Origin of the sequence: Legionella sp. km535 (genome assembly GCF_003990085.1) — a bacterium.
Taxonomy (GTDB): Bacteria; Pseudomonadota; Gammaproteobacteria; order Legionellales; family Legionellaceae; genus Legionella; species Legionella moravica.
This window is the reverse complement of record NZ_RZGU01000019.1, coordinates 1-83876: the sequence shown is the minus strand read 5'-3', so window position 1 is coordinate 83876 and position 83876 is coordinate 1. Positions and strand designations below refer to the sequence as shown.

Genomic DNA, 83876 nt, shown 5'->3' with positions numbered 1-83876 from the left:
CGTTTGGCATGACGTTCAAGAGCCGCAAGGATGGGGATGAAATGACAGGGGATGGATTGCAATCCTGTCTTGCTGCAATACCCGTTGATTTTTTGCATCATCTGCTCATCCGGCGCCATCCTTATTGTTCGAAAACGCTCCAGCACGAAGTCCCGTGCCGCGTCTGAGCCACCGGCTTTTTTTATGGCATTTCGAACAGTACCCGGCATGGTGCCGTATGCCCATGGCAAAAACAGGGATTGAAAATGCTCATTAAAGGTGGCGCGCTCCTCGCCCACCGGGTCTCGCCCGTCGGGAAGATTGATGTTCATCTGCTTTCCAAGCACTTCACGCACCATGAAATCGAACAGCCCCTGCATGAGGACATCCTCTGCATTCATGGGCAGGCGTTTGCCTTCATAGCCATCAAGCGCCATGAGCCAGGCATGGCGAATGCCTGTAGAGCAGATGCGTGGTGTGGCTTTCGCCAGCGCATTGTTGATGCGGTCAAATTCCTGAAGGCGCTGCAGCCGCTCTTTTTTGGCGGTACTGTGAGGCGGCACTGGCCATCGTTTTTCATCCAGGTCTATCAGTGCCGAGAGAACAACGGCATAGACCTCAGGCAGCGGCAGGTACCATTCAGTAGAAACCTGTTGCCCATTGCGTTCCTCAACCAGGGTAACCCGGTCCAGTTCTTTGCTCAAGGTGCGTGAACTCAACGTTGCTGCCAGCCAGGCTTTGGTGGGTGCCTCCAGAAAAGATGATTTGACTCGTCCTTCATACCTCGTTCTGACACGACTCATCCGCTCTTGTGCTTTGGTATTACCGGTCATTTCAATAGTCATCTCGGAGGCGGGTACAACAACCGATGAAGAGGCTGAGGATGAAGAAGACGTGGCAGCAGTAGATGAAGCAGGTTGAGCAGGCGCGTCGTTGTCCGTCTTTCGCACCAGATACCGAGAAGCCAGCCGGATGGCAAGCATGGCTGCTGCGTTCGAGGTTATTTTGTTGTGCGTGCTCTGTGCGTCCTGGGCGCTTTCAACGATTGCCTGTGTGAAATTGTCTGGCATGGGAGACTCTCATCAATGAATTCATTGGTTCTTATTATATCATTGTGGTTTCAGTTTAGTCAAAAAGCAGGTTATTTATCCTAAATTAATGCCTGCTGAGGTATCAATGATTTATAGAGTAAAGGTGTCGCTGCGCGACCTTGTTTTTAACCCCCACCTGCACCCTCTCCCCCACGCTACGCGCGGAGGCGAGGGGAGCTTGTTCTTTTTTAACCCCTTCGCTTTGACCTCTATCACCTGCTGCGCGCGGAGGCGAGGGGAGCTGGTTTTTTTAGCCCTCTTACCCTTACCCTTATCCCCCGCTATGTGGGGATGCGAGGGGGCTGGTTCTTTCGCCTGACGATTTTAAACGAGGTGGCCGACCTTGTTGTTCTCAGCGCAAACCTCATCTCTTTAATGTGCTTTGTTCTCCCGGACTGTCTGGAACTTGGAGTCTTGGCGAATTTTGGCTAAACAATGAATGAGAGACAAGGGGGGTAGAAGAACTGGTTTCTGATGAAGGTGCTGAGGATGATGGTGCCGAGCTTGTGTCACAGTCGGGTATGGCTGAATCCTCGCTCAATTGAGGGGTTGTTTGTTTTTGTGCTTGTTCCAGTACCGCTTCAAGCAAGAGCTTTGATTGGTCGTAGTACAGGTAATCAGCTTGATCCAGAACAGACTCACCTTTGATGTTCTTTGCCAGGATGACGCGAACCCTTGCTGCCTCGGGCAGGCTACTTAGAATTTGTTCCAGGGATTGAGGGTTACTTAAAGCTTCTTGCAACACGTTTTTTCCTGTATGGTTACATTTAATTACAGCGTCAGCCCTTGTTGCCTCGGGCAAGCAGTCCATAAGCAGTTTAAGGCTTGCAGGGTTTTTTGCAGCCCAATGCAGCATGTCTTTCCCCGCATGATCACAGAACATCACAGCGTCAGCCTTTGCTGTTTCGGGTAGGCAGTCCAGAAGCAGTTTCAGTGATGCGTCATGCTGACAGGCAAGGTGCAGCGAGGTTATTCTGGAGCTGCTGCATGCCATTACGGCTTTTTCTTTTTCGTGTTCAGGTATACAGTCCATAAGCAGTTTTAGAGACTCAGTGCGGGATTTTGCTTCGAGTAGCAAGTTTCTGCCCTCATTGATTGATCGCATTACAGCTTGAGCTCTGTCCGTCTCGTGCAGGCAATCCAGGAGCAATTTCAATGATTGGGGTTCGTTGGCGGCCAAGTGTATCGCGGAAGCTCCATAATTGGTTTTTTTTATTACGGCCTGAGCCTTTTCACTTTCGGACATACAGTCGAGAAGCACTTTTAGTGATTCCCTATTAATTGCGGCCTTATGCAACAAATTATATCCCTCCTTGTTACATATCATGATGGCGTTAGCTCTTTCCTCTTCGGGTAGAGTATCCAGTAGTAGCTTCAAGGATTCAGGGTTATCTGAGGCTAGATGCAGCACGTTATTTCCATCCAAGTTACATTCCATCACCGCGTGAGCCCTTTGTTCTTCGGGCAGGTAGTCCACGAACAATTTTAGGATCTCGTTGTAGGGTGCAGCGGCATGCAGCAAGTTATTGTTATGATTGTTAGCTATCATCACGGCTTTTTCTTTATCTGACTCGGGTATGAAATTCAGCAGTTGTTCCAGGATTTCAGGGCATTGGGTTATGGCATAATGCAGCGGGCTATTGCCATTCTCGTAACGTGCTATTATTGCTTCAGCCCTGTCTGCCTCAGGCAGGCAGTCCAGAATTTCTTTCAGGAATTTAAGCTGATAGACAGCGATAATGCCTAGGGCGGTATAGTCAGCATTGCTTTTAATCTTGATAACATCGGCCCTTTCCGCTTCTGGCAGACAGTTTAAAATCTCTTTAAGATGCATGGGGTTATACCTTGCGATCCAGTGTAATGCCGTTTCGCCATATTGATTCTTTGCCATTGTGGCATTCACCCTTTCTGTCTCTGGTAGGCAAACCAAAAGTAGTTTCAGTAGTTCAGGGCTTTTTCTTGTGGCAAGGTGCAGCACAGTATCTTTGTCACTGTCGAATGTCATTACAGCATGCCCCCTTATTGTCTCAGGAAGTAAATCCAGGATCAGTTTCAGGAGTCCGGGATGTACTTTCGCGATCAGGTGCAGCAAGGTAATTTTTTTGTCGTTTTTTTCCATTAGAACGCCAAACCGTTCTTGCTTAGGTATTGACTGGAAAAACCATAGTACAAAAGAAAAATAGCAATTATCTATGGCCGCTTGAAGTGGGTGGAATTTGCCTCTGAACTTCACCTCACAATCTACGCCTTTGCCCATCAGGGCACTAGCAAAATTTATATTTCCGTACTCTGCAGCAAGATAAAAAGGAGTTAACTCGTCTCTATTAGTAGCGTGGGGATTAAAACCTGGAAGTTCAACGATTTGACGCACTATGGCTTCGGGCATATCCTTAGACGCTGCCAGCAATCGTGCGATATCAAGGCTGGATTCGGGCGTGATAGTTCCGGGTGTGAGCAGCACAGGAACGGAAGGTTCTCCTGCCGAGTCAGGTGCAGCAATACGTTCAACCTGAGCAAGCAACGCTTCGGGCCAGGAATCTCGTGAAAGTGCATCGCCTGCGGTGTTCTGCTCCTGATTGCATCGGTTGCGGATGAATGAAAGCAGTTTGGGAAGGCACTGTTGAAACAGGAGCGACCAGGTGTCAGCAAGATAGCACAGAGCATGAAGCAGAATGCGGTTTATTTGATAGGGCGTTACTTCCAAAACACCGTCTTCCCCTGCTTTGGCTATCCACTCGTCAAGCATCGCATCCGGCACCCTGATGGCCGGAATGCTGTTGCTTCCTTCGGTGTTTTCCCGAAAGTACAGGTCACAAAGTCGGGCAAAAAGACTGGCACGAGCGGCTATTCCTTCATTACCGCTTGCGGCAAACCAGTTTGCTGCATAATTACTGATGAAGTCATGATAGGCACCGTTTCGCCACATAGCGAAACCACGCTCAAAGGCGCGCAGGCGTTCTTCTAACCTAACGGTATCTTCAAGCAGGGACGTAAGAGAAAGGTCAGGGTTCTGGAGGCACTGACTATAAACATGAAGCGCTTCCACCCAGGCGTCCTTGTTGTCCTCGGGCATGTCGCAGACGTCGAGCAGATTTTTATAGTCTTTATACTGATAAAGGGAATCGTGAAGCCTTAACACAAGGTACAGGATGCTCAAGGGGGCTTTTTCGTGTGCAGGGTTCGCAAGGGATTCCGGACTGAAGTCTACTCCCTGAAGCCAGACAAGTGTGTCCTCAGCAAGCGGTCGCAGACCGGTTGCGGTGATGCTGCCCGAACTTAGGGCCAGAGTGTGGCGTTTGGCATGACGTTCAAGGGCCGCAAGGATGGGAATGAAATTACAGGGGATGGATTGCAATCCTGTCTTGCTGCAATACCCGTTGATTTTTTGCATCATCTGCTCATCCGGTGCTATCCCTATGGTGCGAAAGCGCTCCAACACGAAGTCCCGTGCCGCGTCTGAGCCTCCGGCTTTTTTTATGGCATTTCGAACAGCACCCGGCATGGTGCCATATGCCCATGGCAAAAACAGGGACTGAAAATGTTCATGAAAGGTGGCGCGTTCCGCGCCCACCGGGTCTCTCCCGTCGGGAAGATTGATGTTCATCTGCTTTCCAAGCACTTCACGCACCATGAAATCGAACAGCCCCTGCATGAGGACATCCTCTGCATTCAAAGGCAGGCGTTTGCCTTCATAGCCATCAAGTGCCATGAGCCAGGCATGGCGAATGCCTGTAGAGCAGATGCGCGGTGTGGCTTTCGCCAGCGCATTGTTGATGCGGTCAAATTCCTGAAGGCGCTGCAGCCGCTCATTTTTGGCGGTACTGTGAGGCGGAACCGGCCATCGTTTTTCATCCAGGTCTATCAGTGCCGAGAGAACCACTGCATAGACCTCAGGCAGCGGCAGGTACCATTCAGTAGAAACCGGCTGCCCGTTGTGCTCCTCAACCAGAGTAACCCGGTCCAGTTCTTTGCTCAAGGTGCGTGAACCCAGCGTTGCTGCCAGCCAGGCTTTGGTGGGCGCCTCCAGCAAAGAAGATTTGACTCGTCCTTCATACCTCATTCTGACACGACTCATCCACTCTTGTGCTTTGGAATGACCAGTCATTTCAATAGTCATCTCGCAGGCGGGTACAACAACCGATGAAGAGGCTGCGGATGAAGAAGACGTGGCAGCCGCAGATGAAGTGGATTGAGCAGGCGTTTCTGTATCAGTCTTTTGCAACAGATATCGTGAAGCCAGGCGGATGGCAAGCATGGCTGCTGCATTCGAGGTCACTTTGTTGTGCGTGCTCTGTGCGTCCTGAGCGCTTTCAATGATTGCCTGTGTGAAGTTGTCTGGCATGGGAGATATTCCTAAGGTTGGATTTTTGTAGCGAATTATATCATTGTGATAATAATTAAGTCAAAAAGGGTTGGTTGCTTGATTTAAATGCTTGCTGTGATGATATTGGGCGATTGAGCGTATTGATGTTTCCCTGGTTAATTTTTTTACTAAGCCAATGTTGTATTTTGATAGCCCTGAATGATCAGGTATCTAGTGAAATTGAAAATATAATGAATACTCTATTTCTCAATAGGCAATAAAACCAGTATACTATCGGTCTTTAATTCGTGCGATTGAACTGATTAATGAAACTGTTGCGTGGTGTTCAACATTTTGCTGAAATTGAAAAGGGCGTGGTAGCTACGATCGGTAATTTTGATGGCATACATTTAGGTCATCAAAATCTGATTAAAACCCTAAGAGATAGAGCAAATAGCATGAAGCTGCCTTTGGTTCTGATTTTATTTGAACCTCAGCCAAGAGAATATTTTCAAAAAGAAGCCGCGCCAGCTCGACTTTCCAGTTTAAGAGAAAAACTGGAAATGCTGAGGTCTTGTCGGGTAGATTATGTCTACTGTATAAAGTTTGATCAAATTATGGCTGAAACCACGGCCGTTGATTTTGCGACTCAAAATCTTTTTCGGGCATTAAAAGTTAAATACCTGCTGGTAGGTGAAGATTTTCGATTTGGTAAGAACAGAACTGGCGATCTTCAATTGTTGAAGACTCTGGGGGCACCATTTTCATGCCAGATTGATACCTGTCCCGATTTTCTTATTGAAAATGAAAAAGTCAGCTCAACTAAAATCAGAAATGCATTGCAGCATGGCGATTTAAATCTGGCTGCTCGGTTTTTAGGAAGGACCTATAGTTTATGTGGACGAGTGATCCGAGGCGATGGTCGCGGGCGACAGTGGGGAATACCAACTGCCAACCTGAATCTAAATCGATTAGCGCTCCCTTTAGTGGGTGTTTATGTCGTACATGTTCGCATCGGTTCCAGAGATGTTGAAGGTGTTGCCAATATTGGTAAGCGACCAACCGTTGATGGGACTAAAAATATATTGGAAATACATTTATTGAACTTTAATGATTCAATTTACGGGGAGTTGGTGCAAGTGTTTTTCTTGCACAGATTGCGTGATGAGGTTAAATTCACATCAGTGGATGCTTTGATTGCGCAGATTCATAATGATATTGCGGCGGCAAAAGCATTTTTAAATTTGAATGTGCAGTAGTATTTTGAACTGCAGATTATATCCGTCAAAACTTAACGATTTCGCAGAGTAGACATCAATGGCAGAATATAAAGATACATTAAACCTTCCTAATACTTCTTTTCCAATGAAGGCAAGTCTTGCAACACGAGAGCCGCAGATGCTGGCTGATTGGAAGGCGAAAGGAGTGTATGAACAAATTCGTAAGAACCGAAAAGGAAGTAAAAAATTTATTCTGCATGATGGTCCTCCCTATGCCAATGGACACCTTCATTGTGGCCATGCACTAAATAAAATTCTTAAAGATATTATTATAAAATCAAAGTCATTCAGCGGCTATGACGCTCCTTTTGTACCTGGATGGGATTGTCATGGATTGCCTATTGAGCTGAATGTAGAAAAGAAAGTGGGTAAAGCTGGGGTAAAAATTTCACCCAGAGAGTTTCGAGTCAAATGTCGTGAATACGCTGCAAGTCAAATTGATATTCAACGTGATGAATTTCAACGTCTTGGAGTATTTGGTGATTGGTATAATCCCTACGTGACTATGGATTTTCGCTATGAGGCCAATATTGTCAGGGCATTGGGATTAATGATTAAAAATGGTCATTTGCAACAAGGCTTCAAGCCAGTGCATTGGTGTATTGATTGTGGTTCCGCGCTTGCTGAAGCAGAAGTAGAGTATGAAGACAAAACCTCTCCATCTATCGATGTAGCTTTTGTTGCAGTTAATTCGGCTGATTTTATTAATAAATATAACATTAAAGCTGAAAATAAACCTTTAATTCTCCCTATCTGGACAACTACACCATGGACTTTGCCAGCCAATGAAGCAGTTTGTTTGCATCCCGAGATTGATTATTCATTAATTGACGCAGTAACGAGTTATTACATAGTGGCTACTGATCTGGTTGAGTCAGTCATGACGCGATATGGCGTCAGCGACTATACGATCTGTGGCTCAGCTAAAGGTTCAGTTTTTGAATTGCTGCAATTAAAACATCCGTTTAATGATCGACAGGTCCCCGTAGTTCTTGGCGAGCATGTGACGACCGATTCTGGAACCGGCTGTGTACATACCGCACCAGCGCATGGTCCTGATGATTATATGGTCGGCCAATCTTATAATTTGCCTTTAATCAATCCGGTTAAGTCAAATGGTTGCTTTGCTGATGATGTAGAATTTTTTGCAGGAATTTCTGTATTAAAAGCAAATGAAGTAGTTTTGGATAAATTATCCGACAACGGAGTTCTTTTAGCCAAAGAAAACATTAGACACAGTTATCCTCATTGCTGGCGGCATAAATCTCCTATGATATTCCTGGCAACTCCACAGTGGTTTATTTCCATGGATAAATCCAACTTAAGACAGGCCATCCTTAGCGAAATTGATAAAGTAAGCTGGGTTCCTGATTGGGGTAAAGCGCGTATCAGTAACATGGTTGAGAATAGGCCAGACTGGTGTATTTCACGGCAAAGAGCATGGGGTACACCCATGCCTTTATTTGTTCATAATACCACTCGGGAACTTCATCCCAATACTTTGGAACTTTTAGAACAAGTTGCTTTAATGATTGAACAATCGGGAATTGATGTCTGGTTTGAGTTAGATGCCTCCGAGCTGCTGGGTGATGACGCTAAGGATTATGATAAAGTTAGCGATACTATGGATGTCTGGCTGGATTCTGGTGTATCTCATTTTAGTGTTTTGAAGCAAAATAGCGATTTGGATTTTCCTGCAGACGTTTATTTTGAGGGGTCTGATCAGCATCGGGGCTGGTTTAATTCTTCATTGACTACTTCAGTAGCTATGAATGGAGTTGCGCCTTATAAAACGGTATTAACTCATGGTTATACAGTAGATGCAGAAGGTAAAAAACTATCAAAATCGAAAGGCAATTATGTCGCTCTGGATAAATTGGTTAATCAGCATGGTGCAGACATATTACGCTTGTGGGTAGCTTCCACTGATTATCGAAATGAGGTAAGTATTTCTGATGAAATAATCAAGCGTAATGCGGATGCATATCGAAGAATTCGTAATACTGGACGTTTTTTACTGGCTAATCTATTTGATTTCGATCCGGCCAAGGATTGTGTTAAACCTGAAGATTTATTGGAATTGGACAAGTGGGCATTAAAGCGTTGTCAGCTTCTTCAAGATGAAATTGTAGCGGCTTATGAGGCGTATCAGTTCCATGTTATTTATCAAAAAATTCATAATTTTTGTGCCGTTGATATGGGTAGTTTTTATCTGGATCTGATTAAAGATCGGCAATACACTACAGCAAAAGAGAGCAAAGCGAGGCGTTCCTGTCAAACTGCTATGTACCACATAGTTAAAGCATTTACTCTTTGGCTTGCCCCTATATTATCCTTTACTTCAGAAGAGATCTGGCAATCCATTCCCGGTTACCAGGGTGAGTCCATCTTTATCGAGCGTTGGTATGATGCCTGGCCGGTTATCGATGGGGTGAATATGGATGATTGGGAACAACTGCATCAGATTCGTGATGAAGTGAATAAGTCTTTGGAAGAAACCCGACAAAAAGGTGAAATAGGCTCTGCTCTGGCAGCTGAAGTTACTTTGTATGCAAAGCCCGAGGTAGTGCCAAAATTGACCCGTTTGGGAGAAGAGTTGCGTTTTTTGTTAATGACATCAGGTGCGACAATTATGCCGATGACTGATGTTCCTTCAGGTATACATTCTACAGAATACGGAATAGCGATTGATGTTACTGCCAGTATTCATGAAAAATGCGCGCGATGTTGGCATAGAAGACCTGATATAGGACAAAATAAAGAACATCCAGAACTGTGTTTGCGTTGCGTGGGTAATATCAGCGGTCAAGATGAGGTGAGGCTTTTCATATGAAAAAATGGCATTGGTTTTTACTCAGTATTTTTGTAATTATCTGCGACCAAACTAGTAAATACTGGATTGGTGTTTTGCTGACCCCTTATAAACCAATGCCTGTAATTCCGATGTTAAACCTTACCTTGGCTTATAATACTGGGGCTGCGTTTAGTTTTTTAAGTGGAGCGGGAGATTGGCACAGATGGTTCTTTGCTGGTTTCAGCTCTCTTGTCAGCACTATTTTAGTGATATGGTTGTGGCGGACTCCAGACTCTGCACGCCTGCAATCTGCAGGGATCAGCCTTATATTAGGTGGAGCGTTGGGTAATCTTATTGACCGTGGACTCCATGGCTATGTTATTGATTTTATTGATGTCTATTATAAATATCACCATTTTGCCACTTTTAATATTGCGGACAGCGCGATATGTGTTGGGGCTGCAATTTTAGTTCTGGATTTATTAATTCATAGAGAATAGAACGTATTCTTTAATTGAGCATAGAGTGTGGTTTTGTTTGTTGTTCACTTGTAATTCCCACAATTCAACTCAGTTTCCCCTCGCCCCTGCGCGCAGCGTGGGGGAGAGGGATCGAGGGTGAGGGGTTAAAAATTGTCGCGAAGCGACTTCATTTTACACGAAAATACCCGAGGATAGGGCGTTTAATTGCTTTGTGTCAGGGTTATGAATACCTACCGCAGCAACTGCTGGCAAATTAAGAAAATGCTCTGCTTCTTCCCATTCTATTTCCGCTGGAAATAAATGCAGATTAGGCAAGCATTTATTCAACAGAGTGCAAAAAGCCAAACTTGCAGGAAATGGACGTACCTGTTGAAAACCCAGGTTCAATGCTGCCATTGCTTCGGAAATAGTGGATACACCCGGCAGGTAATTCATGGAGTAGACATTGGCTGTTTGTGCGATTGCAGGTAAAAAGCCAGGACTTGAAGCAAAATGGACGCCGGCGCTATAACATTGTTCCAATTGTTGAGTGTTAATTATGCCGCAAGAACCAATTTTTATAGTTGGGAATTGCTTAATAATCTGAGTCAATAAATGTGGATCGGTGGAATTAATTTCTATCGTTGTAAGACCGGCTTCTTTTATTTGTTCTACTCGCTCAAATAATAAATTATCAACGTCCAGTGATACAATAACAGGTTGGTTAACCATTAATTTCTCGATGATCATGTTTAGTTCCGCATGCGCTGCACTGTTTTTCAATGTTAGAAGACTTGGTATAGGTTGGCAAGCAAATTGAGCATAAAAATTCTGTGAACATTATTTTTTAATTAAGAGAGGGGCTGAACTGTTTTAAGTCGCTTGAGGTTATTAGAATTAAAACCTCTTAATAAATGAACAAATCCGCGCACTAATCTCATGAATTTAGTGCGGGAATTGATGTCAATATTACTTAAATGGAGAGGGAGTGGTGCTGAACGGAGTCAGAGTTGAAGGTTTTGGCTCTTCAGGCTTAGCGTCCATCGCGCTAGAAGGACTCAGATCGTTCTTTGCTATATTTTGCTGTTTTAATTCCAAAGGACTTTTAATGCTGGTTACAGGTCCTTTTGTTGCATCGACCCCAAACCGCTCCATATTTTTCAGCATGGACTGCATGGTTTGTAATGGAATATTTCCTGTACGCGGCATATTAACAAACATCATTTGCAAGTATGCATTGGCTGCAATTTTGTTATTTCCAGGAGCTTGACTTGCCAGGTTAAATAAATCATCACGGGTGAGTTGTTTTGCTTCTTTCAATTCCGCCAAACGGTTTTTGTATAGATCTACAGGGGTTGCCTGACTTGCTTTAAGTGTTGCAGCAGTTCCACCTGCTTTTGGGGCAGGAGTAGGCGTAGGCATTGGTGAAAGGGTAGGTTGGCCCAGAGTTACATTGGATTGATTCGTTTGCTTCGCTTGGTTTAACAGGTTGCCGCGAAGCGCAGTAAGTTGAGACACTTCATTATTAATCAAAGTCTTTTGAGCCTGGTTTTCTTCTTTTAGGGAACTGACTTCCTGTACTTGTTTGCTGTGCAGGTCGTTTTCAAGTACTTTATTATGCTGAATGACTTTTTTAACTGACATTGCCTGCGGATCTTGCTTTAAAGCCTGGTAGCCTTTGAGGGCTTCGGCTTTCGCATTCGGATCAGCTTTGATTTGTTCCCAATCATCAGTTGCTTTAATCAGGTACATTTGACCGTCAGCATCTTTAATCAGTTTTTGACTGGCGTTTAAGGTTAGCTCAGCATCTTTTATTGAACTAACGGGTTCTCCGTCTGCATTAACAAAGTATTTTTCGTTTCGATGTACGGCAAGCATGTCGAGGTAGCCTGCAGCCTGAGCGTTTAGTCCCGTCAGAACATGTAACAAAGCACGTGCTTCATCGTCTTTACCTATAGTGAGTAATTCATTCACTTCATCTGCATGGGTATCCATCTGAGCAGCAAGAGCGTCAATACGTTCCTGAATTTCTTCAGGAGTTAACTCGGGATTATCATCAAGGAATTGTTCAAAGAGAAGAATATTGGTCTCGTAAATTTCATATTTGACTTCAATATGCGCTTCTTCAGTTTTTAATTGCTCCATTTTTTTGTCAAGAGCTTGCTCTTTAGCTTCAATTGCCTTCAATGCTGAAGCATAACTGGACAAAGTCATCTCTACGTTCTTAATTGACTCAGATATGGCGTTGCTGTGTGTTTGAGGCTCAGGAGTTTTTGCTCGTTCAATAGCCAGTTCATTTTGCTGTATGACCAGTTCTTTAATTTTATCTTTAGCGTGGGCTTTCTTCTCCAGATACCAGAGAAACAGCATAGCCTGCAATCTGCTCATTAAGAGTCTTTTTTCTTGCTGTTCCAAGCGACGTTCGTCTTCAATAGCCTTTTCCAACGCCAGTTCAGCTCCAATTTCTCCGATAATCGCTTCTCCAGCAGGAGAATGAAGAAATTTCTTGACGTCTTCAGGAGTTTTTAATCCAAAGCGACTCAAATTGATTGTCGGTCTGTAATCTTCTTGTGATTTGTCACCCGTTCTTTTGCTTTCTTCTTGTGCATCTTCTGCAAAAATAGAGTCAACCCAAGCATCTAATGATTGAGGTATTGAGCTGAGTTGCGTTTCTGATAGCGTGCTGGATTCACTTCTTGGATTAACATTTAAACCAGTTGAGTTAATTGGTTCTGCGGTTTTTTTACCAATTTCAAATGAGTTTGTTTGATTGTCATTAGCCATATATATGATCCTGTTTACGCCCAGTTAAATTAATTATACACAAATATGATCAAATAAGCATCAATTTTTTCAAGGGATATGCTTATTGTCAAAGTACTAGCAACCATTTTTTCCTTGTTGGTGGAACCTATGGATAGGGCAATGTTCATCTGATTTCTTAGTGCCTCCTAATCTTAGGTATAACTTTCTGATTTTGCAAATGAATGTTCTTGATGGTTATATAATACAGAGTGCAATTGAGTATCGATTGGATTTCTGGATTCTTGTTGAGGGAATAATTCCGTGTAATGGGTTTGATGATCGGGTGTTTCAATTGGAGTGATTTGTGCCTCATTGCCGAGCAGATTACGCATTAAACAGTGACTTTTAGAATGAGGAACTAATTCTGAGCGCCTTGGTTCACTGCAGTAATAATGTTGATCATCCAAAATGGTATGTAAACGCATATCTTCTTCACGGAAAGCCCAACGGTATAGTTCACTGCGACTTATTTCAACCTGGGATAGAACATACTGCTTTGTTTCTCCGGCTGCGTTATCCAGACAATCGCACAGCCCAGTCATTACCGACGCGCTGATTCTAAAGAGCATGCCCATTGAGTTATCCCAATAGGGTCCAATTTCATTCAGCCCAGTGCCTGTTAAATAGAAGACTATTCGACTAACTGGATTGATAATGGTTAAAGAGATGCGTAATCCCAATGATAATGCATCAATTAATGGCAAAATCAGTGCATTCTTGATGAGCTGAAGTGGAGGAATAAAAAGTACTCGCACTGTATTGATGACTATGTTGAGGAAAGGAGAATCGGAACAATGCTGTATTGGGGTACTAAATCCATAAAGCGTTGAAAATTGAAATTCAGCAATAAAATTGTTCAAGGAGGGTCTTTCTGCAATTTCAATTAGTAGTTGCCCTATAACACCAATATTTCCCAGTATTGCCAGAAATTTGCGAAGAATGTTCGTTATTCCTCTAAAGGGAACATGAATGAATAAGGCAGATCCTTCAATTAGAGGTACTGTAAGAATTGCAAGGCAAAAATCAAACGCAGCGGCAATGAATTGTTTCCCTGTTTTGATTATTTGCGTGCCGCTTTTTTTCAGACCATTAATAAATCCATCATGATAGCCATAAAAATACCATTCTACAAAGGGTGCCAAGCCTATTTTTGCAACAGTAATGCACGTCTTGCAAATCCATTTACACGTACCCAATAACCAATCATCCCCGGGATGCATAATCGTATCATACAGTGCAGCTCCACCCTTACCACCCAGAGCGGCATAATTGGTATAAGGAAAATCGCCCATTTCCTGTTGTAATACCGGGATTGCTTTAGTGAGGCCATAACCCAGGCTAAGTGCCAAGGCTGCAATGATGGCGATTTCAGCCGGGTCTTCTTTCAGTATTGAAACTGCCTCAACAAAAAATTTATCCAGATTACCAACAGCAATCATTCCTTGCCATAAAGTGACTGAAGCAGAAATCGCTTCTGAAATGGTGCCATGGTTCATCAAGCGTGCCAGTTTCTGTGTCGGTTCAATTCCTGATATGAGGCCGCTCAAGTAGAGCTTGTTTAAGACTGATTCCAGAGCTTTGGGCGCCAATATGGCGCCTGCACCGTATAAATAAGCAGCCATCGCCAGGGTGCCTACCATGGGATTACGCTCACTGGTATCAATGAAAAAAGTACCCAGATGCCGCAATACTCCTAAAAATCGATGAAGAGGATTGTCATAAGGATGCGGGCTGGGTGGATGATTGGCTCGAGCTATCACATAGGGAGAATTGGTAATGTGTTCTTTAATAAATTCTTCCAGAGTTTGACCATTAGCTAATAACCCTTTTTTTTTCAGGGCATCATGAAGTGAACGGCGTTTTGGATTTGTCGCTCCAGATTGATTTTGCTCGATTATGGGTTCGGGCTTTTTAGTATGAGTTGCATGGACATGACCAATAAAATCTTTATGTAAGTCATGAATAATGAAATGGCTCATCCGCTCATAAAAATTTTGAAAAAATGTTGGAATACGAGAGATAAAAGCGTTGATTCTCAGGCTGATACGTTCAGGTAAATAGAGATGACGTTTGCTCACCTGACTCAGAGTATAGAGATCCTGACCTTCTGGAAGAGGGTAGAACTGTGCGTCTTGTATGAAATAATTGAGTGCTACCAGTTTGTTGTCCAGGCGCATGATGATTTGGTTATTTGCGGCGACAATGGCCCAATTTCCATCGGACAGTGCTCCAAGATCTTTTTTTGCTTGTTTGATGGATTGTGCATGAATGGGTTCAATGGCGCTGTTTGTTACATTGAATACTAATTCATTTAAACTCGGATACCCTTTCTGGGGCAGTCCTTTAAGGACATAATAGGGTTTAATTTTAGTTATTGAAACGCCATCAGATCTTTGTTTTATTTTAGTTTTGTGGGTTGGTTTTTCGTTTATGGATAAATAATTTAGCCAATCCTGACCGTCATTCCATAAGGATCGAATAAAGGTTTCAAATTTTGAAAATCGGTTCGCGGGAACTTCATTAAGATGAGGTGCGGATATTAAATCATAATGAGTGCAAATGACTCTCAAAGCATCATCAAGATCGTGCGCATCGTGCCCAATGTGCAGTTCGCTATCCCAAATAAAGCACAGAGGTTTCTGTCTTGGGTCCAGTGTTTTGTGGATTTTAGAAAAATCCATTTGATCCTGGCGGGAGACTGAAAAAGCTCGGTTGAACTGATAGTGTTGTGCTGCTTTGTGGGCGTCATACAGAACATTGCCTAAAGCGCCTTCAGAAAGTACTGGATTATTGGCAAGTCTTCGGTTGCCATCCCTGCATGTCTCGATAATGGCCAGAACGTTTCTTCTTAATCGCTCTTGTCCAGCAAAATCGTCTGATTTTATATGGCGCTCCTCTTTGAGCAGAGCATTCAAAGAATTAATGCACGCTTTAGCCAACTCCATTTTGCGCTGTTGTTCTGGACTGAGCGGTTGCTTATAGCTTTCAGAACGAACTCGGTAACGATGAACACTACTGATGATATCGGCAACCAGAGATGAAGGGCGGTTACCGGGAAGCAGTTTTATCAAGTCCGAATTATGAGTAAACAGCATTAATTGCACTGTTTTTTTATTATGATTGGCTATGAGTCGGAGTCTGTCGCCACCTTGAAGCAGATACTCCATAGTGTAATTTCCATAAAGAACTGTACCCGCTTCATGACTGAACGCATTGCCAGTTATGGTTGGCATTTCTTTATGTTTGTAAGGTTTTATACGTAATGGAACAATTACTTGTGTATGACCATCCGTCGTCAGGAACTGAGGCATAAAATCCGTATTTTGCACATATAGTATGCAGATTAATGGGTTTTTAGGGAAAATAGCAAGTAGAAACGATACAATTTTTATTCCCACCTTATATACTTGGATCTCTGACGTGAAAAGCTGGATGTTTTACATCCTGACTGCTAAAATGACTTAAAAATAAACAGGAATCAATTTGAATGGTTAGTTATTGCGGATATATCGCTTTGGTCGGAATACCTAATGTTGGCAAATCAACCTTGCTGAATCGTATTTTGCAACAAAAATTAAGTATTACCTCTAAAAAGCCACAAACAACACGCCATAGCATTTTGGGAATACGTTCCGAGGGGGAGTACCAATTTGTTTATGTCGATACGCCTGGTATACATCAGGGCAATAAAAAGGCGATGAATCGCCTGATGAATAAAACAGCCATCAGTGTTTTACGCGATGTTGATGTCATTGCGTTCCTGGTGGATGGTACTCATTGGGAAGAAGAAGATGAGTATGTGCTGGGTTTGATAAAGCAGGCAAATGTTCCTTGTATTCTGGTCATTAATAAAGTAGATAAAATTAGCGAAAAAGATCAGCTGTTGCCCTGGATTGAGCACATGAGCCAACGCCATGACTTTGCCGCAATCATTCCTCTATCAGCTAAAACAGGAGTTCAGGTTGAGGAATTGGAGAATCGTTTAATTCCATTTTTACCCGAAGGCCCGCATTTATTTCCCGATGATCAATTTACAGATCGATCCATTAAGTTCTTATGCGCTGAATTGCTACGGGAAAAAATATTCCGTTTCTGTGGACAGGAGATACCGTACTCGGTTTCTGTAGAAATTGAGTCTTATAAGGATGAGGGCAACCTGGTTCGTATTCATGCGTTAATATGGGTTGAAAAGGACAATCACAAACGTATGGTGATTGGCGATAAAGGCCAAAAATTAAAGGAAATGGCGACCAGCGCTCGTTTGGATATGGAAAAAATGCTTGGGAAAAAAGTATTTTTACAATGCTGGTGTAAAGTGAAGTCCGGTTGGGCTGATGATGAGCGTATGCTAAAACAACTGGGCTATGACAGCTAAATCACTGCAGGCATGGGTTATTCATAAACAATGGTCTGGGGATACCAGTGCCAGAGTCACTTTTTTTTCCCGTGAATTAGGGCTGGTTAACTGTCTGTGTAAAGGGGGTAGAACCCCTAAAAAACAATCGTTGTTGCAGCCATTCACTCCTTTATGGGTTAGTGTTGATGAACGCCATGAACGGCATTATACCCGAACCATGGAAAGTATCTCTCCCATGTTACCTCTTGAAGGTCATTCCCTTTTTTCCGGTTTATATATCAATGAATTGCTGTATCACGCCCTGCGTCCGATCTACCCAGATACCGAGTTATTTGAAGCTTATTTAATGACATTAAATGGACTGGCTACGACCGATAATCGGCTGACGATCGAATCCATTTTACGCCGCTTTGAATGGGCTTTGCTTCACTCTTGTGGTCATTCTTTTTCATGGACTGAAGAGGCACGAACTGGGGGACTGGTTTGCACCGAACACAATTATCAGTTTATTGCGGGGGAAGGATTTGTGGTCTCTGATAAAGGCATTCCAGGTGAGCATCTTCTGGCCTTGGCAGAAGATAACCTGGATGAAGCATCCTGTCTCAAATCAGCAAAGCGCATTATGCGCCAGGCAATAGATCATCTTTTAGGCGGGCGTGAAATTAAGGCCAGGGCTTTATACAGCAGCAGTTAATTGACATTCGGAATAGTGCGTTAGGGCATTTGGGATATGAAGTACATCAATAGCAGTTTGACAGGAAGTCTATTATACTTTCCATTTTAAGATTTTGTGGTGAAAAATGAATAAAGAGTTATTGTTAGGCGTTAATATCGATCATATTGCCACGTTACGTCAGGCGCGTGGAACTCGCTATCCGGATCCTGTTCAGGCTGCCATGGATGCCGAAGAGGCGGGTGCTGATGGCATTACCCTGCACATGCGTGAAGATTTGCGACACATTCAGGCACGTGATGTTCGTTTGATTAAACAGGTATTGCAAACCCGGATGAATCTTGAATTGGCAGTTACAGATGCCATGCTGGATTTTGCGGAAGAAATTGCACCAGAGCATACGTGTTTAGTTCCAGAAAAACGTGAAGAGCTAACTACAGAGGGTGGTTTGGATGTATTAACTCATCAAAAAGCTGTAGAGCATGCTGTTCGACGTCTGGAGCGCATGGGAAGTGAAGTCTCCTTGTTTATCGATCCGGACAGGGATCAGATAAAAGCAGCTGCTGATATTGGTGCACCTGTTATTGAATTGCATACCGGTTGTTATGCTGATGCGACAAATGCAGAACAGCAAAGTTATGAACTGGAGCGAATCAAACGTGCAGCAGAATATGCGTCCAGTTTAAACCTGATTGTCAATGCGGGGCATGGACTTCATTATCATAATGTGAAACCCATCGCTGCAATAAAAGAATTACTTGAATTGAACATAGGCCATGCCATTGTTTCACGAGCTCTCTTTTGTGGATTAAAAGAAGCAGTTCGGCAAATGCGCCAATTAATGCAGGAAGCGAGACTTTATGCCAATGAATGACATGATTGTTATTCGAATGACAGGAGGCTCTGGTAACGGAGCCCCATTGGTGTGAGTACAACTGACTATTGAAGGCTCCAGGGATGAGTATGTTTAAATTGATACCCAAAATGCCGGGGGGAGTCATTCCTCTTTATTTTATTCAAGGTTTTTCTACGTTTTCATTTGCTGTCCTGTACTCATCACTTGCCCTTTATAGTACAAAACAACTTGGTTTATCTAATGTACTCACTAATAGCATTGTAGGATTATTTATCGCGTTTAATTATATTTTGCAATTAACTGGAGGCTTGATTGGTGGTCGGCTGCTAAGCAATCGATGCTTATTTTTTATTACTATCATAATCCAAAGCATGGGATTAATTGTTCTTGCTTTGGCTCAATCGTCAATGCTTTATTTAGGGTTAAGTTTGTTTCTGGTTGGTTGTGGATTAAATACTACCAGTTTGAATAGTATGTTAACGCAGCGGTTTGAGCAAAGTGATGATCGCAGGGAAACCGCTTTTTTTATTAACTATTCGGCTATGAATTTAGGATTTTGTGCTGGATATTTTGCTAGTGGATTTTTTGATTACTCCAATCAATATCAGGGTATATTTTACGCCTGCATCATGACAAACGGAGTTACACTTTATTTAATAACAAAATTCTGGTCTGCTCTTGGCGATAAAAATACACCTTTGATGCAGATGCCCACTTCCCAATCTCGCCGACAAAAGAAAATCGCAGGAATATTCTCCGTTTCAATTTTGGTACCGGCAATGTTTCTGTGCTTTCATTCAACAAACTGGAGTAATGGAATAATCGCAACTTTGAGTGTTCTGATGTTCGGTATGGTTCTGATGATTAAGAATAAACAAACATCATCTATTGATAAGCGCAAAATAATGGTTTATCTCATTTTGGCTGCGAGTACTTTGTTTTTTTGGATGATTTATCTGACTGGTCCTATGGGGGTAACGCTATTCATAAAAAATAATGTAGATAAAAACATGTTGGGTATTGAGTTGGCAACCCAATGGATTCGTAATATCAATCCGATAGTCATCATCATTGGTGCACCTCTAATGGCCATGTTTCTTAATCAATTAAACGCAAAGGGGTACACTGTGTCTGTGCCCATGCAATTTGTATTTGCATTTATATTTCTTGCCGGATCCTTCTTTTTTCTGTCTTGCGGTATTTATTATGCCAATCCTTTGGGACATAGCCATTTATTTTGGGTGTTCGGTTATATTATTTTGCAGGGTTTGGCTGAATTACTTATTGCCCCAGCAGGTTATGCCCTAGTTGGACGTTTAGCTCCACCTCAGTATCAGGGTATCCTTATGGGAACCTGGATGATGGTTTCAGGAGTAGCCGCCTCAATATCTCAGTATTTCTCAAATGCTATGGTGAAAACTGAAGCCGTTAATCCATTAATTACTAATAATGATTTTCATCAGGTATTTAAACAATTGACGGGGTGGTCACTAACAGGCGCATTGTGTTTGTATTTTATTTCTCTGTATATGAAAAAAAACCATCAGTCTATAGGGTATGCTTAAATCATTATCTGATTGAGGATTGATTGGTTAGTCGCAGTCGCGAAATGTTTGGGGTGCGTTTTTTAATGAGACACAGACTTTTTATTTGGCGCCTGAGATTGAAAAGACCTGTGCGGCTAGAAAATTCACCAATGCTATTGCCTCGGGCGAGTTGTTTGTTGGCATACAAAAATCATTGACTTCTCAATGGTTGGGGAAATTGAGATTGGCAGCTGCCACTTTTGGCAATGCCAAACTGCAGGGTGGGATATGGGATGATGCCGACCCTCAATTTGATAATTACAGCTACCTTTACAAAGTTCGAAACTCTCGCGTAGCAGTAAAAGGCAAGTTGTTGCTTGATAAAGGCTATTGGTCATGCCCTGGGTGAATGCAAGTCTTGACATAGGCTTTAACCGTGCCCATGATATTTACGAATACGCCTTTGATTTTTGAGGCGCTGGCTAATAACAACTTTGAAGACCACACGAAAACAGCCTTCACATACACGCTAGGTGCTGGCGTGCAAAAACCCATCAGCGAACATTGGCAAATGGGAGTGGGTTATTAGTTCGCCGATTGGGGCAAAAGTGGGCTTAATCGTGCTTCCGGTCAGACCCTAAACACCGGATTAGCCCTCAATCACCTCTACACCAAGGGGGGGTTATTTAATTTGACATACATTGCATAAGGACAGCAGATGAACAGCAGAACGTTTATTAACAAAATAATGATAGGCCTATGGCTTACATGTGTCATGGCTTTGGTGCATGCAGGAACCCCTTTATGGACCTTTACCCCATTAACACAAACAATCATCACGGTCGCGGCGAACGACACCGCTACAGTGAGCTATCAAGTCACCAATCAATCCAGAAAGACACAGACATTAGCGATGAAAGCCATTCCTGGCGTAACGCAGATAACTACGTCAGGGAATTGCCCAAACCCCTTTGTTTTGGGCTACCAGCAATCGTGTATTTTGAATTTATCCATTAATGGCAGTGCCTTAAATAGGAATGTTGTCGGTGGGCCTGTTGTATGTAACCAAGGCAATCCAAACCAATGCTATCAACCAAGCGCTACGAATAGCTTGCACATTACCAAAGGACCTGCGGTGGATTATACAGTAGGGGGCTCTCTATTTGGTCTTTCAGGTACTTTGGTGCTGGAGAACAATGGTGGTGATGCATTAACCCTTAATGCAGACGGAGCATTTACTTTTTCCAACGCCCTGCCTCCAGGGAGTACTTATTTGGTCACAGTACAGAGTCAACCCGCAACCCAAACCTGTACCGTAACCAATGGCAGTGGCACCATCACCAATACCAACATCACGAATGTAACGGGGAGCTGCTCCACCAACACCCGAACTGTAGGGGGTAGTGTTTCAGGGCTTGCAGCATCAGAATCCGTTGTGCTGCAAAATAACGGCAGCGATAATTTGATGCTCAACAGTAATGGTTCCTTTACTTTTTCAACACCCGTTGCTCAAGGTGCCACCTATAGTGTGACGATACTCACTCAACCCAGCACCCAAACCTGTACCGTGACCAATGGCAGCGGCACAGCTGGCGCCTCGAACATCACCAATGTGCAAGTAACCTGTGCAACCAATTCCTATACGGTAGGGGGTACCGTCTCTGGTTTATCTGGGACCGTCGTGTTGCAAGACAATGGTGGCGATAATTTGATGATTAATAGCAATGGCTCGTTTACCTTTGCCACGCCCGTAGCTCAAGGTGCGCCTTACAGCGTCACTGTACTCACCCAGCCGACAGGACAAACATGCAGCGTAACTAATGGCAGCGGCACCATGGGTGGGGCGAACGTCACCAATGTTGGCGTTAACTGTGTCACGAATACGACCACGCTGAGCACAAGCACAAGTCAATTGGCTTTAAGTGTCACAGGACTTACAGAATACGGAGTCAGTGGAACTCCTTCTTCTGGACTTGCTCGTGTGATTACCATTACCAACACAGGAAGTAATACTGCTGTTAATTTAGCAGTAACCCCACCGACTTGGCCCACAGGGACCTCAAGCGCCACAACCTGTGGCAGTACGCTAGCGGCATCGAGCAGCTGCACGATTACAATAACACCTGGCGCTACAGCCACCTCGGATGGCACCAATCCCTGTTCGAGTGGAACAGCTCCTGTTCCCGGAGCAGTTCAAGTCGGTGCGGACAACGCGACTACCGTGTCGAGCGATGTCGTCGTATTGGGCTATGGCTGTGTTTATCAAGGTGGCTATGTATATGCTTTTGATGACACAACACCCAATACCGGCAGCGTAGGAGGGAAAGTTGTCACGACATCCGACCGGGCAGCCGCATACCCCAATGGCATTGTTTGGAGCTCAAATGGAGGCTCTGGTGGTGGAAGTGGGGGTACTGACCCTGTTGATACAAGCTACGATACCCTTTCCGGAATTGATGAGACATCCACGTCCGCATCAGGCTCGCCCACGTACGCCACATTTGCTTCATTTTTTTCAAGCACCTACACCAATCCAAATCCTTTTACCTCCACATCCTTTGCCCTATGTAATGGCGCATTAGATGGCTCTTGCAATACAGGGAATATTCTAACGTTTTATAATCAATTCATTACCAATAATACGGATGCAACCGGAGGTACCGCCACCTTTACAGCATCTTCCGGACCAACCAACATCACTTATTATGCAGCAGGATTATGCACGCAAACGATTGCCAGTTATTCCGATTGGTACTTGCCTGCGATTTGTGAGATGGGCTATGGAAGCAGTGTTTGTGGCACTTCAGGTACGCCGACGCTGCAAAACATACAATCCAGCTTGATAGATAATAGTGGTCTTAGCGCTCCTAGAGGCATCTACTGGAGTTCTACCGAGGGCTCGTTCAATCCGCAGTACGGCGCGTGGGACCAGTTCTTTGCCTCTGGTGGTGGCAGCGTTCAGGGCATCGGCAATAAGATCAATCAGTTTGGCGTTAGGTGTTCTCGAGCTTTAACCCTTTAACCCTTTTCTTTTGACCTTGCTTTGCAAGACCTGCGAAGCGGGTCATTAATTTCCAGGTTTTGTTATGGCGCTGTATACAGAATTACCTGTTTATCGAGATACGTACCAATTGATTTTAAGAGTTTTCGAAATTACCAAGGAGTTTAGCAAAGAATATAAATACACACTGGGACAGGATATGAAGCGTGATGCATTGCAGCTTATTCGCAGTATTTACCGCGCCAACAAGCACTGTAATCGCGCAGAACACCTGGAGGTATTTCTTGATGAGCTGGAAATCCGTCTTTGCGTGGATATGAAATTAATGCCAATGAGAAAGCAAGCGGTATTAAGTGAGCTTTTAGATCGCATTGGTAAGCAGGTTACCGGCTAGCGTAATGCGGCCAGGTAAAGCCACAATCAAAGCTGTTACGGTGGCTTTGAGTGAGCAGGTTTTATTTTAAAGCGCACTGGGACTGCCTCGATATGGGGTAGTTGAATCACATCCTGGCAAGAGGCCTTGCCTGGATTAAAACACCAGTGAATTGCAGGCAACTACTGGAGTTCTACCGAGAACTCGAGCAATCCACAGAACAACACGTGGAACTAGTTCTTTGATGTAGTGAATAATATTGCAGCAAACAATGCAAATATTATTGGAAAAATGAGCATGCAATTGGCGTGATTGAGATGGATGGGTTCACTCTGATTTTAGCCAGGCGTTAATGTGTTAAATTAAGAATTATAGATTATTTTGTGAGCGAATCATTTCGCGACAGCGACTGGTCGAGTTGCCTCAAAAGAAATGTTACCGAAGATAGGAAATTTTAGATTCGTTGCCTCATAACTAATGTTACCGAAGAAGAAAAACAAAAAGGGACAATTTTTATGGGGAAGTTATCAATGGAGCTTTACTTAAAAAATTTGTCGAAACGTTATAAGGCGGCAAGCAAGCGCGAAAAAGGAAGTATATTGCAGGAGCTATGTGAAGCGAGTGGTTATCATAAGAAGCATGCTATACGGTTATTAAATACAGCACCCAAACGACCAAAACGTAAAATGAAAACTGGACGACCCAACGTATATCCTGAAGAACAATACCAGGAACCATTAAAACGCATATGGCTTTTAAGCGACCAGCCCTGCGGTAAACGATTAAAAATGATTTTGCCACTCTGGCTACCCTTCTATGAAGAAGCCTATGAGGCTATAGAACATTCTGTTTATGAGGGATTATTATCCATGAGTGCTGCAACCATCGATCGGCTACTTACGCCATTGAGAGTAAAATACAAACGCTCTTATGGAGGTACAAAGCCAGGTAGTATCCTAAAAAAACACATCCCAGTTAAAACAAATCAATGGGATGAACATAAACCAGGATATTTAGAAGCAGACACTGTTGCCCACTGTGGTTCATCCTTGAGTGGTAATTTCGTGTGGAGCTTAACAATGACCGATATCTGCTCTGGATGGACTGAACTACGAGCTGTTTGGAACAAAGGAGCTACTGGTGTTGTATCACAGATAGAGGATATTGAGCATTGTCTACCATTCCTTATTTTAGGGTTTGATTGTGATAATGGTTCGGAGTTTTTAAACTGGCACTTGATGCACTATTTTTCGAATGAAGAAGGCGCTCATCGTATTCATTTTACACGTTCCAGGCCTTATCACAGTGATGATAATGCCCATGTAGAGCAGAAAAATTGGACTCATGTAAGACAGCTATTCGGATATGCTCGCTTCGATAATCAAGCATTGGTTGCATTGATGAATGACCTTTATAAAAATGAAGTATCCCAGATGAATAATTTTTTCCTTCCTAACTTCAAACTGATTGAAAAGCAAAGAGTACAGGCCAAGATTATAAAGAAACACAGCAAGCCAGAAACCCCTTATCAACGCCTGATGAAGTCTGAATTTATCACTGTAGAAAAGAAAGCTGAACTTACTGAAACCTACAATCAGTTAAACCCTTTCAAGCTACAGAAAGCAATACAGAAGAAATTAAAACGAATATTTGCGATCGTGAATATCAAAACCGACTCAAAAATGAACTATATTTAAACATGCAGTACAGCCGGGGACGGCAATGACTGTGAGGGTATTAACGAAGGGGCCTCATTGCCGGCCCCTTCACCCCGCTAGGATATTTTTAGAGGATATTTTATGTTAATTATGTCCCTGTTCGGTAACATGCGTTTTGAGGCAACGATAAGATGCTTCGGTAACATTCACTTATGAGGCAACTGGCTGGTTATCCACATTTTCTGTGGATATCTCTGTGTATAGGCTCTTGGTTTATGGATTATCAGGGGTTGTTGCCAATTGCTCAGGTCCTACACGCCACGTCAGCAAGCGTTTGCGAAAAAGAAATAAGTCGATGGTCAATAGAGCCTGAGTATTAAGCAAAAAAAATCCCGGCATAAAACCGGGACTCAGGTAGAGGAGACTTTATTAGTCACGGCCTGAAAATGCACCAAGCAAGTTAAGCAGGCTGACGAACAGGTTGTAAATTGATACAAAAAGACCAACTGTTGCGGATATGTAGTTTGTTTCGCCACTATGAATGATCGCGCTGGTTTGCAAAAGTATCAACCCTGATGAAATTAAAATGAAAGCAGCTGAGATTGCTAATTGAAGGGCAGGGATCTGGATGAATATTCCAGCGACCATTGCCAGTAATGCAACCATAACACCTACAAAAAGAAATCCGCCCAGGAAGCTGAAGTCTTTTCTGGTTGTTAATGCATAGCCTGACAGAGCAAAGAAGATCATGCCAGTACCACCTAAAGCTGTGGCTATAAGTTGTGGACCATTAGAAAATCCAGTCATGTAGTAATTCAGCAGTGGGCCGAGGGTGTATCCCAGGAAGCCGGTAAAGGCAAAAACGCTGACGAGACCCCAGACACTGTTTCTCAAGGCTTGAGTTAAGAACATTAAACCATAGACACCAACTATCATAAGCAGTGGATTCATTGGACCAGCACCACTTGCATAGGACATGTAGGCAGTAAAGGCACTGAATATAAATGTTAAGCTAAGTAAAAGGTAGGTATTACGCAATACCTTATTGGTAGCAAGTACAGACTCACTACGTTGGGTAAGGATTGTAACATCGTTTCGGTTCATCTTTAGAACTCCAGTTATTTATATTTAGTTTAGCATACCTATGGCCAAGTTTCCTGTTTTCAAGGGTTTTACTTGAAATTTTCAGGATAAACTTCATATTTAGATAAAAGCTGCCACGTTATTATTAAGTTGAAAGCAGTATCCTGTCAATTTTGTTTTTTAATCCCTGGTGCCACATAGGATCTATAGTGCTGTATACTCAAGATATAGTAAGATGAAATTAATAAAAAATATAATTCGGGGAATACTATGAATCGGGTTGCTCTGGTACAAATGGTTTCTTCATCCAGGGTGGATGAGAATTTGCGGCACGTTGAACAGTTGATGTTGCAGGCACGGAGCGAAGGCGCCGAATTGATAGTATTACCAGAAAATTTTGCATTTATGGGGCTTAAAGAAACAGATAAACTGGCTATTGCAGAATCCTATGGTGAAGGGCCAATACAGGATAAAATAAGCCAACTAGCTAAAAAAACAGGTTTATGGGTTGTTGCTGGCACCATTCCTGTTAAAGGAAGCGGTACAAAAGTCAGAGCAAGTTCTATTGTTTTTGATGATCAAGGGAAGCATGTTGCACGCTATGATAAAATACATTTATTTGATGTGCGTGTTTCTGAACAGGAAGCTCATCAGGAATCGTCTACAATAGAACGTGGCCATAGTGTGGTCGTGGTGGATACGCCTGTTGGAACCATTGGTCTGACTGTGTGCTATGATTTGCGTTTTCCGGAATTGTATCAACAATTGCAGCTTAAGGGAGCACAAATTTTTACGGTTCCATCCGCTTTTACTGCAGTAACCGGTCTCGCTCATTGGGAAGTTTTGCTCAGAGCCAGAGCTATAGAAAATTTATGCTATGTTTTGGCTCCCAACCAGGGGGGGCAGCATGAAAATGGTCGCCAAACTTATGGCCATAGCATGGTGATAGAACCTTGGGGGAAAATTTTGTCGCAAAAACAGGTTGGTGCTGGCATGATTACAGCCGATATCGATTTGCAACGGTTAGAACAATTAAGACGGCATTTTCCCTGTGTGGATCATCATGTTTTAGCGTTATCCTGAATAATTAATAGATAGGTATAGAAATGACACAAGCTCTTGCGATAGCGAAAAAATTGTTACTGGCCCCTGCTGCTCTGGATGAGTCAGGTATCGAAAAGCTATTTAAAACAATGATGAATCGTCATATTGATGACGCTGATTTGTATTTTCAAAGCTGCAGCTATGAATCCTGGTATCTGGAAGATTCGGAGGTTAAAAGCGGCAGTTATTCTTTGGATAAAGGTGTGGGAATACGGGCAGTTAGTGGTGAAAAAACAGGTTTTGCTTATTGCGATGATATACTGCTACCCTCCATGCTGCGCGCAGCAGATGCTGCACGCTCCATCGCACTGACTGGTTCAAAAGCTGTTCAACCTGTTCATATCAGTAGTGCGCCAGTCAGTCGATATCAAGGCCTGAATCCTATCGAAGGAATGAGCAAACAGGAAAAAATTGCTTTATTGGAAGCCATTGATAAAGAGGCTCGAAGCATTGATCCCAGAGTGATTCAGGTGAATGCTTCGTTAAGTGGCTGTTATGAAGTCGTTATGGTCGCTGGCATGAACGGTCAGATGATCGCTGATGTCAGACCGTTGGTCAGCGTCAATGTGAGTGTTATTGTTGAGGACAAACAAGGCAGGCGTGAGTCAGCACGAACCGGGGGTGGGGGGAGAGTCGCCTATTCGTATTTTACCGAAAAAGAAAATGCATTAAGTTATGCCAGGGAAGCCGTTCGTGAAGCCCTGGTAAATCTGGAAGCAAAACCGGCTCCCGCAGGAACCATGCCTGTTGTATTAGGCCCGGGATGGCCAGGTGTGCTATTGCATGAAGCAGTAGGGCATGGATTGGAAGGTGATTTTAATCGCAAGGGTCTTTCAGCATTTTCAGGTCGTTTAGGTCAGCAAGTTGCTGCACCTGGAGTGACTGTAGTCGATGACGGTACTCTGGCTGACAGGCGTGGCTCATTGACTATAGATGATGAAGGAACACCATCTCAGTGTACCACGTTGATTGATAATGGAATCCTGGTGAATTACATGCAGGATAAATTAAATGCCAAATTGATGGGGATGCAATCAACAGGTAATTGCCGCCGCGAATCCTATGCTCATATTCCTATGCCCAGAATGACAAATACCTACATGCTGGCTGGACATCATGATCCGGAGGAAATTATTCGCTCCGTTCACTATGGTTTGTATGCGGTTAATTTTGGCGGTGGACAAGTGGATATTACTTCTGGTCAATTTGTATTTTCTGCAAGTGAAGCCTATCTAATTGAAGAGGGTAAAATTACTCAACCTGTGAAAGGTGCGACACTGATTGGAAATGGTCCGGATGTGATGAAAAAAATCAGTATGATAGGCAATGATTTGGCACTTGATCGTGGAATTGGTGTTTGTGGCAAGGATGGGCAATCAGTGCCTGTTGGCGTGGGGCAACCTACACTTAAAATTGATGCCCTGACAGTTGGTGGCACCAATTAACTGATTTGGATTTCCGTGGCCTGGATTGCGGAACCAGTATGGCAGTGTTAAAACATTGGATCCCGCGGTCACTGCCGCGGGAATTCGCTAGATATGAGAGTACATGCTGCATTCCGGATTTCCGCGGCTTGGATCGCGGAATAACACATGAAACCTGTTTGCTTGCAAACAGGATCGCCTAACTCTAACTTATCAAGATCGAAGCCTCTTTTAGAATGGTAAATTCCTGGTTGCGAGCAACTGATTCTTAAACACATCTTCACAAACCAGTACGGTTTTACTTTATGGATCCCGCGGTCTTCGCCGCGGGATTTCGAAATGAAGCATGCACTCTCATATCTAGCGAATTCCCGCGGCTGTGACCGCGGGATCCCGTGTTTTAGCTCAGCCATCCTGGTTCTGCGATCAAATCCGCTGGTCGTGGGCAAGATGTGATCAAGAGACAGTTGCGAGCAACCAGGCGTGTTACTGCATTTCGAATTTTCGCGGCTGTGACCGCGGGATCCCGTGTTTTAGCTCAGCCATCCTGGTTCTGCGATCAAATCCGTTGGTCGTGGGCAAGATGTGATCAAGAGACAGTTGCGAGCAACCAGGCGTGTTACTGCATTTCGAATTTCCGCGGCTGCGACAGCGGGATCCCGTGTTTTAGCACAGCCATCCTGGTTCTGCGATCAAATCCACTAGTCGTGGGCAAGATGTGATCAAGAGACAGTTGCGAGCAACCAGGCTACGTGTTACTGCATTTCGAATTTCCGCGGCTGTGACCGCGGAATCCAGTGAGTAGAGCTTTACGGATTTTTTGACGTTATAAATTTATTTAAATGAGTTCGATTGATGTTCAGAAGGCAACATGATGTTATTGTCTTTTAGTAATGCCTTAAATTCAACAACACTATGCGGTACCGCCCAGAAATGTAAGGAGTTGCGTTTTATTTTGCACACATCCATTATCTCCTTGACATAATCACCTTGAATTTTATCAGACTCTTCACTGTTGGTGAGTCTATTTAGAATCGATTTTAAATCAGTTACTTTTTTATGCTGTGTACTTGAAGTATAACGTCCTCCAGATCCCTCACTGATATTTTTGATTAGGATTGCAACGATATTTATTAGTTTTGTTTTAGTATCTTCTAATATTGGGGTTTCAGGAGTTTCTTCTAAAGCTTCTTCCGATGCCATTGCAAGAGGTGTATCACATTGCTCGGTTATTTCATTGTCGTTGTTTGGTTCTTCATTCAGATGTTGTTGATCCAGTTCTAGAGTTTGTGGGCTTTGCATCTGGTTTTGGGTTTGGATTTCAGTAGTGAGTTCTTGAACCATCTCTTCAGCACTTTCAATTTCCCTTAACCTGTCGTGTGCGCTTTGCTCAATTATTTTCTTCTTCTTTTTGATGGTTTTTTGTATTAAGCCACTATTCGTGTTCATTCCGTCAATTTCTGCTAATAATTGTGTCTTATGGGCTTCAACTTCCTCTTTAGTCTGTTTATTTTCAAAGTTGACATCAATTGCTGCTATGGCCAGAGCAACCGGACGTTGTTTTAATATAGAATCCCATCGCTCTTTTTGGGATGGTGTCATAAAAGGTATCAATTGTTCGAATTCTTTAAAGGGGGTGAATTCAATTTGTTCGGTAATGGCTTCTTGCCAACGTGCTTTTCCTTCTTCAGATAATTCCATCATAACTGCGGTCAGACTTGATGTATCAGGAAATTTCTTATCTATGTGCCATTTAAAAATCATTAACAATGTGGGTATAAAAACGAATGTGAGATAAGAGACTTTTTTATTGGTTAATTCTAGAAGGAATTCTTTATTATCAATCACATCTTGTGCTGTAAGTACAGTGCTTTTAGGTAATCGTTTTTCTGTTCTCAGAGTCTTCAATAAATCTTTAAGATCACCTGAATTATTTATGTCTTCAACCGTATGATATTTTCGGAGATCTTCGATACAGTCTGGCATTAAAAAACCATAGGTTGTAGCCAAATAAGATACTTTACGGTCAATTGGTCTCATTCCCATATAAAGATGGAATATATGAGAAGACCATGCAGCATCTAATGTCACCGTTTTGTTCTGTTCCAAAGCTTCTTTAACGGTCTCACGCATTACTGCAGTGCCAAAACCACTACCCTTAACATAGCTGTGCACCTTCTCAATTTGTAATGCATCCTCTCTTGCTCTACGAAGGGTATAATAACCTCTTTTTAATAGCTCTCTATGGGCTGATTCATCATGTTTACTTTGAGTCATAGTGATCCTTAGTTCAAATATTGAATATCAAGTTGCATCTCCAGGATAAAAAAAATATGAACCGAATAATTCGAACAGCCCGGAAGATTGTTTTTAGCCTAACTGTAATTTTGTAGGGCAATTATAGCGGTTTTAAATTAAGGAAACATTAAAACAGCTCTATGTTCCAGGCGCAGAATTGTTCGTGCTTTGATTTAACGTGACCGTATAGTAACCTCTTCCTCGAGTCTATTAATCTCTTCTTCAAGGTGATCCAGGATTTTTGACGAAGCGGTTTGATGAACAAAAAAGAAGCTTCGATTAGACGCTAAATTAACGATGCCTTTAACCATCAGGCCAACGCCACCCAAAAGAGCCAGGCTCAGATTAACTAAAAACTCAGACCATCCTCTGTGCTTGTCCAGGGTCTTATGAGCTGTATTGATCAGCTCTTTCGTTTCATTTTTATATGCATCAAAATTATGATGAATTAAATAACTCTCAGTTGCCTCTGTTAAACGGGTGTGAAGTGTTGTGGCGGTTTGATATGCCTCATTGAGTGATTCAATTTCCCTGGTGTGATGTACTGCTTTTGCTTGTTGAAGGCGCAGAGCAAGGTTGTTTATTTTATCTTCAAGCCGCTTCATATTTAATGCGATGTTATGGTTGTTTTTTTGCTCTTGATCAGCGGATTGAGCACTCTTGATTACATCTGGCTTTTTAGCTTTAGAATGATGATTCTGAAGGAGAAGAGAGATCTCATTCAGTCTTCTCTGAGTTTCAGGATCATTTGAAGTCGGCAGAAGTTGAGTCGCTTTTATTCCATCGTTCCTTTGCAAATTCAGATCAGCCCCAGCTATGAGCAAGGCATTGATGATCATGCGGTTGTCATATTTATCGCTGTGTTGAACAGCAATCATTAGAGGCGTGGTACCATCAGCCATTTGCAGATTAACGGATGCATTTTTAGAAAGAAGCAGTTGTACTGCATCGTAATCATTCGCGAGAACTGCTTTCATTAAAAATGTGTTTCTGACGTAGCCCTTGCGTTCATCAAATTGATTTATATCAAGTCCAGCTTTTATATAACGATCAAGTTGTTGTTCATTAATCGATATTTTATATGATGTTGTATCTTCTTTCTGTAATGAAAATGGAACTATTGGTTGTGGTTTATCGAAAAATAGATTAATTGTACTTAAATCCGGTTGAACTCCTTTTTGGAGTAATACTTGAAAACATTCATCACTGACGGAGTTATTATTCCATAATGCACACCACAATAAATTATTTAGAATTTCCATATCCGTTATGGGGCTGATGTATTGTATCGCGGCATCATTATCGTGTTCTTTTATCGCTTGTTCATACAGCACTTTTAATTTGGCATGGTTTAATAGATGATAGGATTGTGGGTTATTATTTTTTAATAAATTATCCATTGCTTCTAGGGTTGATGCATCATGCCATGGCACATTGCTGGCGTACGTTATCAATTCATTCAAAATGCTGAAATTATCATCGTTTTTCGCTGTTTTTGCTGCCAGGAGTATTATTTGCTCTGGTGAGGTAAGTTTCCAGCGATATTCCTTAATAAGAAATAATGCAATTTCTTTCTGTTTGAGTTTAATAGCAGTAGTTAATGCGATGTTAACTGCTTCCGTGGAGTGGCGATTTCCATGCAATAGTAATGCGATATGTTCAAGAGACATCCTTTTTTCGATTGCATGCACTATTTCCTCAATCGAAATTGGCTTGGCGCCTTTTTTAATGAGTAAGTCTACCAACTGTTTGTTCAGTAAATAATATATCGCTACTTGAAGAGGAGTTTGGCCTTCGCTGCTTATTTCTTCCAGATCGGCCCCATTGCTGATTAGTCTGTCTAAAATATTGTGGCTGTAAATACGATTACTGTTTAGATAATCAAATAAATTTGGCTTTACAAGGGTGGGGTATTGAGTTGTTTTGAATTCAAGCTCATGCACATGGATGTGATCCTTTACTTGTTCAAGCAGGCTGCTTTCTGGCGCAAGAGTTCCATCAATAGCTGATGATACCAATTTTTTTATACCCTTCAAATGATTAATAAATTCAATTTCTTTTGGGTTCTGAGGTCGGTGGTGGAGGACGATTGTTGCACAATAAAAGGATGAAAATAAAAAAGGGAGTATGTGATCTGCATCCACTGAATAGCGCCCAACAGATAAATTGATTAGACCTATGACCCCATTTGGCATCTTTTCAAATAAGAGGATTGCAGCACTGCCTTTCCCTCCTGGGCATACTGCTAATAGATTTCTATTTTGATTAAACAGAACGCCATAAAACTCTCTGCCAAGGCCATTGGGTGAAATCACAGTGCCTAATTTTCCTTCCGGTACAACACGGTGCTCAGCAGTCAATAGTGTCAGATAGTCTTGAAGCAAACTTAGGGTGCTGTCTGGATAGTCACAAAATGGTTTCTCGTATCCTTTTGTTGCTGATTGGAGCGCATCTTTATAAGGATTATTTTTGTTGAGACTTAGCTCAAGTAATTGTGACTTAAATTGCTCCGTACTGAGCATCTCCCACGACGCATCCGTAAGCGAAAATCGTCTTGTATTTGATTGCTCGACAGGATTACTGGTAGCTGCACTGCTCTTATTTGCTTCTTTCTCATTTTGAACAACAATCGATGTATCGTGTCTCATAGCTAACTCCTAAAGTAATTAATTGTCGGTTGCATCGGTATGGAATAAGTTTGTCATGTGAAGATTAATGGAATATGAATTTTGCTGTGTGTTTGTTGATAGAGGCTATGAAGAATTTAAATGCTCTATTTGATAGACGTGCAATAACTCAAAATTCGAGCATTTTTGCATGTTCTATATTTATACTATTATATTAAGGTATCTATTGAAAAAGTGACTTTTTAATGACTCAACGACTTAAAGTTGGCTTGGCACTGGGGAGCGGATCCGCTAGAGGCTGGGCGCATATTGGTGTGATCAAGGCATTAGTCCAATTGGGTGTTCGTATTGATTGTGTTGCCGGTTGTTCCATTGGCTCGCTAATCGGAGCGCTCTATGCACGTGGCACACTCGATGCATTTGAGCGTTGGGTGTTGCAACTTGACAGAAGAAAAATGAGTAAACTGATTGATTTGAATGTAATTGGGGGCGGGTTGATTTCGGGAAGTAAGTTAATGAATTTTTTTAAAGAATTTGGTCTGGATGGCACTATAGAGGAACTTAAAATTCCATTTAGCGCAGTAGCAACAGATCTTAATACTGGTCGTGAAGTTTGGTTGAATAAGGGTTCATTGATGCCTGCGATTCGATCTTCAATATCGTTACCCGGTTTATTTACTCCTTTACGTCACGAACATCGTTGGTTGGTAGATGGCGGCTTGGTAAATCCTGTCCCTATCTCTTTATGTCGTGCAATGGGAGCAGATCTGGTCATTGCGGTCAATCTTAATCACGAATTGTTACGCCCGGATCGTAGCGTAACTGATCAGTCTGGAATGTTCTCAATTCTTAGTCTTCGCTTGGAACAGTTGTTAAAACGGATTTTGGGATACAATGAAGGCCCGGGTTATTATGATGTGTTAACCAAAAGTATTAAAATAATGCAAGATCGAATTACTCGCGCCAGGGCTGCCGGTGATCCTGCTGATTTAACTCTAATTCCGCATTTGTCTGGTATTGCTTTACATGATTTTCATCAAGCTGAAGATGCGATTACAGAAGGTATGTCTTGTGTATCAAGAGAAAAAATGAATATTTTACAGCTAGTTGGTCTAGACTAATAGTAAAGTAATTAATGAAACTCGATTGCTTAAGGATACGCTATGCAAAATGAAACTACTTCTAATACCTTGTTCCAGCTGCTTTTAAAAAATGAAAAAGAATTAGCTGATCGGATCTATCTTAGACAGCCTAAAGATGGGGTATGGCATGAATACACATGGGCAGAAGTGATGCTTCAGGCTCGAAAAGTAGCTGGATTTTTACATCAATTAAAACTTAAACGAGGCAGTCATATTTCCATTATTTCTAAAAACTGCGCTGAATGGTTTATTACCGATTTTGGTATTCAACTTGCCGGGATGGTTAATGTTCCACTTTTCGCAAATCAGAATGCAGACAGTGCTCGTTATGTTTTGGAACATGGGGATGTGAAGCTGGTCTTTATAGGCAAGCTGGATGATCATCAACATGTCCGCCAATTCATTCCGGATACTTATATTACCGCCGATTTTAACTATCATCGCGATTTAAAAGTGAATTACACCTGGGCTGATGTAATGGCAAGCAATCCTTTAGTGGATTTGATTGAACCAGGTCCTGAAGATTTATATACCATCATTTATTCCTCTGGTACCACAGGCTCACCTAAGGGTGCTATGTACACAAACAAAGCAATAGCGAATTATGTGACCTTGTTCCCTAAAGACATTCTTAGAATCAGGGATTTGGAGCATTATAAGCTAATTTCATATCTTCCTCTCGCTCATGTTTACGAACGTTCTGCCATCGAGTTAGCCAGTGTAACGATTCCTTGTGATGTATCATTTGTCGAAAGTCTGGATAAATTCGCTGAGAATTTAAAGGAAATTCAACCTACATTTTTTACAGCCGTTCCCCGAATTTGGGGTGTATTCAAACAAAAAATTGAGCAAAAGGTACCGCCGGCGAAATTAAATTTTTTATTAAAGATTCCCTTTATTTCATCACTGGTTAAAAAGAAAATCATTCATGGCCTGGGCTTGAACGATTGCGTCAATTCCTTTTCTGGCGCGTCGCATTTACCCATTCCTATAATTGAGTTTTTCGAGAAAATAGGCATTAATATACAAGAAGGTTATGGTCAAACTGAAAATCTGGCGTATGCGACCTTTTCTCTATTAAACGAAAGAAGAAAGGGATATGTGGGGACTCCCAGGTTAGATGTAGCAATTAAAATAGGGGAGGACTCCGAATTGTTGATCAACTCACCCTGTCTCATGTCCGGATATTACAAAGACAAACAAGCTACGAAGAATGCATTTACTTCTGACGGTTGGTTACGTACAGGTGATGTCGTAGAAATTGACTCCGCTGAGCGAGTTAAAATCCTGGGAAGACTGTCTGAAAACTTTAAAAATCAGACGGGTGAATTTGTGGCTCCCTCTCCAATAGAAAAACGCTTTGCCGCGAATAACAAGATTGAGCAATTATGTCTGATTGGACGAGGATTGCCAACCAATGTGCTCCTGGTTACCTTAAGTGAAGGGGCTCGTTTGAGCAAAAATAAGGAAGAAATCAGTCTATCCTTACAAGAGAGCTTACATAAGGTTAATGCCAAGTTGATGAAATATGAAAAAATCAGTCATATCATCGTTGTAAAAGACGCATGGACTACCAATAATGACATGCTAACTCCAACTCTTAAGGTAAAACGTAAAGTAGTCGAACAAAATTACGAGAGCTTGATTCAGGATGTCATATCGAAACATCAAGCTGTGGTTTGGGAGTAATAGCTCTTAAAATAAAACGCCTAATGTATACCAAAAGGGGATGGATGCCAGGATTACGAATAACTTTAAAAAGGTAAACCAGGCATTTAACTTTAACAGGGGCTTTAGCAGAAAATTATTATTGCGTTTAAGCAGTTCTTCAAAACATAGAAAGTAACTGGATTGATAAGGAAATATCCAGGCTTCTGTTGCTAATAGAATGACAAAAGCGACAATCCAGTTGCAAACGGGGCTTTGTAGTGCAAAGGGGATAATTGCAGTAAATAAAATGGCTGGTGCAATCATGGTGCCGAGAACCAAACCGCCAATCCAGCTAATCGCATAAATCAGCGTAATGAAACAAGCAACATTACTTTGAGCAAGATGGGTTAACCATTGGAAATGATTAATCAACCAGACATCAACCCCAAGGCTTTGAATGGTACGCATAACCCCAATAATGGCGCCAAAATAAAATAAGAACCCCCAGTTAATTTTATTTTGCAGTTCTTTTGAAGTTAAAGCACCAGTGATAAAAAGGATGATAAAAATAGACAGACAAGTCCATAATCCTGATATATTAAAGCAGGTTGATATTATGGTTCCTGCAAAAAAAACGACGAAGCTTAGGATCGCTATATGTTCAATTAAGGTGGGTTTTCCCATAGAACACAGTTCTTTTTTAAGCTTATATTGATTGATGTTCAGGTTGTTATTGGGTTTGAACAGAATAGATTGCAAAATAAAAAATAAGGTGATGAGCATTAATCCGGGGAACGATGCCAGTTCAAGCCAACTAAGCCAATTTCCTTGCCATTGATGTTGTTCAGACAGTAATCCATAGATAATAAAATTACTTGATTTACCGGTAAGAAAAATTGTAGAGAGCAATATGCAACCGTTAAATGCAGAATTAGCCAGTGCATTTGCCGAACTGCTTCGTGGCCTTATTCGACTGCTTTCCATAATATCATTTAATAATGGAGCGATTAATGCCACTCTGGAGCTTTGGACGCTCATCATGGGGGTCATTAACGCGCCAAGAAAAAACAAGCATTTTTGCAATAATGATTGTTTTAAAGGCAGTTTAATTAATAGGATCAATGACACCCGATAAAAGAGCCTGGATTTGGTTAATAAAGCACCAACAGCAAACACACTGACTGCAAAATAAAAACTGTCCGAATTAAATCCGGAGAGTATTAACGTGCTAGGGGCTACATGAAGCAGCATGGCCGCAATTAATATAATTAGCGAGGGAATGTATTCGGGTACAAGCCTGAAGATCCACATAACCACTGCAGCGACCAGAGTGATGGTGAATTTGGAATAGCTAAAACTGACGGTATAGCTTTCTGTGATGTCAAAGACAATCAGGGAACATAAAATAGTAATTAACCATCCTAAAACAGCGACGTTGTTTTTAGAAATCGTGATCAGGGTCTTATTCAGAAGAGGACGAATTTGATGAAACAGCGCACTCGATCCTTGCAAAATAAAATTAAAAATGGCCATCAGTAAGTAGAACCGTAATAGGTGATTACTCAGTAAGGATAAGCTATCAGCAAGCTAATTTACTTAACAAAGAACTTATTTCAAAGATGCGCTCTTCGGGAGCTGTGCTATCTAAAGTGAAGCGCAGGCGCTGTGGACCTTCCATTTGATAACGTTTTGCATGTACTTGAATCAGGCTAATTAATACGCCTGGGTCTATTGATGGTTTTTCGTTAAAATCTAATTTTCCCTGTTGTCCACTGGCACTGATTTTTTGGATGCCAAGCTCTGCAGCCTTTAATTTCAGTTCAGTAATCAGTAGTAAATGTTTAACAGGTTGAGGTAATAAACCGAACCTGTCGATTAATTCAATTTGTAAATCATGAATCTGTTGTTTGTTTTTAGCATTGGAAATACGTTTGTACATGATCAAACGATTATGGATGTCTGCAATGTACTCTTCAGGAATAATCGCACTGATACGTAAATCAATTTCAGGGCCTTGGTGCATTGGCGCTGATAATTCCGGAATTTTTCCAGCTTTCAAATCATGCACGGCTTTATCCAGCATTTCCATAAACAAATTAAAGCCTATGGCATGCATGTTGCCACTTTGATCTTCTCCAAGTAATTCCCCCGCCCCTCTAATTTCCAGATCATGGGTTGCCAGGGTAAAACCTGCCCCTAAATCTTCAAGGGACACGATGGCCTCAAGGCGTTTTACTGCATCTGTTGTTAACGATTTTTCGTCAGGCGTTAACAAATAAGCATAAGCCTGATGGTGTGAGCGTCCCACACGGCCACGGAGCTGGTGTAACTGCGCCAACCCAAATTTGTCTGCTCTATCAATGATGATGGTATTCGCGGTTGGTATGTCTATCCCTGTTTCTATTATCGTTGTACAGACCAGAACATTAAAGCGATGATGGTAAAAATCAGACATCACCCGTTCCAGTTCGCGTTCACGCATTTGCCCATGAGCACTGCGAATTTTTGCTTCGGGTACCAGGGTTTGCAGATCCTGGCATACTCTGTCGATGGTTTGTACGTTATTGTGGAGGAAAAATACTTGTCCACCTCTTAATATTTCCCGTAGCAAGGCCTCTCTGACCACGATGTCTTTCTTTTCTTGCCAGAAGGTTTTAATTGCCAGCCGTTTTGCAGGCGGGGTTGCTATTAACGAAATGTCCCGGATTCCTGCCATCGCCATGTTGAGCGTTCTGGGGATAGGCGTTGCGGTCATGGATAAAATGTCGACATGAGTTCGCAATGATTTCATGTGTTCTTTTTGTTTTACGCCAAATCGATGTTCTTCATCAATAATTAATAGCCCGAGATTTTTAAAATTAATGGTACTTTGGAATAATTTATGAGTTCCAATGACGATATCCACTTTACCTGAGGTGAGCGATTGGAGTACGGACTCTGATTCTTTAGCGCTGCGAAAGCGTGATAAGAGTTCAATGTTGATTGGAAAATCCGCGAAGCGATCTCTGAATGACTCAAAATGCTGGCCAGCCAAAAGGGTGGTGGGCACTAAAACACAGACCTGCTTTCCATTTTGTACGGCCACAAATGCTGCACGCATGGCTACTTCCGTTTTCCCGAAGCCGACATCACCACAAATCAATCTATCCATGGGTCTTGGGGATTGCATGTCTTTAATGATCTGGTCTATGGCCTGAAGCTGATCGGTTGTTTCAGTAAATGGAAAGGCACTGGCAAATTTAATGTATTCGCTATGATTAAACTCATACTGATGCCCTGGTTGCGCCTCCCTCTTGGCATAGAGATCCAGCAATTCAATAGCCACATCATGAATTTTTTCAGCCGCCTTTTTCTTTTCTTTTTGCCATTGATCCGTACCGAGTTTATGCAGCGGTGCATGTTCGCTGTCGACGCCAGTATAGCGGCTGATTAAATGGAGCGAAGTAACGGGTACGTATATTTTATCATCACCTGCATAAGCAAGAACGAGGAATTCGCTGGAAGTATCATTTGTGGTGATGTATTGCAAGCCTTGGTATCGCCCTACACCAAATTGCAAGTGGACTACCGGAGCGCCGAGTCTTAATTCAGCCATATCGCGAATGATTAAATCAGGATCGACTGATTTTTGCGCCGCTCTGCGCTGTGGAGTACTTTGTTCACCGAACAGCTGAGATTCTACGATTAAGATAATATTTTTATTCGTTAATTCACAGCCGTAAATCAGTGGTCCTGTGGTAATGTTGATCGGAGAATTATCATTAATAAAATCTACCCAGGAATTGTGTACCGTAGGGAAAATTCCACTCGTTTTAAGAAGATCCAGCAATACTTCACGTCGCCCTGCGCTTTCAACAACGATTAAGTATCGGAACGAGGGTATCGAACAATACTGACGTAATTGGAGCAAAGGCTCCTGATTTTTTCGGTCTATCGGTAATTGAGGTGCTTTTGAAATATCAAAATTGATTACTGCGCCTTTTTTCTCTGAGGGTTTATGGAAGAGGCGTAATTGTTCATAAGTATTTGCATAGGTAAGCAATTCAGTTGGATTAATGAAGCATGCGTCTGGAGTTAGAATAGGGCGGCTTACGTCATAACGTCTTTGCTCGTATCGTTCATTTAGTTCCTGCCAGAATTGCTCAGCATTTTCCTGAATGTCTTCAATCAGGCACACTCGCGACTCTTCAGGGAGGTAATCAAAAAAGGTAACTGTTTTGTCAAAAAACAGGGGGAGATAATATTCTATCCCTGCGGGAAACTGACCGTTAGAAATGGATTCATAGATGGGGCATTGGCTGGGGTTACCTGGGAAAAGCTCTCTGAACGATCTTCTGAAGAGGGTTTGGCTCTGTTCATTTAAAGGAAATTCCCGTGCTGGTAACACATTGATTTCTTTGATTTTTTCTATGGTTCGTTGCGTTTCTGTATCGAATTCTCTTAAGCTTTCGATTTCGTCGTCAAACAATTCAATTCGAAAAGGTAGTCCGCTTCCCATGGGGTACACATCGATTATGGAACCGCGTAAGGCATATTCCCCATGTTCCAATACTTTATTGACGCAGTGATAACCTGCTTGCTGTAACTGATTCCTGAACGTATTGAGGTCAAGTTTTTGACCTTCTTTCAGCATTAATGCATAGTGGTTTAAAAATTCAGGCGGGCAAAGTCGGTGCATCAACGTGCTGGCTGAAGTAATCACGACAGCATCCTTCACCTGTTGCATACGACTTAGGGTATAAAGTCGTTCTGAAATAATGTCCTGGTGAGGAGAGAATTGATCATAGGGTAAAGTTTCCCAATCAGGGAAAAATAACAGTTCTTGTTGTTTTTTTTGAGGGTTCAGGAAAAATTGCAATTCGTCCTGTAACTGACTGGCGCTGAGATTATCTTGCGCGATAAGTAATTTAATTCCTGGTGTTTCCTGGCAATATTCTGCCAAAGCAAGCGCCAGACTGCTACCGTATAGTTGCCCCCAAATTTGTTTGTTTTTTGTTGGATGGTAAAGGAGTGTATCTGTAACCATGGGATTATAAAGCAGTCAAAACCAAAAAGAGAGTCATTATACCTGTATATTTTCTATTCTGCATCTTAAAAGACATTCATCAGGGTAAACGTAGCCAAATTTAGAACCTTGTTGTCATTAAGCTTAGGATTATTCATTGTAGATTGGCTATTTTCCTAACCCGAATTAGCAAAGCGTAATACGGGCTTCGAAGGATTAGCTTAATGATAGTGAGGGGCGAGTGAAGCGACTTAAGCCGACATGGACTCCAGTTCAAAGGTTATTTCTTTATGCTCTTCAATTTTGTAACCTGTTGAGCTGTACCTGACAAAAAAACTGTCTTGCCCGCGCAGGCGGGCAACCATCCACCAAAATAATCCGAAACTCAAATCAAACCACTGGGGATTGTATTGCTCGATATAGACTAACAGCAGGCCAGCCCTGTTTATTGGTTTTTTCTCGTTCTGCCATTCGCCAGTACGATGAGCCCATTTAAATGGAACGGCCAAGAGTGCAACCATTTTTTTATATGAATTTTTTATGCGTGAGATGCGTGTCTCCAAAGTTAAATCCACGTACCTTAAAACAGCCGAACAGGCATTTAATTTCCCAGCGAGCTATCTTAATTTACTTTAGTGCCAAACTAGAAATGGTTGCCCGTCTGCGTGGACATGACAGGCTTTTGGTTTTCTACAGAGCTGTTTGCGTGCAAACAGGATTGTACTCTCCCAAATTCGGTTGTAATAAGGTGCTGATTAGAAACAAACGAGCTTACCTGCTAAGTCGGTATGGTTTCCAGGTTAAAGTCTACTTCTTTATGTCCCTCAATATCTAAAACGATCTGAGACAGATGAAGAACGATGATGCTTAAAGGAAGAAGACACACTAGATCCACCGGAAATTTAAGTACACCAATTCCTCCAAAAGAGCCAAGGTAAGAAATCAAAAGCAAGGAAAACATATAAAATATAAACCAGTACAAGGGGTAATTATGAAGGATGAAGCTTTTTCTATGATAAGCGACACAGACTAAAAGGCCTATCAATAGCGCGACATCCAGTTTCCATAAAATAGTAAATCCACACCAATACAGCATTAAATTACAAAAATAAAACGCCAGATGAGAGCACACCAGGCTGCCTGCCAGTTTAAATGGTCTGTGGGTATTAGGTTGTAATTGACGCATTGCCAGAAGGCAGATAGGGCCTATGCTGTAAGAAAGAATGCTTGCGGAGGATAGGAATGCCACCAGTTTTTGCCATCCGGGAAAGGGTAAAAAGGATAAAATGCCAACCAGGAAATTGGCGTAAAGAGTGATATAGGGAATGTTGTGGCGATTTACTTTTAAAAATAATTTGGGTAAATGGTTATTCAAAGCCATGCCGTAGACAATTCGTGACGTTGCAGCGGTATAGACAAGGGTAGTACCAAAAGGTGAAAAAGCAGCGTCTATCATTAACAGAGTAGCGACGATCCCCAGTCCCAACAATAAAGCCAACCCAACCAAAGGGCCACTATCACCAGGATAATTTAAAGCGCCCCAGCCTTGCGTCAGATATTTTTGAGGCATGGCTGCAATAAAACTGAACTGCAACATAAAATAAAGAAGAAAGCCAACCAGAACAGCGCCCAATATGGCAATTGGAATATTGCGTTGCGGATTTTTTACTTCTCCCGCCAGAATCAGTCCATTTTGAAAACCGGTAAATGCAAAAATAACCCCACCAGCGGAAAGTGCGGAAAAAATATTGACCCAGCTGCTTTTATCTCCCAGGCTCAGACTGATGTTTCCAAGGTCTGGCGCACTGTGAAGAAGTGCAATAATAGCCACACTGGGCAGGGCAAATTTGATGAGGCTGGCGTATTTATTACATTCTGCCAGTAATTTGATCCCGTATGAATTGATCAATACGACAAATAACATAATGCCGATGGCTACAATATAGCCTGTTCCTGACAACTTAAGCGTAGCAGGATCGTCAATAATCAGTGTTGGAAAAAAATGGCTGGAGTACTGCAGGATTGCCTGTATTTCTATGGGCGTCATCACGACGTATGAGAGCCAGGAAGTCCAGGCAAATAAAAAACCCACTTCTTGTCCATGAGTGTAGGTTGGATAATTGGACATGCCTCCCGAGACAGGGAACATAGTACCCAGTTCACATAAGGGCAGGGCAATAAACAACATGAACAGAGCAGCAATGATCCAGCTTATCAACGCATTGCTTCCAGCCATTTGGGCACTGATGTAAGGGCTGAACAGCCAACCCGAACCAATCATTCCACCAGCAGCAGCGACTAATATATTCACTGTCGAGATATCACGTTTTAGCAAGGATAACTCCTTTTGGTTATGCTGTTTCGATTAATTCTACTTGAGCTAATTCCGTTTCATCCAATTCAATATCTACTGCTTCAATTTTTTGGAAACGCGAGGTGATTTTTTTTGCCGAAGTATTGACTTCATTGACGTCCTGATGAGCTAAATCAATATGCCTGGACAGTTTATCCATACGTTTTTCAAATCGTTGAAAATCATCTGCAAGAGCGTGTAAATGCTTTTGGATAATATGTACCTGCTTTCGAGTTGCGTCATCTTTAAGTACCGCTTTAGCCGTAGTTAATACAGCCATCAAGGTACTGGGCGAGACCAGCCATACTTTTAAGCGTTGCGATAAGGAGATCAGGTCGGGGTAATTCGCATGTATTTCGGCAAAAATGGATTCAGCCGGGATGAACATCATGGCACCATCTGTTGTCTCATTAGGAATGATGTATTTTTCTGCAATGTCTTTAATGTGTTTCTGGATGTCCTGTCGAAATTGCTGTTGAATGGATTTTCTTTCAACGGACATGGCATCTGTGTTGATTAGACGTTGGTAGGTTTCCAGGGGAAATTTGGCATCGATTACTACATTTCCTGTGGGTTCAGGTAAAAATAAAATACAATCTGCTCGTTTTTGGTTGCTCAAAGTATATTGCATTTGATAATGCGTGCTTGGGATCATATTGCTGATTAATGTTGCAAGTTGTACTTCACCAAAGGCTCCGCGCGCTTTTTTGTCTACCAGAACATCCTGTAAACTGACTACATGATTGGACAGCTCTGTAATTTTCTTTTGTGCTTCATCGATAATGGTAAGTCGTTTGACTACATCAATAAAAGTGGATGAGGTCTTTTCAAAACCTTCGGTCAGTTTGTGATTGACCTGTTGAGTCAGGCTGTGCAGATGAGTTCTTATTTCTTCAGTAAGAAGTTGTAAGTGAGAGGTAAGAGAACTGGCATGCTGTTGAAAGCTATGATTCATCTGTTCTCGTACATCCGTCATTTGCTTTTGTATGGTATCACTGATGATTTGTTGGGTAATCAGTTGTCCATGAGCTATTTTCTCATTAATGCTGTTTTGACTGCTTTGGTAGGATTGTGTCAGATCCAACTGCAACTGGTGCAGTTGGGCAGTAAGGGCTTGCTGGATTTTTTCGTTAATACTTTCGGTCAACGCTTTTTGCTGATGTTGTTTTTTGATAAACCAGAGTGTCAGGATAAGTTGGAGGGCAATAGCATATGCTAGGCCCTCAGTAAGGGTGAAGGATGAAAAAGATATCATGCATTATTCCACTAATTGGGTCAGCTTGATAGGTTGATTGTATTGGTAAACAGTTTTCAGCTGACCGTAATCTATCAAGCGTAAATAGCCTAAATAAAGATTATCGTCTGATAATTGATTGGAATTGTCAAAGGTAAATTGAATAATCTGCTTTCCTGGCTCAAGCCATTGTGCCTTTTGGGACGTTTCAACAGGTATGGCTTCACCCTTGCTATTTTTTCGGTATAAGACACTTTGCAAGGCATAGCGGCTTGCAGTAGCGACATCAAGGGTTGCGACAAAGGTTAATGGTTTTGATGATAATTTTTTAACGTTCAGCATGCTGGCAGAGGGTACTGAATAAGAAAATGCGGTGTGTCCGCTACGCCGTACCAGTTGATGTCCATGTTCAGAAAGGATGTTTACTTCAACATACCAGTTCTCACCATGGTCATTAGTTTCCGAGTTTAATAGAGCAGTAGCTTCAAATTGATTTTTTTTAATTTTGCTGATGTTCAGAGGGAAATATTGTCCTCCTGGTCCTATAAGCGTCGCATTAATATCAAAAACATCATAATCTGCATAATCATCAATCAGAGATATTTGTGCCGTTAATTTATCGCCATATTGATAATGAAGGGCATCCGTTTGGACTTCCAGATACGTTGGGGAAAATTTGTCATACACGTTAATCAGATAGGAATCTGCATCTTTTAATGAGACTTCATCGCTTTTAAGAATGAATGTTCCAAAACCCAATTCAGGCTTTATTTGCAGCATGGTTTGATGTTTGGTCGATAAGGTTTTATCTCCAAATGGCTCATCCTGACTGTATAAGGCAGATGCGTCCTGTAAACTCAATAATTGATTTTTAGGAGTTTTAATCGAAAGTTGTGGAACCAGTTTATTTTGCATGGGAGTAATACGAACAATCGCTCCCGGGGCTGTTGTCGTGATCTTTACTCCAGCACGAAGCTGTTCCATGCTGATGCGTTCTTTATAACCGTAACTTTTTTGGCTGTTATTTATTTTCTGATCCAATGGCTCATTGGATATGCTCCATTTATCTTGTAAATTTTCATGGGATAATTGGCTGCACACATCACATTCATAGGATTTTACAGGTTGTCTTGGCAAGGTCAGCGCATGTGCCTGGGTAAAACATAATGCAGAGATTAATACGAGTTGAGTTGTTTTCATTGTACAGCTCCTTCTGTAGATAAGGCACTTATCAAAACTTGATCAAAGCCAAAACAGGAGTGACGGCTTTGGTTATGGCTTAACGGCGCGTTATTTTCGGTTTTATCTCTATCGTAAAACCATAGTTCGCCAGCAGCCAATTGTGAGGTGCAATTTAAAAAGCCATCTGCACAAGTGTCCAGATACAATTTCGTTATTTTTAAACCGCTATTGAGCAAATAGCCATTACAATAACTTGCAGAAGATAAGGGGGAGGCATAAACATCGGTACCTACAATTACTTTGAATGGTGTTGACAGAGAGGGGCGACCTTTTCCACCTAATAATAATTCTTCATTATAAATGAGCATATCGCCTACACGCTGTTGTTTCACTGCATCAGAGAGATAACCCAGCAGCCAGGCAAGGCTGGTTTCAAAAACGCCACCGCCTAGTATTTCATCCGCCAATGGTGTTCCTAAACTGGAAGGCGCGATCGCAATCACCTGATTTATTTTGTGTTTCAGGGACAAATATCGGCCATCATAAGTCGGATTGGAGAGTATCCAGCGAATAATATTGGCGCCATCCGAGTGGGTATAGACAGTCATGGAGCTGATATTTTTTCCATTAATAAATTCAAGGAGCTGGTCTGCAACGCAGTTCGCGGCATCTTCATGCCACATATACTGGCTAAAATCGCAATGGACCACTAATAAATTTTCCGGCTTGGCCAATCCTTTTGACATACTGTCGATAAAGTCTGCTTTCCAATATCCGCCATAGGCATCTTCTCTATGATCACGGGTCCCATGAACTAAAGCCATACCTGGATTGGGGGTGTTTTCTGGAAGAGCCTGGATTAAGGTTGAGAATAAAAACAAGCAGAGAGCGATTATTTTGCGTTGAAGGTCCATTTCTTAAATACCTTATCAAAATCAGAAACGTATCTATATCATAATTATGATTCTGGATTCAAGCAGGACACGATGAAGTATAAAGTGTCCTTTTTTATTGTTCGAAAGTATGAATAAAAGTGATAAACTGGATTTTTTAAAATCGGGAATCTTTTCAATGAGTAACGATGAAATTCAAGAGCAAATTAAAACTCTCAGAGATTTAATTCAAACCTACGATCATCATTATTATGTTCTTGATGAACCCTTGGTTCCTGATATCGAATACGATAGAAAATTCAGGGAATTGCAACAGTTGGAAGCTGAGTTCCCTCAATTTTTAACACCTGATTCACCAACCCAGAGAGTCAGCGGAACACCTGCTGATGCATTCATGCCGGTTTCTCATAAACAACCGATGTTATCTCTCTCAAACGTTTTTTCTGATGACGAGTTGCAAGCATTTATAAAGAGAGCAACTGACAAGCTGGATGAGCCTAATCAACAATTACTATTTACCTGTGAGCCCAAGCTGGATGGGCTGGCGGTGAACATGACCTATGAGCATGGCGTTTTAACTCACGCAGCAACTCGGGGAGATGGCGCTACAGGAGAAAATATTACTGCTAATATCAAAACGATCAGTTCTGTTCCTTTAAAATTGAGAACTGACAATCCGCCTCGTTTGATTGAAATTCGAGGTGAGGTTTATATTCCTAAAGCAGGTTTTGAAGAATACAATAAAAAGGCTCGGGAAACCGGCGAAAAAACTTTTGTTAACCCACGAAACGCCGCCGCAGGCAGTTTAAGGCAATTGAATCCGGCAGTAACAGCTAGCCGGCCATTGGCAATTTATTGTTACGGTATCGGTGCATGTGAAGGTTACAAACTCCCTGACAGTCATTGGGAGCAGTTGCAGTTGCTTAAAGATTTTGGTTTTAGAGTATCTAATGAATCAAAACAAGAAATGGGAATCGAAGGATGTCTCGACTATTACCATCATATGCTAGAAAAAAGGCAATCATTACCTTTTGAAATTGATGGTGTTGTTTATAAAATCGATAGCATTCCCTTGCAGCAGCAATTGGGTTTTGTTTCAAGAGCCCCTCGGTTTGCCTGTGCTCACAAATTTCCCGCGTCTGAAGAAATGACCCAATTGCTGGCTGTCGATTTTCAAGTCGGTCGTACCGGCGCTTTAACTCCTGTGGCACGCCTGGTTCCTGTGAGTGTAGGTGGTGTTACAGTCAGTAATGCTACTTTGCATAATATGGATGAAATTATTCGAAAGGATATTCGTATTGGTGATACCGTTATTGTTCGTCGTGCTGGAGATGTCATCCCAGAAGTGGTTTCTGTAGTTTTAACCCAACGTCCTGCAATCACTGAAGCCATAAAACTTCCGGAGCATTGCCCTGTTTGTGGTTCAGATGTAGTTCGTGAGGAGGGCGAGGCCATAGCTCGCTGTATTGGTGGATTGTTTTGCAAAGCACAATTAAAAAGGATGATGTGGCATTTTGCTTCGCGTAAGGCCATGTATATTGAAGGCTTAGGTTCCGTATTAATTGAGCAATTGGTGGATGAAGGTTTGGTTCGTCACCTGGCTGATCTTTATGAACTTGATTTACCTACTTTAGCGAATTTACCCAGAATGGGGGAGAAATCGGCGCAAAATCTTTTGGCTGCTTTGGAACAAAGTAAAAATACAACGTTCAATAGATTTCTGTACGCTTTAGGAATTCGAGAAATAGGGGAGTCCAGTGCTCGGGTTTTAGCGGATCACTATTCGGATATTGGAATGCTTCAATCCGCTACCGTGGAGGATTTAATGAATCTTCGTGATATAGGTCCAGTGGGAGCTTCATACATCGTTCATTTTTTTGCCCAACCTCACAATATGGAAGTGATTAATCGTTTACTCGCACTTGGTGTTCATTGGCCAAAAGCTGAGAAAAAACAGATGAATCAGGATAATCCCTTTTTTGGAAAAACCGTCGTCTTGACTGGAACTCTGGAATCTATGGGTAGAGAAGAAGCGAAAGCTCAGTTGCTAGGCTTGGGAGCTAAGGTGAGCGGCAGTGTTTCTGCAAAAACAGATTATGTCATCGCTGGAAGCGAGGCTGGATCCAAATTGATCAAGGCTAATGAATTAGGCGTCACCGTTTTGGATGAAGAGAATTTTAGAGAAATGCTGTCATCGTAAAGAACATGACACTCGCTAATCAGTTTGAGATAAGGATATACTCTGATGAATAGTTTATTATTTTGGGCACAGGGAATTTAAGTGCGGCGATTTTCTTTTATCGTAATCTTGTTGGTTTTATTGCACTCCAGCTTTGGCTTGGCTGTTGCTGGCTCCTGGGTGTTAAATAATCCCTATCCAGAAAGCGAGTCAAATGAATCGATTTATTATTCGTCATTTAATGAGCAGCCTAAAACACTGGATCCGGCAAAATCCTATTCATCCAATGAGTATGTCTTCATAGCGCAGATTTATGAACCATTATTGGAGTATGATTATTATCTAAGACCCTATCAATTAATTCCGTTAACGGCCACGCAATTACCTCAAATCAGGTATCTGGATGAGCAACGCAATCCCATTCCTGCTGGTGAACAGATTAATCCCTCGTACAGTGTTTATACCATTCAAATCAAGAAAGGCATCTTCTATCAGCCTCATCCTGCCTTTGCCAAAAATAAAAAGGGTGATTATCTTTACCATCATTTATCAGAAGATTATCTTGATGACCATGACATCAATCAGTTGTCTGATTTTAAATATGCAGATACCAGGGAGTTGGTTATTGATGATTATATTTATCAAATAAAACGCATGGCGAATCCAGGTGTGAATTCGCCGATTTATGGATTGATGAGTCATTATATAGAGGGTTTTAAGGAGTTTGGTGAAACGGTTCCCCAGGTATCTTTGTCCAATAATCACTTCATCGATTTGAGACAGTACCCCCTGCGAGGAATACAAAAAATTGATGACTATACCTTTGAACTGACTTTAAAAGGGCAGTACCCGCAATTTTTATTTTGGTTGGCTATGCCGTTTTTTTCTCCCGTACCCTGGGAAGCCGATCTGTTTTATTCTCAGAAGGGTATGGATGATAAAAATTTATCATTTGGATGGTATCCAGTGGGAACAGGTCCTTTTATGTTGACGCAAAACAATCCAAACAGACAAATGGTTTTAGAAAAAAATCCGAATTATCGTGAAGTCTATTTTCCTGTTGATGCTTCCGAGAGGGATAGACGAGAAGGATATACAACCAATATAGGCAAACGATTACCTCTTATTGCCAAGGCAGTATACACCCTTGAAAAAGAATCCATCCCTCGCTGGAATAAATTCATGCAAGGATACTATGATATTTCCGGCGTCAGTGCAGACAGTTTTGATCAGGCAATCCATATTAATCGTTTTGGAGAAGCCATTTTAAGTCAGGAAATGGTGGATAAAAAATTACATTTAACCCAAACCCAGGAACCTTATATCTATTATATGGGTTTTAATATGCTGGACAATGTGGTCGGCGGACGCAGCGAGCGAGCGCGTAAATTAAGACAAGCTATTTCTATTGCGGTTAATTACGATGAAAACATTGCCATATTTTTTAATGGTCGTGGTATTCCTGCGCAAGGCCCAATACCTCCGGGGATTTTTGGTTATAGAGAAGGGAAGCAGGGGATCAATCCCTATATCTACAAATGGAACAATAATATCCGTCAACGACGTTCCCTGGCTGATGCAAAACAATTGATGAGGCAGGCAGGATATCCAGATGGTATCGATCCCAAGACCGGAAAGGCGTTGATTTTGCATTATGATGTGACCACCAAAGGCGGCCCTGAAGATAAATCAATGCTGGATTGGATGCGAAAACAATTTGCCAGCATTGGTATAGATTTGAACATCCGAGCGACTTTGTATAATCGTTTTCAGGAGAAAATGCGCCTAGGCAATGCCCAGATATTTAGCTGGGGTTGGAATGCGGATTATCCTGATCCTGAAAATTTCCTGTTTCAACTGTACAGTAAAAATGGAAAAGTTCAATTTGGCGGTGAAAATGCGGCCAATTATAATAATCCTGAGTTTGATCGTTTGTTTGATTTAATGAAAAACCGAAGCAATGATGAGCTCAGACAGAAATATATCGATAAGATGGTGCAGTTGGTTCGCTATGATGCTCCATGGATCTGGGGTATGCATCCCGAGGACTTCATTTTATCTCAAAGTTGGGTTTCAAATGTGAAACCGAATGCCATTGCGCTTGGTACATTAAAATATGTTTCTATAAATACCAAAGAACGTAATAAATTACATGAGGCCTGGAATCAACCGGTATTTTGGCCATTGATTGTCATCGTGCTTTTGTTAGTGGCATTAACTCTTCCTTTGATTATTGCGTATCGAAAAAAAGAGAAACAACCAGCAACGAGGTCTAAATTATCATGCTGATTTATTTATTACGAAGAATTATTTATGCAATTCCCATTTTGTTTGTAATCAATTTGTTAACTTTCGTTCTTTTTTTTATGATCAATACACCTGATGATATTGCTCGCATGCATTTGGGGAATAAACACGTAGAGCAAACTGTGGTTGATGATTGGAAAGAAGCTCATGGTTATAATTTGCCTTTATTTTTTAACCAGAATAAACAAGGAATCAGTCGTTTTGTAGAGACTTTGTTTTATCAAAAATCGCTGACGCTGTTTACTTTTAATTTTGGTGTTTCTGATTCAGGAAGGGATATTAGTCATGATATTTCCTACAGAATGTGGCCAAGTCTGGCGATTGCCGTTCCTATCTTAATATTTGGAATTCTGATTAACATCTTTTTTGCCATGGGGATGGCTTTTTTTCGCACCTCTTATCTGGATCTGAGCGGAGTCGTTATCTGCATCATTTTAATGTCCATTTCCAGTCTTTTTTATATCATCGGCGGTCAGTATCTTTTTGGAAAAATCCTGCGTTTGTTTCCGATATCTGGTTACGATGGGGGATTTGAAGCACTTAAATTTATTATTCTTCCGGTGTTGGTTGCCGTGTTAAGTCAATTAGGTTCTGGAGCCAGATGGTATAGAACTTTGTTTTTGGAAGAAATACATAAGGATTACGTTAAAACAGCTAAAGCCAAAGGATTGTCGGATCAACGGGTTTTGTTCCAACATGTTTTGAAAAATGTCATGTTGCCCATTTTGACTGGAGTCGTTGTAATTATTCCCTCACTTTTTATGGGGAGTCTGGTGCTGGAATCCTTTTTTGGTGTGCCTGGTTTGGGGAGTTACATCATAGACGCGATTCAGCAGCAGGATTTTGCCATTGTTCGTGCTATGGTTTTTCTGGGGTCGATTCTTTATATTATTGGATTGGTTATGACGGATTTCTCTTATATGCTGGTTGATCCGCGTGTACGATTATCATGAGACAATTGGGGTTGATGAGCGGTGAATATAACTTGAGAGTTGAATCATGAGCTTTGAATTTCTATGGACAGACATCTGTTTTCTTTTCTTGCTGACGTTAGGGGTGATCATCACGCTGCTGAGCTTGCGAAAGCAACACATAAGATTATCGTTTTTCATTATCTTGCATAGGCCTATGGCATTAAGCGCTGCGATTGTATTATTGCTTTTTTTGACTATTGGAGTATTGGACTCCATCCATTTTAAAACAGGCGAAACAGGTTCTGATATTGCAGAATCACTTTTGGATAAAATTTTAGCTCCGCTGGGTACGGCTTATGAAAAGACCTATTCTGCACCTTTGGCCTTAAACATGTTTGTAACCGAAACCGAGTTGGTGGATGGTATTACAAAACAGGTCTATCCCCGTTTAAAGTATCCTCCTGACTTCATCAAGACTGACGCAGATAAAGCGAACATCATTAAATCAACCCTGCAAAGTGCCGTGCTTTATAGTTTAGGTATTACTTTTGGGTGTTGGGCATTGTCTTTTCTTATAAAATTAGCGACAAAATCGAAGCGACTGTATCAATTAAGCGCCAGAGGGTTTAGTGTTTTATCGACTGTTGGCTTGCTTACTTTTGCTGTTCTTTTGAGTTTTTGGTTATCACGCTCATTCCATGTCTTTGGAACCGGGCAGATTGGGCAGGATATCTTTTATTTTACTGTAAAAAGTATTCGCACGGGTTTAATTATAGGTTTGTTGACTACCTTGTTCATGCTGCCTTTGGCTTTGTTTTTAGGCATAGTTGCCGGATATTTTGGGGGCGTAGTAGATGATGTGATTCAGTTCATTTATACTACTTTAAGCTCGATTCCTGGTGTTTTATTAATCACGGCCTCTGTATTGTCGTTACAAACCTATATTGCCAGCCATCCCGAGCAATTCTCGACCTTAGCCAAAAGTGCGGATGCACGTTTATTGGCATTGTGCCTGATCCTTGGGGTAACCAGTTGGACTAGCTTATGCCGTTTGTTGCGCGCAGAAGCATTGAAATTACGAGAAGTGGATTATGTAATTGCTGCCAGAGCCTTGGGAAGTAGCTGGTTTACGATCATACAAAAGCACTTGCTGCCTAATGTGATGCATATTGTGGTAATTACCTTGGTATTGGATTTTAGTTTTTTAGTCATGGCGGAGGCGGTGTTGTCTTATGTTGGAGTGGGTGTTTCTCCAATGACCATCAGCTGGGGAAATATGATTAATGGTGCTCGATTGGAATTGGCCCGTGATCCTGTGGTTTGGTGGCCAATTTTTGCAGCATTTCTTTTCATGTTTATCCTGGTTCTGGCAATAAATTTGTTTGCTGATGCAGTTAGGGATGCCTTTGATCCCCACCAATCTTTAGGATAGGCAAAGCAAAGTCAGTTTTAAATTCAGGGAGTGGGATCTGGTTTAAAAAATCATGCAGTATAGAGAAAAATTGATACAGCTAGTGGATTCGATCCCGCTATTTAGGTTAAAGTTCCTTAATTAGTTTCAAAGAGTTTATCCTCCTATGCAACAACGTTTTGTTCATTTGCGTGTACACACTGAATTTTCTTTGGTTGATGGTTTGGTTCGGGTGAAACCTTTAATGAAAGCGTTACCGTCCCGGGGAATGTGTGCAGTCGCAGTGACTGATTATTGTAATTTATTCGCTGCCGTAAAGCATTTTAAAACTGGTGTTGATGCAGGAATCAAACCCATTATTGGAAGTGATCTTCCTTGTCATAACCCTGAAATACCTGATGTAACGTCTTCTCTTGTTCTATTATGTCTTAATGCGCAGGGTTATAAAAATTTAACCTGTCTTGTATCCAAAGCATACCAGGAAGGGCAATACCAAGGTCATCCCAGAGTACATTTTCAATGGATAGAAGAATATTCTGACGGATTAATTGCCCTGTCCGGAGCCAAAGCAGGCGATATTGGGCAGGCACTTTTGGCTAATGATGAAGGGCTTGCTACTCAAAGGGCATTGCATTGGATGAAGTTATTTCCAAATCGGTTTTATCTGGAGATTCAGCGCACTGGCAGAGCCGATGAAGATTTATACAATGAGAAAGTAATTGCTTTAGCCGATAGATTGCAATTACCCATAGTGGCAACCAATGATGTTCATTTTCTTGATCGTGATGATTTTGATGCCCATGAGGCCCGAGTGTGTATTCATGAAGGATATACCTTGGCCGATCCCCGTCGAGTTCAGCAATACAGTCCACAGCAATATTTACGCTCCGCAGAAGAGATGGAGGCTTTATTTGCCGATTTGCCCAGTGCTATTACCAACACAGTGGAAATCAGTAAACGATGCAATGTGAAATTGAATCTTGGCAATAATTACTTGCCCAATTTCCCTATCCCTGAAGGTTCTACAGTTGAAGAGTATTTGTCTCATTTATCGGAACAGGGCCTTGAGGAACGGTTAAAGCATTTGTTTCGCAATAAATCCGAAGATGAGTTAAATGCATCACGGGGTGAATATGAAAAGCGTCTGCAGATTGAATTAAAAGTTATTAATAACATGGGTTTTGCGGGCTACTTTTTAATCGTTGCTGATTTTATTCAATGGGCAAAGCAAAACGGTGTTCCTGTAGGCCCAGGGCGTGGATCGGGTGCTGGATCGCTGGTGGCTTATGCTTTAAAGATTACTGATCTTGATCCACTGGAATTTGAATTGCTTTTTGAGCGTTTTTTGAATCCTGAACGGGTTTCAATGCCTGACTTTGATATTGATTTTTGCATGGAGGGACGGGATCGGGTTATCGAATATGTTGCTGAAAAATACGGCAGACAAAGTGTGTCGCAGATTATTACTTTCGGCACCATGGCGGCAAAGGCGGTGGTACGCGATGTGGGTCGTGTCTTTGGTCATCCTTATGGATTTGTTGATAAGTTAGCCAAACTTATTCCTTTTGAAATTGGAATAACCCTAAGCAAAGCAATGGAGCAAGAACCTGAGCTTCAGCGTCGCTACGATGAAGAAGAAGACGTTAAAGAATTAATTGATCTTGCTTTAAAACTGGAAGGAATCACGCGAAATGCAGGCAAACATGCAGGGGGAGTAGTCATTGCTCCATCGCAACTTACTGACTTTACAGCCATTTATTGTGAGGAAGGATCGGCACAAATCGTCAGCCAATTTGATAAGGATGACGTTGAGGCAGCAGGATTGGTCAAATTCGACTTTTTAGGTTTGCGAACGCTTACCATCATCGATTGGGCTTTGGCGACAGTAAATAAACAACGTGAACAGGCTGGTTTGCCTCCAGTGGATATTAGCCATATACCCATTGATGATACCGCCACTTTTGATCTGCTGAAGGCCTGTAAGACAACGGCTGTGTTTCAGCTTGAATCACGTGGCATGAAGGAATTGATCAACCGATTACAACCCGATTGCTTTGAAGAAATCATCGCTTTGGTTGCTTTATTCCGACCCGGTCCCTTGCAGTCAGGGATGGTGGATGATTTTATCGATCGAAAACATGGTCGGGCTGCGGTGGATTACCCTCATCCTGATTTGGAGCCTATTCTAAAGCCTACTTATGGAGTTATTTTATATCAGGAACAAGTCATGCAGATTGCTCAGGTACTGGCAAATTATACCCTGGGTGCAGCAGACATGTTACGAAGAGCTATGGGTAAGAAAAAACCCGAAGAGATGGCTCAGCAGCGTGCAATTTTTACCAAGGGAGCAACAGAGCGGGGTGTAGATGAAGACGTAGCGACTCACATTTTTGACTTGATGGAAAAATTCGCGGGATACGGCTTTAATAAATCGCATTCTGCAGCGTACGCTTTAGTGGCTTATCAAACGGCATGGTTAAAAGCGCATTATCCAGCGGCCTTCATGGCTGCTGTAATGTCTTCTGATATGGATAATACGGATAAAGTAGTTACTTTTATTGATGAATGTGCGCATATGAAACTTAAAGTGTTGCCGCCATCCATCAATCACTCCATGTATCCTTTTACGGTAAGTGATGACGCTACAATTATTTACGGTTTGGGTGCCATAAAAGGGGTAGGGGAGTCTGCTATTGATTGTATCACTCAGGAACGTTCATTGAGTGGAGCATATAGCGATTTATTCAGTTTTTGCCAAAGGCTGGACTTGCGCAAGGTAAACAGGCGCGTTCTGGAAGCCTTAATTAAAAGCGGTGCGTTTGATGATTGGCAGGTTGAACGGGCGGTATTAACCGCTTCTCTGGAAAAAGCATTAAAAGTAGCTGAAAAAGAGCATCAGAATCAATCGAGCGGGCAATTTGATTTATTTTCCCTCTTGGATGATAAAGCTGATGAACAGGATTACATCCATTCCAAACCTTGGTCGGACGCTCAGCGGCTGGAAGGGGAGCGGGAAGTATTAGGATTTTATCTGACAGGCCATCCAGCTGATCAATACCGACGTGAGTTTGGTGATTTTATTGTTCCCATGAGTCAATTGAATCCTTCCATGCATAAAAAGGCGAATATTTGCGCCCAGGTTACTGCGATTCGCAAAATCATAACCAAACGCGGCAAAAAATTAGTGATTATTGGCATGGACGATTCTACGGCACGGATGGATGTGGTTGTATTTGGCGAAGTATTTGATTTCTTTAGTGAACCTCTGGCAACAGGAGACATGTTGGTGGTGGAAGGTGAAGTCGCCCATGATGATTATAATGGGGGAGTAAAGATGACGGCATCTCAACTTTACAGCATTCCATCCGCAAGAACCAGATTTGCCCGATGCCTTGAATTAAGATTAAGTCAGTCCAGTCAATCTATCTTGCCTGCGATTCAATCCATTTTAAAAGCACATTCGGGTAATTGCGTTGTGCAGTTTTCTTATACTAACGAACATGCAAGAGCACATCTGAGTCTGGCACAAAAATGGCACGTAACCCCAAGCGATGAGCTGATTGGGCTTTTAATTAATGCTTTGGGTGAAGAACATGTGGCAATGCGTTATTGATTACCTGGATCTATTCATTCGACCTTGTGATTCTATATAAATCCGTATTTTTTTGAATGGTGATGAAGTACAAAAAAGGCTCCCGTATTTTGGGGAGCCTGGTGGACACATCATGGAACAGTATCAGTAGTGCTCTTAAATTGTCGCAACAACTTCAGTTGGAGTTGAACTTGCAGGCGGAGTTACTTCTGGAAAGCTCAAAGGACTTAATATAAGTTTTAACTTTTCAAGGACTTCCGGGGGAAGTTGAATTCCGGTATCAGGAATTGCAAACTGATCACCATTGATGTATAGATTCCCGTCTTTCATTTCAACTGATTGCAGATCCTGATGATGTTCCAGGGTGGGATCTGATTCTGGGAGGAATTTTATTTCCATGCCACTGATCATGTTGGCTCCGTCTTTAATGCGAATACCTGTTGTAGTATTTGGGGTATCAGAATAATAAGCACCAAGTACAGAACAAGCTTTCCAAAGTAAATTATAGGCTGCATCAAGCGGTAAACCGACTCCCATGCCCACTCCTTGACCTACTATGCCCATCGCGGTGCTCAGTATGTGAGCCAAGCTGATGCTGCAAAAAGTAGTAATGAGTTTGCAGGCTATAACCTGAGAAAATAAAGCGACTCCCATTGGTCCTGCAGACCCAACCATGAGCAATGAGCTGCCAATAAGTGCAGTGAGCTGAAACTTCAGGGGGATTACTTGGACTGAATCGCTGACCATTTGGCCGCCCATACATCCTAAAGTTGCCCCAGTATACGCGAAGGCTGCTCCAAACATGGGTTGTGTGATTGAAGTAACCGGGTAATTTTTATACGGATTGTCCTCACCCGATTTTTTGCAGGTTTCGCTAAGATATTTGGAAAATTTGTTCCATTCATCTTCCGAAAAGGGGGACATATCTGCTTTCCGAAGAGCCTCATTGGCATGACTTAGTGCCATTAGTGATGAGTTTATAAATCGATTTGCAGCCATATAACAGACTAATTTATCGTCATCTTCAAGATAGTTTTCATCGTTAATGCCTAAATCTCGATTAATTAAATTATACAAGGCTGAATGTCTTTTAGGCTTCGATATTTGCGACTGGACATACATACAGGCAGCAACCATGATTCTGGAAGCAATAAAATGAGCTTCCAACTGACTGGCCCAGAGATCTACATTTTGTCTCATGGCTTGAATTTGATCGTCTTGAAGCAAATTGGCGGAAAAGACGACCAGCATCTTTTTTATAAATTTTGTTTGAGCATCACGAGCTACTACATCTGTTCCACCTAAAATGATGGGCGTACCAAACATTGATGGTGATTTATCGAGGTCGACTTTTCGTTCTTTTTGATAATCATCGCGTAAAAAATTGATACTTGTGAATGCACCAGGTGGTAAAATATAACGCATAATAGACCTCATATCCTTTGATGAATTTCCTTATGTGTTTTTTATATTACTAATTCATTGGTTAATTGCAATCATATTTGGTTATTTTTTATTAAATAAATTCATAAAATTCAATCAATTCATTTTATTTGTATTTTAACTTATTGAAATGATGATTTTTTTGAGGATTATGGTACTTTTAGCAAAGGGTTTCTTCTTAAGCGAGTTTGTTCACCATTCCGGTATTGACCTACGATAACTGGTGCCCGTGAGATCTTTACTCTTTATAAGTTTATCATCCCCGTTTTCATGAGGATAACGTAAAAATGTGAGGATAGTTCTGAAACAAGTTTAGAGTGGTTAGGTGTTAATCGAAGTATGGTCAACACGAAGTGGTCTTGTAAAGAACAATAAATCTCTTGGGAAACTGATTGCCGTGTGAGGTTTAATGATGCCACATGACCTGTGGATTGCTTTATAAATCATTCCAGTTGTTTGTCGAGTTTGGGAATTGATTTAAGGTGTTTAAATCGTTTTGGGAAGTTTAATATGATCGAATTACAGAATCACTCCATCAAGGTACGTTTTATGGACAGGTTAATTAATTTCTTTTTACTCCTGAGGGTATCGCATTGGAGTAAGTCTGTATTTGTTATGTTGGGCTATTTCTATACTCCCGTACCAGGCTATCTGGTTCCTGCCTTATTGGCTTCGCTTTCTTTTTGTCTTATTTCCAGTGCAGTCTATATTTATAATGATATTCAGGACCGAGATGAAGACAGTTTACATCCCTATAAATGCCATAGGCCTTTGGCCAGCGATCAGATCACTGTATCTGATGCTATTTTTATGTTGTTTTTCTTATTAGTAACCGGACTGGTTCTTGGAGCCCTGATTTCAAAACAATTGGCTATTATTTTAACGGCTTACTTATTGGTTAATCTGGCTTATAATCATGTGTTAAAATTAATTCCAATACTTGATGTGGCCTGTATTGCTTTGGGATTTATGCTGAGAGTACTGGCAGGAACGGTAGGTATAGGTGTTGCTATTTCTGGCTGGCTGATAGTCGCTGCAACCTTGCTCAGTTTATTTATCGCATTGAACAAGCGTCAATTGGAAATGCATCTGGGATTAAAGAATTCCACCCGAAATGTATTGAGGAAATATAATCCGGCACTGTTGCAGCAACTCATAGTGGGTACAGGATTAGCCAGTTTTGTTACTTATTTGTTTTATACGTTTTATGCACGAGGCGAGTCTTTTTTCTTCATATTAACTCTGCCGTTTGCGGCTATTGCTCTGTGGCGTTTTGCCTGGCTATCCAACCGGAATGTTGAAAATGATGATCCCGTTAATGTATTTCTCGGCGATCGTTTATCGCGAATCAATCTGTATTGTTTTGTCATTCTTACTTTCATGGCATTGACCTCATGAAATCTGGTTTTAAATGGTACGACAGTATTTGGGTCGTACTGATTTTTTATTTGTTGGTTTTGCAAGTTCAGGCTATCTGGCCGTTCACCGTAGACGATATGTACATCTCTTTACGTTATGCCAAAAATTGGGCTTCTGGAGATGGGTTACTATGGAATATTGACTCACCTTCAGTTGAGGGATATTCCAATTTTAGTTTTGTTGTATTGGGAGCGTTGGCTTTACTGTTCAATGGAAATCCAATTGTTTCTTTAAAAATAGCCGGTTTTCTTGGTTTGGTGGGTACTTGTTTTTTTCTTTTTCTGATCACCAGATTCTGGTTTTCAAAACGTGAGTCTCTGATACCCTGTATCGTTTTATTATTATACAAGGGACAAATCATTTGGGCTGTGAGCGGGTTTGAGACTACTGTCTATCAAGCTTTAATCTGTGGTTCTGTTTATTTTATTTTTCGGGGACTAGGATATGCTTTATCTCCAGGAGGACGAAGCGAAATTCGATGTTTCAGCTTGTTTTTTGCAGGGGTTTTTCTTGCCCTGGCAGGAATGACTCGTCCTGAAGCACCTGCTTTGATGATCGTGTTTTTTATTTTAATGTGCTGGGATAAGCCTAATACCCAGTTATCTCGTCATAGGAAAGGGGTGCTGTGCTTTGTTGTTTCTATACTGTTCTTCTATCTGCCTTATTTTCTCTGGCGCTTGCATTATTATGGCTATTTGTTCCCAAACTCGGTGTACTGTAAAGGTTTTACAGAGACCTTTTTATATGAACTGGATGTTAATTATCTTAAATTAATTGGGCCTTTTGCTGTTTTGTCTATTCCTGCCTTGATACTGAAATGGGATAAACGCTATCTTTTCTTATGCCTACCCAGTATTGTTTATCTGATTATGTTACGCGATGCAGATCCTGTTGTGGCTTTTGATAATCGTCTTTTTTTACCAGCCTTTGTATTGTTCCTACCTTTGGCCTTTAAAGGCCTGTTCGAGCTTTATTTGTGTTGGTTCAAAAAAAAGGAGGCCATTAACTCATTTGTGTTTTATCTTGTTTTATTTGCTGTGCTTGCTCTGTTTATGCCCTGGATGTCTTTGGCACAATATCGCTATTTTAGCGAAAATCCTGTTCGAGGCGAGCAGCTACGAATGTCGGTTATTCAATGGTTAACAGATCATGGGCGGGCTGGTTACAGGGTTGTGTTAGGTGATTCAGGTTTGATTCCTTATATGAGTCCACTTCATTATATTGATTCTTATTGCCTGAATAATTTATCCATGGCGCATTACCCGAAACAGCAACGCTATAATCAATTTTGCCATCAAATTCTAACGGAAAGACCGGAAATTATTATTTTGACTTCCTTGATAAAAAATGGCCAAGTAATTTACACACCAAGCGATGCATGTTTAAAAACATTGCTTAGCAATCAAAGTGGTTACAAATTGGCCAGTTCATTGAAAGCAGTAAATCCCGATTCAGAATACCGATATGAATTGTTTACTAATTTTTAATGCGATGATGAGTAACATGGTGTAACATCCTTTTTTATTATAATGGATTTAACCCTGTATCTTATATGAAACAACGAATAAAATTATTTATAGCAAAATTACTGTCCAAGTTTCCAGTTATCCTGTTTGATATAACCGCAATTCCAGTGGCATGGTATGCCGCATACTGGTTACGATACAACATGCAACCGTATCCTAGCATGTTAACCTCAACACATTCTTTTGTTGCTTTAGCTTTACTGTTTGTTGTTCAGGTCAGTTGTTATTATTATTTTAAAATTTATCGTGGATTATGGCGCTTCTCATCGCTAAATGATGTGATCCGTATTTTAAAAGCTACGATTTCCGCAATGATTTTGGTTATCCCTGTTTTTTATGCCACTTCAATATTGCAGCATTTGTCCCGATCAGTCTTTCCCTTATATTGTATGATTCTGGCGTCCATACTCTGCGGCGGTCGATTGTTGGTTCGGTTACGATGGGACAGAAGAGGGCGAAACGATAAAATATCCGATGTCAAAAGAGTATTGATTGTTGGAGCCGGTCAGGCAGGAGAGGGATTGGTTCGAGACTTAAAACGCAGCAGCTACTATCAACCCATAGGTTTTGTTGATGACAACATCAGCAAGCGTGGTTTGGAAGTTCATGGGGTAAGGGTCTTGGGAACTACCCGCCAAATCGCTGATTTAGTCAGACAAAATGTTGTCGATCTGATTTTTATTGCTATACCTTCAGCTCGATCCGCAACCATGCGCCGAATAGTGACTCTATGTGAAACCAGTAATGTACCTTTTAGAACATTGCCCAGTATTTCTGCTTTGGCAGCAGGCCGGGTCGAAGTTAATGCCTTGCGACCAGTGAATATTGAAGATCTATTAGGACGAGATCAGGTCACTCTGGAGTGGGACAAAATAGCCACCACAATATCCGGAAAACGTGTATTAATTACCGGGGGCGGTGGTTCTATTGGTTCTGAATTGTGTCGCCAGGTGATGGCACTAAACCCTGAAAGTCTTGCTGTAGTCGAAAATTCCGAATTTAATCTGTATCAGATTGAACAAGAACTTAAGCTGAATTTTCCCGAAATTCCTATTGATTTAGCTTTAATCAGTGTCACAGATGAAGTCGCAATAAATCACGTTTTTCAGCGATTTCAACCTGAAATTGTCTTTCATGCGGCTGCTTATAAACACGTGCCCATGTTACAAAATCAAATTCGAGTGGCTGTATTTAATAATGTTTTGGGCACGCAGGTGGTTGCTAAAGCCAGTGTTGCTATGGGTGTAGAGAAATTTATATTAATTTCTACCGATAAAGCCGTTAATCCAACCAATATTATGGGGACCACCAAGCGTGTTGCCGAGATTTACTGCCAGAATCTGAATATTCGGGTTGAAACGCAATTTATTACAGTTCGTTTTGGTAATGTTCTAGGATCTGCTGGCTCTGTAGTTCCATTGTTTCAAAAACAATTGCAGGCAGGTGGACCTTTGACTGTTACTCATCCAGATATGCAACGTTATTTTATGACTATTCCTGAGGCCAGCCAATTGATCCTTCAAGCTATGGTCAATGGGCATGGTGGTGAAATATTCGTTCTTGATATGGGCGATCCAGTCAAAATCAGTTATCTGGCAGAGCAAATGATCCGACTGGCTGGAAAGGAGCCCGGAAAAGACATAACCATTGAGTACACTGGCCTGCGTCCTGGTGAAAAAATGTATGAAGAATTGTTTCATGAGACAGAGCAACTTGCATCTACAGAACATGAAAAGCTGTTTAAAGCTCGATTTAGAGAGCTGGATTGGCATGAGTTGACTCAAACCATGCGCATGTTGAATACAGCCTGCTATGAACATCAGGATGATGAGCTATTAATTCTGCTGAAAAGTTTGGTCCCCGAGTTTCAATTGGATGCCATGGTCACGGCATAAATGGGATGTAATACCCGGAAAAATAGAACATTGTTTTAAAATGCTTTTTTTTGTAAGGTACTTGAATCAATGAGCTATTTTAGTCAATTAAGACCTGATTATGCAGACGGAATAGGCTAAGTAGCGTGTTAGAGAATTAAATTTTATCAGGGATGAATACACTTTATGCACACAAAACGCATTTTTATTGGCACTGTATTCTTAATAGGGCTTTTTTTAGCAGCCTGTAAGGAAAATAAATCCGTTCAGACTGCACCTCGCTCTGTTCCTGTCGTCAAAGTTGCCTTAACTAAAATTCCACTGAAACGAACCTATATTGGCATCACTCAATCTATAGCAGAAGTGGGTATTCGCGCACGGGTTGAGGGTTTTCTTATCCAAAAGAATTTTATAGAAGGGAAGCCGGTTAAAAAAGATCAATTAATCTATGTGATTGATCCAAAACCATTTCAGGCTCAATTGGATCTAGCCAAAGGCCAGCTCGCTAAAAGTATTGCTAATATGGAATATCAGAAGGTTCAATATCTGCGATTAAAAGAGTTGGTCAAAAAAGGGGATGTGTCACAAACCTTGTTTGACGAAACTGCCGCACGATACGGCGAAGCCCAGGCTGAAACTCTGGTACAGAAAGCCAACGTAGAAACAGCCGAGATCAATTTAGGCTATTGTTCCATGATTGCTCCTTTTGATGGAATAATTGGTAAAAAATACGTTGATGTAGGAAATCTCGTGGGATCTGGCGAGAGCACCTTATTGGCCAATATAGTTCAGTTAAATCCTATTTATGTATTATTCAGTCCAAGTGTTGAGGACTATGGAACCTTCCTTAAATATCGAAAAAACATGCCCTTTCATGTTGAGGCAGTTTTGCCTTATGACAATAAATTAGTATTCAAAGGTAAAGTCGATTTGGTAAATAATCAGGCGGATACGCCTACTTCTACAATTTTGATGAGGGCGCTTGTCGACAATCCAGCGCAATTATTGTTGCCAGGAATCTATGTGAATATTACTCTTGAACTGACTAAAGAGGAGCCTTCCATACTCATTCCTGCCTCTGCAGTGACTGAATCGCAAGGTCAAAGAACAGTTTATTTAGTCAATGAAAAAAAGCAGGTTGAAGTGAGTAAAATACAAACTTCCGGAATGTACAAACAACAGTATATTGTAACTTCCGGGGTCAAAGAAGGCGATTTGTTAATCATTAATGGAATACAAAAAGTACTACCTGATGAAGCGGTAATACCTGAGTTTGAAGAGCACCAAGGCCAAAACAATGGTTAGGTTTTTTATTTACAGACCGATTTTTGCCATGGTTATCGCCATTATGATGGTATTGGTCGGTGGCATTTGTATCTTTATTTTGCCCGTAGCTCAATATCCCTCAATAGTTCCACCCGAAGTGCAGGTTTCTGCTCAGTATATTGGAGCCAGTTCTCAAGTTGTTTCTGATACCGTTACAACCCCGCTTGAACGAAATATTAATGGTGTGGAGGGTATGATTTATATGTCCTCAAACAGTACTAATAATGGCGATTCGATTATCAGTATTACGTTCGATGTGGGCTATGATGTAGATATTGGTGCGGTGGATGTACTTAATAATTCAAATACTGCCAACCCCTTGCTTCCTCCTGATGTGATTCAAGCCGGTATAACCATTCAAAAAGTGTCCAGTGATATGGTTTTGGTGGTTAATTTAATCTCTCCTGACGGTACACTGGATGATGTGTTTCTTGGAAATTATGCCGACATTCATCTGACTCCGGCAATTGAGCGTATACCTGGCGTAGGTAACGTGGATAACTTTGGGCTATTGCAATATTCCATTCGAATTTGGTTAAATCCTGATAAGTTGGTCAGCATGGGGATTTCCCCTCTGGAAGTTATTGAAGCCGTAAAAGAACAAAACCAACAGGCCGCAGTAGGGGTTATAGGCCAACCTCCTGTTCCTCAAACCATTCCTTTTCAGTATCAGATTACTACCTTGGGCCAATTAAGCGATACGCACCAGTTTGAAGACATCATTGTCAAAACAAAAGAAAACGGACAGATAGTCCGTGTTAAAGATTTGGGGCGTGTTGAAATGGGAGCCGAAACCTACATCACCACTTCCCAACTTAATGGAAAACCAAATGCCAGTATCGGCGTATATCAATTGCCAGGAGCCAATGCGCTGCAGCTGGCAGATGGTATTAGAAAACTCATGGAGAAAATGAAAAAGGAATTTCCGAAAGGAATGGATTACACCATAGTTTATGACACTACCAAGTTTGTTAAAGAGTCGTTAAAGGAAGTAGTGCTTACCCTTTTTGAAGCAATAGGTCTCGTATTTATAGTGGTCTTTCTATTTCTGCAAAACTGGCGAACCACACTGATTCCTTGTATTGCAATTCCAGTTTCTTTAATTGGAACCTTCGCGCTGTTTAGCCTTTTCGGTTTTTCGATTAATACCTTAAGCCTTTTGGGTCTGGTACTCGCAATAGGCTTAGTGGTTGATGATGCGATTGTTGTTGTTGAGAACGTTGAGAAAAAACTGGAAGAACATGTTTCTGACATTAAAGAAGCCACTTTGTTAGCAACTAAAGAAGTGCAGGGTCCGATCATTGCAACGACTTTAATTTTGCTGGCCGTGTTTGTTCCTGTTGCTTTTATACCCGGAATGACGGGTAGTTTGTACAATCAATTTGCTCTGGCAATTGCATTTTCAGTGGCGCTTTCAGGGATTAACTCCTTAACTCTTAGCCCGGCCCTTTGCGGGGTGTTATTGAAACAGAAAGTGGAAAATAATTTTTTTGTGTTTCGTTGGTTTGAACGAGGTTATGAAGCAACGTTAAATCAATATAAGAAGATGGTGGATTTGTGTCTGAATCATAAAAAAATAGTGCTCATTATTTTTATTGTGTTAGGTATTGTTACAGCCTTTGTTTTCAAATCATTACCCACCGGATTTTTACCTGAAGAAGATCAAGGCTATTTTATTACTGTGGTTAAAGGCCCCGATGCTTCATCTCTTTACAGAACCGAAGAAACAGTTAAAAAAGCCCTTAAAATATTGTCTTCTACTGAAGGTGTTGCCAATATCATCAGCATTAATGGATTTAATATTATTGATGGAATCAATCAACCTGATACTGCCGTACTGTTTGTGATATTAAATCCCTGGTCGGAACGGACAACTCCCGAACTAAGCGCCGAAGGAATTATGAAGAAAGTTCAAGCTCAGTTTAATAATATTAACGATGCAAGGATAGGTGTCGTAAACGCCCCAACCATTCCAGGGCTGGGATCGGTAGGAGGTTTTCAGCTTGAAATAGAAGATGTGAATAATCAGGGCGTAGAGCAATTAGCCGCAGTTGTAAATCAGTTTGTCGAGGAGGCTAATAAAGATCCTGCGATAGGGGGATTATTTTCTGATTTGTCTACACAGGTACCTCAGTTGTTTTTGAATATAGATCGAACAAAAGCCAAGGCTTTAAATGTATCCATTAACGAGTTACTGGTTACCTTACAGACCTATTTGGGATCGTATTATGTTAATAATTTCACCAAATACGGACAAACATATAGGGTAATGGTCCAGGCTGAGGGCAATTCAAGGGCGGAAGTAACGGATATCAGCAAGCTCTATGTTAAAAGCGATACTGGTGCCATGGTACCTTTAAGCAGTTTATTAAAAGTTGAATATACTAACGGAGCCTATAATATTCCCCATTACAATTTATATTCTGCAGCGAATCTGAACGGTGCTCCAGGGCCAGGTTATAGCTCGGGTCAGGCATTGACTGCAATTGAACATTTAGCAGCCCAAAAATTACCCAACGGTTATGAAATGGAGTGGACGGGTATTACCTACCAGCAATTAAAAGCCGGTAATATGGCTACATTAATTTTTATGCTGTGTCTGGTTTTTGTCTTTCTGTTTCTTGCTGCTTTATATGAGAGTTGGACCATGCCCTTTATGATTTTGCTAGTAGTTCCTCTCGCGCTTTTAGGGGCGGGATTAGCGCTCTTGTTACGCAATCTGGATTTGGATGTGTACGCGCAAATTGGCTTGATTTTATTAATTGGCCTTGCGGCTAAAAACGCTATATTGATTATAGAATTCGCCAAAGAAAAACGGCTGACAGGTGCGTCCATCATTGATTCAGCAAGGGAAGCAGCGGCATTACGTTTAAGACCTATTTTAATGACCGCTTTTGCGTTTATTTTTGGAGTATTACCTTTGGCAACAGCTACAGGCGCTGGCGCAGCCAGCCGTCATTCTATAGGCACTACAGTCATGGGCGGCATGCTGGTCGCAACGGTATTAAGTCTTTTGGTTGTTCCTGTTTTTTATGTGGTTATTGAAACCTTACGAGAAAAAAATACAAAAATAGTCACTAAGAGTGGTGAATTTGGCGATTAATTAACTCTTAGTCTGTACCTTCGCCTGTTATTCACGGCTGTCTCATTAAAAATGTGACGTCTTTCCGAGCGTAGCGAGGAATCTCCTGCAAATTGGCACAATCTGAATTAATGCATTAATTATCATTACCTTATCAGCAGCTTGGCTGCAAATGTTAAACAAATTGTTCAGACTATTCGTAGTCACTGGGCTGTCGAGAACAGTCTACATTGGGTCTTGGACGTTACATTACGTGAAGAGGATACTCGCATACGCAAAGATCATGCTCCTGAAAATATGGCGATGGTTCGGCATATTATTTTGAACAGGTTACAAAATACCAAAAAGAAATTTAAGGATATGGGCATTAGGCGCCTGCAGAAAAAGGCTGGCTGGGGAGACTCAACTCTTGATATGATTTTAATGGCCGCATTGTAATGGGATCGTGCAACCTTGCAGGAGATTCCTCGCTATGCTCGGAAAGACGTTATATTTTTAATGGGACAGCCGTGGCCTGTTATTCACGCATCAAGACAATACTATTAATTTATGATAACTTTGTTTCTTTTTTGATTGGATGAAATCATGGTAATGACTTATGACGATTTTGAAAAAATTGAATTACGATCCGGTACTGTAGTTAAAGTTGAAGAGTTTCAACGCGCCAAAAAGCCTGCTTATAAAGTCTGGGTAGATTTTGGGAATGACATAGGCGTATTACAAACCTCTGCTCAGGTAACGGTGCATTATACCCCCGAAACTTTATTGGGACGTTCAGTTGTAGGCTGTGTTAATTTAGGTGAAAAAAATATAGCGGGATTTATTTCGCAATTTCTATTGGTTGGATTTTCGGATGAACAAGGTGCTATTTGTTTGGTTACGACTGATCCGAAAGTACCTAATGGACAAAAACTGCATTAATTGATGTCTTATCCTCTGTTCAGGACAATGTGAGGATTGTCGGTTATTGAAACCCCTGGAAAATGCATTGATTGATTTTTAGTTTTTAACTCATGAAACCATCTTCATTCAGGAGGTCCCTGATGAACATGGTTTCTTGATGAGTTAATCTGTCTTAGATTGTAGAAGCTATGTTTTGATTTGGCTCTTGGCTGAAATCAATATGCTCCAGGGTACTTGTAATCGTATCTTTCAAAACATGTATTGCCTGGGCAACATCATCTGCCGCGGTTCTCGTCTTTTTGAAAAACTGAGGTGTTGTTCCTAAACTGAGTATATAGATTCCCCAGTTTGCGATAGACCTCAATACATCAACAACAGCAGTTATTCCTGAACGATTGCCCTCAAGTTGTTTAATAGCCTGTTTACCTGCATCGCAACACTCTTTAAAAAACGCATTAAAATCATTGGCTGTAATCTCTTCAATTTGCTTGCTTATCGATGGGTTGCTCACTAGATACAAATGGGTTTCTTTTGCCTTTTGAATGGCAGTATAAAACTCTACCAAGACGACATTAGCCTTTTGATTCTTGTTTGGATCGAGAGTGTTAATCACAGCTTCTATATTGTTAAATGTCGGAATGCCAAAACCTAAAGACTCCAGTCGATTTTTCCGTTGCGGCATGCCATCCAAAACTTTTTGAACCTGATTATTGATAAATTGATAGAGCTTTTTGACATCCATGGACAATTGCAGTCCGCCTTGTTGACTTAATTGAGTATAGAGTTGGGTCAATAATTGATCTCGTGCCCGGATTTCCAATTCATCTTGAACCGGACAATTTGAATAGACAATATCTACGATGATCTGATGCAGAAACTCAGGACTTGCTGTTAATGCTTCGAGATCAGCGGGTGATTGCTCCAAAGCTACTTCAATATATTCTTTTGCGGCAGGAAATGCTTTGCTTAACAAAAAAAGCTTGCAGAGTTGTTCTGTATGTTGAGTATCATTTTGTTCATTCTGCTGGGATACCCTTGAGAAGAACTGTTCAACCTGCTTATCAGAAAGTGTGTGTGTACCAAGGCGCCTCGTTCTCAGAGTCTTTAACTCATTGTCCAGCTTGAAAATGTTATCAATATCATTAAGTAAATCTGCATCCACGTCGCTTGCTGCTGTTAAATCATGCAAACGAGTTTTTAGCGTTTCACTGCTTAATTCTATTGGGTGATGTGCTATTAATGCTGAAATTATTTCTGAGCGCTCTTCATTGCTCAAGACGTTGGCAAAAGGTTGAGTAGAGGACTGCGACTTTATATAGTTAACAAATAAAGAGAATAGGGTGTTCTGATGGGTATGCCCCATGTCCCGCATGTTGATAGACAATTTAAAGAGCTCATTCGCAATAGGATCTTTATCCGATAAACCATTCTCTGCTAGATGGATTTTTAATTTGGTCACGGTAGCATGAACAAAAATCCTGATAGACTCGGGCAAATTAGCGATTGAATTGTTTAATTGTTCCAACTGATTTAATCGTTGGTGATAAAAACTGGACCATAAATTGGGGTGGTCTTTCAACCGAATATACATCGATTCAACCTGTTCCTTGTTCATGACAAATGGTTTGATTAATGTAACCAAACGATCCAGTTCCTGGATAATCAATGCCTTTCTACTTAAGGTATCCAAATCAGGACATTTCCCCATTTTACTGGCTTCTTCTATGGTTTTAAAAGTATTAAACTGCCCGCTTTCATCTACTCCATTTATCCAGTCAATTTCTGTTTGAAAATCAACCCTAATACCCTGATGCAACTGTTCCGGATCAATCTGTTCCAAAGTTCTTACAATAAAGCTCATTTTTCCAACAACCTGGCCGTGATATAATTCTTTAGGGAGATTATGCATAGATACACCTATAACTTTGTTACCGAAAGATTCTGGTCAAATAATATCAAATGTGAGGTTTTTTTACAATATAATGTTAGCTTTGTTTCCTTATTGTTTCATATTTGTTAATTATTTATGAGGAACAATATTAATTTGTGGCTGATTAATGAAATTCTGGTTCAGTTTTATCCGCTAACGTGTGTATAAGGACTATACTTTTTAAGGGTGTGACCTCGAATTAATGTACTGTTTGCTTCTTATAAATAACTAGCAAATTTCCGCCAGACCAATTAAACCTGCTTGGTTAATACGCACCCAAAATTGTTCCCATCGACCTTTGCTTGATATCAACGCTCTTAAATGCAGAACCATTTTAAAATGGCGATCATATAACACCCCGTATTCTGCAACATGTTTTGCTGCACCAATTAAAACCCACATTTCCTTTTGTCATGAACCCTAATTGTTATCACCTTCATGGTCCAAGCGGGGTAATGTATGCAACGGACAAGTGAAAAATGTTCTGGAAGAGCAGATGCCAAAGTACCTTATTCGCGCGGATATTAAATCGTATTACAAATCCATATCACATCATCAATTGATCAAGGATATTCAGGTGCATTACCATGGTCCTAAAATGAATTTGATGTTGGAGCTCATTATAGTCAATCCAATTGAAACACCAAGAGGCCATAAAAATCCAGATACAGGCATCGCGTTACGCGGGCCTTTATCCCAATTTTTTAGTGCACTTTATCTCAAGCCGTTAGATGAAGAATTCAATGAAATGTGGCTTACTTTCGGTATTAGGATGATATCCTTATCCTGTGCCAAAGCCTGCGCAGTCTCAATCGCTGTAAGCAGCGTCTCATGCAGGTATTACAGGAAAGGCGTCTGCGCTTGTCCGGTTAAAAAACGCGTATCGGAACCATTGATAGGGGCTTCCATTTTTTAGGCATCCAATATCCAAAGACGCAACCTTTGGATAACACCACAATAACACAGGCTGTTATAAACGTTTCTAATACAGAGCAAGCTGGTCAAAACCAATTCAAAACCGGGGTGGAGACAATTTGGCAACCCGAAAAGCTGCCTCTTTTGCAAACACACATTGTTCCTCATGCAAGAACATTGCGCAAAGCGCGTGAGCAAGTTAAATGGATGGTCAAAGATGGGGTTTCTCCCCGACGAATCATCAGTTACTTGCATCGATGGTGTCTGTGGTCGGTGAGAACGGCAGCACACTGGTTATACCAGGACTTGCTTTTATGGTTTTTGGACTCATGCTGGGACGGGCATGTGGCGGTTTACGCCGCCGGGCTTCTTCATCGACATGGTACCCAATCGGTCACATTTGATAAACTTGAGGTTGATTATCAACCGTCATTTGTTCCTCAAGTAGCGATTTGAGCTCGATAAAATCATTTGTTCTTACTTTACATAATGCCGTCATGGCATCCAAATCGTGCTGCACGCCCCCGCGCCACGAGGGCCTCGCACAGCCCTCGCCCCGCATCCACCCCCTAAATATAGCAAAATCAACCGACAACTTAGAATCAGCATTAAACCAATTTTCAACCTTTTCAGTAGTCCCATTATAGAATTTTTTTGATGACATCGGCTTTGAGGTAAACTTCGGCACAGGATAAAAAGGTGCAAAAGAGCAATACTGATAGACAACATGCATAGGTAGTTTTTTTTGTGCACCACCAACACCTTTTCGCCATTGATTGTCAATGGCATCCCAAGTCTTTTCCCCTGGCGCGTTTATCGAATCTACTTGTGTTTGCAGCTCTTTGATGATGGTATTTTCGAAATCAAAATGCTTTTCAGTGATTGTTGTTCCATTCAGCCTATAAGTGACTCCGTCCGTGTTGACTGTGTTATATTGAGCAAGCAATAGTGCGAATACTTTTCTACCTTCCGCATTCTGGGGTATGCACTTAATCATTGCTGCCCACATGTGTTTATCCATAGCCCACAGTGCATATTCAAAGCCACTTATGCTCTCAAATTCTCGCCCAGAACAATCCGTAACGAAGCCCCTTTTAAAAATTAAACTTATATCCTGCTTTAACATCGCTTTAACCACATCATGTTCACCGCGTGTCACATAATGCAATAATTTACGAACATCAATCACCGGTTTAAACAAAGCCAAATGAAATTTTGATGTCTGAGCGAAGTTTACTAAATCACTGTTTGATAAATTTTGAGCGGTTTCAATTTTAAGTTCTTCTGGTGAGTCATTAAAATTTTCGAATTTGGATTGCATATTTTCGCCTTATTTCTATTCATTCAGATTAATTTATGAAAATATTATACCTGAATAAGTTGGAAATCAAAAGAGCGATATGATTTTAATATATACATATAGGCCACAATTTCTAATACACTCTCACATTAATGCGAGGTCACACCCCTTTTTAATAATATAAATCAGTAGTTATGAAGTGTTAAAAAGTGAGCTTTTTTAGAAGGGTTTACGGAATCTATAGGCCCTTTTTCATTTAGAGGCATCAAGTAGTTATATTCCTCTAACCGGTTCTCATAGATAAGTGGTAGGGCGTCAACCTTGAGCTGACATCCTACCTAAGTAAAGACTTATTTTATTGAGTGAGGAGACTATTGCGGGGGAAATAAATCCTGAAACTTAATACGACTTTTAACGTGTAAGGCTTTACGTCTGTCTTTTGATAAATCAAATAACTTATAAATGATAATGGGAAATACAAAGCTTACTATGCCGATTCCAAAAGCCAGTTTATACATAGGATCTTTATTCAACACCAGGAAAAATAAAGCAAACAACATCAGGATCACCGCTATTATTCCAGTATAAGGAGAGTAAGGCGTAACATAGCGCAAATCTTTAATGCTATAACCCGCTTGATAGAGCCTGTTTCTAAAGCTGATTTGTGAAAGACATAATGAAATCCAGGCCAAGGTACCTGTAAAGCCAGAGACCAGGAGTAGGGCAATATACAGCTTGGTTTGACCAAAGAAGTATCCAACCCCTAATAAGGTCCAAACACCGGTTAGCGTCGCAATCACCGCATTTTGCGGTATGGCATTTTTGTTAAATTTGGCAAAAGTATGAGGAGCCATGCCATCTCTGGCGAGCGCATTGAGTGAGCGCACGGTACCGTAGAATCCAGAGTTGGCACAGGAAAGGGTAGCGGATAAAGTAACAAAACTGGTTACGGCTCCCGCCCAATTTAAACCATAAAAGTTAAGGGCATCGGCAAATACTGAGTTTGATAAACCTGCTTTTTGCCATGGGAAGATAAGCACCAGACAAAACACGGGTATGATGTAAATGAATAAAATTCTTAAGGTCACATTCCGTATAGCATGTGGGATCATGCGCGCTGGATTCTCTGACTCTCCTGCGGCAAGACCTATAATTTCCGAGCCCTGGTAGTTCACCAGAAGCAGGACCATGGCGGTGAGTAAGGACATGGTGCCGTTAGGAAGAAGGCCTCCATCTCCCAACATGTATTTAAAACCAATGATTCCAGGTGGTTCGGTTCCATGGATAATTCCAAAGAAAATGAGTAGTGCCAAAACCACAAAGGCCATTAATGCAACAATTTTAATCAGAGCGAGCCAGAATTCAATCTCACCAAAAGTATCTACTTTTGCCAGATTGATGTAGGTAATGAGTAAACCAAAGCAAATTGCCCAGACATAGCCATTTATCCCGGTAAACATTTCCATAATAATACCGCCAGCCACGCATTCAGCTGGAATATAGGCGACCCAGCTTATCCAGTAAGACCAGCCCACTCCACAGGCTACAGAAGGCGATATAAAGTCGGATGTGTATGTAACAAAGGACCCTGAAATAGGAATGGCAACAGCCAGTTCACCCATACATAACATCGTTAAATAGATGATCAAGCCACCTAACATGTAAGCAATAAACACTGCTGGGCCAACGAGGTTAATCACTTCGCCTGTTCCTAGAAAATAACAGGATCCAACGATCCCACCCAAAGCAATCAGCTGAACATGACGGTCTTTTAATCCACGGCGGTAGCCACTGTCTTTAATGGGTTTAGCTAAGGTTGGATTTTTCACGGGCTGTTTCGTTCTCACATGGTTATTAAAGGGATAAACTCTAATGTTATAATTAACTGGAAAATTTTAAAACTATTCTTATCACAAAAACTAAAAATAGTCCCTTTGTAATTGAATAATCAGTTAATTTATTTCATCAAGTCACTCGAAGATTAATTCAACAAAAATTAAATTTGGGCGTTTATAGCATAATTTTTGTGCTTTTAAAAGAAAGTTTTTGGCTTAAGCTATTTGCTTTGCTCATCCAGAACAAACATCGAAAGAATTCTGTTCGTGATTTAATAATAACCGGTTGATTTAAAACAACAATTTCATGTCTTTGTGATTTGCTATAATCAGTGGTTAAAATAAAAAATTGAATCAATTTAGGGTCTGTTGACAATTGCTCCTAATCATTGCATTTAAATTTTTGACCCTGAGAATTTACTCAGGTAGGATATTTTTATCTTAAGTTGTAGGGAAAGATTATGTACCGATTATGGACGATTGCCACTGTTTTTTTTGTGTTCACTTCCGCTGTTTTTGCTGATAAATCGGATTGCTTGAATCACCATTGCCTGGCTGTAGTTGATGCGGGCAGCTCAGGATCCAGATTACACGTATACGCATATGACCTGGATGAAACCAATACTCCAACTGGCATCAAGGAAATATGGAACAGGAAAGCACTTCCTGGACTATCTACTCTGGAACATGAACATAAGTCAATTTCAGTTTACATGGAGAAATTATTTTCCGATGCCCCCACAGTCCAAATGCCGGTTTATTTTTACTCAACTGCAGGAATGCGATTATTACCAAAGACTCATCATAAAAATGTGAATCAATTGGTAGCTGACTGGTTTGACAAACAATACTACTGGCGTTTGGTTACTGCCCGAACCATTACAGGTCATGAGGAGGGGGTTTTTGCATGGCTGGCAACAAACTATCAATTAAATCTGTTTAAACAAAGCGAAAAACCATTGGCTGGAGTAATGGACATTGGTGGAGCTTCCGTTCAAATTGTTATTCCTTTGAATGAAGAGCCAGCTATTGATACAAGAGACCGAGTTGAGTTTAATTTATACGGAAAAAAATACCGTTTATATGCGCGCAGTTTTCTAGGACTAGGGCAAAATGAAATGGGGCATCAATTCTATGACCGAAAATCATGCTTTCCCGATGAATACGAATTACCCAGCGGACGATCTGGCAAAGGCGATGCCTATACATGCACTAATGAACTGTCCATTTTAGTAAATGACGTACATTCAGTAAGAAAAACAGTCAAATCAGTACTGGCTTTAAACCCCGTAGATAATTGGTACATCATTGGTGGAATTTCATTCATGCTCAACGACAAACTATTCCCAACCACCCAACAGCATTTTACCAACCAGGACTTAATCTCTTTCGCAGATAAAAACATCTGCCACCAAAAATGGACCACCCTGGAAGAAATCTACCCCGATAACTTCATGCTCTACAACTACTGCATGCTAACATCCTATCTCTACGCCTTAATAGTCAACGGCTACGGCCTCCCAGCCAACCAAAACATCAATTTCTTACCCCTGAATAAAAACGCCGACTGGACCATAGGAGTAGTATTGCAACATCACCAAACTTAAGTATACTTTTTATTAAGCCGCTGTAGCTCAGTTGGTAGAGCAGTTGATTCGTAATCAAAAGGTCGTGTGTTCGATTCACATCAGCGGCATTGTAAAATCAATGGGTTACAAATTAAAAAACAATATTACTGAAAGTTTGGTACCAATTTTGGTACCGTTTTTGAAATGTAATTGATAGATATTAATTGATATCAAAGTTAAATTAAGCTCTTAAAAGGAGACTATAATTTAATGTCGATAACAATTACTTTATTTAAACACATTATATTTTTCGTCTAAGGAATATACCAGAGCTGTATAAATGCTCTGAGCCATTTGATATTCTTTTTCACTTGTTACCATCCACGGTTTTTCCTTGCTTTGTCTAGCTGGGTGTACGTAATTTCTCATTTTCCTTAAAAGGTGGGCTATTTCTGATGCATTAAAAACGGCATTTTCAGTCTCTATGTTTTGTATCCAGCCAGCTTTGGTACATACCTGTATAAGTGTATCAAAGCTCCATGTGGTTGGATCTTTTGCATTGCCTTTCTTTTTGTTTCTTTTGGTATCAGCTTCCTTTATGTCTTGTTTCTCAATTTCTTTAAAAGCTGCTTCTGCGAGTGGAGTGGATTTTAAACAGATTAATATTAGCGTTCCTTCTAAAGCAGCGGCTAATGCAATAATTCCAGCAAGATAAGCACCTGCTTTTGATGATTTTATCGCATCCTTTTCATAGTTAATTACAGTCTCTCTGAGTATTTCAGAAGTAGCATCCTTATGATGGAAAATTCTACGCCCATGTTCTCGTAACCTATCAAATTCTCTTGGTTTTTTTGCTTTTAAATCAGCAAGATCATTTAAATCAAATTCTCTTAAAGTTTCTATAAATGTTTCTTCATATATTTTATCGTATTCTTTTGATAGTTTGTTGTACTCACGTGGCCCTTTTCCAGCAGGCCAGGAATGACCATCTTTAAGGCCATGTTTTTTTTCAATTTCATCCATTTTATCTAATATTGGGCGAATTCGAGCATCATAAAATTTGTCACTCCATCTTGAATCGTGAAATGATTCAATAGGTGCAAGTATAAAGTATGTATATTCTTCTCTACAAAATCTGTAAGACAAATAAAGTGCCTTGGCTTGAAGAACAGCTATTTGTACATCATTAAAATTTGAAAATGATAGTTTTTTTTCAAATTTATTATTAGGGTATAGGATTTGTGATATTTCCTGCATCACTGATTGCGATTTTGCCCAGCCATCAAGAACTTTCAATGATTTTTGATTAGAATCGTGACTACTGAGAGCTTGAGACCTTTTTGTTAGTGGTTTTGCGATTAATATTTTTTCAAATGGTGGGTCTTGATTTTGGTCCATATGATTAATCCCAGATAATATGTCATTATCATGTGATTATAACCTAATAAAAAGCCTCAATTTAGAGGCTTAGTAATTTATAAATATATGGGTATCTCCATTGTATTGTATTGAGCAGTAATCACTAATCAAGAGATCTCGAGCAAAAGCCTCAAAATCAAAATAGTAGATCAAACTATCCGGCATTTGATGTGCATAACAGTCATCAAATAACTGCCTGGCAAAATCAACCTCTGAATCATAACAACCTTGGTAATGATCCTCCAACATGGTTTGTGCATCATCTACCGAGTAATCACAGAGTAGGGCTAATCCTAACTCTCCGTGTTCTTGAATAAATGAAGCATATTCCACAATGTTACTTATTGACTCATACTCATGAATTCTGATACTGCCGAATCCTTCATAATCGTGTATGGCGTATTCCTCAGCATTGGGTTCTGGGCTGTTATCCAACATTTCCCAGATTTCTTTCATGATGTCGTCTTCGCTTTGAGTAGCATCTATCCAAACACCATGCAGGATGGCGTTATTGTACGATGCTAAACAGGCGACGTAGATTGAAGGGGTGTCCATGGGATTATCTCCTTATGTGAATGGAGCAATCCCAAACGAGAGCTTGCTCCCGTGGTAGGGTATGATTAAAACGGAATTTCTTCTGAATCCGGTTGTAACATTTCACGCATCTGAGCCATATGCTGTTCTGCGGTTTTGTTGTTGGATTCGTCAGTTGGTTTTGGTGGGCTGAGAAGCTGAATGTGACTAACAATAATGCTTAAGGCTTGACGCGCTTTGCCTTCATTGTCAGTCCATTGATTGGAACGCAATTTACCTTCGAGGTAGACTTGCGAACCTTTCTTTAAATATTCAGTGACTTTAGTCAGCTTCCCAAAAAGCATCAACTGATGCCATTCCACTCTGGTTTGCCATTCATCATTCTGCTTGAATGACTCATTAGTAGCCAAGGTGGCGGTGACAAAAGATTGTCCGTCTTTTCCGGCGATGCTTTTAGGATCAGCACCGAGATTACCGATTAATTGAACGCGATTTAAAGATGCAGTCATTGTATTCTCCTGTTATTTTTTAATTTGAGCCGCATAACAGAAAAACATCCGCATAGGCAGGTGGTTTTCTGTTATGCGGATAAGACTTTTATTACTTCAATTAACAAGCGATTCGTTGAGTATCGAACTGTTTAACAAAGGAAATCAGGGATCCCAATTTGTGTAAACTTAACTCTGCTTGCTGTATGTCATGGATATTGATTTGAAGTCGATGACGGCCTAAATCATTCACACAACAATTTAGCTCAAAGAGCAAATGTTCAATATCAAGTTGTACTGATTCCTGCTGTTGCATGGTGGCTCCTTGGGGTAGGGAGAATTAGCCCCAAAAAGGACTGTTCATCCCAATTGGGTTATGCAAAAAAGATCACCGAAACATCGCTTGATTTACCTGGTTATTAAGGATGATGTGCTTAAAACACTCCTCGGGCGTAAAGCCGTAAAACATCTCCTGATGGGATTTCCCTGCTAAACGCTTTGCCATGGAATTAAGGGAACAAGATGGCATATCACAAGACCTGGTGGTTTCGTCAGAATTGCACTGACTCATCAGTTGTGTTGTTTTCAGATTATCAAGCCAGTATTGAAATTCAAGGTTTTTATACTGTTGATATTAAATGAACACGTTTGAATTAGTATCTCTCATAATATTTGGAGTACATATAATTTTTGTCCTATAATTAACCAATGAAGTTATTGCCTGTTAGGTGAGCTATGTCTGATCATAAAAAAACGAGGTTAGCGTTCTATTTTCTTTGTGAGAAGGAGGCATGCTCAGAAAGTTTCTCCCTAGATGAATTGGAGCGGGCTGCTGAGTGGAGTGCATCGACTGTAGATACATATTTGAGTAAGAAATGGAAACATATAGTTAGTAGGTCTCCAGATGGTTTCTATACTTGTGATGGTATATGCAAAATGTCCCTAAATGAGTTTGTAAATTTGCAAAAACAAACTGTTTAGCCCGACCTTATAGTGTTTCCTAGCGGATTAAAGCTTGTTATTCTCGTTATCTAAAGAAAACGGTTCATTTTTAGCCGAGATAAGTCCTGGTAATACTCAACCTGGAATGCCCCAGCTCTTGACTAATTAATTCCCTTGCAGTTTTATCCCAATATTTTTCAAGAGGATTTAACTCTTTATAAACTCTACCACCTTGTATCGGGGATGTAAGACCTTTACCTGTTTTATCATAGGATTGTGTAATTTCAAGATATCTTCTCTGGGCATAAGCATGGCGAAGCCCATGGCATTTGCTTAAGCCCATTTTTTTTATCACTTCATGATAACGTGCTAGATGAGTTTTATAAGTCTTTTCTTGAGGAATGAGAGATTGTCCATCCAGAATTTGTTTTATAGCATTGAGTAGCCATTGCCGTTGTTGTTCATTGGTGAGTTTAATATCGCGTCCGATACCACCTTTTGTCCAGCTGGGTTTTATAACCAGTTTATTTCCTTGCCAGGCATCACTGAGTACGATCTTCATGGATTCTTCACGGCGAAGGCCAAAAAGGGATTGGGCTTCCAGGGATAAACGGATCATTGGGTCTGAACATATGGAAAAATCGACGTTGTTGATTGCTTTATTATATTGAGGGGTATAATTACGTTTATTGATTTGATAGCTTTCGTTGCCTTGCTTAACCAGCTCTGGCTTGTTTAACACTGAAGCTACTTTGCGCAGTTTAGCCATGTAGTTTTTTATTGTTGCAGGATTTTTATTCTGTGCTTTCCAGTGCTCAACTAGGATGTGTATATGCTTTGGTTTTAATCCCTTAATGTGTGTGACCATGTAACCAAGTTCGTGCAAATCCTTTACGCACCGATTCAGCATGTGTTTCATATCTGCTCCACTGGCATGAGAGTGGTTTTGGATTTTCTTAATGCATTCATTGATGGAATACTGAGCATTTTTAAGTTTGGATTTACTCATTGAGATATCTCCATAAAGTGTCACGGGATTTGATGCCCATTTCGCTGCGAATAACCCAATAGGTTTCATATCTTCCTAATAGGGGTAAAAGATATTGAGCCATCTGTTTAGCGTAGAGATAGCGGTAGGCTTTATTAATCGGAAGTGCATGTTTTTTTAAAGCCTTTCGCCAAGCAATTCTGGTGTCTTCATAATCGTTAAATTCAGCAATACACTTACAGTTAGTAATCTTTTTGATTTCATCCAGAATGGCTTTTTGCGATTCAAATCTGATAGGAATTGTCCTGTCTATGGAATTAAACGCAATGTTTCTGGTTACCCAAACACTATCTTCTTGGATGTTAATTTCAGGTTTTATATAAATGGCTTCCTGAAAAGTAAGACCAAATTCAGTTTGTAATGCCATGATGAGGCGGGGAATTGAATTATCCCATGATTGCCAATGGTTATGCTGGACTTTGAGTTTTCTTTTGCGTTTCTTGCTTGTTTTGCTAAGTTGCAGCGATTTATTGTCAATATTGGGAATAGGGCAGTCTATACTGAGCAGGTAATGTCTGACGATAGTCATATGATTCATAATCGTGCTGGAACGTAGCTTACTCTTTCTCCAATGAGCTACCAATTGGTGAATTTGGTGCGATTGGATATTTTTCCAGGAAGATGGCACATCACCAATGGTATAGAGATCATCAATCATTTTACGAATGACATATGCACGTTGTTTTTTAACTTTGTAGCTGCCTTGATTACCTAGCTTTAAATATTGGTTGGCAGTTTGTCTTAAGCTGTATTTTCTCATCATCCCATCCGATAAAAATTTATTTGCCCTGTCTTTGGTTTAGTGTTGAACGGGCGGTTCACTCAAAGATGAAACCTGGCCAAAGCCATAAAGCCCGAAGTGGGGGGCAAATCAATCGTTATAAGGCAAACGATCTCGCCGATTTACAACAGTTTTGGGTGCTATTTCCTCCTTGTTTTGATGATTAATAAAAACGACAAGACAATGGCTCTTGTCATACAAGTCCATGGTCAAATTGAAATAAATTGACTTAAACTCCCGAGGGAGTTGCCCTGTCGAATGACAGAGATTCCTAGATGGTTTTCCCTACTGAACGTCCAGCCACGGAGTTAGAGAATGAAGTGGCTTAGCATAAGACGTCGATTGGCGTTTCGCCGGAGTTTCACCAGCTCATCAGTCATGCTTGATTTCCAAATTAGCAAAGCGGTGCTTGCTTCGCAAGGTGTTTTGGAAAGAATTTTGTCCAATCCCGATTGGCGGGATCGGACAAAATGCTGAAATGTGTTGATTTTACGCGGTAAAATCTAGGTGATTTTTCTGCGTCACTGCTGGAAATTTGCAGTGACGCAGAAAATATGGAACTAATTTGAAATAGTTTTAGTTAACAAAAAATTTAATTAAACTGGTTTGCTGGATAGCTTTTATTCATATTCAAAGACAACCTTTGAATAGTTGTAATATAACACCTATGGCCTGAAGTGTTCCTACTCCTATTAGTGCCCATGTTAACTGCTGCATTTTTTTTGAATTCTTATTTTCAGCTTCAGCTAATTTGCTGTTTGATTCAATTATTTTCTCGGTTGAATTTTTTAATTGTTTGACTAGAAGAAATGTCGAAATTACTTGTGAGTGGTTTATTTCCTTAGTAGTGGCAGTATTTGAATATTCAATGAGTAGTTTTTCTTCTTCGGAAAAACCCCATTCTTCAAATATTTTTGTTAGAGTTTCTTTTGTTGCACTGTCCATGGAGTCTCCCTAACACAATTTTTGAATGTAAAAATTATTCCTTTAGCTGAGTAAAAAATTCAGAAAACAATTTTTTATTGTCTTTATCAAATCGTTTAATACTTTTATTGATCTTCCATAATTTTTCTATGGCTTTTCTTACACTACTTTCTTTTTGACCAACTTTAAGACTTATCGCCCATAAATCTATAGATTCATTTGGCTCTATTGGTATGTGAAGTTTAGCTAATGCTCTTTTTAATAATGAACGAGCATCTTTCTTTATTTTTGATTGTTTTTTATCAGATTGGAGATTTCTACTTTCTATCTGTTGGTTAATTTCATTATCAAAATCGGCTGAATCAGTCCTATGTCTTTTAAATTGCTTAAATATGGATTTATAGTTCACATTATAACCATTATGCGAGGCAAGATTAAATTCAGCAAATATTGTATCTAGATTTTCTTTAATATTATTCGCACTTATGCAACTTGGGGGTATAAGGATTTGATGTGTTTCATTGATAAGCATATACCAAATTAAGGGGGTGCTTTTATTAGGTACCCAGTAAATAGAAGCTATATTCATTTAAATCATCCATGAATCCATTTTGTTTAATTGTAGACCAAAAAATAGATTTATTACTGTCAGATAATCATTACTTATTTGGGCATAGGTAAAGGAATCCTAATTTTCCAAATCTGATTGCCATTTACTAATACAAAAGCTTGCCCCTTAGGTAAAGCAATAATATCATCCACTCCAATCATAGGTACAGAAGAAGTCTGAACCCGATCCTCATTAGTCGTATTAAAATAAACCCCATCATCTCCATGCGGGGTATCATTCACCATAGAGACCTGGGTATGTCCAATAACGCCGACCTGAGGAAGTATTTTAACCAGTAAATTGGCTGTTTTGACGTGGTTTAATAGATTTGAGCACCCCAGTTAAGAGATAATGCACTTAACTGGAGAAAGTAATGACGATAAGAAAGAAATACCCCAAAGAATTTAAACTGGATGCAATTAGTCTCGTTTTAGAACAAGGTTATGGGGTAACA

58 protein-coding genes, 1 tRNA gene and 1 pseudogene are annotated in these 83876 nt (G+C 41.0%); 31 read left to right on the top strand and 29 right to left on the bottom strand.

The features are described from left to right. Nucleotides 1–1049: hypothetical protein (locus tag ELY21_RS11805; RefSeq protein ID WP_158618556.1), on the bottom strand; the 1049-nt coding region annotated here is incomplete at its 3' end. Nucleotides 1050–1434: 385 nt separating this feature from the next. Then, nucleotides 1435–5412 (bottom strand): ankyrin repeat domain-containing protein, encoded by a 3978-nt coding sequence (locus ELY21_RS11795; protein WP_127109744.1) that lies wholly within the window; start codon nt 5410–5412, stop codon nt 1435–1437. A gap of 287 nt (nt 5413–5699) precedes the next feature. Here ELY21_RS11795 and ribF point away from each other — a divergent pair, with 287 nt between their 5' ends. Genes ribF through lspA form a run of 3 tightly spaced genes read left to right on the top strand, consistent with a single transcriptional unit; the run spans nt 5700 to nt 9947 of the window. Further along, nucleotides 5700–6632: a bifunctional riboflavin kinase/FAD synthetase gene (gene ribF / locus ELY21_RS11790; protein WP_127109742.1), complete on the top strand. Its 933-nt coding sequence runs from the start codon at nt 5700–5702 to the stop codon at nt 6630–6632. Between the two features lie 58 nt (nt 6633–6690). Continuing rightward, complete coding sequence (gene ileS / locus ELY21_RS11785) at nt 6691–9486, top strand: isoleucine--tRNA ligase (protein WP_127109740.1); 2796 nt, start codon at nt 6691–6693, stop codon at nt 9484–9486. Next, the gene (gene lspA / locus ELY21_RS11780) at nt 9483–9947 is read left to right on the top strand and encodes a signal peptidase II (protein WP_127109738.1); all 465 of its coding nucleotides are present in this window, start codon (nt 9483–9485) and stop codon (nt 9945–9947) included. Before ileS ends, lspA begins: the two co-directional genes overlap by 4 nt. Nucleotides 9948–10100: 153 nt before the next feature. Here lspA and ELY21_RS11775 read toward each other — a convergent pair whose 3' ends face one another. The 3 genes from ELY21_RS11775 to ELY21_RS11765 all read right to left on the bottom strand — a co-directional run bounded on the left by ELY21_RS11775 (nt 10101) and on the right by ELY21_RS11765 (nt 16024). Further along, entirely contained in the window at nt 10101–10658 is a 558-nt protein-coding gene (locus ELY21_RS11775) for a multidrug DMT transporter permease (RefSeq protein WP_127109736.1), read from the bottom strand. Between the two features lie 219 nt (nt 10659–10877). After that, nucleotides 10878–12692: a hypothetical protein gene (locus ELY21_RS11770; RefSeq protein ID WP_127109734.1), complete on the bottom strand. Its 1815-nt coding sequence runs from the start codon at nt 12690–12692 to the stop codon at nt 10878–10880. Nucleotides 12693–12865: 173 nt separating this feature from the next. After that, complete coding sequence (locus ELY21_RS11765) at nt 12866–16024, bottom strand: hypothetical protein (RefSeq protein WP_199741705.1); 3159 nt, start codon at nt 16022–16024, stop codon at nt 12866–12868. Between the two features lie 176 nt (nt 16025–16200). On the opposite strand from ELY21_RS11765, the gene era reads away from it, so the two are divergent. From era to ELY21_RS11725, 8 genes are all read left to right on the top strand, one after another. Then, on the top strand, nt 16201–17088 hold the full coding sequence (era, locus tag ELY21_RS11760) for a GTPase Era (protein WP_127109732.1): 888 nt from the start codon (nt 16201–16203) through the stop codon (nt 17086–17088). Next, nucleotides 17078–17764, top strand: a complete 687-nt coding sequence (gene recO / locus ELY21_RS11755) for a DNA repair protein RecO (protein ID WP_127109730.1) — start codon at nt 17078–17080, stop codon at nt 17762–17764. The genes era and recO overlap by 11 nt, the downstream gene beginning before the upstream one ends. 106 nt (nt 17765–17870) lie before the next feature. After that, nucleotides 17871–18617, top strand: a complete 747-nt coding sequence (gene pdxJ, locus ELY21_RS11750; protein ID WP_127109728.1) for a pyridoxine 5'-phosphate synthase — start codon at nt 17871–17873, stop codon at nt 18615–18617. Nucleotides 18618–18700: 83 nt separating this feature from the next. After that, complete coding sequence (locus tag ELY21_RS11745; RefSeq protein WP_233588707.1) at nt 18701–20164, top strand: peptide MFS transporter; 1464 nt, start codon at nt 18701–18703, stop codon at nt 20162–20164. An 85-nt stretch (nt 20165–20249) separates the two neighbouring features. Continuing rightward, the gene (locus ELY21_RS15880; RefSeq protein ID WP_233588706.1) at nt 20250–20534 is read left to right on the top strand and encodes a hypothetical protein; all 285 of its coding nucleotides are present in this window, start codon (nt 20250–20252) and stop codon (nt 20532–20534) included. Nucleotides 20535–20843: 309 nt separating this feature from the next. After that, nucleotides 20844–23147 (top strand): DUF1566 domain-containing protein, encoded by a 2304-nt coding sequence (locus tag ELY21_RS11735; protein ID WP_127109726.1) that lies wholly within the window; start codon nt 20844–20846, stop codon nt 23145–23147. A gap of 64 nt (nt 23148–23211) precedes the next feature. After that, nucleotides 23212–23520 carry a four helix bundle protein gene (locus ELY21_RS11730; RefSeq protein ID WP_127109724.1) on the top strand — a complete coding sequence of 103 codons (309 nt, stop codon included), beginning with the start codon at nt 23212–23214 and terminating at the stop codon, nt 23518–23520. A gap of 509 nt (nt 23521–24029) precedes the next feature. After that, complete coding sequence (locus ELY21_RS11725) at nt 24030–25196, top strand: integrase (RefSeq protein ID WP_158618555.1); 1167 nt, start codon at nt 24030–24032, stop codon at nt 25194–25196. Nucleotides 25197–25586: 390 nt separating this feature from the next. On the opposite strand, the gene ELY21_RS11720 is transcribed toward ELY21_RS11725, so the two are convergent. Beyond that, nucleotides 25587–26261, bottom strand: a complete 675-nt coding sequence (locus tag ELY21_RS11720) for a Bax inhibitor-1/YccA family protein (protein WP_127109720.1) — start codon at nt 26259–26261, stop codon at nt 25587–25589. A gap of 249 nt (nt 26262–26510) precedes the next feature. Here ELY21_RS11720 and ELY21_RS11715 point away from each other — a divergent pair, with 249 nt between their 5' ends. Then, nucleotides 26511–27323: a carbon-nitrogen hydrolase family protein gene (locus ELY21_RS11715; protein ID WP_127109718.1), complete on the top strand. Its 813-nt coding sequence runs from the start codon at nt 26511–26513 to the stop codon at nt 27321–27323. A gap of 23 nt (nt 27324–27346) precedes the next feature. Continuing rightward, nucleotides 27347–28789: a metalloprotease TldD gene (gene tldD / locus ELY21_RS11710; RefSeq protein ID WP_127109716.1), complete on the top strand. Its 1443-nt coding sequence runs from the start codon at nt 27347–27349 to the stop codon at nt 28787–28789. Nucleotides 28790–29602: 813 nt separating this feature from the next. On the opposite strand, the gene ELY21_RS11705 is transcribed toward tldD, so the two are convergent. Both ELY21_RS11705 and ELY21_RS11700 read right to left on the bottom strand, forming a co-directional pair. Beyond that, entirely contained in the window at nt 29603–31045 is a 1443-nt protein-coding gene (locus ELY21_RS11705; protein ID WP_127109714.1) for a hypothetical protein, read from the bottom strand. 194 nt (nt 31046–31239) lie between these two features. Then, nucleotides 31240–33714, bottom strand: coding sequence for an ankyrin repeat domain-containing protein (locus tag ELY21_RS11700; RefSeq protein WP_127109712.1), 2475 nt, complete (start codon nt 33712–33714; stop codon nt 31240–31242). Nucleotides 33715–33938: 224 nt separating this feature from the next. Between ELY21_RS11700 and rssA the strand changes: the two genes are divergently transcribed. Both rssA and ELY21_RS11690 read left to right on the top strand, forming a co-directional pair. Beyond that, the gene (gene rssA, locus ELY21_RS11695) at nt 33939–34814 is read left to right on the top strand and encodes a patatin-like phospholipase RssA (protein WP_127109710.1); all 876 of its coding nucleotides are present in this window, start codon (nt 33939–33941) and stop codon (nt 34812–34814) included. 42 nt (nt 34815–34856) lie between these two features. Further along, entirely contained in the window at nt 34857–36524 is a 1668-nt protein-coding gene (locus ELY21_RS11690) for an AMP-binding protein (protein ID WP_127109708.1), read from the top strand. A 6-nt stretch (nt 36525–36530) separates the two neighbouring features. Here the strand turns inward: ELY21_RS11690 and ELY21_RS11685 are convergent, their stop codons facing one another. The 7 genes from ELY21_RS11685 to ELY21_RS11655 form a co-directional block, all read right to left on the bottom strand. Then, complete coding sequence (locus tag ELY21_RS11685) at nt 36531–38018, bottom strand: SLC13 family permease (RefSeq protein ID WP_127109706.1); 1488 nt, start codon at nt 38016–38018, stop codon at nt 36531–36533. A 46-nt stretch (nt 38019–38064) separates the two neighbouring features. Further along, the gene (gene mfd, locus ELY21_RS11680; protein WP_127109704.1) at nt 38065–41511 is read right to left on the bottom strand and encodes a transcription-repair coupling factor; all 3447 of its coding nucleotides are present in this window, start codon (nt 41509–41511) and stop codon (nt 38065–38067) included. Nucleotides 41512–41741: 230 nt separating this feature from the next. Beyond that, nucleotides 41742–42053, bottom strand: a complete 312-nt coding sequence (locus ELY21_RS11675) for a hypothetical protein (RefSeq protein ID WP_158618554.1) — start codon at nt 42051–42053, stop codon at nt 41742–41744. A 215-nt stretch (nt 42054–42268) separates the two neighbouring features. Next, on the bottom strand, nt 42269–43825 hold the full coding sequence (locus ELY21_RS11670; protein WP_127109700.1) for an APC family permease: 1557 nt from the start codon (nt 43823–43825) through the stop codon (nt 42269–42271). Between the two features lie 16 nt (nt 43826–43841). Beyond that, on the bottom strand, nt 43842–45098 hold the full coding sequence (locus tag ELY21_RS11665; protein ID WP_127109698.1) for a DNA recombination protein RmuC: 1257 nt from the start codon (nt 45096–45098) through the stop codon (nt 43842–43844). A 3-nt stretch (nt 45099–45101) separates the two neighbouring features. Continuing rightward, on the bottom strand, nt 45102–46277 hold the full coding sequence (locus ELY21_RS11660; protein WP_127109696.1) for a DUF4785 domain-containing protein: 1176 nt from the start codon (nt 46275–46277) through the stop codon (nt 45102–45104). Then, nucleotides 46274–47173, bottom strand: a complete 900-nt coding sequence (locus ELY21_RS11655) for a hypothetical protein (protein ID WP_127109694.1) — start codon at nt 47171–47173, stop codon at nt 46274–46276. The genes ELY21_RS11660 and ELY21_RS11655 overlap by 4 nt, the downstream gene beginning before the upstream one ends. Nucleotides 47174–47330: 157 nt before the next feature. Here ELY21_RS11655 and ligA point away from each other — a divergent pair, with 157 nt between their 5' ends. The 5 genes from ligA (at nt 47331) to dnaE (ending at nt 57576) form a co-directional block, all read left to right on the top strand. Beyond that, entirely contained in the window at nt 47331–49352 is a 2022-nt protein-coding gene (gene ligA / locus ELY21_RS11650; RefSeq protein WP_127109750.1) for an NAD-dependent DNA ligase LigA, read from the top strand. A 99-nt stretch (nt 49353–49451) separates the two neighbouring features. Continuing rightward, the gene (locus ELY21_RS11645; protein ID WP_233588708.1) at nt 49452–51620 is read left to right on the top strand and encodes an ABC transporter substrate-binding protein; all 2169 of its coding nucleotides are present in this window, start codon (nt 49452–49454) and stop codon (nt 51618–51620) included. After that, nucleotides 51614–52591, top strand: a complete 978-nt coding sequence (locus tag ELY21_RS11640; RefSeq protein WP_127109690.1) for an ABC transporter permease — start codon at nt 51614–51616, stop codon at nt 52589–52591. Before ELY21_RS11645 ends, ELY21_RS11640 begins: the two co-directional genes overlap by 7 nt. Nucleotides 52592–52637: 46 nt before the next feature. Then, on the top strand, nt 52638–53984 hold the full coding sequence (locus ELY21_RS11635) for an ABC transporter permease (protein WP_127109688.1): 1347 nt from the start codon (nt 52638–52640) through the stop codon (nt 53982–53984). Between the two features lie 145 nt (nt 53985–54129). Continuing rightward, nucleotides 54130–57576 carry a DNA polymerase III subunit alpha gene (gene dnaE / locus ELY21_RS11630; RefSeq protein ID WP_127109686.1) on the top strand — a complete coding sequence of 1149 codons (3447 nt, stop codon included), beginning with the start codon at nt 54130–54132 and terminating at the stop codon, nt 57574–57576. A gap of 135 nt (nt 57577–57711) precedes the next feature. Here dnaE and ELY21_RS11625 read toward each other — a convergent pair whose 3' ends face one another. Beyond that, nucleotides 57712–58980, bottom strand: coding sequence for a type IV secretion protein Dot (locus ELY21_RS11625; protein WP_127109684.1), 1269 nt, complete (start codon nt 58978–58980; stop codon nt 57712–57714). Nucleotides 58981–59508: 528 nt separating this feature from the next. Here ELY21_RS11625 and ELY21_RS11620 point away from each other — a divergent pair. The 7 genes from ELY21_RS11620 (at nt 59509) to ELY21_RS11590 (ending at nt 69146) form a co-directional block, all read left to right on the top strand. After that, nucleotides 59509–60396, top strand: a complete 888-nt coding sequence (locus ELY21_RS11620; protein WP_127109682.1) for a decaprenyl-phosphate phosphoribosyltransferase — start codon at nt 59509–59511, stop codon at nt 60394–60396. Then, nucleotides 60393–61904 (top strand): protein LphB, encoded by a 1512-nt coding sequence (locus ELY21_RS11615; protein WP_127109680.1) that lies wholly within the window; start codon nt 60393–60395, stop codon nt 61902–61904. Before ELY21_RS11620 ends, ELY21_RS11615 begins: the two co-directional genes overlap by 4 nt. A 65-nt stretch (nt 61905–61969) precedes the next feature. Next, nucleotides 61970–63838, top strand: a complete 1869-nt coding sequence (locus ELY21_RS11610; protein WP_127109678.1) for a nucleoside-diphosphate sugar epimerase/dehydratase — start codon at nt 61970–61972, stop codon at nt 63836–63838. A 165-nt stretch (nt 63839–64003) separates the two neighbouring features. Next, entirely contained in the window at nt 64004–65122 is a 1119-nt protein-coding gene (locus ELY21_RS11605; protein WP_127109676.1) for an efflux RND transporter periplasmic adaptor subunit, read from the top strand. Then, nucleotides 65115–68246 (top strand): efflux RND transporter permease subunit, encoded by a 3132-nt coding sequence (locus ELY21_RS11600; protein WP_127109674.1) that lies wholly within the window; start codon nt 65115–65117, stop codon nt 68244–68246. Before ELY21_RS11605 ends, ELY21_RS11600 begins: the two co-directional genes overlap by 8 nt. A gap of 114 nt (nt 68247–68360) precedes the next feature. Further along, entirely contained in the window at nt 68361–68663 is a 303-nt protein-coding gene (locus tag ELY21_RS15935) for an ISAs1 family transposase (protein WP_127109672.1), read from the top strand. 147 nt (nt 68664–68810) lie between these two features. Next, on the top strand, nt 68811–69146 hold the full coding sequence (locus ELY21_RS11590) for a tRNA-binding protein (protein ID WP_127109670.1): 336 nt from the start codon (nt 68811–68813) through the stop codon (nt 69144–69146). 154 nt (nt 69147–69300) lie between these two features. On the opposite strand, the gene ELY21_RS11585 is transcribed toward ELY21_RS11590, so the two are convergent. Together ELY21_RS11585 and ELY21_RS15630 are read right to left on the bottom strand one after the other, a co-directional pair. After that, nucleotides 69301–71037, bottom strand: a complete 1737-nt coding sequence (locus tag ELY21_RS11585; RefSeq protein ID WP_127109668.1) for a hypothetical protein — start codon at nt 71035–71037, stop codon at nt 69301–69303. Between the two features lie 249 nt (nt 71038–71286). After that, nucleotides 71287–71460, bottom strand: a complete 174-nt coding sequence (locus tag ELY21_RS15630; RefSeq protein ID WP_158618552.1) for a hypothetical protein — start codon at nt 71458–71460, stop codon at nt 71287–71289. Nucleotides 71461–71554: 94 nt separating this feature from the next. Here ELY21_RS15630 and ELY21_RS15870 point away from each other — a divergent pair, with 94 nt between their 5' ends. Both ELY21_RS15870 and ELY21_RS11575 read left to right on the top strand, forming a co-directional pair. Beyond that, nucleotides 71555–71974, top strand: coding sequence for a hypothetical protein (locus ELY21_RS15870; RefSeq protein WP_233588705.1), 420 nt, complete (start codon nt 71555–71557; stop codon nt 71972–71974). Nucleotides 71975–72176: 202 nt separating this feature from the next. Continuing rightward, nucleotides 72177–72377, top strand: a complete 201-nt coding sequence (locus ELY21_RS11575; protein WP_158618551.1) for a hypothetical protein — start codon at nt 72177–72179, stop codon at nt 72375–72377. Here the strand turns inward: ELY21_RS11575 and ELY21_RS11570 are convergent. Further along, complete coding sequence (locus ELY21_RS11570; RefSeq protein ID WP_127109666.1) at nt 72368–73294, bottom strand: F-box protein; 927 nt, start codon at nt 73292–73294, stop codon at nt 72368–72370. The genes ELY21_RS11575 and ELY21_RS11570 overlap by 10 nt on opposite strands. Nucleotides 73295–73644: 350 nt before the next feature. Beyond that, on the bottom strand, nt 73645–75120 hold the full coding sequence (locus ELY21_RS11565; RefSeq protein ID WP_127109664.1) for an amino acid permease: 1476 nt from the start codon (nt 75118–75120) through the stop codon (nt 73645–73647). A gap of 449 nt (nt 75121–75569) precedes the next feature. Between ELY21_RS11565 and ELY21_RS11560 the strand changes: the two genes are divergently transcribed. Then, nucleotides 75570–76715 carry a multidrug DMT transporter permease gene (locus ELY21_RS11560; RefSeq protein WP_127109662.1) on the top strand — a complete coding sequence of 382 codons (1146 nt, stop codon included), beginning with the start codon at nt 75570–75572 and terminating at the stop codon, nt 76713–76715. Nucleotides 76716–76731: 16 nt separating this feature from the next. Further along, nucleotides 76732–76804 (top strand) — tRNA-Thr (locus ELY21_RS11555). A gap of 160 nt (nt 76805–76964) precedes the next feature. Here ELY21_RS11555 and ELY21_RS11550 read toward each other — a convergent pair. From ELY21_RS11550 to ELY21_RS11495, 9 genes and pseudogenes are all read right to left on the bottom strand, one after another. Next, complete coding sequence (locus ELY21_RS11550; RefSeq protein ID WP_127109660.1) at nt 76965–78074, bottom strand: hypothetical protein; 1110 nt, start codon at nt 78072–78074, stop codon at nt 76965–76967. A gap of 69 nt (nt 78075–78143) precedes the next feature. Further along, nucleotides 78144–78650, bottom strand: coding sequence for an antirestriction protein ArdA (locus ELY21_RS11545; RefSeq protein ID WP_127109658.1), 507 nt, complete (start codon nt 78648–78650; stop codon nt 78144–78146). Between the two features lie 65 nt (nt 78651–78715). Further along, nucleotides 78716–79138, bottom strand: a complete 423-nt coding sequence (locus ELY21_RS11540; RefSeq protein ID WP_127109656.1) for a single-stranded DNA-binding protein — start codon at nt 79136–79138, stop codon at nt 78716–78718. A 100-nt stretch (nt 79139–79238) separates the two neighbouring features. Then, nucleotides 79239–79433: a hypothetical protein gene (locus ELY21_RS11530; RefSeq protein ID WP_127109654.1), complete on the bottom strand. Its 195-nt coding sequence runs from the start codon at nt 79431–79433 to the stop codon at nt 79239–79241. 735 nt (nt 79434–80168) lie between these two features. Beyond that, entirely contained in the window at nt 80169–81068 is a 900-nt protein-coding gene (locus ELY21_RS11525) for a phage integrase N-terminal domain-containing protein (protein ID WP_199741704.1), read from the bottom strand. Further along, nucleotides 81061–81867, bottom strand: a complete 807-nt coding sequence (locus ELY21_RS11520) for a phage integrase N-terminal domain-containing protein (RefSeq protein WP_199741706.1) — start codon at nt 81865–81867, stop codon at nt 81061–81063. Before ELY21_RS11520 ends, ELY21_RS11525 begins: the two co-directional genes overlap by 8 nt. Nucleotides 81868–82518: 651 nt before the next feature. After that, nucleotides 82519–82833, bottom strand: coding sequence for a hypothetical protein (locus ELY21_RS11505; RefSeq protein ID WP_127109650.1), 315 nt, complete (start codon nt 82831–82833; stop codon nt 82519–82521). 34 nt (nt 82834–82867) lie between these two features. Beyond that, the gene (locus ELY21_RS11500; protein ID WP_127109648.1) at nt 82868–83401 is read right to left on the bottom strand and encodes a hypothetical protein; all 534 of its coding nucleotides are present in this window, start codon (nt 83399–83401) and stop codon (nt 82868–82870) included. 74 nt (nt 83402–83475) lie between these two features. After that, nucleotides 83476–83733: pseudogene (locus tag ELY21_RS11495) on the bottom strand (conjugative coupling factor TraD, PFGI-1 class); the annotation flags it as partial. Between the last annotated feature and the right edge of the window lie 143 nt (nt 83734–83876).

Coding starts and splice junctions, on each gene's coding strand:
- ELY21_RS11655 (WP_127109694.1), bottom strand. CDS start 47,173: ATGGACCTTCAACGCAAAATAATCGCTCTCTGCTTGTTTTTATTCTCA.
- ELY21_RS11550 (WP_127109660.1), bottom strand. CDS start 78,074: ATGGACCAAAATCAAGACCCACCATTTGAAAAAATATTAATCGCAAAA.
- ELY21_RS11685 (WP_127109706.1), bottom strand. CDS start 38,018: ATGGCCATTTTTAATTTTATTTTGCAAGGATCGAGTGCGCTGTTTCAT.
- ELY21_RS11665 (WP_127109698.1), bottom strand. CDS start 45,098: ATGATATCTTTTTCATCCTTCACCCTTACTGAGGGCCTAGCATATGCT.
- ribF (WP_127109742.1), top strand. CDS start 5,700: ATGAAACTGTTGCGTGGTGTTCAACATTTTGCTGAAATTGAAAAGGGC.
- ELY21_RS11500 (WP_127109648.1), bottom strand. CDS start 83,401: ATGAATATAGCTTCTATTTACTGGGTACCTAATAAAAGCACCCCCTTA.
- ELY21_RS11705 (WP_127109714.1), bottom strand. CDS start 31,045: ATGACTCAAAGTAAACATGATGAATCAGCCCATAGAGAGCTATTAAAA.
- lspA (WP_127109738.1), top strand. CDS start 9,483: ATGAAAAAATGGCATTGGTTTTTACTCAGTATTTTTGTAATTATCTGC.
- ELY21_RS11605 (WP_127109676.1), top strand. CDS start 64,004: ATGCACACAAAACGCATTTTTATTGGCACTGTATTCTTAATAGGGCTT.
- ELY21_RS11715 (WP_127109718.1), top strand. CDS start 26,511: ATGAATCGGGTTGCTCTGGTACAAATGGTTTCTTCATCCAGGGTGGAT.
- ELY21_RS11615 (WP_127109680.1), top strand. CDS start 60,393: ATGAAATCTGGTTTTAAATGGTACGACAGTATTTGGGTCGTACTGATT.
- ELY21_RS15870 (WP_233588705.1), top strand. CDS start 71,555: ATGCCAAAGTACCTTATTCGCGCGGATATTAAATCGTATTACAAATCC.
- ELY21_RS11660 (WP_127109696.1), bottom strand. CDS start 46,277: ATGAAAACAACTCAACTCGTATTAATCTCTGCATTATGTTTTACCCAG.
- ELY21_RS11625 (WP_127109684.1), bottom strand. CDS start 58,980: ATGCGTTATATTTTACCACCTGGTGCATTCACAAGTATCAATTTTTTA.
- ELY21_RS11585 (WP_127109668.1), bottom strand. CDS start 71,037: ATGCATAATCTCCCTAAAGAATTATATCACGGCCAGGTTGTTGGAAAA.
- ELY21_RS11560 (WP_127109662.1), top strand. CDS start 75,570: ATGTACCGATTATGGACGATTGCCACTGTTTTTTTTGTGTTCACTTCC.
- mfd (WP_127109704.1), bottom strand. CDS start 41,511: ATGGTTACAGATACACTCCTTTACCATCCAACAAAAAACAAACAAATT.
- ELY21_RS11745 (WP_233588707.1), top strand. CDS start 18,701: ATGAGTATGTTTAAATTGATACCCAAAATGCCGGGGGGAGTCATTCCT.
- ELY21_RS11730 (WP_127109724.1), top strand. CDS start 23,212: ATGGCGCTGTATACAGAATTACCTGTTTATCGAGATACGTACCAATTG.
- ELY21_RS11720 (WP_127109720.1), bottom strand. CDS start 26,261: ATGAACCGAAACGATGTTACAATCCTTACCCAACGTAGTGAGTCTGTA.
- recO (WP_127109730.1), top strand. CDS start 17,078: ATGACAGCTAAATCACTGCAGGCATGGGTTATTCATAAACAATGGTCT.
- ELY21_RS11530 (WP_127109654.1), bottom strand. CDS start 79,433: ATGCAACAGCAGGAATCAGTACAACTTGATATTGAACATTTGCTCTTT.
- dnaE (WP_127109686.1), top strand. CDS start 54,130: ATGCAACAACGTTTTGTTCATTTGCGTGTACACACTGAATTTTCTTTG.
- ELY21_RS11775 (WP_127109736.1), bottom strand. CDS start 10,658: ATGATCATCGAGAAATTAATGGTTAACCAACCTGTTATTGTATCACTG.
- ELY21_RS11735 (WP_127109726.1), top strand. CDS start 20,844: ATGAACAGCAGAACGTTTATTAACAAAATAATGATAGGCCTATGGCTT.
- ELY21_RS11570 (WP_127109666.1), bottom strand. CDS start 73,294: ATGCAATCCAAATTCGAAAATTTTAATGACTCACCAGAAGAACTTAAA.
- ELY21_RS11700 (WP_127109712.1), bottom strand. CDS start 33,714: ATGAGACACGATACATCGATTGTTGTTCAAAATGAGAAAGAAGCAAAT.
- ELY21_RS15630 (WP_158618552.1), bottom strand. CDS start 71,460: ATGTGGGTTTTAATTGGTGCAGCAAAACATGTTGCAGAATACGGGGTG.
- ELY21_RS11525 (WP_199741704.1), bottom strand. CDS start 81,068: ATGAGTAAATCCAAACTTAAAAATGCTCAGTATTCCATCAATGAATGC.
- ELY21_RS11620 (WP_127109682.1), top strand. CDS start 59,509: ATGATCGAATTACAGAATCACTCCATCAAGGTACGTTTTATGGACAGG.
- ELY21_RS11520 (WP_199741706.1), bottom strand. CDS start 81,867: ATGAGAAAATACAGCTTAAGACAAACTGCCAACCAATATTTAAAGCTA.
- ELY21_RS11765 (WP_199741705.1), bottom strand. CDS start 16,024: ATGCCTCAGTTCCTGACGACGGATGGTCATACACAAGTAATTGTTCCA.
- ELY21_RS11640 (WP_127109690.1), top strand. CDS start 51,614: ATGCTGATTTATTTATTACGAAGAATTATTTATGCAATTCCCATTTTG.
- ELY21_RS11635 (WP_127109688.1), top strand. CDS start 52,638: ATGAGCTTTGAATTTCTATGGACAGACATCTGTTTTCTTTTCTTGCTG.
- ELY21_RS11545 (WP_127109658.1), bottom strand. CDS start 78,650: ATGGACACCCCTTCAATCTACGTCGCCTGTTTAGCATCGTACAATAAC.
- ELY21_RS11590 (WP_127109670.1), top strand. CDS start 68,811: ATGGTAATGACTTATGACGATTTTGAAAAAATTGAATTACGATCCGGT.
- ELY21_RS11540 (WP_127109656.1), bottom strand. CDS start 79,138: ATGACTGCATCTTTAAATCGCGTTCAATTAATCGGTAATCTCGGTGCT.
- pdxJ (WP_127109728.1), top strand. CDS start 17,871: ATGAATAAAGAGTTATTGTTAGGCGTTAATATCGATCATATTGCCACG.
- ELY21_RS11770 (WP_127109734.1), bottom strand. CDS start 12,692: ATGGCTAATGACAATCAAACAAACTCATTTGAAATTGGTAAAAAAACC.
- ELY21_RS11610 (WP_127109678.1), top strand. CDS start 61,970: ATGAAACAACGAATAAAATTATTTATAGCAAAATTACTGTCCAAGTTT.
- ELY21_RS11690 (WP_127109708.1), top strand. CDS start 34,857: ATGCAAAATGAAACTACTTCTAATACCTTGTTCCAGCTGCTTTTAAAA.
- ELY21_RS11505 (WP_127109650.1), bottom strand. CDS start 82,833: ATGGACAGTGCAACAAAAGAAACTCTAACAAAAATATTTGAAGAATGG.
- era (WP_127109732.1), top strand. CDS start 16,201: ATGGTTAGTTATTGCGGATATATCGCTTTGGTCGGAATACCTAATGTT.
- rssA (WP_127109710.1), top strand. CDS start 33,939: ATGACTCAACGACTTAAAGTTGGCTTGGCACTGGGGAGCGGATCCGCT.
- ileS (WP_127109740.1), top strand. CDS start 6,691: ATGGCAGAATATAAAGATACATTAAACCTTCCTAATACTTCTTTTCCA.
- ELY21_RS11575 (WP_158618551.1), top strand. CDS start 72,177: ATGGATGGTCAAAGATGGGGTTTCTCCCCGACGAATCATCAGTTACTT.
- ELY21_RS11725 (WP_158618555.1), top strand. CDS start 24,030: ATGGAGCTTTACTTAAAAAATTTGTCGAAACGTTATAAGGCGGCAAGC.
- ELY21_RS11600 (WP_127109674.1), top strand. CDS start 65,115: ATGGTTAGGTTTTTTATTTACAGACCGATTTTTGCCATGGTTATCGCC.
- tldD (WP_127109716.1), top strand. CDS start 27,347: ATGACACAAGCTCTTGCGATAGCGAAAAAATTGTTACTGGCCCCTGCT.
- ligA (WP_127109750.1), top strand. CDS start 47,331: ATGAGTAACGATGAAATTCAAGAGCAAATTAAAACTCTCAGAGATTTA.
- ELY21_RS11795 (WP_127109744.1), bottom strand. CDS start 5,412: ATGCCAGACAACTTCACACAGGCAATCATTGAAAGCGCTCAGGACGCA.